Source organism: Bradyrhizobium sp. GW821-FHT13H06 (assembly GCF_058803975.1).
Genome location: NZ_JBXAPN010000013.1, coordinates 57672 through 170508 on the forward strand (window position 1 = coordinate 57672; position 112837 = coordinate 170508).

Consider the following 112837-nt stretch of genomic DNA (forward strand, 5'->3'; position numbering starts at 1 on the left):
ATCGGCGCTGCAGACCGTGCTCGAGGAGGGCAACAAGGACGACTGGTTCGGCTCACCCTTCATCGTCAAGCTGTCGGTGATCGCGGCGGTGGCGCTGACCGCCTTCCTGATCATCGAGCTCACGGTGAAGAAGCCGCTCTTGAACCTGCGCCTATTGGTACGCCGCAATTTCGGCTTCGGCATGCTCGCGAACTTCCTGCTCGGCATCGCGCTCTACGGCTCGGTGTTCATCCTGCCGCAGTATCTGTCCCGCATCCAGGGCTACAATGCCGAGCAGATCGGCATGGTGCTGGCCTGGACCGGACTGCCGCAACTGGTGTTGATCCCGTTGGTGCCGCGACTGATGCAGAAGCTCGATGCCCGCATCGTGATCGGCGTCGGCTTCGTGCTGTTTGCGGCCTCCAATTTCATGAACATCTACATGACCAGCGACTACGCCGCCGACCAGCTGCTGTGGCCCAATATCGTTCGCGCGATCGGGCAGGCACTGGTCATGGCGCCGCTGTCGGCGGTGGCAACCGCCGGCATCGAAGCCGAGAACGCAGGTTCGGCGTCGGGCCTGTTCAACATGATGCGCAACCTCGGCGGCGCCGTCGGAATTGCGATCTTGCAGACCGTTCTGACCAAGCGCGAGCAGTATCACTCCAACGTGCTGATGCAGTCGGTCTCGATATTCGAGCAGGCGACGCGCACGCGGCTGGAGCAACTCACCCAGTATTTCGTCAATCACGGCGTCCTCGACCATGCGGATGCCGCGCATCGCGCCTATGTCGCGATCGGCCGTATCGTGCAGAAGCAGGCCTATATCCTCGCTTTCAGCGACACCTTCTATCTGCTCGGCATGGCACTGATCGTGGCGCTGCTCGCCGTCCTCTTCCTGAAGAAGCCCGGCCAGACCTCGGCCGGTGGCGCCCACTGACCTCAACCCAAGAAGCAAGGAGACAATCATGAAGCCTCGCATGAACTACCTCCAGGCCGCGCCCGAGACGATGAAAGCGCTGATGGCGCTGGAGGAGCAGATCCAGTCGACCGGCATCGAGAAATCGCTGATCGAGCTGGTCAAGATCCGGTCGTCGCAGATCAACGGCTGCGCCTTCTGCATCAACATGCACAGCGAGGACGCGCGCAAGCGCGGCGAGACCGAGCAGCGCATCTACCTGCTCAATGCCTGGCGCGAATCCCCGCTCTATACCGCACGCGAGCGCGCCGCGCTGGCCTGGACCGAGTCGGTGACGCTGATCTCGCAGACGCATGCGCCGGACGACATCTACGAGCAGGTCCGCGCGCAGTTCTCCGATGAGGAGACGGTGAACCTGACCATGCTGATCGGCGCCATCAACGCCTGGAACAGGCTCGCGATCGCGTTCCGCGCAGTGCATCCGGTGAAGGTGAAGGCTTCGGTGGCGTGAGGGCGTCGCTCGCTCACTAAGTCCGCTGCATGCCACGTGAAAGCGGGGCATCCAGTACGCCGCGGCCTGTCAATGAAACCACGAATGCCTCGGCGTACTGGGTCGCCCGGTCAAGCCGGGCGATGACACCTGAGTTCGCTTTTGCAGTATCGCACTTCTCGCTCTTCGTAGAGCGTGGCTTAAACCGCCGTCGCCCTGGCGAACTCCACGTAGATTTCGCGAAGACGCGTTGCGATCGGACCTGGCTTGCCGTCGCCGACCGTCTTGCCGTCGATGGCGACCACCGGCTGCACGAACGAGGATGCGCTGGTTATGAACGCCTCCTTGGCAGCGAGCGCCTCGGCGACCGTGAAGGACCGTTCCTCGACGCGGAGCTGGCGCTCCTCGGCCAGCGCGATCACGGCCTTGCGGGTGCAGCCGGGCAGGATCGCATTGGAATTCTTGCGGGTGACGATGACGTCGTCCTTGGTCAGGATGAACGCCGACGACGAGCCACCCTCGGTGACGTAGCCATCTTGCAGCATCCAGGCCTCGCCCGCGCCGGCTTCGGCCGCGGCCTGCTTCGCCAGCACCTGCGCCAGCAGCGCCACGCTCTTGATGTCACGGCGCTCCCAGCGGATGTCCGGCACCGTGATGACATTGATGCCGGTCTTCGCCGCCGCCGCGTTGATGATGTCCTTCTCGGACGTGAACATGACCAGGCTCGACTTGACGTCCTCCTTGGGGAACGGGAAGTCCCGCCCCTTGTCGGCGCCGCGCGTGACCTGGAGATAGACGAGACCGTTCTCGAGCTTGTTGCGCGCGATCAGCTCCTTCTGGAGCTCGGTGATGCGCTCGATCGTCTCCGGCAGCTTCAGCTTGATCTCCCCGACCGAACGCTCCAGCCGGGCCAGATGCGAGGCATTGTCGACCAGCTTGCCGTCCAGCACGGCCGAGACCTCGTAAATGCCGTCGGCGAACAGGAAGCCGCGATCGAGCACCGAGATCTTGGCCTCCGAGAGCGGGACGAATGAGCCGTTGACATAGGCGATCGGGTCCAAGGCAGGTCTCCTGGAGAGATGGGGAATTTGGCGCGCTTATACGCCAGTTAGGGGGACGGATCACCCCTCTATTCGTCATTCCGGGGCGGCGCGAAGCGACGAGCCCGGAATCCATTTCGCCCGCGTTACGCCGCTGATGGATCCCGGGCTCGCGCTACGCGCGCCCCGGGATGACGATCGGTTAGTGGGAGAGAATCTTCGACAAGAACTTCTGCGCGCGGTCGCTGCGCGGCTTGCCGAAGAAGTCTTCCTTCGCCGCGTCCTCGACGATCTCGCCGCGGTCCATGAAGATCACACGGTTGGCGACCTTGCGGGCAAAACCCATCTCATGGGTGACAACCATCATGGTCATGCCCTCATGAGCGAGATCCACCATGACGTCGAGCACCTCGCTGACCATTTCCGGATCGAGCGCGGAAGTCGGCTCATCGAACAGCATGACGATCGGATCCATGGCGAGCGCACGGGCGATCGCAACGCGCTGCTGTTGGCCGCCGGACAGGTTCGCGGGATACTTTTGCGCCTGTTCCTTGAGGCCGACGCGCTCCAGCAGCTGCATGCCTTTCGCCTTCGCCTTGTCGCGCGACCGGTCGAGCACCTTCTCCTGCGCGAGGCAGAGATTGTCGATGATCTTCAGGTGAGGAAACAGCTCGAAGTGCTGGAACACCATGCCGACCCGCGAACGCAGCTTCGGGAGGTTGGTCTTGGGATCGTTGACCTTGATGCCGTCGACAAGGATGTCGCCGCTCTGGAACGGCTCCAGCGCATTGACGCATTTGATCAGCGTCGACTTGCCCGAGCCGGAGGGGCCGCAGACCACGACCACCTCGCCCTTGGTGACGTTGGTGGTGCAGTCGGTTAGCACCTGGAAGCTCGGGCTGTACCATTTGTTGACGTGGCTGATTTCGATCATGACCGACACGCTCTAGCGAATGATGGCGATGCGCGCCTGGAGGCGGCGGACGCCATAGGACGCGATACAGGAGATGGTGAAGTAGACGACTGCTGCGAACAGATACATTTCGACGAGGCGCCCGTCGCGCTGCGCCACCTTGCTGGCCGCTCCCAGGAAGTCCGTGATCGACAGGACGTAGACCAGCGAGGTGTCCTGGAACAGCACGATGGTCTGCGTGATCAGAACCGGAAGCATGTTGCGGAAGGCCTGCGGCAGCACGACGTAACGCATGCTCTGCGCGTAGGTCAGCCCCAGCGCGCTCGCCGCGGCCGGCTGTCCGCGCGAGATCGACTGGATGCCGGCACGCATGATCTCGGAGAAGTACGCCGCCTCGAACATGATGAAGGTGATGAGCGAGGAGGCGAAGGCGCCGACGCTGATCGGCCGCGAGGCGCCGGTCACCCACTGCCCGATATAGGGCACCAGGAAGTAGAACCAGAAGATGACCAGCACCAGCGGCAGCGAGCGCATGAAGTCGACATAAATTCCGGCGATGCGGCCGAGGACCTTGAAGCCGGAGAGCCGCATCAGCGCGAGTGCCGTGCCGAAGACGAGACCGCCAAGGGCGGCGAGCCCCGTCAGCGTCAGCGTGAAGGTCATGCCCTCCAAGAACAGATAGGGCAGTGCGCGGCGGATGACGTCGAAATCGAGATTGCCGAACATCGCTTATTTCCCCGTGATGTAGCCGGGGATCGCGACCCAGCGCTCGAGGAAGCGCATTCCGGTCACGACGACGGCGTTGACGAGGAGGTAGAGGATGGTCGCGGCGGTGAAGGCCTCGAACACCTGGAACGAGAATTCCTGCATCGAGCGCGCCTGTCCGGTCAGCTCGAGCAGGCCGATGGTGATTGCGACCGCCGTGTTCTTGATGGTGTTGAGGAATTCAGAGGTGAGCGGCGGCAGGATGATGCGGAAGGCCATCGGCAGCAGCACGTAGCGATAGGCCTGCACCGTGGTCAGGCCCAGCGCGGTTGCGGCCATCTTCTGCCCGCGCGGCAGCGAACCGATGCCGGCCTGCAATTGGACGGCGACGCGGGCCGACATGAAGAAGCCGACGCCGATCGCCGCGGTCCAGAACGGCGCGTTCGGCAGCTGCTTCAGCCAGGTGCCCGCAGCTTTCGGCAGCAGTTCCGGCAGAACGAAGTACCACAGGAAGAGCTGCACGAGCAGCGGCATGTTGCGGAAGAATTCGACATACGCAAAGCCGAACCAGTTCGCCCCCTTCGACGGCAGCGTACGCATCACGCCGACGATCGAGCCGGTGATCAGCGCGATGACCCAGGCCAGCGCCGCGGTCTTGAGGGTCAGCACCAGGCCCGACAGCAGCATGTCGAGATAGGTGCCGGTCCCCATCGGGTTCGGCTGGAAAAAGATTCCCCAGTTCCAGTTGTAGTTCACGTGTCCCCCGCGCGAACGCGCCAGTCATGGATGTCCTGAGCGCCTATGCAAATGTCCGGCCACCCTGGTGTCAAGAGTGGCCGGACATGATCCCGATCGAAAGATCGAGGTTTTATCTTACTTGTAGTCGTCCGGGTTCGGCGAATCCGTAGGCTTGGCGAACTCGTTCTTCAGCTCGGCCGAGATCGGCGTGTTGAGGTTCAGGCCCTTCGGCGGGATCTTCTGGGTGAACCACTTGTCGTAGATCTTCTGGGCTTCGCCGGACGTATAGAGCGCCGCCGTCGCCGCATCGACCGCCTTCTTGAAGGCTGGGTCGTCCTTGCGCAGCATGATGCCGTAGGGCTCGGGCTTGGAGAACGCATCCTTGGAGATGACGTAGTCGTCCGGGTTCTTCGAGCCGGCGACGAGGCTCGCCAGCAGGATGTCGTCCATGACGAAGGCGACCGCGCGGTCGGTCTCGACCATGAGGAAGGCTTCGGCGTGGTCCTTGGCCGGAATGATGTTGGCGCCGAGGCCCTTCGCGACGTTGGCTTCGGTGAGCTGCTTGATGTTGGTGGTGCCGGCGGTCGAGACGACGGTCTTGCCCTTGAGATCGTCGATCGACTTCAGGCCGCTCGACTTCTTGAAGACGTAGCGGCTGGCGGTCAGGTAGTGGGTGTTGGTGAAGGCGACCTGCTTCTGGCGCTCGGCATTGTTGGTGGTCGAGCCGCATTCGAGGTCGATGGTGCCGTTGGCCATCAGCGGGATACGCGTCGCCGACGTCACCGGGTTGAGCTTGACCTCGAGCTTGTCGAGCTTGAGCTCCTTCTTCACGGCGTCGACGATCTTGTAGCAGATGTCCATCGCGAACCCGACGGGCTTCTGGTTGTCGTCCAGATAGGAGAACGGAATCGAGGAATCGCGGAAGCCGAGCGTGATCGCCCCGGTGTCCTTGATGTTCTTCAGCGTGCCGGTCAGCTCCTGGGCCCCGGCCTGGCTGACGACGAAGGTCGCGGCGAGCGCGAGCCCGATGCTACGGAAATGTTTCACTTTCTTCTTCCCCTTTCAGGATGATGCGGCCGGATGCAAGCACAAATCGGGCCGGATTAGAATGTGACTTTCGGCTGGACCGATGCCTCAGGTTAACGGACCAGTCAGTGGTCCTGGCAATTCCCCGAGATCCCAGAACAGCCCGGCCATCACCGTCAAGGCCTCTTCGGTCAAGGGCAGCAGGATGTGCTCATTGGGCGCATGCTGGGAGCAGCCGGGATAGGAGTGCGGGACCCAAATCGTCGGCAGGCCCAGGATCTCGGAAAACACGTCGTTCGGCAGCGAGCCGCCGAAGTTCGGCAGCACGGCCGGCGCCTTGCCTGTGGTCTCCCTGACCGAATCCGCCGCCCATTTGATCCAGGGGCTGTCGAAATCGGTGCGCGATGCAGCAAAGCTCTGGGCCGCCCGCACCTCGACCATGGGAAAACCTTTTGCAACGAGATGCGCGCGGATTGCCTCGATCAGGCCCTCGACCTTCGTCCCGACCACGAAGCGCAGTTGCAGCACAGCATTGGCGTGACCAGGAATGGCGTTCGCCGGCTTCTCGATATTGCCTGACGACATCGCCAGCACTTCGAGCGTGTTCCAGGCATAGAGCCGTTCGGCCGCCGACAGCCCCTCCTCGCCCCAGTTCTCCGCGAGCGCCGGCTCGTCCGCGGTCGGCACCACCTGCACGTCGGCGAGGTAGCTGCGGATCTGGTTGGTGAGCCGCGGCGGCTTCAAGGCATCGAGCAGGAGACGGCCATGGCCGTCGACCAAGGTCGAGATCGCGTTGACCAGGATGGTCGCGGGATTGGCGAGCACGCCGCCCCAATTGCCGGAATGGTGGCCGCCGTCGCGCAGATTCACGTCGAGATGAATGCGGATGCCGCCACGGCAGCCGAGAAAGAGCGTCGGCCGGTCGGCGGACAGGCGCGGCCCGTCGGAGGCCACGAACAGGTCGGCATTGAGCGTGTCGCGATTGAGATCGCAGACCTTGCCGAGATCCGGCGAGCCGATCTCCTCGCCCATCTCGACGATGAATTTCGCGTTGAAGCCGAGCTTGCCGCCGCGAGCGTCACGCACCGCGCGGAGTGCCGCCATATTGATGCTGTGCTGGCCCTTGTTGTCGGCGGTGCCGCGGCCGTACAGGCGTGTACCCGCAACCGCCGTGCGCCAGGGATCGCGCCCCTCGCGCCACTCGCCCTCCATGCCATCGACGACATCGCCATGGCCGTAGATCAGCACGGTCGGCGCCGACGTGCTCTCGTGATGTTCGGCCAACAGGAAGGGCGCCTTGCCGCTCGGAGATTCGACGATGCGGCTGGAAAAATCGAGCGCGGCGAAGGCCGGCTGCATCTCCTGCTCCAGATAGGCGCGCAGCTCGGCGCCGCGCGACGGGTTCTGGCTTTCGGTCCGATACGCGACGCGGCGGTCTAGTTCAGCGAGGAACGCACCGGATTTGAAGTCGTCCCGGGCGCGGGCGATGGCGTCGGCTCTGGTCATTGCTTTCGTTTTCAAGGTTTCGACGCGGGCGAACGTAGCGGGCTACATAGGCCATCGAAAGTGGCAGGGGGCTTGGAGAATTTCTTGGAGTTTCTCTTGTAGTTCTCTTGCAATTCTCTTGTGATTTCGTTCTTGCTCGCTTGAGACTGGCTTGCCAGGCGCGGCGGCGCCGCTGATTTTGACCTTGCCAATACCCAGACATATGCAAGAACTTCGCCAAGTTGGGGCGCACATCTATCATTCGAAGAGCGCTCAGTACAGGGCGCCGAGGGGACCAGCATGGCCAAAGAGATCAGGCTCAACGCCTTTGCGATGAATTGCGTCGCACACCAGTCGCCGGGCCTGTGGACCCACCCGCGCGACCGCACGGCCGATTATAACCGCCTGCCCTACTGGATCGATCTCGCCCGAACCCTGGAACGGGGCCGCTTCGACGGGCTGTTCCTGGCGGACGTGCTTGGGGTCTACGACGTCTATGGCAACAGCCCTGACGCAGCCTTGCGCAATGCGGCACAGACGCCTTCGAACGAACCGCTGCTCCTGCTCTCGGCCATGGCCGCGGTGACGCAAAATCTCGGTTTCGGCGTCACCAGCAATCTGTCTTTCGAGCCGCCCTACCCGTTCGCGCGGCGGATGTCGACGCTCGATCACCTCACCGAGGGGCGGATCGGCTGGAATGTCGTCACCGGCTATCTCGACAGCGCCGCGCGCGGCGCCGGCAAGGACAAGCAGACCGGGCACGACGACCGCTACGACATCGCCGACGAATATATGGAGGTGGTCTACAAGCTCTGGGAAGGGAGCTGGGAGGACGACGCCGTGCTGCGAGACCGGACGCGCGGCATCTTCACCGATCCTGCAAAGGTCCATCGCGTCAATCATGAAGGCGCGAACTTCCGCATCAACAACACCATTCACCTCAGCGAGCCGTCGCCGCAGCGCACGCCGGTGCTGTACCAGGCCGGCACCTCGCCGCGCGGGCGGCAGTTCGCGGCAAAGCATGCCGAATGCGTGTTCATGTCGGGACCGTCGGCCAAGGTGATCGCGCCGCGCGTCTCCGCGATCCGCCAGGAGGCCGCCGCGCTCGGCCGCAACCCGGCCGAGATCCTGATGTTCTCGATGATGACGATCATCCTCGGGCGGACCGAAGCCGAGGCGAAGGAGAAATACGCCGACTACCGCCGCCACATCAGCCCCGAGGGCGCGCTCGCCCTGATGTCGGGATGGACCGGCGTCGACTTCTCCGGCTATGATCTCGATCAGCAGGTCCGCCACGTCCAGAACGACGCCGGCCGCAGCGCCATGGACAACGTCACCCGCGCCGATCCCGACCGCGTCTGGACCGTGCGCGACGTCATCGAGCATGTCGGCATCGGCGGCGCCGGGCCAGTCGTGGTCGGCACGCCGGAGATGGTCGCGGACAAGATCGAGCAATGGTTCGAAGCAACCGACGTCGACGGGCTCAACGTCGCGTTCGCGATCTCGCCCGGCGATTTCGAGGACATCGCCGACATGCTGGTGCCGGAGCTGACCCGGCGCGGGCGGTACAAGCCGAAATACGCGAAGGGTACGCTGCGCGAGAAGCTGTTCGGCGCCGGCCGGGCGAGGCTCGATGCGAAGCATCCGGCGGCGGGGTATCGGGTGGGGAAGACGGGGTAGCGGCCTCCTCCTCGTCATTGCGAGCGCAGCGAAGCAATCCAGAATCCCTCCGCGGACACAGCCTGGATTGCTTCGTCGCAAGCGCTCCTCGCAATGACGGCGGACAGAGCCCGCCCTACACCTTCCCGTCCACCATCACCTCGATCAGCTTCGTTCCCGGCCGGCCGAACGCCGACGCCAGCGTCGCCTTCAGCTCGCTGACATCGCTGACCTTGATCGCCTCGCAGCCCAGTGCCTTGGCGACGCCGGCGAAATCCACCGGCGGATCGACGAAATCCATGCCGACGTAATTGTCGTCGCCATGGAAGGCGAGCAGGCGCTGCTTGATGATGCGGTAGCCGCCATTGTTGGCGATGACGACGTTGAGCGGCAGCTTGTGGTGCGCCGCCGTCCACAGCGACTGAATCGAGTACATCGCGCTGCCATCGCCCGAGAAGCACACCACGGGCCGGTCCGGATTGGCGATACTGGCGCCGACCGACGCCGGCAGGCCCCAGCCGATGCCGCCGGAAGCAAGGCCATGGTAGCCGTAGCGATCGCGGTGCGGCCGCAGCGCCGCGATCTGGCGGCTGGAGGTGAGGCCTTCATCGACCAGGATGGCATTGTCAGGCATGGCCTCGACCATTTGCAGGACCAGATAATCCGGATCGATCGGGCTGCGGCCCTCGCTCTTGCCGATCTGCTCCACCAGCGAGGCGCGGCGCGCAGTCCAGTTCTTCGGCGCAATCTCGGCGAGACGCTGTCTTGCACGTTGCGCCAGCGCAGAGCCACCCATCTCCTTCAGCATCGGGATCAGCGCACGCAGCGTTTCTTTCAAATCCGCCTTCAGCGCGATCTCGGCGCCGTAATTCTTGGCGATCTCCCAGTCCACGAGGCCGACCTGCACGATGCCGAGACCATCCGGCAGCGCATCGACCTCGCTGTGAACCGACATCCGCAAGGGATCGCCGCCAAGCGCAATCAGGAGATCGTAAGGCGCAAGCGTGTCGCGCGCGACCTTCTGCACGCGCGCGAGCGTGCCGACGAAGCTCGGGCTTTCGGAGAGGAAATGCGCGCCATAGGGCGTGGAGGATTGATAGGCGGCAGCGCCCAACAGCTCTGCGAGCTCCGCCGCTTCCTTCAGCGCGTCACTCTTGACCACCTCGTCCATGGTGACGATCACTGGGCGTTCGGCCTTGAGCAGGCGGGCCGCGAAAGCCTTCAACGCTTCATCCGACGGTCTTGTCCGCGCATCGATGCGGGTGGACCGGCCGAGATCGATGCCGGCCTCGCTGTTGAGGATGTCGCCGGGCAGCGAGATGAACACCGGTCCGGTCGGCGGCGTGGTCGCCACCTTCGCGGCGCGGCGGACGATGCGCGGCAGGTCCTCCAGCCGCGTCACCTCGACCGCCCATTTCACCAGCGGCTCGGCCATCCGCACCAACGGGCCATAGAGCACCGGCTCCATCAGGCCATGGCCCTGCTCCTGCTGGCCGGCCGTGAGGATCATCGGCGTGCCCGTGAACTGGGCGTTGTAGAGCGAACCCATGGCGTTGCCGAGGCCGGGCGCAACGTGCACATTGCACGCAACCAGCTTGCCCGAGGCGCGGCTGTAGCCATCGGCGATCGCGACCACGAGGCTTTCCTGCATCGCCATCACATAGGTGAGATCGGGATGATCCTTCAGCGCGTGCATGATCGGCAACTCGGTGGTGCCGGGATTGCCGAACAGATGCGTGACGCCCTCGTCCTTGAGCAACGCGAGAAAGGCGGAGCGGCCGGTGATCTTGTTCTTCATGTTTCCTCCAGGAGCGGGCGTTGCCGCAAGGACGTCGCATGATGGCCGAAGTTCTGGGAGATGCGCAAGGAAGCGTGGTCATGGCTGCGTTGCGCGGGCGCTCCACTCTCGTGTCCCGGACGCGACGCAGCGCGCAGCGTTGCGACGCAGAGCCGGGACCCATAACTGGCACCAATCTCGCTGACGCATGGGCCCCGGCTCGGCAGCGCATCACCGAAGTGGTGCTGCGCTGCGTCCGGGGGCACGAGAGCTCGGTACGCAGCCCGCGCTACATCTCCTCCCGGCCGAGCTCGAACGGATCCTCGCCGCCCGCGCGCTTCTTCCTTTTCGATCGTTGCCACACCACGCCCGGAAAGCCCTTCAGCGGCACCAGCGGCTCGCCGGTATAGGCCCATTCCTGCAGCTCCTCGATGGCGATGTGATAGAGCGGCTGGCGGCCGGTGCGCTCCTTGAACAGCGCGCGGGGGATGTTGACCATGTGCGGACCGCGCGGACTCTCATAGGCGATCGGCGTGCCGCAATGCGAGCAGAAGCTGCGCGTGGTCTTCGTGGCCTTGTCCTCGTAACGCGTGAGCGCGCTCTTGCCGGACGTGATACGAAAGCGCTTCTTCCAGCTTCCGACATAGGTCGCATAAGCCGCGCCATGGGCGCGGCGGCTGGCGGCGGAGTGATCGTGCCAGGCCCAGCGCGCGGGCACGTCGATCTCGAAGGCGATCTTGCCGCAGAGACACTGGCCGGTGGCTATACCTGCGGCGGCTGCGGCTTTGGCCATTGTTTTCTCCGTCGTCATTGCGAGCGCAGCGAAGCAATCCAGACTGCCTCTGCGGAGAGACTCTGGATTGCTTCGCTACGCTCGCAATGACGGAATTTGTGGTTGCGGTCGAAGCTGCACCAGAAATCCGTAGCCCGGACGAGCGAAGCGACATCCGGGAAAACCATTGTTCGGCGAAAGACCCGGATATCGCTTCGCTCATCCGGGCTACGGCAGCGTCACGCCGGCGTCAGCTCGTCATACACAGGATAGTCCGTATATCCCTTCTCCTCGCCGCTGTAGAACGTCGCACGGTTGTACGGCGTGATTGGATAGCCGTGCTGAAGCCGGCGCGGCAGATCCGGGTTGGAGATGAAGATGCGGCCGAACGCGATGATATCCGCATGGCCGTCGGCGATCGCCGCATTCGCGGTCTCGCCGGTGAAGCCGCCGGCGGTCATCAGCACGCCGCTGTAGAGCGGGCGGAACAGCACCATTGCCGAGGGCACGTTCTCCCAGTAGACGTCGGCGCGGCCGGTGCCGCTGGAGCGCGGCTCGATGAAGTGCAGATAGGCAAGACCGAGCTTGTCGAGCGCCTTCACGACATGGGTGTAGAGCGGCATCGGATCGGGCTCGCCGGAATCATTGGCGATGCCGTGCGGCGACAACCGCACGGCGACGCGGTTCGCGCCCCAGACATCGATCGCGGCCTGCGTGACCTCGAGCAGAAGGCGCGCACGGTTCTCGATCGAGCCGCCATACTGATCGGTGCGCTGGTTGCTGCGCGACTGCAGGAATTGCTCGAGCAGATAGCCGTTGGCACCGTGGATCTCGACGCCGTCGAAGCCCGCGGCGAGCGCGTTTTTGGCACCCTGCCGGAACGCCTCGACGATGTCCTTGACCTCCTCGGTCTCCAGCGCGCGCGGCGTCTCGTAGTCCGCAATCTTGCCGTCGGCCGTCATCGCCTTCATGCCCTCGGCCTTGATCGGAATCGCCGAGGCCGACACCGGCAGCGCACCGCCGTGGAAGGAAGAATGCGAGACGCGGCCGACATGCCAGAGCTGGAGGAAGATGATGCCGCCCTTGGCGTGCACCGCATCGACCACCTTGCGCCAGCCCGCGACTTGCGCCTCCGAATAGATGCCGGGCGTTGCCGGATTGCCGCGGCCGTGCGAGAGCACCGGCGAGGCCTCGGCGACGATCAGGCCGCCTTGCGTCGCGCGCTGGCCGTAATATTCGGCATTGAGCGGCCGCGGCGCATAACTCTCGCGCTCGGCCCGCATGCGCGTGAGCGGCGCCATCGCGACGCGATGCGCGAGCTTGTACGGACCGACCTGCAACGGTTTGAACAACGCCGGAAATTTCATGCTGGCCCCGATTTTCTTTGGAAGGATGCTGATCATATAGCGTGGGGCGGTCACCCGGAAAGGCACCGCCCCACAAGAAGCAGATATTCCCCCTCGCGGAACGCGACGAGGAACAGACCTTACGCCGTCTTGATCCAGACCGCCTTCACGTTGAGATATTCCTCGACGTGCTGCTTGCCGGACTCGCGGCCGTAGCCGCTCATCTTGTAGCCGCCGAACGGCACGGCCGGGTCCATCGCCTGGTAGCAGTTGACCCACACCGAGCCGGCGCGCAGGCGCTTCGCCACCGCGTGGGCCTTGCTGACATCGCGCGTCCACAGGCCGGAGCCGAGGCCGAACGTGGTGTTGTTGGCGCGCTTGACCAGCTCATCCATGTCCTTGAATGCGATCGCGGAGATGACTGGACCAAAAATCTCCTCTTGCGCGATGCGCATGTTGTCCTCAACGCCCGCGAACACCGTCGGCGAGACGAAGAAGCCCTTCGACAGCGCGCCTTCGGTGACGCGGCCGCCGCCGGCGAGCGCCTTCGCGCCTTCCTTCTGGCCGATGTCGAGATAGCCGGTGACGCGCTCGAGCTGCTGCTCGGAGACGAGCGGTCCGATCTGCACGTTCGGATCGAGGCCGTTGCCGACCTGCAGCTTCTTGCCGAACTCGGCGACGCGGCCGACGAATTCGTCATAGATCGACTGCTCAACGAAGAGGCGCGTACCGGCGCTGCAGATCTGCCCCGAATTGGCGAACACCGCCATCGCCGCGCCCGGCACGGCGGCATCGAGATCGGCATCCGCGAACACGATGTCCGGAGACTTGCCGCCGAGCTCGAGCGAGACGCGCTTGAGGTTGCCGGCGGAGGCACGGATGATCGACTGACCCGTGACATGCGAGCCGGTGAAGGCGACCTTGTCGACGTCATGGTGCGAGGCGAGCGCGGCGCCCGCGGTCTCGCCATAGCCGGGAACGACGTTGATGACGCCGGGCGGCACGCCCGCTTCCATCGCCAGCTCGGCGATGCGCAGCGAGGTCAGCGGCGCCTCTTCCGCCGGCTTGAGCACCACGGTGCAGCCGGTCGCGATCGCAGGGCCGATCTTCCAGATCGTCGCCGTCAGCGGCCCGTTCCAGGGAATGATGGCGCCGACGACGCCGATCGGCTCCTTCAGCGTGTAGGAGAAGATTTCGCCAGGCAGCGAGTTCTCGATGGTCTCGCCGTGGATCGCCGTGGTCTGGCCGGCGTAATAGCGCAGCATGCCGACGGCGCGCAGGCGATAGGCGCGGGTGCGGCTGAGCGGCGCGCCCATGTCGAGCGTGTCGAGCTGCGACAATTCGTCGAAATTCTTCTCGACGAGGTCAGCGAGCTTCAAGAGCAGGTTCTGCCGCTCGAACGGCTTGACCTTGCTCCAGGGGCCTTCGAAGGCGCGGCGAGCGGCGGCAACCGCACGATCGATGTCTTCCTTGTCGCCTTCGGCGACGGTCGCGAGCAGCTCGCCTGTGGCGGGATTGCGGGTTTCGAAGCGCTTGCCTGAGGCTGCATCGACCCACTTCCCGTCGATCAGCATCTGCTTGTAAGATCCATTTGCAAACGGATGGCGCGTGATCGGAATAGCCTGCGACACAGCCATGGCTGCACTCCCTGTCAGGTGATTGATTGGTTCGATCTGGGCGGGATCGTTCGATCGAGGATACAGCCGGGCCGGTTGGGCGTAAAGGCAGCGCCGAACGAAGACCTCCCATGCCGACTTGTGCAGGGTCGGACTGCCGCCATGTTATAGCTCGACCGAGGCCCTCCACGGAGACGATCCATGCCACATCCCGCCATCGCCAAAGACAATGTTGCCGTGATCACAGGCGGCGCATCCGGCATCGGATTTGCCGCCGCCACAGCCTTCGCGCGCGCTGGGATGAAGGTGTGTGTCGCGGATGTCGACGAGGCACGGTTGGCGGAGACTGCAACAAAACTGTCATCCGTCACGACTGCCGCAAACGTGATGACCTCCGCCGTCGATGTCAGCAAGGTCGAGAGCGTGACGGAACTGGAACGCGCGGTGCGCGAGCGGTTTGGCGGCACCGACATCCTCATGAACAATGCCGGCATCCAGCCCGGAAGCACACTGTTCGGCGAGCCCGACCATTGGCAGCGCATCATCGGCGTCAACATGTGGGGCATCATCAACGGCTCGCGCATCTTCGCGCCCGGCATGATCGCGCGCGGCAAACCGGGCCTGATCATCAACACCGGTTCCAAGCAGGGTATCACCACGCCGCCGGGCGACCCCGCCTACAATGTCTCGAAGGCCGGCGTGAAAGCGTTCACCGAGGCGCTCCAACACGAGCTGCGCAACACGAAGGGCTGCCACATTACGGCACATCTGTTGATCCCGGGCTTCGTCTTCACCGGCCTGACCGCGAAGGGACGCACCGAGAAGCCGGCCGGCGCCTGGACGCCGGAGCAGACGGTCGATTTCATGCTGGCGCGGCTGGAGGCCGGCGATTTCTACATCCTCTGCCCGGACAACGACGTGCCGCGCACCCTCGACGAGAAGCGTATGCTCTGGGCCATGGGCGACATCGTCGAGAACCGGCCGCCATTGTCGCGCTGGCACCCCGACTATGCCGATGCGTTCAAGAAGTTCGTGGAAGGACACTGACTGTGGTGCGGAGAGCGGAAACGCGCTTCTCGGAACCATGCAGGCCCCGCTGATGCAGCTCGGCCCAAGATCCTTCGAGACGCGGCGCGAAGAGCGCGGCTCCTCACGATGAGGAGCCGGAACGCGGCAGCACGGTGAGATCAGGGGGCCGGCTACAACGTCTCTTGCTTGTGCCCACACTGCTTGCAGGCGAACTTGACGCGGGCCTGGCCCTTTTCCGCCTGAACCCGGTTCGGGGCGCCGCATTTGCCGCAGACCGCCTCGATGCGGGTCGTGCCCTGCTTGACGACGATGGTCTTCTTTTCCATCGATTCGCGGATCAGGCGTTCGGCCTCCTCGCGCAGGGATTGTTTCGACAAAGCTCGTCTCCGCCTCTGGAAAGCGCGAGAGCCATAACGCACCTGCAATCGAAGCACAATGCGTGATGAGACCGCCGGCCCATCGACCTCATGCGAGGTGGTCCACAGCCGCGGGGGAGCGGCGGAGGCCCATTGATCCGTCGCGATTCTGCCGCCGCGCCGGGCTCGGACCGCCTTGGCCCCCACAAAAGCCGCTCGGCATTCGCATCCTCGATGCGGTTCCCAGCCGGCTGCTCTCATGATCCTCCCCGCACGGTCCTGGTGAAGGTCTTAGGTCTGGACCGTGGCCTCTTCGCTCCGCCAACCGATTTGGAGCGAAATCCGAATTTTGAGATGACTAGGAACGATCATTCCAAGGGCCCGTTGTCGCCGTAGTTTCCCTCATAGCGCGAGCCGTCCCATGTATCACCACGTCAAGAAGCTGATGTTCACCGTGCGCGTCGACGAACCCGATCCGCGCTTCGGCAATATGCTCCTCGAGCAGTTCGGCGGCGCCAACGGCGAACTTGCGGCGGCGATGCAGTACTCGATTCAAGGGCTGAATTGCGAGGATCCCGACCGCAAGGACCTGCTGATGGACATCGGCACGGAAGAGCTCAGCCATCTCGAAGTCGTCGGTTGCCTTGCCCGGATGCACCTCGCGCCTTCGAAGAACGACCGCCAGGCGGCCGAAGCCGATCCGCTGATTGCGATCGCCGGCGGCGGCGGCGTCAATCTGTTCAACTCGCAAGGCAATCCCTGGACTGCCGACTATCTCAAGATCACCGGCGAACTCGACGTCGATCTCCGCAGCAACATCGCCGCCGAAGCTCGGGCAAAGATCGTCTACGAACGATTGATCAATTTCTGCGACGATGCCGGCAGCAAGGACGCGCTGCAGTTCCTGATGACGCGAGAGATAACGCATATGAAGGCGTTCGCACGGGCACTCGAAAGCCTGTCCAAGCCGGCCTTCAGCATCGGCAGGATCGCTCCGACGCCAGGCCTCGTGAACCAGTATTTCAACGATTCCACCGGCAGCGGTGATCACGGCGAGATCGACACCCGCGGCCCCTGGAATGAAGGCGAGGACTGGGTTTTCACGGAATCGCCTGCGCTTCAGTCTTCTGATCCCGGCGCGGCCCCGTCGATCGTCGCGGAGAGCTCGTCGCCCGTCGACGAGGCGGGCCTCACCGACCTTCTGCTTCACGAGCTGCGCGACATCCTCCATGCCGAGAAGCAGTTGACCAAGGCGCTTCCCAAGATGGCCCAGGCCGCGCGCTTCGACCAGCTGCGCGAACTGTTCGAGCAGCATCTGGCCGAAACGGAGAACCAGGTCGAGCGCATCAATGAATGCTTCGAGCTGCTCGGCGAGAACCCGCGGGCCAAGCCCTGCAAGGGGATGATGGGCCTGATCGAGGAAGGCCAGGAAGTCATGAAGGAAGGCGAAGATAAGGAGGACGCAGCCGCCGACCTCGCGCTGATCTCGGCGGCCCAACGCGTCGAACATTACGAGATGTCCGGCTACACCACCGCGCGCAACCTTGCGCAGCAGCTCCGGCACAGCGCCATCGTCGCGCTGCTCTCGAAGTCGCTCGCGGAAGAGGAGAACGCCGATCTCCTGCTCAACCAGGTGGCGCGCTCGCTGATGTCGGTGGCGAAGATGCCTGCGGCGCTGGAGCAGGCCGAATAGACCTCGCTACGCAACGCGCAGACGCCCGAGTTCAGCTGCCCCGCGCTATCGCGCGCGGGGCAGCAGGCATAACTATCCCAAGCGTGCTTCCATCAAGTGTGGCGGCTCCGGCCTCCGCGGCCGGCAAGCGCTGTTCCAGCCGCGCCGCGCTCGCGCGCAGCATCGCCGCGTCGAGCCTGCCCCGCCGCGATGCATCCAGAGCGCAGGAAAACACCCGATAGAATTGCGCGCCGTCATAGGCGACCAGCAGCATGTCGACGCCGGCATTGATCGCCTCGACCACGGCCTTGCAGACATCGTTCTGATAGATCGCGCCCATGACGAGATCGTCCGTCATCACCACGCCCTGGTAACCCCACTTCCCACGAATGATTCCCTCGACCACGCGCTTCGAATGCGATGCGGCGCGGTCGGGATCGACGGCGGTGAGCGTGACATGGCCGACCATCAAGGCGCTCCGCGAGTGCGACATCACCTCGCGGAACGGCAGCCAGTCGGTTGCCTCCAATTCCTTCACCGGCGTATCGAGACTGGCGCTGAAATGATGCGTGTCATCGCGCACGCGCCCGATGCCGGGGAAATGCTTGAGCGTGGCACCGACGCCCGATTCTTCCAGCCCCCGGACATAGGCGCTCGCGATCGTGCTGACGACGACGGGGTCGGCGGCAATCGCGCGCTGCCCGATCAGCGTGTGGAAGTCGAGACGATTGCGCCTCAGCGGCGGCTTCAGGTCGAGCACCGGTGCGAGATTGAGGTTGACGCCGAGCCCCGCGAGCTCGCGCCCGTGGATGCGCCCGAACTCTTCCGCTTTGGCCTGCTGCTCGTCGGGAGCGAGCCCGGCGAGCGTCGCCAGCGCCGGCACCTTGGTCAGCGGTGGCGCGAGATGCCCGACGATGCCGCCCTCCTGGTCGGCCGCGACGACCAGCGGCGGCAGGCCTGCGGCGAGACGCTTGTCCTGAAGCGCCGCGATCTCGGCCCGCAGCGCCTCGATCGTCCGTCCCCGGATGTTGTGCCGGGTGACGTAGACGCCGCCGATCAATCCCTGCTCGGCGAGACGCGCAACCTCCGGAAACGAAGAATAGCCGACCATGAAATGAGGCCCGAGCCGACGCGCCTCGGTCACGTCTGCGCTGAGTACATCGTGCTTTCGCAGCTCGAAGCTGAGATGCGCCACCGCCATCAGCAGCGGCGGCAGGCACCAGAGCATGACGAGCAGCTTGCCCGCGATGCTGCACCAGCGTCCCCTGCGCAGCAGGACGACAACGATCAGGATGCTTGCGACGACAAGCGCGATGTTTCCGGCGCCGCGTAGCACGAGCAGGTAGGGATCGTTCTTGTTCGCGGCCGCGAACGCCGCGAGAAGCGCGGCAAGCCAGAGCAGGATGAGACCGAGGCGATTGAGAAACTGCATGATGCGTCAAGCCCAAGGTGATGAACGCATCGCACCTATCAAGGCGACTGCCACTGCGCGAGGGGCAAAAGCGTGCCTGCACGAAAACTGCAAAAGACTCCTGAAACCGTGCTGACGTCCATCCCGGCTTCTGCACAAGCGACGTTCAGACTCCGTCACGCCACCATTCACGGAGAATCTTCTGGACATGACGAGCCTGGCTTCGACGTCGACGACGGACATTCAACCGATCAGGCCTTCCGCGCTGTCGGCCAAGCTCGCAATGGCACTGCTGCTCGCCGCACTTGCCGACTTTCTGCTCTACGGCCGGCGGATCGGACTGTCGCTGGTGATCCTGGCCGTCGCGATTGCCTGCGCCTCGCTGATCGCCAACCGTGCGGCGCTGGACTTTCGCCGCGCAGTGACCGGCGGCGCGATCGTTGCACTCGGTCTCGTGCCGGCCGTACAAGAGCTCAACACGCTTTCGTTGCTGATCCTCGTCGCAGCGCTGGCTATCGCCTTGCTGCTCGCAACCCATCCGGAGACGACCGGCCTCGCGGACCGCGCCCGCGCGCTGCGAAACCTTGTCCTGTTCGGTCCCTTCAGATTCTTCCCCGACGCGCTTCAGGTCTGCAACATGTCGGCGTTCACCCGCGGCATCGCGCTCTGGCTGATGCCGGTGGTGCTGAGCACCGTGTTCGTGGCGCTGTTCGCCGCCGCCAATCCGGTGATCGAGCAATGGGTGTCGCTGCTCAATCCGAAAGTCGTCCTCGAATATGTCAGCATCTGGCGCGTGCTGTTCTGGACCTTGATTCTGGCGCTGGTCTGGCCGTTCATCCATGTGCGCTGGCGGCGCAAGAAGGTTGCCGCCGCCACCGAAACCGACGTCGCGGAGCCGCCGGCGCTACCGCCCTTCGTGTCGCCGGAGTTTCTGGGTCCCTCCACCATCCTGCGCTCGCTGATTCTGTTCAATCTGCTGTTCGCGGCACAGTCGATTCTCGACGGCATCTATCTCTGGGGCCACGTCGCGCTGCCCGACAATGTGACCTATGCGTCCTACGCCCACCGCGGCGCCTACCCGCTGATCGCGACCGCGCTGCTGGCCGCCGCCTTCGTGCTGGTCGCGATGCGACCGGGCGGACCGGCCGAGAAATCGAAGGTGATCCGGCCGCTGGTCTATCTCTGGGTCGGGCAGAACGTGCTTCTGGTCGCCTCCTCCATCCTCCGCCTCGATCTCTATGTCGACATCTACATGCTGACTTACTGGCGTATCGCGGCCTTCATCTGGATGGGGCTGGTCGCGCTCGGACTGGTCCTGATCGTGACCCGCATCGCCCTCAACCGGTCCAACCAATGGCTGGTCGGCGCCAACCTGATCGCGTTGACGATCGTGCTGTACGGCTGCTCGCTCGTGAACTTCGACGCCTTCATTGCCGACTACAATGTCACCCACAGCCGGGAGGCATCGGGCAAAGGCGTGCAGATCGACATCAACTATCTCCTGACGCTCGGGCCGCAAGCGCTGCCCGCCATCGACAGGGCGATCGCGCTGCGGCCCGGCGCCAGCGAGGGCTGCCTTGTGTCACAGCGAGACAGGCTTGTAGAACAGCAGCGCCAGGACCTGGCCTGGCGGAGTTGGGGCTTCCGAAGCTGGCGGCTCCAGCGCAGGCTGGACGCCCAGGCGGAAACCAGGTCCGGCAGCCGGTTGGCGGGCTGACGAGACAGCGGAGAATTTCTTGGCGCATCGCATTCTCATCGTCGACGACGAGGGCCACATCCGCGAGGTCATCCGCGTCGCCCTGAAGAAGGCCGGCATGGACGTGATCGAGGCGCGCGACGGCAAGGAGGCGCTCAGCCGCTTTGCCGCCGACAGGCCCGACCTGATCGTGCTCGACATCGGCATGCCCGAGTTCGACGGCCTCGACGTCTGCCGCGAGATCCGCAAGACGTCCGACGTGCCAATCCTGTTCCTGTCGGCCCGCGACGAGGAGATCGACCGCATCCTCGGCCTCGAGATCGGCGGCGACGACTACGTGACCAAGCCGTTCAGCCCGCGCGAGCTGGTGGCGCGGGTCAATGTCATCCTGCGCCGCCTCAGCCCGCGCAATGGCGAGGCCAAGGCGGTTGCCACCGCGCTGTCGCAGGGCAATCTCCTGATCGATCCCGAACAGCACGTGGCTTCATTTGCAGGGATACCGCTGAAACTGACCGCGATCGAGTTCGGCATCCTGCGCGCCTTCCTGACCCGCCCCACATCGGTCTTCAATCGCGAGCAGCTGATGCGGGCCGCCTATCAGCTCAACATCCAGGTCTCCGACCGCACCATCGACAGCCACATCCGCAATATCCGCGCCAAGCTCGCGGCGCTGGCTTGCGACAACGTCATCGAGACCATCCACGGCGTCGGCTTCAAGCTCGGCCGCTGCGAGAAAGAGGCATGAGCACGGCGCCAGACAAATGGCGGCCGTCGCTGGGGCTGGTCATCTTCACGGTGCTGGCCACCGTCGCCATCCTGCCGCTGGTCGGCCTGTTCTTCTTTCGCCTCTACGACAACCAGCTCATCCGACAGACCCAGGCCGAGCTGATCGCGCAGAGCCGCGTGCTGGCGACGATCTATGCGCAGGAGGTGGCAGCAAGGCTCGACAGCGGCCTCACGCTGGGCGCCGAGGTACCACCGGGCGTGCTGCCCGATCCCGGCGACCAGGTCACGCCGATCCGCCCCGGGCTCGACCTCACCGCGAACGACCTGCTGCGGCGGCGGCCGGATGCCCAGGCTGCACCCCGGCCGGCGCAGCCCGCCTATGTCGAGATCGGCGCAAGACTCACGCCGATCATTCGCGAGACGCAGAAGGTGACGCTGGCGGGCTTTCGCATCCTCGATCCGCAAGGCGTGGTGATCGCCGGGCGGCAGGAGGTCGGGCAGTCGCTCGCCCATATCGAGGAGGTCGCGGACGCGCTGCACGGGCAATACCGCGCCACCTTGCGCAACCGCGTGCCGGACAAGCCGCCGCCGCCGATCTATTCCTTCAGCCGCGGCCTCGGCGTGCACGTGTTCTCGGCGATGCCGGTCATCGTCGACAATCGCGTCGCGGGGGTGATCTACGCCACGCGGACGCCGAGCAACATCTTCGACCACCTCTACCAGGAGCGGGCCAAGTTCGTGCTGGCGGGGCTGGCCGTGCTCATCGGCACCATCGCGATCGGGCTCGTATTCTCGCGCACCATCACGCTGCCGATGCGCGAGCTGATCGATCGCGCAGCGAGAATCGGCCGCGGTGACCGCGAGGCGTTCCGACCGCTCCGGCACTACGGCACACGGGAGTTCGCCCAGCTCTCGCACAGCTTCCTCGGCATGGCCGAGCAGCTGGCGCGGCGTTCGGACTACATCGCGACGTTCTCGGCGCACCTCACCCACGAGCTGAAATCGCCGCTGACCTCGATCAAGGGCGCGGCCGAGCTGTTGCAGGATTCACTTCAGGGCAAGGCCGGGGGCCTGACGCCGGCCGAGCAGACGACATTCATCGCCAACATCCTGTCCGACACCCAGCGGCTGGAGGCGATGGCGCAGCGGCTGCGCGAACTCGCCCGTGCCGAAAGCCTGCCGCAGAACGAGCGCACGGAACTCGCGCCCGTGATCGCCGACCTCAGGAGCAGGTTTCCGGCAAGCTCCATCGAAGCCAGCGGCAGCCTCGACCGGGCGATCGGCATGTCCGGCGAGAAGGCGCTGATCGTGCTGTCGCATCTCGCCGACAACGCGGTGCGGCACAAGGCGAGGACCATCAGGCTGGAGGCCGCCGACGAGCGCACGACCCTGCGGCTGACCGTGAGCAACGACGGCGAGTTGATCTCGGCGCCCAACCGCGACCGGATTTTCGATGCGTTCTTCACCACCCGCCGCGACCAGGGCGGTACTGGAATGGGGCTGGCGATCGCGCGGGCGGTGATGGCAAGCCATGGCGGCTCGATCAGACTCAAGCCGACCGGCGGCGGCGTCGCCTTCGAGCTCCAATTCCCTGTGGCCTAGATCGCGAACACCCAGGCGGCGACGATGGTGCCGATGGTGACGAGACCAGCGATGGTCCAGCCCGCGGCATATTCAAGCTCAGGATGACCGGTCGCCCGCATGATCTCTACCGGATCGGCGGTATGCTTCTCTGCCATGACAGCCTCGCACGTTTCTTCCCGCGTCATAGATAAGTCGCATCAGCCGCCATTAGGTTCCATCACGGAAATGCGAGGCATGACGCAGCTTGGTTTGTTCGCCGAACCGGAAGCGGGCCCTGCGGGGCTTCGCTATACGGACGACTTCATCGATGCCGCGGTCGAGCAGGACTTGATCGACCGCATCGCAGCATTGCCGCTCCAGCGCTTCCAGTTCGGCGCCTTCGAAGGCAACCGCCGGGTGGCCTCGTTCGGCTATCGCTATGACTATTCGCTGCAGCGTCTGGCCGAGGCGGAGCCGATCCCGGATTGGCTGCTGCCCACGACGCGGCAGGTCGAGGCATGGGCGCGGCTGCCCGAAGGTAGCGTCCGGCAGGTGCTGTGCACCGAATATGAGGTCGGCGTCGGCATCGGCTGGCACCGCGACAAGCCGCACTTCAGGGAGATCCTGGGCCTGTCGCTCGGCTCGCCCTGCAAATTCCGCTTCCGCCGCCGCAACGGGGACAGATGGGAACGCCACACGCTCGAGGCCCTGCCGCGCTCGCTCTACGTGATGGACGGCGAGGCGCGGTCGCAATGGGAGCACAGCATCCCGCCGGTCGAGGCGCGGCGCTACTCCATCACCTTCCGGACAATGAAGCGGGCCTGACAGGCCGGCCCAACAAAAAATGCGAAAACAACCCCATGCACAGTAGGAAGCCATTTCCGGTGCAGGGCCAGGTGGCGCCGGACAACGGCTTGACGGACCGGGACAAAGTGGCCGCACCGCGCAATCGTCGCGCGGCCCGCGGACTTGCAGTCCAATCGCGGATTCCTGCCAAACTGAGGCCCGCGCCACGCCGGCCGCCTGCCGAGCGCAAGCGCCGTGAATTCGCCTCAACATCAGCCAACTAATGAGGCGAATTGAAAAGACAGACCAAATCGGCAAGCCAATATCGGGCCCGCGAGGCCGGCATCACCATGAAGAAATACCTGGCAGTTTTCCTGCTTTTGACCATGACCGCAGCCTCCGCACGCGGACCTTTCCCGGCGCGGCTGTCGCCGCCCACCGCACTCGTCCAGGCGGGCCTCACCGACAGCGACACCACCGCCGGCGGCACCGCCCGGCTGTGCGAGCAGGTCTCCTTCTCGCGCGGTCTGCGTTATGGCGAGAGCGAGGCCAACGTGCTCGATGTCGCAACCAGCGCGATCAAGGCGGATACGCCGCGGCCCGTGCTGCTGTTCGTGGCGGGCGACACCTTTACCGGCGACCGCGCGGCGCCGGAGCTGTCGCGCCAGATCCAGGACCAGGCCATGTGCTTTGCCGCACGCAACGACATGATCGGGGTCCGCGTCAACTATCGCCTGGCGCCATCAGCGACCTGGCCCGCCGGCGCGTCCGACGTGGCGGCGGCGCTGTCCTGGGTTCACGGCAATATCGACCTGTTCAACGGTGATGCCCGCGAAATCGTCGCGGTCGGCTACGGCGCCGGCGCCTTCCATGTCGCCACCCTGCTGGCCCATCCCGAGCTGCAGACCGATGGCGCCGACGTCGCCGGTGTCGTGCTGGTGTCCGGGATCTACCGCGTCGGCAAGGAGGCGAGCGACAGCGAGAAGGCCTATCTCGGCACCGACCCCACCCAGTACGACAGCCGATCGGTCTTCCCCGGCATCCTCAATGTCGATGTGCCGATCGTGCTGGCCTGGGCCGTGGACGATTCCTCCAGCCTCGTGGCGCAGGGCGAAACCCTGAAGAAGACGCTCTGCGGCGCCGGCCACTGCCCGCGCAGCACGCTGCTACGGAGCCGCGAAGGTATCGCGAGCGCCTTCGGCCTCGACGGCTCCGGCGAGAGCCTCGCCGAGCCGACACTGCTGCTGGTGCGTCAGCTCGAGGCGCGCGGGCTGCCGTAGCGGCGTTACGGCAGCGCGCTTATTACTCCGACCGTTTGCTGGGCCACCCCTCTCCCCCGCGGGCCCTTGCGGGGGAGGGCTAGGGAGAGGGGGCCACACGCGCGCTCTCTCGCTCGTCGGCGCGTCAGCACGACTGCCGCTTTCCTTCGCGCCAACAACTGCACTGCGTCGAAGCGCGCCACCCAGCCACACGATTGACAAACGCTTGACCTAGACTGAGCTGCCCTGGTGCGGGGGCCAACGACAAGGTGTCGAACATGCGCGTCACCGGCGGACTGCTGCTCGTGTTGATCGCCGCCTTCGCCTCGCTCGGCGCGATGTCCCAGCAACGTGGCGAGCAACCGGCAAGCAACGAGGAAATCCGCATCGGCAATGTCATGCCGTATTCGGGACCGCTCTCGGAGTTCGGTGCCATCGGCCAGGCGGAGGCCGCCTATTTCAACATGATCAACGCGCGTGGCGGGATCAACGGCCGCAAGATCCGCTTCATCACGCGCGACGACAATTCCGATCCGGCGACTGCGCTGGAGCTGACGCGCAATCTGGTCGAGACCGAGGATGTGCACCTGATGTTCGGCTCGTTCGGCACACCCGGCAATCTCGCCACGCGCTGGTACCTGAACGAGAAGAAGATCCCGCAGCTCTTCGTCGCCTCCGGCGACGAGGAGCTGAGCCAGGCCAAGGCGTTTCCCTGGACCATGGGTTGGCAGCCGTCGTTCAGATCCGAAGGGCGCATCTACGCCAACTACATCCAGGCCTACTACCCCAGGAAGAAGATCGTGGTGCTCTGGCAGAACGACCAGTTCGGGCGCATGCTCTACAAGGGCATCCAGGAAGGCCTCGGCGATCTCAACCGTCACGTCCTCGTCGACATCGCCTTCGACATTGCCGATGAGCATCTCGACGGGCACGTCTCGATCCTCAAGCGCGCGGGCGCCGACATCTTCGTCTTTCTCGGCGTGCCGTCGACGGCGTCCAAGGTGATCAAGCTGGCGGCGTCCTTCAACTGGCACCCGGTCTTCATCGTCAACGATGCCTCCGCCTCGATCGCCAATGCGATGGCGCCCGCGGGCCTCGAGAACTCCGCCGGCGTGATCTCGGCGGCTTTTCTGAAGGATCCGAGCGATCCCGCCTGGAAGGACGATCCCGCCATGAAGGACTGGTTCGCCTTCATGGACAAATACCATCAGGTCGAAAGCACCAACAACAGCGCCGCACTCTATGGCTACGCCGCGGCCGAGGCGCTGACGCAGGTGCTGAAGCAATGCGGCGACGACTTCTCGCGCGAGAACATCATGCGCCAGGCGGCTTCGCTCAGGGGTTATCCCCCCTCCGTTGCGCTGCCCAACATCCGGATGAATACTTCGCCCAGCAACTACCTGCCGATCAGGCAGATGCGGCTGGTCCAGTTCGACGGACGCTCGTGGCAGCCGTTCGGCGAGGTGATCGAGACGGCATTCATGGAAGGCGCGGCAAGGTGAGCTTCACGTCAGCGCGCCGTTGCGAACAGCAGCGCGACGACGGCTCCTACCATTTGCTGGGCCACCCCTCTCCCCCGCCCTCCCCCGCAAGGGGGGAGGGAGCGCAGCGGGATGCGCCGTTACACTGTGCCTCGCTGCGCCATGGCAATGATGAGAACGAGCTCGCGCCACAACAAAGGTATGTTCCCTCACCCCTTGCGGGGGAGGGTTAGGGAGAGGGGTGCCGCACGGGGACTCTCGCGATCGAAACGAACGCTACGCGCGGCCGCCGCCCTCACGCCGGCTTGAGCGAGGCCAGCGCGTTTTCCAGCAGCGAGCGCACGCGTGCGGCGTCGCCTGACTTCACTACGGCGGGGTCGAGATAGAGTTCGAGGCCCGGGGCGCGCTCGGTGATGATACCGCTGTTCTCCGCCGCGGCGTCGTTCAGCGCGTCCACCGAATAGGGAATGACCTCCCGGCTGATGCCCTTCATGGTGATCGCCGGCAGCGCATGGGCGCGGACGATATCGCTGACGAGTGCAAAGGTCTCGTAGCTCAGCACGATGCCGCCGGGCTCGGCGATCGATTGCAGGCGCGCGGCGAGGTTCGCCTCCGCACCGATGATGGTGTAGTCCATGCGGTCGGCGCTGCCGAAATTGCCGACATTGCAATAGCCCGAGTTGATGCCCATGCGCGAGCGGAACGGCTGCTCGATGCCGGAGGCGCGCCATTTCGCATTGAGCTCGGCGAGGCGCTGCTGCATGCGCCAGGCCATCTGCAGGCAGGCCTGCGCATCGGCGCGGTCGCCCCTGGTCTCGGGGTCGCCGAAGAAGATCAGCATGGCGTCGCCGATGAACTTGTCGATGGTGCCGCCATATTCGTGGGCGATCGCCGACATTTCCGTGAAATATTCGTTGAGGAGCTGCGTCAGTTGCTCCGGCTGCAGCCGCTCGGCGGTCGCAGTGAAATTCTGGATGTCGGAGAAGAAGATGGTGAGCTTCTTGCGCTCGGTGTGGATGGTGACGTCCTTCTGCCCGGAGAAGATGCTCTTGTAGACCTGGGGTGGAATGTAGCGCGAGATCTTCATCGAGAGCGAGGCGAGGAAGTCGTTGGCGGATTCGAGCTCCTTGTTCATGCCCTTGATGCGGCGCGCCTGGCGGCGCTGCAGCGAGAGGAACGACAGGCCGCTGCCGGCGGCGATCACGAAATAGGCCAGCAGGAACTTGAACGAGAAGATGTTGGCGGCGATCGGCTGGGCGATGATCACCTCCTGGATGCCGCGGACATCCCCCACCTTCCAGTCCTTCTTGGGGCTTTCGGGGTGGCTGTTGTGGCAGCTCACGCAGGCCGGCCCCATGGTGACGGGGGCGACCAGGCGGACCTTGTCGTTGAACAGCGAGGTCTCGGTCTCCACGATCTTCTGCTCGGGGTCCTTCCGCAGTGCATCGAGCGCGTCCTTCTCGAACTTGTCGAGCTGGTGCGGGGCACGGTTCTGGAACGGGAAGTCCGAGACGAAGCGGTAGGTGATGTTCTCCTGCTGCGCGCCGATCACCCGGCCGAGCTCGAGCGACAGCGTTGCCGGAATCGGGATCGCGCCGGGGATGGATTCGTAATTGTGCACCACCCTGGTCGTGCCGTTGGGATTGGCGAGCACCCGCCCGACCACGTTGGACGCGTAGTAGCTGCGCACGCTCGTGATCACCGAGTTGAGATCGATGGCCTGCCGGCGCAGCGCCGTCTTGCTCAGCTCGGTCAGGTCCAGCCACACCGCGAGCGGCAGGGCGAGCAGCAGGAAGGCGATCACGGCGCCCGTGAGAATGCCGCTCTTGCGCTGATCTTCGGCGACCTCTTGTTTCACTCTGTGGCTCCGCTGTGTGCGATTTTGTCGCAAACCCGTCGGGATTTGCGGCAAGGAATGCGGCAGCACAGAGCCAACAATTGCGGGCCCGCGCAACCCCATTTTATGGTGGTTGGGCCAAGCGCCTTTTCGTTTCATCACGGATGTTTAAGATCGGCCGCGTCTGCATCCGCCCCGCCGGGAGAAGCCCATGACCGAGACCATTCGCATCAAACGCTTCCACGCGCGCCCCGTGATCGTGCCGATGAACCTGCCGCTCCAGACCTCGACCGGAGCAATCGCCAAAGCGCCACTGCTGCTGATCGATTGCGAGACTGACCAGGGCGCGGTGGGGCACGCCTATCTGTTCTCGATCACGCCCTCGGCCTTGAAGCCGCTGACGGCGATGGTCACGGAAATGTCAGACCTGCTCGCCGGCGACGAGCTGCTGCCGGTCGAGATCGAGCGCAAGCTGAGCCAGCGCTTCACGCTGCTTGGCCTCGCCGGTCTGCAACGGCTGGCCCAATCCGGCATCGACATGGCAGCCTGGGACGCGCTGGCCCGCACACGCGGCCTGCCGCTGGCCCGCCTGCTCGGCGGCGCGCCGAAACCGGTCAGGGCCTACAATTCGAAGGGGCTCGGCATCATGCCCGCCGGCGCCGCCGTCGACGAGGCGCACAAGCTTCTGGCCGAAGGCTTCCAGGCCGCCAAGATCCGCGTTGGCCGGCCCGATGCGCGGGAGGACCTCGCGGTCGTCCGCGCGGTGCGCAAGGCGGTCGGCGACGAGATCACGCTGATGTGCGACTACAACCAGGCCCTGACGGTGACCGAGGCGATCCGCCGCGGCGAGATGCTCGACGACGAGGGATTGAGCTGGATCGAGGAGCCGATCCGCCATGACGATTATGCCGGCTGCGCCCGCATTGCCGACGCGCTGCATACGCCGGTCCAGATCGGCGAGAATTTCGACAGCGCCTTCTCGATGCAGGCGGCGCTCTCGGCGGAAGCCTGCGACTACGTGATGCCCGACGTGCAGCGCATCGGCGGCGTGACCGGCTGGCTCCGCGCCGCCGCGCTGGCGCACGCCGCCGGCATCGAGATGTCGACGCACCTGTTCTCGGAAGTGAGCGCGCATCTGCTCTGCGTGACGCCGACCGCGCATTGGCTGGAATATGTCGACTGGGCCGACGCGGTATTGGCGACGCGGCTGAAGATCAAGGACGGCTTTGCGCTGCCGGGCGAGGAGCCGGGGAATGGCATCGAATGGGATGAGGCGGCGGTGAAGAAGTATCTGGTCAGATGACAGCGATTTGCGCAGTAACCGCCAATGTCGTCATTGCGAGGAGCTCTTGCGACGAAGCAATCCAGACCGCCACCGCGGAAAGATTCTGGATTGCTTCGCTGCGCTCGCAATGACGGAGTGAAATCAGCACACGCGTTGCGCTGAGACAGCAAGCGGACTAACGATCCCCATGACCACATGGCGCCCTCATTCCCACATCCGCGTCGTCGCACTCGGCCTGCACTGGCGGGACGGGCGGCTGCTGGCGGCCGAGGTGCGTGACGACGCAGGACGGATCAAGGGTGTGCGTCCGCTCGGCGGCGAGATCGAGTTCGGCGAGAGCTGGCGGACTGCCCTGGTGCGCGAATTCAACGAAGAGCTCGGCATCGACATCACCATCACAAGCGAGCCGCAAATGATGGAGAATATCTTCATGCACGAAGGAGCGACCGGTCACGAGGTGATGTTCATCGCAGCGGTCGCGTTTCCAGACGGCGCGTTCAGCGGCCAGGACCGCATCGATTTCCGTGAGGATAACGGGGAGCAGATCATTGCGCGCTGGTTCGACCTCGCCGACCTCGACGTCGGGGGCGGACCGAGCCTCTATCCGACCGGGCTCAAGGATGTGCTGCTTGGACAAAAGAACAAGTCCCGACGGGCGGGCTAACTACCACGCTTCCGCGCCCGGAATTTTCTTCCGCACCGCCATCCGCTGGATCCAGATGCAGCGACGGACGGACTTGCTGGATCGGCCGACGGCGGATATCCCCTCGCCGGCCTGAAGCAGCGGCGCCACGTTTTCGCGCAAGCTCCGGCAGCGCTGGAGTTCGGCTTGCCAGTCGACGGCGGCGTCGGCGCCCGACGCGATCAGCGCCAGCATCGCCATCGCGAGACAGATCGTCGTCCGCATCGCTCGCATTCCCTTCATCGTGATCCGCCCGCATCGCGCTTGTAGCGGAAGTCGCAATGAGAGGCGCCTTGCATGATCGTCTGCGTACGCGTGAGTTTGATGTCGGGACCAAACCCTTCCGCGGTCGCAAAGTCCGCAGTGCAGATCAGAAGGAAGCCGAGCTCCGGCTCACCCAGGGCCTTGTAAAACTCGGCATAGGCGCACCGCTTCACGTCGAATGCGAATGCGTCATGCGTCTGCTCGATGACGTCATAGGCGAGCGCATCGTCGCGGGCGTAGGTCCTGAAGGCCGACGCGACCGCCTTGCCGAGATCGACTTCGTTCTTCGCCTTCCAGAATTCCTCGCCGAAGCCGCGATAGAGGTCGCCAAGCGCCTTGCGCACCAGCGTGTTGGCGCGGGCTTCGCCGAGTTCGGCCTGGAGCGCCTTGACCAGCGGCACCAACACCTGCGCCTGGATTTTTGCTTGCTCGATGACGGATATGCTCATGGGCGGCTCCGTTCTTGAAGCGAGGGTAGCCCGAATGGAGCGACTTGTCCGCCGGAACTCGAAGAGCGAAGGCGGAAGCGCAATCCGGGACGGCGGCATGGGGACAGACTGCGGATGACACGGAGTTCGATTCGGGCTGGGCGCCGTTCCAGAGAAACCGAGCAAGACGCCTCAGTCCGTCTACGCTCTTCGAGCTACGCCGGACACGCTTCGCCGCAATTTTCGAGGCTGTGCCACGCGAAGCCGAAGGCGAAGCGTGGTGGGCACGACAGGGATCGAACCTGTGACCCCTACCATGTCAAGGTAGTGCTCTCCCGCTGAGCTACGTGCCCTAGAGGTCATTTCATCGGTGGGGTCCCTATAACGGCTCAGGGGACCCGGCGCAAGGACGGAACGGGGCCGATTTAGGCCGCCAGCATCTTGTTCACTTCGCTGACCAATTCGCGCAGATGCACGGGCTTGGACAGCACCTTGGCGTTCTTGGGGGCGTCCGAATCCGAGTTCAGGGCGACCGCGGCAAAGCCGGTGATGAACATGATCTTGATGTCGGGATCGAGTTCCGAGGCGCGGCGGGCGAGCTCGATGCCGTCCATCTCCGGCATCACGATGTCGGTGAGCAGCATCTCGAACGGCTCTTCCCGCAGCCGCTGATAGGCGGCCATGCCGTTGTCATGGGACGAGACCTGGAAACCGGCGTTTTCCAGCGCCTTGACCAGGAAACGGCGCATGTCGTTGTCGTCTTCGGCGAGCAGGATTTTTGCCATGGCAGGAAACGTCGAATCCCCAGAGGATATCAGCAGAGGTCACTAAGCCCGACAGAGGGTAAATTTGGGGTGAAAATCTTTACCTTGGGCCGGCTGTGCTGCCGGCTCTTGTGAACCGGAACGGGCTCCGAATCAATCGAGCCGGACCAACCGGTCCCCGCCACGATGCCCGCACGGTTAAGACATGTTCCAGCGTCCATCACATCTTTTCGCTTGGCAGAATGGTTGCGATTCCGGACAATGACGACACATAAGAGCCGTTCGACCGGCCGAATCATGGGGTCCGGAGCTTTTCCGGATCGTGCGGCGCCAAGGGGGCGAAGCCTGAGTAGGGACGAAGCTTGAGAAGATGACCCGGTTTGACGGCGACATGTCGCCAGCCTTCGAGATCTTCGAGCCCGCCGAATGGCGCGCGCCTGTCATCTTCAACTCGCCCCATTCGGGCTCGACCTATCCGGACGAATTCCTGGCGGCATCGCGGATCGACCTGCCGACGCTGCGGCGGTCGGAAGACTCGTTCATGGACGAACTGATCGGCCATCTGAGCGACCGTGGCTTCCCGACGGTGCGGGTCAACTTTCCCCGCTCCTATGTCGACGTCAATCGCGAGCCGTATGAGCTCGACCCCCGCATGTTCAGCGGACGGCTGCCGAGCTTTGCCAACACCCGCTCGATGCGCGTCGCCGGTGGCCTCGGCACCATTCCGCGCGTGGTCGGCGACGGCCAGGAGATCTACCGCGACCGCATCCTGGTCGACGATGCGCTCGGGCGAATCGAGACGCTGTACAAACCCTACCACCGCGCGCTGCGCCGGCTGATCAACAAGGTGCACCAGATGTTCGGCACCGTGGTGCTGGTCGACTGCCACTCGATGCCCTCGGTCGGTGTCAGCAGGGACGAGCCGCGACGGCCCGATGTCGTGATCGGCGACCGCTACGGCACGAGCTGCACGCCGCTGCTTTCAGATCGCGTTGAGGAGACCATGACCGGCCTCGGCTATTCGATCGGCCGCAACAAGCCCTATGCCGGCGGCTTCATCACCGAGCATTACGGCAATCCCGCAAGCGGCCTGCACGCTGTACAGCTCGAGCTCAACCGCGCGATCTACATGGACGAGCGGCGGCGCGAGCGGAGCGCACGCTTTGCGCAAGTGGCCTCCGACTTCGGCGTTCTCGCCGACGTGCTGGCCAGTACGATTCCGTTCGCCGATCTCGGCCCGTTCCAGGCTGCGGCGGAATAGGCCGGCGTTTCTTCGCACGATCATGTTGTCTGCGATTGGAGGCGAAAGCGCGCTCGCTTCGCTACGCACGTCGAAGCAAAAAAGAGGCGCAAAGAAAAAAGGGCCGCTTCTGATGAAGAAGCGGCCCAAGTCTAGGGAGGAAACGCCCAAGGAGGGCAGCGGTAACGCCAAGCGCTACCGCACCGCAACAATATGCGACCGCGCCGCACAAAGTGCAAGGCCTTTTGAGCCATTTCCCATGCAATTCACACATGGCTCAGTTGCTTCCAGAGAAACCCAGATTCAGTTTCTTTGATAAGGAAATTCAATGGGTTGATAGTCATTTGCATACCAACGAGGCAACTTCGGAACGAAGTTTTCAACTCAATGATCGATATTTGGCCAGCAGATGACTGGGATGAAGCAGCGCGCCGCGGCATCCAAAATACCAGGGAGCAAATCAAGACAGCGCTGCACGCGGGGGAGGAATTGAGCTAGGCAGGAGCCAGCTTCATCCAACCTTCGCTTCGAGGATTCCCGTGACGGTGATCGACTTCTCCGCCTTCATCGGACGGCTCGCCACCGCCTCCGGCGAAACCATCCTGCCGTTCTTCCGCACCTCGCTGTCGATCGACGACAAGAGCAAGACCAAGGATTTCGACCCCGTGACGGAGGCCGACCGCGCCGCGGAGGCGGTGATGCGGCGGCTGATCAGGGCCAATTTCCCTCAGCACGGCATCGTCGGCGAGGAATTCGGCAATGAGCAGGACAATGCCGACTATGTCTGGGTGCTCGACCCCATCGACGGCACCAAATCCTTCATCGGCGGCTTTCCGATCTGGGGTACGCTGATCGCGCTGCTGCACAAGGGCGCGCCGGTCTACGGCATGATGCACCAGCCCTTCATCGGCGAGCGCTTCTCCGGCGACAACGGCTCGGCCAACTATAAAGGGCCCTCCGGCGAGCGCCGGCTCCAGGTCCGCCGCTGCGCTTCGCTGTCGGAAGCCACGACCTACACCACCAGTCCGCTGCTGATGAACGAGAGCGACCGCGCCATCTTCGGCCGCATCGAGCAGGGCGCGCGGCTGTCGCGCTATGGCGGCGACTGTTATTCCTACTGCATGCTCGCCGCAGGTCATGTCGATCTCGTGATCGAGACCGAGTTGAAGCCCTACGACATCGCGGCGCTGATCCCGATCGTGACCGGCGCCGGCGGCGTCGTCACCACCTGGGAAGGCAAGCCGGCCCAGGGCGGCGGCCGCATCATCGCGGCCGGCGACGCGCGGGTTCACGAAGAGGCCTTGAGGCTCTTGAACCCGTAGCAATCGGGAGAGATGCGCACCACGAGTGCAGCGGCGTTAAATTGCCTCACACCGCCTCTGCCCTCAAATGCTCCACCAGCATCTTGGCCGGCCGCGGCAACGCCTTGAAGCTGCGTGCGCAGATCACGAGCCGCCGGTTGGCCCAGGCATCGCGCAGGCGGACCATGGCGAGCGGCATGGTCCTGGCGCAGCGCCGCGCAGCGGCTTCGGGCACGAGCGCAACGCCGACATCGGCGGCGACCATCTGGCAGATCGCGTCGAAATCGCGCAGGCGCGCGCGGAAATGCGGGCGCAGGCCGAGCCGCGCGGCGTGCTTGGAGATGTGCACCTGCAGCGCGGTGGCGCTGGTCAGGCCGACGAAGTCGCAGACCCCGGCCTCCTGAAAGTCGATCTGGCGCCGGCCGGCGAACGGGCCACGGCGCGAGGTCACCAGCGTCAGGCGGTCCTCGCTGAAGACGAAGCGCTCGATATGGTCGGGCAGCGCGTGCTCGGCGGCGAAACCGAGATCGGCGGCGCCCGTCGTGATCGCCGCCGCGATGTCGGTGCTCTCGCGCTCCTCGATGTCGACGGCGACGTCGCGATGCGCGCGCAGGAAGCCGGCGAGCGCCTTGGGCAGATGCTCCGAGAGCCCCGAGGTGTTGGCGAGCAAGTGCACGCTGGCGCGCAAACCGCTGGCAAAGCCGGCAAGATCGCCGCGCATTGCGTCGATCTGGTGGATGACCAGCCTTGCGTGATCGAGCAGGCTCTCGCCGGCCGCGGTCAACTCGACGCCGCGACGTCCGCGCTTCAGCAGCGCGACGCCGAGCGCATCCTCGAGCCCCTTGATGCGCGCGCTGGCGGAAGCCAGCGCCAGGTGCGAGCGCTCGGCACCGCCCGTGATGCTGCGCTGGTCGGCGACCGCGATGAAGAGCTGGAGGTCGACGAGGTCGAAGCGCATGCCGGGTCTCCCAGCCTTCGCTCCAGACGAAGGCTCTCTCCGTAACCTCCAGATTGTGCCTGATCGCGGCTTCGGTCAATGTGCCGACATGATCGACCCGCTTCTCATCGTGATCGCCGCCGTCTTCCTGCTCGCCGGATTCGTCAAGGGCGTGGTCGGGCTCGGCCTGCCGACGGTGTCCATGGGCCTGCTGGCGGTGAGCATGACCCCGAGCCGGGCCATCGCCATCGTCATCGTGCCCGCCATCATCACCAACATCTGGCAGACCTTCGTCGGCCCCTATCTGCGCGACATCCTGAGGCGGCTGTGGCCGCTGATGATCGGCACCGTGGTCGGATGCTGGCTCAATGCCGGCGCGCTGACCGGGCCGCATGCGCGCTACGGCACGATCGTGCTCGGCGTGCTCCTCGTCATCTACGCCGTGATCGGCCTGAACAAATTCCAGTTCCGCGTTTCACGCGGGAACGAGAAATGGGTCGGCGGCGTGGTCGGAATCGTCACCGGCATGATCTCGGCCTCGACCGGCGTGCAGGTGATCCCCTCGATGCCGTTCATGCAGGCGATCGGCATGGAAAAGGACGAGCTGGTGCAGGCGCTCGGCGTGTTCTTCACGACGGCGACGCTGGCGCTCGCCTTCAACCTGACCGCGGTCGGATTGTTGACGCCCGCCAATGTCGTGCCCGGCGCCGTGGGCCTCGCCATGGCTTTTGCCGGCATGTTCATCGGCCAATCGGTGCGGGCGCGGATGCCCGCGGAAGCGTTTCGCCGCTGGTTCCTGATCGCGATGATCCTGCTCGGCCTCTATCTCGCCGGCAGCGCGCTGGTGAAGGAATTCGCCTGAGGGACGCTACCGCGTCTCCAGCATGGCGACGCGGATGCCGAGATAGATGAAGAGACCGCCAAGCGCGCGATTGACCCAGGCGACGGCGCCCCCGGACTGCCGCAGCCGGTGCGCGGCCTTGGCCGCGAACGCGGCCAGCACGAGGCACCACAGCGTCCCCGTCGAGATGAAGATCAGGCCGAGCGTCAGGAAGGCGAGCGGCTTGTGCGGCGCGTCGGCTGCGACGAATTGCGGCAGGAAGGCTAGGAAGAACAGCGCGACCTTGGGATTGAGCGCGTTGGTGAAGACGCCCTGGAGGAAGACCCGCCGCAATGAGCTCCGCACCGGCTCGTCGATCGCCGACGCCGGCACCGGGCGCGACAACAGCATCTGGAGCCCGGTCACGACGAGATAGGCCGCGCCGATCAGCTTCAGGATCGAGAAGGCGGTCGACGAGGCCATCAGCAGCGCCGAAAGCCCGATCGCCGCGCCCGCGACATGGACCAGGCAGCCGCAACTGATGCCCAAGGCGGCAGCGGCGCCGCCCCGCCAGCCCATTTGCATGCTGCGGCCGATCACATAGACCGAATCCGGCCCCGGCGTGATGTTCAGCAGCACGCCCGACAGGATGAAAAGTCCGATCTCGTGAATGCCCAGCATGCAAGGTCCCCCGGCGCCCGTACGGACGTGCTGATTGCGCTTAGTCGGTTCGCCCGCCCCCGTCCACCGCCGGAATCGCTTAGGATTTGCCTCGAATTTGCAATGCGGATCAGGCTTCCGCTCGGCCTCATCTGCTTTATAAAGGGAGGGTTCTCGAAATGCGGGACTCGAGGCGACTGCCACGCCGTGGCCGGTCCCCTCTCCCTTGGAGCTTCGCGGATATGGAAAGACGTCTGGCCGCCATCGTCTGCGCCGATGTCGCCGGCTATTCGCGCATGATGGGCAGCGACGAGGCCGGCACCCATGCCGCCTTCAAGGCCCATCGCGCGGCGATCCATCCCATCATCCTCAATCACGGCGGCCGCGTCGTGAAGAACACCGGCGACGGCTTCCTGCTCGAGTTTCCCTCGATCGTCGGCGCCACCGAGGCTGCGATCGCGATGCAGACGCTGATGGCGGAGCGCAACCGCCACCTGCCGGCCGACCGCGCCATGCAGTTCCGGATCGGCATCCACATGGGCGACGTCATCGCCGACGAGGACGAGGTCTTCGGTGACGACGTCAACATCGCCGTCCGCCTGGAATCCGTGGCGAGCCCCGGCGGCTTCGCGATCTCGGCCAAGGCCTACCGGGAGGCGAGCAAGCATCTCTCGGTGCCGCTGATCGATGCCGGCAATCATCGCTTCAAGAACATCAAGGATGCGATCGAGGTCTGGACCTGGACGCCCGACGGCGCGCCGGCGCTTGCCCCCGAGCTCCGGGAGGCTTCGGCGCTGTCGCAGCAGTACCGCACCGCGATCGTCGGCGTGCTGCCCTTCGCCAATCTCAGCGACGCCCAGGACGAATATTTCTCCGACGGCCTCACCGAGGACCTGATCCATGCGCTGTCGCTGCAATCCTTCTATCGGGTGCTGAGCCGCAACTCGACCTTCGCCTTCAAGGGCAAGAACACGAGCACCCGCCTGATCGCGCGCGAGATCGATGCCACCTATCTGATCCAGGGCTCGGTACGGCGCGCCGGTGCCAAGATCCGCGTCACCGCCGAGCTGATCGCGCCGGAGACCGGCGAGCAGCTCTGGACCGGCCGCTACGACCGCGACATCGGCGACCTCTTCGCGATGCAGGACGAGATCACGACCAGCCTGTCCGCTGCGATCGCCACCGAGATCGTCCGTGCCGAGGCCTCGGCGCCGGCACGGCTCTCGACCGACGTCTCCGCCTGGGATCGTTTCCTCAAGGGGCTGTCGCACTACTACCGGCAGACCAAGGAGGATCTGACAGTCGCCGTCGACCTGTTCCGCGAGGCCATCCGGCTCGATCCCAAACTGTCGATCGCGCATGCCTATCTGGCCACGATCCAGATCCAGAGCATCCAGTTCGGCTGGGTCAAGGGCACGCGCGAGATGTGGGCCGAGGCGATGAACCTCGCCGAAACCAGTGTCCGGCTCGATCCGCGCTCATCCTTTGCGTTCTCGATCCTGTCCTGGGCGCATGCGATGGAGGGGCACTACGAGGCGGCGCTGGACGCCGCCAAGCGCGCGGTCGCGCTCAACCCCTACGACAATGGCGCGCGCGGCGTGCTCGGCATCTGCCATTTCGTCATCGGCGAGCACCGCGAGGCGATCGAGCTGTTCTCGATGGCCGCGCAACGCGACAACAGCGACCCACGCTACCAATGGGCCGCGCTGAACGCGTTCAGCCATTATCTGTTGCGCCAATATGACGCGACCCTGTCCTGGGCCCGCGAGCAGCTCTACATCAATCCGAACCACATGCAGGCGCTGGCGATCCGCGCCGCGGCGCTGGCGCAACTGGGCCGGACCGACGAGGCGAGCGAGGCCGCCGTCGTGCTCATGGGCAACTACCCGACCCTCAATGTCGATCGTCACTTGCGCAACTTCCACTGGAAGCGGCCCGAGGACATCGCCCATTATCGCGAGGGGCTGCTGAAGGCCGGCGTGCCGCTCGGCAAGCTGACCCTGGTTCAGAGCGACCTCAAACGCGCCGCCGAATCCTGAGAAACTGCCCGCGCCAGTGCCGTCCGGCACCGGCTTTTATTGACAGGACAGTGAATTCAGCCACACTTCGTTGCACGCTGAAGTAGTATATCCTGCTGTCGTTTTGTTAGGACTTTCCGCGCTCTAACAGCTCGCCTGCTTTTTTTGCGATTCGCTGCTTTCAGGATTTGGGCCATGCATCACCCCGCTTCGAAGCCGCCCTTCGATCCCTCGATTCCGGTCTCGCCGAACAATCCCTGCCCGTTCCTGCGCGGCCTTGTCGGCGAAGGTTTCGTCGACGGCGGGACCGTCCCGCTCAACACGCTGTCGCAGACCATCGCGAATGCGAGCGGCGAGACGGGGCTGAAGAAGGTCTCGGCCCGCATCCAGGTCCGTGGCGTCGCGCTGATCGCCAATGGCGCCTGTCACATCCTGCAAAGCATCTTCTGGGGCGCGCAGCTCAACACGCTGCGCGGCGGCCCGCTCGACAAGCTCGGTGCCGGCTCGCGCATCCTCGGCGTCGACGGTCGCGTCAACGAGGACGAGATCGCGCGGCTCGCCAGTTTCGGCAGCACCTATGCCGATCCCGATGGCGGCACCGAGACCGGGCTCAACGCCTCGCAAATCCAGACCTTCATGAACGACAATCTCAAGCGCGCCGGCAATCAATCGCGATGGTACTACCAGATCCTGATGAAGTTCGAATGGCCGATTCTGCTCAGGATCATGGGCAAGGGTCTGGGTGACGACCGCTATCTCAGCGTGGCCGAGGTGAGGACATTGTTCAACGAGCGCAAATTCCCGGACAGGATCACCCAGAGGGTTGTCGCCCAGCCGGTCAAACCGCCGTCGCTCATCTTTCGCGCCGCCGGCGGCCTCGTCGCCGCGCTCCTCGTCTTTGGCGTCGTCGCGCTACGCTTTCCCGATCAATTCCAGCCGATGCTTCCCGGCATCCTCGGCGACCTCGTGGCGCCGCCATTGCCGAAGCTCGTCGAGCCCAAGGCTGCATACTGGCTCGAGCAGAACTGGGCGCTGGAGGACCGGCACTGGTTTCATCACGCCAGCCAGGGCACCGCGACCTTCCCGGTGCCCTATCGCTGGTTCATGGCGCTCGAGCAGCCGCGGCTACATTTCTTCGCAAAGCCCGGGATGCTGCATGACAGCGACCATCTGCAGCGCTTCGGCTTCATCCCGAGCCCGCAGACGATCAACACCGACGATGCCACGCTACGCCGGTTCGGCTACGCCAACGTCTACGACAAGACCAAGCCGGTACCGGCGCGGCTTTGGGATCCGCCAGTCAATTGGGGGGCCCAGGCTGAAAATGTCGACGGCCTGCCCGTCGGCTTTGCGCGCATGACCGGCGTCGCCGATCCCGCGACCGGCCAGATCGGCGAGGACCGGATCGGCCTGACCTGCGCCGCCTGCCACACCGGCCAGATCCAATACAAAGGTATCGCCATCCGCTTCGACGGCGGTCCGGCCATGACCGACCTGAGGAAGCTCGAGGTCACGACCGGTCTGTCGATCGCCTACACGCTGCTCGTGCCAGGTCGCTTCACACGCTTCGCCGATCGTGTGCTCGGCACCTCCGCCAGCGCTGAGGATCGCGATGCACTGAAGCAGAAGCTGCGCACGATCAGCACATTCCTGATCGACTGGGAGAAGACCTACGCGAAAACCATCGCCGGCAAGACGAGGCTCAACCCGAAGACAAAGCGGGAAGAGCCGCAAGAGAACACCGAGGAGGGATATGGTCGTCTCGACGCGCTCAACCGCATCGGCAATCAGGTCTTCGCCCAGGACATGGCGATCAGCGGCCTCAGCGGCTTCGAAAAGAACCTGCATGCCCAGGACGCGCCGGTCAGCTTCCCGCCGATCTGGACCGTGCCCTGGCTCAAATACGCGCAATATGACGCTTCGATCGAACAGCCGCTGATCCGCAATGCCGGCGAAGCGCTGGGCGTGACCGCGCTGCTCAATCTGTCCGACAATACCCCCAAGGACAGGCTGTTTCGCTCCTCGATGGACATCAAGAATCTGAACTGGATCGAGGATCTGCTGAAGGGGTCGCCGCCCCATCCGAAGAAGCAGCTGTCCGGACTGACATCGCCGAAATGGCCGTCGGACATCTTTGGCGATGCTGCCTGGAAGATCGATGACGAGCGCGTCAAGCGCGGCCGTAAGCTCTATGCGGAGCTCTGCGCCGAATGCCATCTCGGTCCGGTCGACGACAAGGCGTTCGACGCCGAGTTTCCGGCCCAGAGCATCTGGTCCTCGCCACGCTGGGAGACCATCGGCAACGACAAATTCCTCAACGAGGTTCAGAAGAGCGTCAAAGGCATGGGCACCGACCCCGCTCAGGCGGGCGTGCTGGCGACGCGAACGGTTCAGGTGCCGGGCTTCCTCAAGCTCGACCCCACGCAGAATCTCAACGCCTGGTGGAACTGCAATCTGCCGGATATTTCGTCGACCGACATGCCGTACTCGCTTGGCCTGATGGTGCTCGTCGACATCGTCAGCCGCAAGGCGATGGACGATGCGAAGATCGACCCGAAGGTTCAGGATGCCTGGTGGGGCAAGCGCAAGAACTGCCCGAATCCCGGTCCGCAGCCGGCCGACAAGAACGAGCCAGGGCCCTGGTATCGCGCGCGCCCGCTCAACGGTGTCTGGGCCACCGCGCCTTACCTGCACAACGGATCGGTACCCTCGCTCTATTGGATGCTGAGCCCCGCGGCCGAGCGCCCCAAATCGTTCTGCATGGGTGGCGGCCGCGACTATGATCCGAAGCAGGTCGGCTTCGCAGTCACTGACGGCGAGAGCTGCAAGACCGGGCAGACGCGCTTCTCGACGCGAGCGTCTGATGGCACTGACCTGTTCGGCAACAGCAATCTCGGCCATTCGTTCGACGGCACGCCAGGCCCCGGCAAGGACGGCACCATCGGCCGCCCGCTCAAGGAGCAAGAGCGCTACGACCTGATCGAGTATTTGAAGACGCTGTGAATTATCTCGTCGTCATGGCCGGGCATAGCCGTCCGAAGGACGGCGTCGCTTCCGCTCGCCTATGTCCCGGCCATCCACGACCTTTGCTGCGGCACCAAGAACGTGGATTGCCCGGGACAAGCCCGGGCATGACGAGTTCGTGGCACGATCCCTCGCTCAAGCGCTCACTTGAACAGCGGCGTGCCCGGGACGAAGGCGTCGAAGGCCGCCCAGAACTGGGAGCGGTAGCGGTCCTGCTCCTGCAGGATCTCGTGCTTGGAGCCGGCGATCACGAGATGGGAGCCGGCGCGCAGGTGATAGGCAAACTCCTCGATCGCCGCGGTCGAGACCACGGTGTCATTGGAGGCCGCCAGCATCAGGATCGGCTGGCGGATCCGGGAGGGGTAGTTCACGCGCTTGAAGGTGTGCATCGCGCGGAAGGCGGTATCGGCCCAGGCGACCGTCGGTGACGCCAGTCCGAGCGTCGGATCCTCCTCCAGGATCGCGGCATTGCGCGCATAGCGCACGGGATCGCTGGTCAGGGGATTGTTGATGAAGGGATCGAGCCCGGTGAGGCGGTCGCTGCCGCCGGGAACGTAGCGGCCGCCCTGCCCGAGCAGGCGCATCGTCTTGAGCAGCGCACGCACCGGGAACGAGGTGGTGCGCCCCGGCAGGTCGATCATCGGGGCCGACAGCACCATGCGGTCGAACCAGCGCTTGCCGGCATGCGCCAGCCGCAGCATCACCGTGCCGCCCATGGAGTGCGCGAGCGCGAAGAAGGGCGGCGGGCAATCCGGCAGCACCACCTGCTGCACGAAGGTCTCGACGTCGATCTCGAAATCGGAGAAGTCGCGCACATAGCCCTTGCGCGGATCGCGCAGGCGGCGCGAGGAATGGCCCTGCCCACGCCAGTCGATCATCGCCACCGCAAAGCCGCGGTCGCGCAGGTCGCGCACGGTCTCGAAATATTTCTCGATCTGCTCGCTGCGGCCGGTGAAGACGCAGACGGTGCCCTTGCGACCCGCCGGCGGCGCCCAGCGCGCAAAGCGCAACTCGGCGCCATCGGGGGTCCTGATGGTGCCGCTGACGACGTTTTCGGGAACCGGATTGGACGGGATCGAGACCAGCGTCATAGGTGGGAAGTACTGCAATCAAGGGGCTAAAGCGCCGAAAAGGCGCAAATGCCGCCCTCTTGAACGCCGTCTCGTTCCACCCATATCATTTTCGTGCAGGCCGCTACCAGTGTTTCGGAACCGGAACATCAGGCTGCACACAGACGAAAGCCCGGCCCGATGGCGGGCGGGTTACCTAACAGTCGCTCAATGGAGGACTTGACCATGCGTAGCTACGATCTCACCCCCTTCTATCGTTCCACCGTCGGCTTCGACCGCCTCTTCAGCCTGCTCGACCAGGCCAGTTCGGACGGCAGCCCCGGCTATCCCCCCTACAACATCGAGCGTACCGGCGAGAACGCCTACCGCATCACCGTTGCGGTCTCGGGCTTCGCCAAGGATGAGCTCTCCATCGTCGCGAAGGAAAACACGCTGACGATCAAGGGCGAGAAAGTCGCCAACGAGAACTCGAAGTCCGAAGTGCTCTACCGCGGCATCGCCGCGCGCGCCTTCGAGCGCGCCTTCCAGCTTGCCGACTTCGTGCAGGTGAAGGACGCTTCGCTCGAGAACGGGCTGCTTCACGTCGACCTCGTACGCGAGATTCCCGAGGCGAAGAAGCCGCGCCAGATCGCGATCAACGCCGGCGCCAAGGCGCAGGTGATCGAGAACTCGGCCGCGCAAGCCGCCTGAGCCAAGCGACTAGGCCAAGCGACTTCCAGGTTGCGAAAGCGCCCCGGTGCCCCGGGGCGCTTTTTCGTCATGCATTGCATCACAGAGCGGTGAAGCCGCGTAACGCCGCCATCGCTCCCTCCGTCCCTTGGGCATCGAACTCAAACAAGATGGAGAAGATCATGTCACTCTGGCGCAGCCTTTTCGTCGCCGCGAGCCTTCTGGCGGCTCCCCTCGGCCTTGCTCACGCGCAGACACCTGCGACGGTCAAGGCGAAGAACGTCGTGCTGGTGCACGGCGCCTGGGCTGACGGGTCGAGCTGGTCGGAGGTGATCCCGATCCTCCAGGCTGCAGGCTTGCATGTGACCGCCGTGCAGAATCCGCTGTCGTCGCTCGCGGACTCCGTCGAGGCGACCAGGCGTGCGCTGGCCGAGCAGGAAGGGCCGACCGTGCTGGTCGCGCATTCCTGGGGCGGCACTGTGATCAGCCAGATCGGCGCTGACCCGAAGGTCACCGGGCTCGTCTATGTCGCCGCCCGCGCGCCCGATGCGAACGAGGATTTCGTGGCGCTGTCGAAGCAATTTCCGACCGGGCCCGCGCGCGCCGGCATCGTCGAGCGCGACGGCTACACCAAGCTCTCGGAAGAGGCCTTCCTGAAATACTTCGCCAATGGCGTGAAGCCGAAGCAGGCCAGGGAGCTCTATGCGGTGCAATGGCCGACGGCGGCCTCGATCTTCGCCGGCCGCACCACGGAAGCGGCGTGGCACTCCAAGCCGAGCTGGTACGCGGTCTCGAAGAACGACTACACCATCAACCCCGATTTCGAGCGCTTCCTCGCCAAGCGCATGAACGCCACCACGATCGAGCTCGATGCCGGCCACCTCTCGCTGGTATCGCATCCGAAGGAGGTCGCGAATCTGATCCTGGACGCGGCGGGGTATCCGAGAAGCTGAGCGGCGATCGCTTTGATGCAAAAGGCGCCTGAGCATCTCAGGCGCCTTTCGTTTCCTCCAGCTCTCTCCCAACCGTGAGTTTTGGGTGGCGCGTCGCGCCGAACTCTCGGTGCTAATCCAGCCCCTGCGCGGCCGGCATCTCCTGCGTCGGCAGGATGGTCGGGGCAGGCTTGGCCTGGCCGACGGTTGGCGCGGCTGCATCGGCGGGCTTGGCCTGCGCGGCGGCCGCTTGCTGCGAAGGCTGGGCCTGCGGTGCTTGAGCCTGCTGCGCGACCGGCTCGGCCGGCTTCGCGGCAGCGACCGGCGTCTCGGCGCGCCGCGGGGCGGCCTTGGGCAGCGGCACGGCGCGGCTTGCCACATGCGGGATCGGAGCCGGCGGGCGCGGCGGGCCGCTGCGGATCACGGTCGGCGGCGGCAGCGCGCTTTGCGGTCCGTAAGGCGCGACCGCGCGTTCGTCATAGGCGGGCGCCATGCCGTAGGCGTCAGCGGCGGGCATGAAGCGGATGATCCGCCCGTCGCGGGCGTCGATCATGAGCCGGCCGTCGTCGCCGCGGCGGTCGACCACCGCGATGGTGTAGACGCTGCCGCGCAGGCGCGGGATGCCGAGCGGCAAGAAGCCGTTTTCGCGCAGCACCGCGTAAACCTCGGTTGACGGCAACAATACCGGCGCCGGACCGCGTTCCTCGTAGCCATAGCCGTAACCGTAACGCGGTGGCGGCGGGACGGCCTCCGGCGCGTAGGGTCCGTCGAAATCCGACACCGTGACGACGGCTCCTCTCGCGATACCGCTGGCGGGAACCTGGGCGTGGCCCGCACTTGCAGCCAACGCCAGCGCGGCGGCGGCCACACATCCTGTGAAAAACTTCATGGTCGAGACGCTCCTGTCAGGCCCCCCGATGGCCGCCCTCTTTCGCTTCTCGCGGCGTGGCGCGCCTTCCGAAGGGTTGATCCGAAGCTTCATTTGGGATTCCGGCGCGCGCGGGGCCGGATCGGGGCGCGTTTGCTTCAAAACCGGGGCCGCGCAACTTTTGGAAAGCGATTGATTGACATATCGGGAATCGGGACTTCCGCGCGCTTGTGTGCTAGACAAAAATTTGGCAAGGTGATGTTTAGGACAGGAAGACTGTCTCAATTTTGCGTGCGGTTCCGGCACAGGGATTGCAGCGAAAACCGGTGCTCTCGAGCGTCGGCAAGGTACCAGGCAAAGCCGTTCTCGGGGACGAAGAGCGCCTAGGCCTGAATTTAAGAAAATGCGGCTCGCAGCGGACGAGCGGTGGCCCAGGAGCGGGTGCCGCGGGACACCCAAGGTGCGCCGAAGTTGGCGGTGAGGCAGCTTGCCGCATGGAGAGGACAGAGCAATGAACGGGTCGCAATTCGAGCGCGCAAACATCGTGGCAGAAGAGCTGTCGGCGACGGTCGCCTCGAAAACGACCGACCCGATTCAGGAACACAATTCGCGTCCCAAAGCCGAGGGCCTCTACGATCCGAGCCTGGAGAAGGATTCCTGCGGTGTCGGCTTCATCGCCAACATCAAGGGCAAGAAGTCGCACGAGATCGTCTCGGACGCGCTGAGCATCCTCTGCAATCTCGAGCATCGCGGCGCCGTCGGTGCCGACCCGCGCGCCGGCGACGGCGCCGGCATCCTGGTGCAGATTCCGCACGCCTTCTTCAGCCGCAAGGCCAAGGAGCTCGGCTTTGCGCTGCCGGGTCCCGGCGAATACGCCATCGGCGCGCTGTTCCTGCCGCGCGACACCGCCTGGCGCAACGTCATCAAGAGCATCATCGCCGACCAGATCAGGGAAGAGGGCCTGACCCTGCTCGGCTGGCGCGACGTGCCGACCGACAATTCCTCGCTCGGCGTCACCGTGAAGCCGACCGAGCCCGCCTGCATGCAGGTGTTCATCGGCCGCAACGGCACCGCCAAGACCGAGGACGAGTTCGAGCGCCGCCTCTACATCCTGCGCAAGTCGATCTCGCAGGCGATCTACCAGCGCCGCGACCGCGGCCTTGCGGGCTATTATCCCTGCTCGATGTCCTGCCGCACCGTGATCTACAAGGGCATGTTCCTCGCCGACCAGCTCGGCAAGTACTATCCCGACCTGCACGAGCAGGATTTCGAGAGCGCGCTGGCGCTGGTTCACCAGCGCTTCTCGACCAACACCTTCCCGGCCTGGTCGCTGGCGCATCCCTATCGCATGATCGCGCATAACGGCGAGATCAACACGCTGCGCGGCAACGTCAACTGGATGGCAGCGCGGCAGGCCTCGGTGAGCTCCGAGCTGTACGGCAAGGACATCAACCGGCTCTGGCCGATCTCCTATGAGGGCCAGTCCGACACCGCCTGCTTCGACAACGCGCTCGAATTCCTGGTGCAGGGCGGCTACTCGCTGCCGCACGCAGTGATGATGATGATTCCGGAGGCGTGGGCCGGGAATCCCTTGATGGATGAGAAGCGCCGCGCCTTCTACGAATATCATGCCGCGCTGATGGAGCCGTGGGACGGCCCCGCCGCGATCGCCTTCACCGACGGCCGCCAGATCGGCGCCACGCTCGACCGCAACGGCCTGCGGCCCGCGCGCTATCTCGTCACCAAGGACGACCGCATCGTGATGGCGTCCGAGATGGGCGTGCTGACGATCCCCGAGGACCAGATCATCACCAAGTGGCGCTTGCAGCCCGGCAAGATGCTGCTGGTCGACCTCGAGCAGGGCCGCCTGATCCCCGACGACGAGATCAAGGCCGAGCTCGCCAGGAGCCATCCCTACAAGGAGTGGCTGGAGCGGACCCAGATCGTGCTGGAGGAGCTGCCGAAGGTTGCGACCACCGGCGTGCGCTCGAACCTGTCGCTGCTCGATCGCCAGCAGGCGTTCGGCTACAGCCAGGAAGACATCACCATCCTGATGACGCCGATGGCCGCCACCGGCGAGGAAGCGGCGGGCTCGATGGGCAACGACACGCCGATCTCGGCGCTGTCGGACAAGGCCAAGCCGCTGTTCACCTATTTCAAGCAGAACTTCGCGCAGGTCACGAACCCGCCGATCGACCCGATCCGCGAAGAGCTGGTGATGAGCCTCGTCTCGATCATCGGACCGCGGCCGAACCTGTTCGACCTCCAGGGCATGGCCACGACCAAGCGTCTCGAAGTGCGCCAGCCGATCCTGACCGATGCGGATCTGGAAAAGATCCGCTCGATCTCGGAAGTGGCCGAGTCGCATTTCAAGTCGCGCACGCTGGACACCACCTTCCACGCCGGCCTCGGCGCGGCCGGCATGGACCAGGTGCTCGACGAGCTCTGCGCGCGCGCGGAAAGCGCCGTGCGCGAGGGCGTCAACATCATCATCCTATCCGACCGCATGGTCGGCACCGACCGCGTGCCGATCCCCTCGCTGCTGGCCTGCGCCGCCGTGCATCATCACCTGATCCGCACCGGCCTGCGCACCTCGGTCGGCCTCGTCGTCGAATCCGGCGAGCCGCGCGAAGTGCATCATTTCGCCTGCCTCGCGGGCTACGGCGCCGAAGCGATCAATCCCTATCTCGCGTTCGAGACCATCATCGCGATGAAGGACCGCCTGCCCGGCTCGCTCGACGACTATGAGATCGTCAAGCGCTACATCAAGTCGATCGGCAAGGGCCTGCTCAAGGTGATGTCCAAGATGGGCATCTCGACCTACCAGTCCTATTGCGGTGCGCAGATCTTCGACGCGGTCGGTCTCAAGGCCGACTTCGTCGGCAAGTTCTTCGCCGGCACGCATACCCGCGTCGAGGGCGTGGGTCTGGCCGAAATCGCGGAAGAAGCCGTGCGCCGTCATGCCGACGCGTTCGGCGAGGCGCTCGTCTACAAGAGCGCGCTCGATGTCGGCGGCGAATACGCCTATCGCAGCCGCGGCGAGGACCATGCCTGGACCGCCGAATCGGTGTCGCTGCTTCAGCACGCGGCGCGCGGCAATTCGCAGGAGCGCTATCGCGCCTTCGCCAAGATCCTCAACGAGCAGTCGGAGCGGCTGCTGACGCTGCGCGGCCTGTTCCGGATCAAGAACGCGGAGGAGGAGAAGCGCAAGCCTGTGCCGCTCGACCAGGTCGAGCCGGCCAAGGACATCGTCAAGCGCTTCGCCACGGGCGCGATGAGCTTCGGCTCGATCTCGCGCGAGGCGCACACCACGCTCGCGATCGCCATGAACCGGATCGGCGGCAAGTCGAACACCGGTGAAGGCGGCGAGGAAGCCGACCGCTTCAAGCCGATGCCGAACGGCGATTCCATGCGCTCGGCGATCAAGCAGGTCGCCTCCGGCCGCTTCGGCGTCACCACGGAGTATCTCGTCAACTCCGACATGATGCAGATCAAGATGGCGCAGGGCGCCAAGCCCGGCGAAGGCGGCCAGCTGCCCGGCCACAAGGTCGACGCCACCATCGCCAGGGTCCGGCATTCGACGCCGGGCGTCGGCCTGATCTCGCCGCCGCCGCACCACGACATCTATTCGATCGAGGACCTGGCGCAGCTGATCTACGACCTCAAGAACGTCAACCCGACGGGCGACGTCTCGGTCAAGCTCGTCTCCGAGATCGGCGTCGGCACGGTGGCCGCGGGCGTTGCCAAGGCGCGCGCCGACCATGTCACCATCGCGGGCTTCGAGGGCGGCACCGGCGCTTCGCCGCTGACCTCGATCAAGCACGCCGGCTCGCCGTGGGAGATCGGCCTCGCCGAAACCCATCAGACCTTGGTGCGCGAACGGTTGCGCAGCCGCATCGTGGTCCAGGTCGACGGTGGCTTCCGCACCGGCCGTGACGTCGTGATCGGCGCGCTGCTGGGTGCCGACGAGTTCGGCTTTGCCACTGCGCCGTTGATCGCGGCCGGCTGCATCATGATGCGCAAGTGCCATCTCAACACCTGCCCGGTCGGCGTCGCGACGCAGGATCCCGTCCTGCGCAAGCGCTTCACCGGCCAGCCCGAGCACGTGATCAACTACTTCTTCTTCGTTGCCGAGGAAGTCCGCGAGATCATGGCAAGCCTCGGCTTCCGCACCTTCAACGAGATGGTCGGCCAGGTGCAGCTGCTCGACCAGACCAGGCTGGTCGCGCACTGGAAGGCCAAGGGCCTCGATTTCTCCAAGCTCTTCGTCAAGCAGAAGGAAGAGAAGGGCCAGAAGATCTATCACTCCGAGCGCCAGAACCATCATCTGGAGGCGGTGCTCGACCGCACGCTGATCGAGCGGGCGCAGCCCGCGCTCGACCGCGGCGCGCCGGTGAAGATCGAGGCTGCGATCAACAGCACCAACCGCTCCGCTGGCGCGATGCTGTCGGGCGCGGTGGCCAAGATCTACGGCCATGCCGGCCTGCCGCACGACACCATCCATGTCAGCCTCAAGGGCACCGCCGGACAGGCCTTCGGCGCGTGGCTCGCCCACGGCGTCACCTTCGAGCTCGAGGGTGAAGGCAACGACTATGTCGGCAAGGGCCTCTCGGGCGGCAAGATCATCGTCAAGCCGCCGAAGAACTCCGCGATCGTGCCGGAAGAGAGCATCATCGTCGGCAACACCGTGATGTACGGCGCGATCGAGGGCGAATGCTACTTCCGCGGCATCGCCGGCGAACGTTTTGCCGTGCGCAATTCCGGCGCCGTGGCGGTGGTCGAAGGCGCGGGCGATCATTGCTGCGAATACATGACCGGCGGTATCGTCGTCGTGCTCGGCAAGACCGGGCGCAACTTCGCGGCCGGCATGTCCGGCGGCATTGCGTACGTGCTGGACGAGACCGGCGATTTCGACCGGCTGTGCAACATGGCGATGGTCGAGCTCGAGCCGGTGCTGTCGGAAGAGCTGATCAACGCCGGCACCTATCACCATTCCGGTGACCTCGAGGCGCACGGTCGGGTCGACGTGTTCAGGAACCTGCTCGCCTCCGACGTCGAGCGCCTGCACGTGCTGATCTCGCGCCATGCCAAGGCGACCGGCTCCAAGCGTGCCGCCGACATCCTTGCCAACTGGAAGGAATGGCTGCCCAAGTTCCGCAAGGTGATGCCGGTCGAGTACCGGCGCGCGCTGCGCGAGATGGCCGCCAACGCGGACGCCGAGCCGAAAATAGCGATCGGGGCGTAGGACATTACACCTCGTCATTGCGAGCGAAGCGAAGCAATCCAGAATCTCTCCGCGGAAAAAGACTGGATTGCTTCGTCGCTTCGCTCCTCGCAATGACGGTGAGGAAACAACAAGACGAATTTAAGCGGCAGGGACTTCGGGTTTAATGGGCAAGATCACGGGTTTTCTGGAAATCGAACGGCACGACCGCAAGTACACTCCGGTCGCCGAGCGCGTGAAGCATTACAAGGAATTCGTCGTTCCGCTGTCCGAGAAGGAAGTGCGCGACCAGGCCGCGCGCTGCATGAACTGCGGCATCCCCTATTGCCACGGCACCGGCTCGGTGGCGCCCGGCACGCCCGGCTGCCCGGTCAACAACCAGATCCCGGACTGGAACGACCTCGTCTATCAGGGCAACTGGGAAGAGGCCTCGCGCAATCTGCATTCGACCAACAATTTCCCGGAGTTCACGGGGCGCATCTGTCCTGCGCCGTGCGAGGCGTCCTGCACGCTCAACATCGACGACAACCCCGTCACCATCAAGACCATCGAATGCGCGATCGTCGACCGCGCCTGGGACAATGGCTGGCTGAGGCCTGAAGTCGCCGCGGAGAAGACCGGCAAGAAGGTCGCGGTGATCGGCTCGGGTCCGGCCGGCATGGCCTGTGCGCAGCAGCTGGCGCGCGCCGGCCACGACGTCCACCTCTACGAGAAGTACGCCAAGGCTGGCGGCCTGCTGCGATACGGCATCCCCGACTTCAAGATGGAGAAGAGCGTCATCGACCGCCGCGTGGCGCAGATGGAAGCCGAAGGCGTCACCTTCCACTACAACAGCCATGTCGGCGCCGAGGGCAATGTCGATCCGCGCGAGATGCTCAACGAGTACGACGCGGTGGCGTTGACCGGCGGCGCCGAAGCCCCGCGCGACCTGCCGATCCCCGGCCGCGAGCTGTCAGGCATCCACTACGCCATGGACTTCCTGCCGCAGCAGAACCGCCGCGTCTCCGAGGAGCCGCTCGGCGGCGCCCAGGAGATTTTGGCCGGCGGCAAGCATGTCGTCGTCATCGGCGGCGGCGACACCGGATCGGACTGCATCGGCACCTCGCTGCGGCAGGGCGCGCTCTCGGTGACCCAGCTCGAGATCATGCCGGCCCCGCCGGAGCGCGAGGACAAGGGCCTGACCTGGCCGAACTGGCCGCTGAAGATGCGGACGTCCTCCAGCCAGGCCGAAGGCGCGATCCGTGAATACGCGGTGCTGACCCAGAAGTTCTCGGGCGAGAACGGCCAAGTCAAGAAGCTGCACTGCGTGCGCGTCGACGACAAGTTCAAGCCGCTTCCCGGCACCGAGTTCGAGCTCGATGCCGACCTCGTCCTGCTCGCGATGGGCTTCGTCCACCCGGTGCACGAAGGCCTGCTCAAGCTGCTCGCGGTCGACCTCGACCCGCGCGGCAACGTCAGGGCCAACACGCTCGACTACCAGACCTCGCGCCCGAACGTGTTCACCGCCGGCGACATGCGGCGCGGCCAGTCGCTGGTCGTCTGGGCGATCCGCGAAGGCCGGCTGTGCGCCCGGTCGATCGATACGTTCCTGATGGGGAAGACGGACCTGCCGCGGTAGCTGCGGCTCGCTCGGCTGCCGGCTTCAAACGATGCTGTCATCGTCCGCGAAGGCGGACGATCCAGTATTCCAGAAGCCCGCGTTCGAGAGCACGCACTCACCACATCCACTGCAGCGTACTGGATGCCCGCCTTCGCGGGCATGACGACGGAGTGATGGTGAGAGCGCCATCAACTAACCCGCATCCACTCGACGCGATCCGCCGCCTCAATTCTGCAGCCTCACCCCGACCAGCATCACCGTCCCCTGCGAGCTCGACCCGGCCTGATTCGAATCCAGGATGTCGTGGCGCAGCGTGCCCTTGACCCAGATGTTGCGGTTGAGCTTGTAGATCAGATTGCCTTCGAGCGAGTAGGTCTTGTCGTTGCGGTTCTGGCCCTGGTAGTCGTAGGTGCCGTAGGTGAACTTGCCGACTGCCGTGAGCCAGCGCCGGAAGTCGTGGTCGACTTCGGCGGCGTAGGTGCGCACCAGCACGCCGGAGGAGCCGGGAATCGTGGTCTCGTTGATCTGTGTGTCGGTGAAGAATTTCACCGTGGTGAGGCCGCTGGCGTTCCAGATCAGGGAGCCCGTGGTGAGGAAGCCCGCGAGCTGGCTGAGACGCGGGTCGGTATAGTTGCGCGCGGAATAACCGACCGAGATCTCGCCGGTGAGGATGCGCGAGAACTCGAAGGACGAGCCGACCTTGGCATAGCCGCCGTTCGAGTCGCGGAAGTAGCCGTTGCGGTCGGCGGCCTGGTCGTGGACGCGGGTGTCGCCCTCGATTTCGACGAACGGCTTCAGGCCGGGCTTGAGATCATAGGAGAAGCGCCCGACGCCGCCATACTGGTTGAAGTCGCGGTCGGTGTTGGGGAAGACCGAGCCGTCGGTGAGTTTCGAATCCGTGTATGCCGTGCGATCGATCGTGGCGCCGGCGGCGACCTGGAAGCGATTGAAGGTCTGGTCGAAGCCGATGGTGGTGCCATAGGCGGCATAGACCGGGTATTTCTGCAGGCCGGCCTGCACGTTCGGGCTGCCGGGATTGTCGGTGGCGAGCCGCAGGCGCAGCTGCGAGAGAAGCTTGAAATCGCGGGTGACGTCGAGCCGGCCATCGACATGGCCGGTGAAATCGGGACGGTTGGCCTCGACCGGCGACGGCGAGGCGAGGCCGTTGATCGTCGCCGGCATGTCGTTGGTGTAGCCCGAGAACGAGCCGCGCAGATCGGCGACCAGCGCATGGCGCTCCCAATCGGACACCACGAGCAGATCGGGCGCGATCACATAGGCCGGCGAACCGACAGGCTTGTTGAGCCGCGTCGGATTGGTGTCGTAGCCGGCGGAGAGCTCGAGCCCGCCCTTGATCAGGAAACTGCCGGCATAATCGCCGACGGCTCCGAACGGATCCTCATCGGCCCTGAGGCGGCGGCGCAGCGGCTGGCCAGGCACGTTGCCCGCCATCGCCGGCGGCACCGGGACCTTGTGCGCAGTCTCGGAGGGCGGCGACGCGATACGCGGCGGAGTGAGCGTGCGCTCCGGTGTTGCCGGCGGGACCTTCGAGCCCGGACCGGCCGCGCGCTTCGGCTTCGGCTGGCCGGGATAAAGCTTTGGCTGCTGCCGCTTGCGGTTGAGCGAATCGTAGCCGGAGCTGCTCGCGCCGGTGGCGGCGGGCAGGCCGTAGGTCGGGACCTGACCGATGCGCGAGGTCGCCGGCGTCTCGCGGGCCTTGCGCGGATCGGCATTGGGATCCGGCAGCGCCGGCAATGAATCCGATGGTGCCTGCGGCACGCCCGCCGTGCGGCGCGTCGGCAACGTGTCGGGCGAGGCAAAGCCGCCGCGGTTGGGATTGAACAGGTCGGGCGTAAGGCTCTGGGCGGATGCCGGGGCGCTTCCGAGGGCCGTCAGCGCGAGGCACGGCAAAGCCGCGCGCAGGAAATGCGCGCGTTTGCTCCGGCCATTGCCTGGAGACGGCACCACGATGGAATAACCCCAACGAAATCAAACACTTTCACGACCATCCCCACCGGCTGGCAGGAACCATCGTTAATGGAGTTAAAACAATTATGGTTAATGACCGGTTGAGGGTGTTGGGGCGCTCGTCGCCTCGCTGGTCGGGGCGTGCTAAGCAGGCGCCAACGGGCGAACGCCCCCTCCTCCCTGGACCAGCCCATGCCGAGCTCGAAACCGCTGATGACCGCATCATCCGGCCCCATCCCCGACAGCGTCGAATCCGCGCTCCGCACGCTGGAGACCGAGAGCGGCGGCATCAACGCGCTCGCCGCAGCCCTGCGCGGCCCACTGGGCGCGACCTTCGCGAAGGTCGTCGACCTGATCCGCAACGCCAAGGGCCGCGTCATCGTCACCGGGCTCGGCAAGTCCGGACACATGGGCCGCAAGATCGCGGCGACGCTGGCCTCGACCGGCACGCCCGCCTTCTTCGTGCACGCCGCCGAAGCCGGCCATGGCGACCTCGGCATGATCACCACCGACGACGTCATCATGGCGCTGTCCTGGTCCGGCGAGCAGCCGGAGATGAAGAACCTCGTGAACTATTCGGCGCGCTTTGCGATTCCCATGATCGCGGTGACGTCGAACGCCGCGTCCTCGCTCGGCCAGGCCGCCGACCTCGTCATTGAGCTGCCGAAGGCGCGCGAGGCCTGCCCGCACAATCTGGCGCCAACCACTTCGACCCTGATGCAGGCCGCGATCGGCGACGCCATCGCGATCGCGCTGCTCGAAGGCCGCGGCTTCACGGCGCTGGAATTCGCGCATTTCCACCCCGGCGGCAAGCTGGGCGCGATGCTGAAATTCGTTCGCGACTACATGCGCACCGGCGCGGAGATTCCGGTCAAGCCTGAAGGCACCAAGATGTCGGAGGCGGTGGTCGAGATGTCGGCCAAGGGGCTCGGCTGCGTCTGCATCGTCAACGCTGCGGGCGAGGCCGTCGGCATCATCACCGACGGCGATCTGCGCCGCCACATGCGGCCCGACCTTTTGACGGTGACGGTCGATGAGATCATGACGAAACAGCCCAAGTCCGTGCCGCCCTCGATGCTCGCGACCGAAATGATCGAGGTGCTGAACACGCGCAAGATCACGACGCTGCTGGTGACGGAGGCGGGCAAGGTGGTCGGCATCGTGCATCTGCACGACCTGCTGCGCGCGGGGGTGGCGTAGGGCACGCACTCTCCACGGAGTCATTCCGGGGCGATGCAAAGCATCGAACCCGGAATCTCGAGATTCCGGGTTCACGCTTCGCGTGCCCCGGAATGACAGCGAGGGTGTGGCGCACCCCTCTCTCCACTCGTCATGGCGAGCGCAGCGAAGCAATCCAGACTGCCTCCGCGGAAAGACTCTGGATTTGCTTCGCTGCGCTCGCAATGACGGCGGTTAGAGCGCAGCGGGAAACCGCGCCGCGTTCTCCTCCAGCGGCAGTCGCAGCCCGTTCGCCAGATACGACACGGTGCGGTAGAAGCCGCACAGGAGCATGATCTCCAGGATCTGTGCCTCGTCGTAGTGCGCCGAGAGTGCGACGAATTCCTCGCCGCTCAACGTCGCGCGGTGATGCAGCGCGTCGACGGCCGCGATCAGCGCCTGCTCGCCAACTGACCAGCATGCTGATGCTGCGTCGCCCTGCACCGTCGCACGCACTTCATCCTCGGTGAGCCTTGCCGCCTCGGCAAAGATCGCGACATGCACGCCCCATTCGTATTCGCATCCGTTCAGCGCGCAGGTGCGGTCGATGACGATCTCGCGCTGGCGCAAGGAGAGCGGGCCAGGATCAAGCAGGCCGGCGGCGCGAAACTTGTCCCAGGCGCGGCTGTGGCCTGCCATCACCCGGAACAGCACCAGCGGCGGCGCGCCGCGCATGATGCGGTCGAACTGCGCCTGGATCTCCGGGGGATAAGGTGGCGCGAGCGGGGCGATGCGCGGTGCGGCTTCGAACATGGGCCGGCTCCTGTGCTACATTTATAGTAGCAATACGCTACATTATTCGTAGCAAGACGCAAGAGGCGACGATGGCGAAACAGAGTGGCTCGAAGACACGCAGCGTGCGCGGCTCGCGCACCGGGCGGCCGATCATGGCATTGCTCGACCTGCTCGGCCGGCGCTGGACCTTGCGGATATTGTGGGAGTTGCGCGAACAGCCCCTCACCTCGCGCGCGCTGCGCAGCGCCTGCGACGAGGCCTCACCGACGGTGCTGCAGGCGCGGCTGACCGAACTGCGCGAGGCGGGATTCGTCGAGCTTGGCGAAGGCGGAGGTTATGGGCTGACGGCGCTGGGACGGGACCTGTGCGAGACGTTCATGCCGCTGCACAGGTTTGCGGAGCGTTGGAAGAGGTAACGCTTCTCTTACCCTCCCCTGGAGGGCAGGGCTATCGCATATGAGGCGTGGCTATGATGGGTACCGACCGTTTCCACAGCGTCATGGCCGGGCTTGTCCCGGCCATCCACGCCTTTCCACGCAGCCAAAGAACGTGGATGCCCGGGACAAGCCCGGGCATGACGACCTCTGCAATATTCAAATGCGATTGCCCTCCCCTCCAGGGGAGGGTGAGAGCGATTACGCCGCGGCCACCGTCAGGTTCGCACCGTCGACCTGCACCACCTTGACCCGCGTGCCCGCCGGCGTATCCGGGCCGGCGACGCGCCACACCGTGTCGCCGATGCGCATGGTGCCCGAGCCGTCGATGATCGGCTTCTCCAGCGTGAACTCGCGCCCCAGCAGCGCCTCGCTGCGCTTGTTGAGGAACGGGCTGCCGCTCGCGTCCGGCTTCGGCCTGGCGAGGCGGCGCCACACCGGCACCGCGGCGGCGGCGAAGATCGCGAACATCACGAGCTGGATCTGCCAGGACATGCCGACCGCGAACGAGATCAGCCCGACCAGCAGCGCAGCCAGTCCGAGCCAGAACAGGAAGATGCCCGGCGCCAGCACCTCCAGCGCCATCAGGACGAAGCCGAAGATCAGCCAGTTCCAGGTGCCGAGCGATACGAACATGTCGGTCATGATACGGCCTCTTTCCTATAAAGTCTTTCCGCTCGATGCGCTTGGCAGCCTGAAATGATCCTCCAGCCAGCGCAGAGCTTCGTCGTCCTCCTCCAAACGAAGTGCATCTAGTCGATTCCACTTTTCGAGTACGGGCGCCATCCCGACCATTCTACTCCCAACCTCGACCTCGGTCGGCAAGAGTTCCTTGACCTTGTGCCGCCTGAAACGCTTCCTTACGACTTTGGCGGAAAGGTTGATCATTTCTCCAGAGGAGTTCGCAGCAGCTAGCATGATCGTCTCTCCGCGGTTGGGAGCATCAACCGCAAATTTTCCCTTTGGAGTCTGCTCTCGGGGAGCTGTCCAAGCTTCTGAAATTTGAATCAACCCATCAGCTCCCGACCTGAACACAACGTGCGCGATGTCTCTCATTAGAAGGTACTTGTCGATTCGATGCCGCGGCGCCGCAACAATGAGGTCAATCGGCACATTTCCCTTCAAAAGGACAAACATCGACGCGTGATATCCGTCCTTGAGCATCACCGTTCTTGCATTTTTGAAGTATATCTCGGCCACGTCTCGCAAAGACTTAGCCGCCGCCAAACCATCCCAATTGGAGCGATCTCCGTAGCGCTTGGATGCCTTCTCCACTGACTTGCGCTCGATCGATCGAAATTCTCTCCGATGGCCCAGGATCGAACCATCCTTCACCGCAATGTAAATGCCACGGTCACCGAACGGGCGCTCCATGCTGGGAACGCGCCCATCAGGAAGCAAGTTGCGTATCAGGTGCTCTCCCATTTCGGGACTGTGATCTGGAATAACTATCTGGCAATGTTCGTGTAGCGACACAATCATAAGTGCCAGCTGCCCGTAAACATGGGCCAGTGCGTCTAAAACTTCGTGCTCAGGCAGTTCGACATCGACCCATCGCCGCTCAATCGCTATCGCTCCGTTCTCGATGACGTGCTCATCCAGCAACTCAGAAGGAATACTCCTCCTAAATTGCTCACATGACCACGCGACATCTGGCGACAACCAAGGCGTCTTTGGATTGTGAGTGTATGCAGCAATCAACTCTGCGCGAACTTGGCTAAGAATTTCTAGATCGCCCTGCTTCTCGATCTTGTTCCGCGCCAACTTCGCCCACGTCATGATTGGGTCTTGGTCGAACTTGGCGCGGAATGGCTCGTACCACGAGTCGAAGTCAGGAATTGCCGACTTATGGCTTTGAAGAATAAAGGTCACGGTCCGAGCTGTTGCGATAGAATTCTGCAAGGAAATCAAAAATCCGGTAAATTCGAAATAGTTGGAAAGAGCATCGCTCCAGTTCACCTTTAGATGCGCTAGTCGTTTCAGAACAGCAGAAACAGCGTCTCGAAGATCTTCGGGAAGGGGACGCAATCGCTTTTTCGCCCGCCGATTGGGCGGAGAATCAGTTTCTCGGCCGTCGGAATCAGACGCCATCAGTTTGACTATCCCTGCCGTGGCGGTACCGCCGGCGGCGTGCTGCCGGTCGGTGGCACGGAACCACGGCGGGCGGCCGCGGACACCGCGCCTTCGCCGAACGTCGCCTTGGCGATCTCGCCGATGCCGGCGAGCGAGCCCAGCATGCTCATCGCTTCGACTGGAAGCATGATGACCTTCTGGTTCGGCGAGTCCGCCAGCTGCCCGAACGCCTTGATATATTTGTCGGCGATGAAATAGTTCAATGCGGCGACGTCGCCCTTGGAAATCGCTTCGCTCACCATCTGGGTGGCCTTCGCCTCGGCCTCCGCCGAACGCTCGCGTGCCTCGGCGTCGCGGAACGCCGCTTCCTTGCGGCCTTCCGCCTGGAGGATCTGGCCCTGCTTGGCGCCCTCGGCGCGCAGGATCTCCGACTGCCGCTGGCCTTCGGCGGCCAGAATATCGGCACGCTTGACGCGCTCGGCCTTCATCTGCCGGCCCATGGCTTCGACGAGATCGGCGGGCGGCACGATGTCCTTGATCTCGATGCGGTTGACCTTCAGGCCCCAGGGCGAGACCGCGGCGTCGACGACGCGCAAGAGGCGCTCGTTGATCTCGTCGCGATGCGACAGCACCTGGTCGAGGTCCATCGAGCCCATCACCGACCGGATGTTGGTCATGGTGAGGACCGTGATCCCCTGGTTGAGATTGGCGACCTCGTAGCTCGCCTTTGCGGCATCGAACACCTGGTAGAAGGCGACGCCGTCCACCGTCACGGTGGCGTTGTCCTTGGTGATCACCTCCTGCTCTGGAATGTCGATCACCTGCTCCATCATGTTGATCTTGCGCCCGACGCGATCGAAATAGGGCACGATCAGATTGAGGCCGGGGCTCAGCGTCTGCGTGTATTTGCCGAACCGCTCGATGGTCCAGTCATAGCCCTGCGGTACCGTCTTCACGCCGGCCACCAGCGTGACGATGACGAGCAACACCAGAACAATAGCGAAAATGTCGAAACCGCTCATATCTCCTCCAAGCCGGGAAAAAGCCCTTTCCGGCGCTGTCATTGGTCGGCATCACGATCCTACCGGTTCAGCGGTCGCGCGTAACGTCGATATCGGTGCGATTCTGCACAAGTGGCGCGGAGAGGGAATGCTCGCGATATGTATTTGCGACAGGCTCTTGAAAGCGAGCGGGCGCCCACCCACTGACAGATATCAACACATCCGGCGATGCCGTCCGCGGCGGGCGGCGTCATTCGATGACGTCGTTCGCGATTGCCAGGAGGCCTTCGGAAAGAGTGACGCCAAGCTCTTTGGCCGTCTTCAGGTTGATCGTCAGTTCGAACTTGGTGGGGTTCTGGACCGGCAGATCGGCCGCCTGCGTACCCCTGAGGATGCGGTCGATGTAGTCCGCGGCGCGCCGGAGCTGCTCGGCGCTGTCGGTGCTGTAGGACATCAGCCCGCCCTCGTCGACGAAGGTCCGGCTCCAGAATACCGCGGGCACGCGCGCCTGTGCGATCGCCGAGAGCAGTTGCGCGCGGTTGGCCATGGTGAAGAAGTCCGGCAGGACCAGGATGGCGCCGTCCTTCCGCGAAGCCAGCGCCCCGATCGAGGCGGCGTCATGGACCGGCGCGGGCTCGATCATCACGTGCAGCGTCCGTGCGGCATCCTCGATGGTGCGCAGCATCAGGGGCGCGAACGGCGCGGTGGCGGGATTGTAGACGACGAGCACGCGACGGACGGGCGGCGTGACCTGGGTCAGCATCTCCAGCCATTTGCCGGCGAGCGGACCGTCATAATCGGTGAAGCCGGTGATGTTGCCGCCGGGATGCGCGAGGTTTTCGACAAAGCCCTGGCTGACGGGATCGGTGACGACGGCGAACACGATCGGGATCGTCGTGGTGCGCCGGCGCAGTTCCTCCACCGAGGGCGTGCCGACCGCGAGCATGATGTCGGGCTTGAGCGCGACCAGCTCGTCCGCAAGCTGCGCGATGCGGGCGCGGTCGCCGCCGCCGCTGCGCCAGTCGATCTTGAGGTTGTCCCGCTCCTTCCAGCCGAGGCCGGCGAGCGCCTCGACCAGGATCGTGCTGCGGGCCTGCCCGATCGCGTCGGCGGCGGCCGTGACCGAGAGCACGCCGAGCCGCCGCGTCGCGTGCGGCTGCGCCAGCACCGCGGCCGGCAGCGCCCCGATCATCCCGAGAAGCGCCAGGAACTCACGGCGGTTCATGGGGCGCACATCAGATCCAGCCCTGAAGCTCGCGCAGCACCAGGGTGCGGATCACGTCCATGCCGGGTTCGCTATCGTTGAGACACGGGATCGCGGAAAACTGCTCGCCGCCATTGTGCTTGAAGATCTCGGCGTTCTCCTGCGCGATCTCCTCCAGCGTCTCCAGGCAGTCGGCGGAAAAGCCCGGCGTCACCACCGCGATGCGGCGCACGCCTTCCTTGGCGAGCCGCTCCATGGTCTTGTCGGTGTAGGGCTGGAGCCACTCGTCATTGCCGAAGCGCGACTGGAAGGTCAGCAGCAGCTTCGTCTCGTCCATGCCGAGCCGGCGGCGCAGCGCCTGCGTCGTGGCAATGCAGTGCTGCTGATAGGGATCGCCCTTCTCGACATAGGATTTCGGCATGCCGTGGAAGGACGCCACGATCAGCTCCGGCTTGAAGGACAGCGTCGCCAGATGCGCTTCGATCGAGGTCGCGAGCGCCTCGATATAGGCCGCATCTTCATAATAGGGCGGCGTCACCCGCACCGTCGGCTGGTTACGCAAGCGGGCCAGCACGCGGAACACTTCGTCGCAGACGGTCGCCGAGGTCGAGGCGGAATATTGCGGATAGAGCGGCACGGCGAGAATGCGCTCGCACCCTTTCGCGATCAGCGCGTCGATGCCCGCTTTGATCGAGGGATTGCCGTAGCGCATCGCCCAATCGACGACGACGTGGTCGCGGCCCGACAAGGCGGCTGCGAGCTTGTCGCTTTGCGAGCGCGTGATGGTCTTCAGCGGCGACTCGTTCCGCTCGGTATTCCAGATCTTCTGGTAGTCCAACGCCTTGGTGCGGGGACGGCTGCGCAGGATGATCCCGTTCAGCACCAGCTTCCAGACCAGGCCCTGGTCCTCGATGACGCGGGCGTCACTGAGGAACTCCCTGAGGTAGACCCGTACGCCCGGCGCATCGGCGGTGTCAGGCGTTCCGAGATTGACCAGGAGCACGCCAACGCGCGGCAAGGCGGATCGGGTGGCCGGTCTCGTGGTCTCGATGGGGACGACACTGGTCATGGCTCTGTGGGTCGCGCGTTGGTCCGAACTTGTCAAGATGAGCCGGGGTTCGCTAGGGTCGCACCCGAGAGGGGGAGAAAGATGACGCTCGCGGAATGGTGCGTATTCGGAGCGCTGCTGCTTTATCTCTTAACGATCGCCTCGATCAAATGGATCAGGTTTCGCCGCTTCGACAATTCCCGGCCGCGCGATCCCGCCTTTTATGAGGACGCCCTCTCGCAGCGCGCACTCGGGGCGCACCAGAACGGCATCGAGACCTTTCCGTTCTTCGCCTTCGCGGTGCTGCTCGCCGAATACCGGGACTCGCCGCAGCGCCTGATCGACGAGCTCGCGGCGCTGTTCCTGATCGTGCGCCTCGCCTATGTGCTCACCTATCTCGGCAACCGCCCGACCCTGCGCTCGATCCTCTGGAGCATCGGCTTTGCGATCAATCTCGGGATCTTCTTCATGCCGGCCTTGAAGCGGTTCCTGCCGGTGTGAGGTTGTGAGACCGTGTCCCGGACGCGGTGCAGCGCCCTTGCGCTGCTCCGCAGAGCCGGGACCCAGAGGACGCTACCCGAGCGTGCGTGCGGAGAGGTGGGCCCCGGCTCTGCAGCGCACCGTCGAAGGGACGCTGCGCCGCGTCCGGGGCACGAGTGTGGCTAGAAACACGTCGTCCGCTCAGCCGCGATGTAGCCGAACAGCAGGCCGACGCCGAACAGCAGCACGAGGCCGGCGGCGCCGAATTCGATGCCGCGCATGAAGAGCGCACCGCCGCCGTCGCGCCCGGCGCTGAGGCGGGCGGCGATGTCCTTGGCGGAGACGGCGACGATCGCGATGGCCGCGACCGTGATCGCGGTGCCGAGACCCATCAGGAAGGTTGCGGCGACGCCGGCCCAGAACAGGCCCTGGGCCAGTGCGAACACCAGGACCAGGATCGCACCCGAGCACGGGCGGATGCCGACGGTCAGGATCGCAGCGAGCCCGCGCCGCCAGCCGCCGGGGCCAGCGAGTTCGCTGGGGGTGGGGCCGTGGGAATGGCCGCAATGCTCGTCATGGACGTGACCATGGCCGTGGTCATGGTGAGCGTGGCTGTGGCCATGGTGATGATCATGCCCGTGATCGTGGTCATGATGAGCATGGGCATCACGGTGATGGTGATGATCGTGATCATGATGGTGCGGCACGCCCGCAATCGCCGGCACCGGCTGGGCGGCCTGAAGCGCGCGGATGAAAGTGCCGCCCTTGACCCAGACCAGGCGCAGGCCGAACAGCGCGATCAGGGCGTAGCTCGCGATCTCGATCACCCCTTCCGCCCTGCACATGGTCTTTGCGGTCGCATTCAGGATCCAGGCCGAAATGCCGACGATGAGGATCGCCACCAGCGACTGCATCAGGGCCGAGGCGAAGGACAGCGCAATGCCGCGCCGCGCGGTCTCGCGGTTGGCGACCAGGTATGAGGCGATCACCGCCTTGCCGTGGCCGGGACCTGCGGCGTGAAAGATGCCATAGGCAAACGAGATGAAGAGCAGCGTCCACACCGCCGATCCGTCCGACTTCGCGGCCCGGATGGTCGCCGACATCTGCCGATAGAATTCCGACTGCTTTGCCAGCAGCCAGCCGATGATGCCGCCGGCTTCAGGCTCGGCCGCCTGCGCCGGTCGCGGCGCGCCGAACGGATTTTGCGCAAGCAGATCATGGAGCGCGGCATCGGCCACGGCCACGACCAGCAGAACGGCGGTGCAGGCGAGCAGCCCGCGCGCGAGCGGAGAGAGTTGCGGCTTCAAGGGCAATCCACCGTGATCTTGTTGGCGAACATCATGCCGAAATTCGAGTTCTCGCCGTTCAGGAAGGTCTGCTCGTTCAGCTTCTGCGCGCTCGCGGTGCCGTCGTTCGGTCGCTCCAGCTTCATCTGGCAGCCCGCGGGCGCGCCGACCAGCCTGACCGGATTGTCCTTGGCCATCTGGAAGTCGATGAAGAAGGAGCGGTCGAACACTTCGAGCACCAGCTGCCTGGGCTTGACCGGGTTCTTCAGCGGCAGCGTGAAGTGCAGGGTCAGCACCGTGTCCTTGTAGTCGAGGAAGTAGTCGACCGGCTCCTGGAATCTTTCCTTCTTGCCGTCGGCTCGCGCGAAGGTGAAGTAGGCGTATTCCTTCAGCGACTCGACATTGGTCTGCGCCAGCGGCGTCAGCTCCTCGCGCGTATAGGCGCCCTTGGTCTTGCTCTCGAGCCCCTGCACCGCATAGGCCGAGAACATGTCGTCGAAGGTCCAGGCATGGCGCACGCCGGTGATGCTGCCGTCCGCCGCGTAGAGCAGCTCGCTGGTCGCAGTGATCCAGACATGCGGATGCGCCTGCGCCGCACCCGCCGCGAGCGTGAGGCCGGCGGCGAGCAGCCATCCGTAAAGAGTGCGCATCTCCATCAGGCCGCCTTTGCGTCGTCGAGCAGGCCGCGACGGCGCAGCAGCGCGTCGGGCTCGGGCGGGCGGCCGCGGAAGGCCTCGTAGGCAGCTTCGGGATCGACCGATCCGCCGCTCGAATAGATATCGTCGTGCAGGCGTTTTGCCACGGCAGGATCGAAGATGTCCCCGGCCTCCTCGAAGGCGCCGAAGGCATCGGCGTCCATCACCTCCGACCACATGTAGCTGTAATAGCCCGCGGCATAGTGATCGCCGGTGAAGATGTGGCCGAACTGCGTGGGCCGGTGCCGCAGCGCGATCTCCTCGGGCATCCCGATCTTCTCCAGCTCGTGTCTCTCGAAGGCGCGGACATCCTGCGCGGCGGCGGCCGGCTGGGTGTGGAATTCGAGGTCGACCAGCGCCGAGGACACGAACTCGACCGTGGCGAAGCCCTGGTTGAACTTTCGCGCGGCAAGGAACCGTTGCAGCAGCTCGTCCGGCAGCGGCTCGCCGGTCTGGTAATGGCGGGCGAACTTCTGCAGCACCTCGGGCCGCTCCTGCCAGTGCTCGTAGAGCTGCGACGGCAGCTCTACGAAGTCGGTGAACACGGACGTGCCCGACAGCGAGGGGTAGGTCACGTTGGAGAGCATGCCGTGCAGGCCGTGGCCGAACTCGTGGAACAGGGTGCGGGCATCGTCGGGCGACAGCAGCGAAGGCTCGCCGCCGGCGCCCTTGGCGAAATTACAGATGTTGAGAACGAGCGGCGCGACATCGCCGTCGAGCTTCTGCTGGTCGCGCAGCGAGGTCATCCAGGCGCCGGAGCGCTTCGAGGGCCTGGCGAAGTAGTCGCCATAGAACAGCGCCTTGTGCTTGCCGTCCCTGCCCTTCATCTCCCAGACCCGGACGTCTGGGTGCCAGACCGGAACATCCTTGCGCTCCTCGAAGGTGACGCCGAACAGGCGCGTGGCGCAGTCGAATGCGGCGGCGATCATGTTGTCGAGCGCAAGATAAGGCTTGATCGCGGCGTCGTCGAAATTGGCGCGCTGAAGGCGCAGCTTCTCGGCATAGAAGCGCCAGTCCCAGGGCGCGAGCTTGAAATTGCCGCCCTCTTCCGTGATCAGCGCCTGCATCTCGTCGCGGTCCGCGAGCGCGCGTGCCCGCGCCGGCTTCCACACCCGCTCCAACAGGCCCCGCACCGCATCCGGCGTCTTGGCCATGGAGTCCTCGAGCCGGTAGGCGGCATAGGTCGGGTAGCCCAGGAGCCTGGCGCTCTCCTCGCGCAGCTTCAGGACCTCGACGATGGTCGCGTTGTTGTCGTTGGCGTTGCCGTTGTCGCCGCGCGCAATGAAGGCCTTGTAGACCTTCTCGCGGAGGTCACGCCGGGCCGAGCTCTTCAGGAACTGCTCGACCGAGGAACGCGACAGCGTGACGATGGCCTTGCCTTCCATGCCGCGCTCTTCTGCCGCAGCCTTGGCGCTGGCGACGAAGCTCTCCGGCAGGCCCTGGCGGTCGGCCTCCGCCAACTCCATGAACCACTCCTGCTCGTCCCCGAGCAGATGGTGGCTGAAGCCGGTGCCGAGCTGAGCCAGCCTCTCGTTGATCTCGGCCATCCGCGCCTTGGCCTCCTCCGAGAGACCGGCGCCGGAGCGGTGGAAGCGGGTGTAGGTGCGCTCGAGCAGGCGAAGCTGCTCGGGCGTGAGCCCAAGATCGGCGCGGTTCTCGTGCAGCTGGGCGATGCGGCCGAACAGCACGGCGTTCATCATGATCGGATTCCAGTGCCGCGCCATCCGCAAGGAGACCTCCTTGTCGATCTCCAGGATGGCCGGGTTGGAATGCGCCGAGACGAGGTCGTAGAAGACCGCCGCGACCTTGCTCAGCAGCTTGCCCGAGCGCTCCAGCGCCGTGATGGTGTTGGCGAAGTCGGGCGCCGCCGGATCGTTGATGATCGCCGCGATCTCGGCGGAGTGGTCGGCGAAGGCCTGCTCGAACGCCGGAAGGAAGTGCTCCGGCTTGATCTCGTCGAAGGGCGGGGTCGCAAACGGCGTCGTCCAGGCCTTCAGCAGCGGGTTGGTCTCGACGTCCGTAGTTTGGCGGGTTTCTGACATCACAAGTCCCGAATTCGTGGCTCGATTGTTGCGGCCAGCTATAGCACGCGATGGGGCTTTTTTGGGCCATTTGCCCTTGCTCCCGGCCGCCTTTTCGGGGAGATTGCGCCCCTTCGAAGCTACGGACCCTGAGCTCATGAACGCGCCTTCCTCATCTTCCCGTCAGATCGCCTGGCCGAGCGTCATCACCGTCATCAGCGCCGCCATCCTGATCGGCGCCGAGGTGTTCGGCGCGGCCTTTGCCGGCGGCTGGGCGCTCGCGATCCTGTTCGGGCTCGGCGACCAGGGCGCCCACATCCTCCAGGCCGTGCTGTTCGCACTCGGCGTGCTCGTGATGACCGCGTTCATCCGCGGAGCGCAGCGCGTCGAGCCGTTCACGAAGCGCGGCTGACGCTCACGCGCGACAGACACGCGCGCTGCACGAAGAAGCTTAACGCGCGTTCATCTTCCGCGTCGCTCGCGCAACACTGCGCAAGCAGATGTTAGGCAATTCGGTTGGCAGCCTAAAAAAATTCTTGCGAAGCAGAGTCAAAACGCTTATGTGCGGATTTGCCCAATTTCGCACGTGCCTGTGGTCGTGTGTCAGTCGGTAGGTATCCGGACAAGAGGCCGGACAGCCGCCAAGGGGTGAAGAAGCCGAGGGGCTCTTCGGAAGTGCAGAAGTCGGAAGGCCCAACGTCACAAGACGAGAAGGTCAGACGACGAAGCAAACCCGGAGCGCCCAGCATCTCTCTCAAAGAGATGCCATGTCGAAGGTGACTTTACTCTTTGCAACCGTGACTGGCAGCCGGAGGCGAACCGGCGCACCCCGCTCTCAACGGGGGACGCGACTTAAAGCAACGACGGATCGGGCTTTTTTGGTCTCTACCGGCAGTCCAACGCCGGCGCGGGCTACTGAAAAGGCTTGTCCTTCATTGCCAGGTGTGCGGGCGGGAACACTCCCAACCAATCCACGGCAGCACAGTCTGGTTTGAGTCTTGTGGCTTCGTCGCGCCTCCATCGCGCGATCCGGCCAGAGCACTCTTATCCGACGTCATGTTTTGAACGGGCCCGTCGCTGGGCCGTTTGGGAGAGTGCCATGACCGAACGTATCCAGGAATTCCTGCGCAATCGCCGCAAGGATGGCCTCGACACCGAGCCGTGCCTCGTCGTCGACCTCGAGGTCGTGCGCGACAATTACCAGAGCTTTGCCAAGGCGCTGCCCGACAGCCGCGTGTTCTACGCCGTCAAGGCGAACCCGGCGCCGGAAGTGCTGGCCCTGCTCGCCTCCATGGGCTCCTGCTTCGACACCGCGACCGTCGCCGAGATCGAGATGGCGCTGGCCGCTGGTGCGACGCCCGACCGCATCTCCTTCGGCAACACGATCAAGAAGGAGCGCGACATCGCGCGCGCCTTCGCGCTCGGCATCCGGCTGTTCGCCGTGGACTGCGCCGCCGAAGTCGAGAAGGTCGCCCGTGCCGCCCCCGGCGCGAAGGTGTTCTGCCGCATCCTCTATGACTGCGCCGGCGCCGAGTGGCCGCTGTCGCGCAAGTTCGGCTGCGACCCGGAGATGGCCGTCGAGGTGCTCGACCTCGCCAAGCGCCAGGGGCTGGAGCCGTGCGGCATCTCGTTCCATGTCGGCTCGCAGCAGCGCAAGGTGAAGGCGTGGGACCGCGCGCTGGCGATGGCCTCGCAGGTGTTCCGCGACTGCGCCGAGCGCGGCATCAACCTGTCCATGGTCAACATGGGCGGCGGCTTCCCGACCAGGTACCTGAAGGACGTGCCGCCGGTGGTGACCTACGGCCGTTCGATCTTCCGCGCGCTGCGCAAGCACTTCGGCAACCAGATCCCGGAGACCATCATCGAGCCGGGCCGCGGCATGGTGGGCAACGCCGGCATCATCGAATCCGAGGTCGTGCTCATCTCGAAGAAGAGCGACGAGGACGAGGTCCGCTGGGTCTACCTGGACATCGGCAAGTTCGGCGGTCTCGCCGAGACCATGGACGAGTCGATCCGTTACGCCATCCGCACCCGTCACGACGGCGCGGACATGACGCCGTGCGTGCTCGCAGGGCCGACCTGCGACAGCGCCGACGTGCTGTACGAGAAGAGCCCGTATCCGCTTCCCGTCACGCTTGAGATCGGCGACAAGGTGCTGATCGAAGGCACAGGGGCCTATACGTCGACCTACTCGTCGGTGGCGTTCAACGGCATTCCGCCGCTGAAGACGTATCACATCTGACTTGCCACATCTGATCCGCCTCCCTGTCTGAGGCCTGACGAACCCGGGAGCCGGTCCGCCGGCTCCCTTCCTGACATTGCCATTCTGACGACGCGCGAATCCGCGTGCCCCTGGCGCACGGATTCGAGCGAGGACTGACGTGCCATGACTGCTCCTCGGAAGCCACAGATCGCCCTCTCTTCGAAAGCCGCTCCGTTCGCGATCCGCAACGAGCGTGCCGCCGACGTCGCGACGCGTGAAGCGCTGCTCGATGCCTGCTTCGGCGAGACCCGCCACGGCCGCACCTGCCAGCGCCTGCGCGACGGGCGCGCACCTGCCGCCGGCCTCGCGCTGGCCGCAGTGCGCGAGGGCAAGCTCGTGGGAACCGTGCGGCTGTGGCACGTCAGCGCCGGAGGCAGGCCCGCTCTGGTCCTCGGACCGCTGGCGGTCGACCCTGCCTGCCGCGAGCTCGGGATTGGCGCCGCGCTGATGCATCAAGCGCTGGCCGCCGCCCGGGCGCGCGGGCATGCCGCCGTGATCCTGCTCGGCGACGCGCCCTATTACGCCCGCTTCGGCTTCGCGGCGGAGAAGACCGGCGAGCTCTCGCTGCCCGGCCCGTTCGAGCGCGATCGCCTGCTGGCGGTCGAATTCACCGATGGCGCGCTCGATGGCGCCGAAGGGATGATCGTCCCGACCGGCGCGGCCCTGCCCAAACGGAGGGCGGTTCGCGCCCTCCAGGCGCACGCGGCCTGAGAGATCGCCTTCATAGCGAAGAGCGCACCGTACCGAGCGGCAGCGCCCAAACGCGCCTGCGCTGGCTTCCTTTGGGGTTGCGCAGGCGCGAGAAACGCCCTTTAACCCGCGAAACACCGCATCCGTCGAGGCCCATGACCATGTCCCGTCGCCTGATCTCCACCGGCTCCCCGCTCGAGAAGACCGTCGGCTACAGCCGCGCCGTGATCGACGGCGATTTTGCCTTCGTCGCGGGAACGACCGGCTATGACTACACGACGATGACGATGCCGGCCGATGTCACGAGCCAGTCACGCAACTGCTTCAAGACCATCGAAGCCGCCCTGAAGGAGGGCGGATTCGAGATGGCCGATATCGTTCGTGCGACCTACTACGTCACCGACGCAAGCTACATCGACGCCCACTTCGCCGTCTGCGGCGAGGTTCTCGGTGACATCAGGCCGGCGGCGACGTTGCTGGTCGTCACCGCCCTCGCCAAGCCCGAGATGAAGGTCGAGATCGAAGTCACCGCCAAGCGGCGCAGCGTCAGCGCCTGAACCACCCCACCCTTGTGTCTGCCAGCACTTTCCGGAGAAACCATCCCATGAGCCCCGCCTCGCAGATCTACGCGAAGATCACCGGTCCCATCGTCATGGTCGGCTTCGGCTCCATCGGCAAAGGCACATTGCCGTTGATCGAGCGGCACCTCGACTACGACAAGTCGCGCATCACCGTGCTCGATCCCAAGGACGAGGGTCGCAAGGCGCTTTGCGAGAAGCACAATGTCAGGTTCATCCAGAAGGGCCTGACCAAGGACAATTATCGCGAGGTGCTGACCCCGCTGCTCACCGAGGGCGGCGGCCAGGGCTTTTGCGTCAATCTGTCGGTCGATACCGGCTCGACCGATATCATGGAGCTCTGCAACGAGCTCGGCGCTCTCTACATCGACACCGTCAACGAGCCCTGGCTCGGCTTCTATTTCGATCCTTCGAAGGGGCCCGAAGCGCGCTCCAACTACGCCCTGCGCGAAACCACCCTGGCCGCCAAGAAGGCGCGCCCGGCGGGCTCGACGACGGCCGTCTCCTGCTGCGGCGCCAACCCCGGCATGGTCTCCTTTTTCGTCAAGCAGGCGCTGCTCAATGTCGCCGCCGATCTGAAGCTCAATGCTCCCATGCCGAAAACCAAGGCGGAATGGGCGGATCTGATGCGACAGGCCGGCATCAAGGGCATCCACATCGCCGAGCGCGACACCCAGCGTTCCAAGACGCCGAAGGAGCCCGATGTCTTCGTCAACACCTGGTCGGTGGAAGGCTTCCTGTCGGAAGGCATGCAGCCGTCCGAGCTTGGTTGGGGCACCCATGAGAAATGGATGCCCGAGAATGCACATGGCCACGAAGCCGGCTGCGGCGCCGCCATCTATCTGATGCAGCCCGGCGCCAACACGCGCGTGCGCACCTGGTGCCCGACCCGCGGCGCGCAATATGGCTTCCTCGTCACCCACAACGAGTCGATCTCGATCGCGGATTACTTCACGGTGCGTGACGCATCGGGCACGGCGGTCTATCGGCCGACCTGCCACTACGCCTACCATCCGGCTGACGATGCCGTGCTGTCGCTGCATGAAATGTTCGGCCGCGCCGGGAAGATGCAGGAAAAGCACCACATCCTCGACGAGAACGAGATCGTCGATGGCATCGACGAACTCGGCGTGCTGCTGTTCGGCCATGACAAGAACGCCTACTGGTTCGGCTCGCAGCTCTCCATCGAAGAGACCCGCAAGCTCGCGCCCTATCAGAATGCCACCGGCCTGCAGGTGACCTCCGCCGTGCTCGGCGGAATGGTGTGGGCGCTGGAGAACCCGAACGAAGGCATCGTCGAAGCCGACGAGATGGATTTCGATCGCCTGCTGGAGATCCAGATGCCCTATCTCGGCCCCGTCAAGGGATTCTACACCGACTGGACGCCGCTGACGGATCGTCCTGGACTGTTTCCGGAAGACATCGACACCAGCGATCCCTGGCAGTTCCGTAACGTTCTGGTGCGGTGAAGGGGCGACGCGTCCCGCCTCGCCCACAACTGTCATGCCACGCGAAGGCGGGGCATCCAGTACGCCGCGGCTTCTCGGCTCTGTCACAACCGTCTCTGGAATACTGGATCACCCGCCTTCGCGGGTGATGACACCATTTGTGTGGAGGCGGCCTACTTCTTCTCGATCGGCGGCGCGATCTTTTCCGGCGGAGCCGGCGGCAGAGCCGGCTGGGTCGCCGCGCCTTGCGTCTGCGGATCGGGGCGTGCGGGCTCGGGGGCCGGCGTGGTCGGCCGGTCGCCGCCGGGCTTGGACTCCGCGGGCGTCCTGTTCTGATCGTCGGACGGGGTGCCCTGGAGCGGTGGCGTCGCCTGGGCCAGTTCCATCCGGCTTTCGGCGCGGATTTGTGCGAGGGATATCACTGACACCACGACGCCTGCTGCGAACAACGCGCCGGCAATTGTCAGATCGAGCTTCAGTCTGCGCTTCTCATCCTGGCCGGGCATATCGATCACCGCCTTTGTCCGCGGAATCAACGAAACCGAGGCCCGCCGGTTCCAGAGCCGAAGAAGCGGGAACCCGTCCCTTGCGCGCCAAAACGCCGCGCGCTCAATCGGTCGTGCTCACCTCCCAGGTGGCGTGGCGCACGCCCGGCAAATGCTGGAGATCTGTCGCCACCGCGTTCAGCTCGTTCGGATCGACCGCGGTCGCAACCAGCCGTGCGGCGATCTCGAGGACGTCCTCACCGATTTCGGCCACGTCGATATCGGCCACCGAATATTTCGCGGCCTCAAGCTTCTCGACGAGGCGGTCGCGCATATCAGGAAGAGCGTCGGCCGCAACCGCGAGCTTGAAATAGTAGCTCGCCTCCAGCGCCTTCTCGTTCAGCGGGATGCGGTTGATGGCATTGACCAGCGGGCGCAGCATGGTGTTGCCGGCGATGACGAAGACCGTCAACGCGGCCGCCTGCGCAATCATGTCGGCACCGGCGCAGGAGCCGACTGCGGCCGAAGCCCATAGCGTCGCCGCGGTGTTGAGCCCGCGCACGTCCATGCCCTGCTTCATGATGACGCCGGCGCCCAGGAAGCCGATGCCCGAGACAACATAGGCGATCACCCGCACCGCGCCGTCGGCGCCGTCCAGCTGCATCGCGAGATCGACGAAGGCGGCGGCGCCGACGGCAACCAGCACGTTGGTGCGCAGGCCCGCCGTGCGCTGGCGGTACTGCCGCTCGGCGCCGATCAGCGTCCCCAGCACGAAGGCCGTGAACAGGCTGATCAGCGTATCGCCGAAGTCGGCAAGCTGGAATGTCGTCAGAAACCGCATGGCCCCCTATACGGCCGGAACGATGACAGATTAAAGCTCCAGCAGGCCGCCGTCCCCATTTTCATCGGCAAACGCCAGCAGCGTGCCCTTGGCGTTCCAGGCGAGCGCGGCCACGGGGGGCGTGCCGTTGCGGCGGACCAGGATCTCCGCGCCATCCTCCAGGCGTACCATCAGCACGGTGCCGTCGCTGTAGCCGGCGGCGAGGATGTCGTTCTTCGGATGGCAGGCGACGACCGACACGCGCGCCTGCAGCGGGGCGAGCATTGCGGGCTCCTTGCCCATCGGGCCATCCTTGCTGCCGAACGGCCATATGATGACGGTGTCGGCTCCCGAGGTCGCCAACCCCTTGCCGCCCGCGCTCCAGGACATCGAGCGGACCCGGCCGGGGTAGCCGGTCATGCGCATGTGCCTGTTGTCGGCCAGCCGCCAGCCATGCAGCGCCGGCTCGTGCATCGCAGTGACCAGGAATTTGTTGTCCGGGCTGAAGCTGACGCCATGATGCGAACCGGCCCAGGGCAGGAATTCGGCTGATCCCGCCATGTTCGGAAACCACAGCGTCACGCCGTTGTAATGCGCGATCGCGAGCCGCAGGCCCTTCGGCGCGAAGGCCAGGCCGCCGACGGTCGAGGGCACCTCGAGCGACTTCTCCTCGGCCTTGCCGCTCTTGACGGTGGCCGTCTTGCCGGCCGACCAGGCGAAGGCGCCGTCGGCGTGCAGCGCCACCGCATCGATCCAGCGCCGCTTCGGGTCGGTGGCGAGCAGCGTCACCTCGCCCTTGGCATCGAGCGAGACGACCTTGCCGTCGTCGCCGCCCATCACGAGGCGCTTGCCGTCGGAAGCGGTCGAGAGAATGCCGCCGCTGTGCACGGCAACCGTGGCGATCTCGCCTTTGTCATCGACGAACGCAACGTTTTCCTCGCCACCGACGAAGGCAGCGCGGGGGCCGAGGAAATGCACCGAGGTCACGGCCATGCCGAGCGTAACAGGCTTGACGCGGTCGGTGACGGAGACGATCGAGGCGGAATCGGGAGGCGGCGTGAACTCTTTCATCACGAGACGATGCAGCTCTCGAAACCCTTGCGGATGGCCTCTTCCGGCAATTCGCGGCCGATGAAGACGAGGCGGCTCTCGCGCGGCTCCCCCTCCTTCCACTTCCGCTGGTGGTTGCCCTCCAGCATCATGTGGACGCCCTGGAAGACGTAGCGATCGTCGTCGTCGTGGAAGGCGAGGATGCCCTTGGAGCGCAGGATCTTGCCGCCCTCGACCTGCACCAGGTTCTGGAGCCAGGGCATGAACACGTTCGGATCGAGCGGCTTGTCGGTCTTGAGCGAGAGCGACTGCATTTCCTCGTCGTGATAGTGCTTCAGGCCGTGGCCATGATCATGGTGGTGATGGTCATGACCGTGATGGTGATGATCGTGGTCGTGGTCGTCGGCCTCCAGGAAGTCCGGCTCGATGTCGAGGATGCGGTCGAGGTCGAACGCGCCGCGGTCGAGCACGTCGGCCAGGGCGACCGAGCAGCGCTCGGTGCGGTGAAGCTTCGCATAGGGGTTGATGCCGCGAATGCGGGCCTCGACCTCGGCGAGCTCGCCCTTGGAGACGAGGTCGGTCTTGTTCAGGACGATCACGTCGGCAAAGGCGATCTGGTTCTTGGCCTCGGGTGCATCCTTCAAACGGTCGGACAGCCATTTGGCATCGGCAACCGTGACCACCGCGTCGAGCCGCGCGTTCTTCTGCACGTCCTCGTCGACGAAGAATGTCTGGGCGACCGGCGCCGGATCGGCGAGCCCCGTGGTCTCGACGATGATGGCGTCGAACTTGCCCTTGCGCTTCATCAGTCCGTCCATGATGCGGACGAGGTCGCCGCGCACGGTGCAGCAGATGCAACCATTGTTCATCTCGAACACTTCCTCATCGGCGCCGATGATGAGGTCATTGTCGATGCCGATTTCGCCGAATTCGTTGACGATGACGGCGTATTTCTTGCCGTGGTTTTCCGACAGGATGCGGTTCAGGAGCGTGGTCTTGCCGGCGCCGAGATAGCCGGTCAGGACAGTCACGGGAATCTTTTGGGAGGTCGCTTCAGACATAACAACTCCGGACTTCGGGCTTGTCGCGCGACGCGAGGCGGGGTGGCCCCTGCCCTAATGGTCAAGCGCGCTGGTCAGGGCCTTTATATTGTGCCTGACCATGTCAATGTAAGTGGGTGCGGGCCCCTTTTCGCCGGTCAAACCGTCCGAAATCAGGGTCCCGCCGACCTTGGCGCCGCTCTCGGCCGCGATCCGGCGGATCAGGCGGTCGTCGCTGATATTTTCCAGGAACACAGCCGGAATTTTCTGGGCCTTGATCTGGCTGATGATGGCCGCGATGTCGCGCGCGCTGGGTTCGGTCTCCGTGGAGACGCCCAGGGGGGCGATGAACCGGATACCGTACTCGGCGGAAAAATAGCCGAAAGCGTCGTGGGTGGAGATCACCTTGCGCCGGTCCGGCGGGATCTTCGCCACGGCGCCGCGGACATCGCGGTCCAGCGTTTCGAGCTTTTCCAGATAGGCCTTGGCCTGGGTACGGAAGAAGTCCGCCTCAGCCGGGACAGCGGCGGCCAACGCATTGGCGATGTCGGTCACATAGATCCTGGCGTTCGGGACAGACTGCCAGGCGTGGGGATCCGCGGCTGAGCCAAGCTTCAGAGGCGCGATGCCGGCACTGGCAACGACGACCGTTGCCTTGCTGCCGGAGGATTGGACGAGACGCGGCAGCCAGCCCTCGAGGCCGAGACCATTGACGATGACGAGCCTTGCATCCGCGACCCGCTTCGCGTCGGCCGGGGCCGGCGTGTAGACATGGACGTCGCTGTCGGGGCCGACCAGCGTCGTCAGATTGATGCGGTCACCACCGACGTTGCGGACGAAATCGCCGAGAATCGAGAAGCTGGCGACGACGTTGAGCCGCTCCGCGGCATGCAGCGGCGCGGCGATCAGCAACAGCGCACAAAGTAGGATGAGCCGCATCGTCATGCTTCCAGGTGCCGGCCGGGAAACAGTTGCCGGACGATGCCGCCGACGCGGCCGAACAGAACGGAGACGATGTAGAGCATCGTCGCCACGAGGATGATGGCCGGGCCTGACGGCACACGGGTCTGGAACGACAGCACGAGCCCCGCATAGCCCGAGACCGCGGCAGCAACGACGGCGATGCAGATCATCGTGGTCAGATCGCGCGACCAGAACCGGGCGGTGCCCGCGGGCAGGATCATGAGTCCGACCGCAAGCAGCGTGCCGAGCGCCTGAAAGCCGTTGACGAGGTTGATGACGACGAGCGCGAGGAAGGCGAGATGCGCGGGGCCGCCGGCGCGGCTCACGGTGCGCAAGAACAAGGGATCGACGCTCTCGATCACCAGCGGGCGATAGATCACCGCGAGCACCAGAAGCGTCACGGTGGCGTTGAAGGCGACCACCAGCAGCGTCTGATCGTCCATTGCGAGGATGTTGCCGAACAGCACGTGCAGCAGGTCGATATTCGTGCCCTTGATCGAGACGATGGTGACGCCGAGCGCAAGCGAGGCCAGATAGAAAGTCGCAAGCGACGCGTCCTCCTTCAGCCCGGTCGAGCGCGCGACCACGCCGGCGAGGATCGCGACGGCAAAGCCGGCGATCAGGCCGCCGGCCGTCATCGCGAACAGACTGAGGCCCGAGAGCAGGAATCCGACGGCCGCGCCGGGCAGGATCGCGTGCGCCATGGCATCGCCGACGAGGCTCATCCGTCGCAGCATCAGGAACACGCCGATCGGCGCGCCCGCCAGCGCCAGCGCGATCACGGCGGCGAGCGCCCGCCGCATGAACTCGAATTCGGTGAACCGACCGATCAGCACATCATGGATCATCGGATATCAAGCCGCCCGCGAGCTGACATCATCGGCCGCGCAGGCCGCGGCGCTGTCGTCGAAGGCCTCGCACATCCGCATCGCGACGATCAGGTTTTCCGGCGTCAGCACCTCCGCGGTCGGGCCCCATGCCACGGGGCCGCGCGCCAGCACCAGCGTATCGCTGAAATGGTTGCGCACCATCTCCATGTCGTGCAGCGCGGCGAGCACGGTGCGGCCTTCGCCGTGCCATTGTTTCACCAGCGCGAGCAGATCGGCCGTGGTCTTGGTGTCGATGGCGTTGAAGGGCTCGTCGAGCACGATCAGGCTCGCATCCTGGAGCAGCACGCGCGCGAACAGCACGCGCTGCATCTGGCCGCCCGAGAGCGTGCCGATCGGGCGGTTCTCGAATCCATTGAGGCCGACGGACGCGATCGCGCCGAGGATTTTCTCGCGGGCGGCCTTGCCGATGCCACCGAACAGACCGGTCGCGCGCCACAGCCCGGTGCCGACGAAGTCGAACACCGAGATCGGGAAGCTGCGGTCGATCTCCACGCTCTGCGGCAGATAGGCGATGTCGCGGGCATCGAGGCCACCGAGATGGATGCTGCCCGCGAGTGGTTTGAGGATGCCGACGATACCACGCAGCAGGGTCGACTTGCCGGCGCCGTTCGGGCCGATCACCGCGACCAGCGCACCCGGGGCGACCTCGCCGCTGAGATGGTGCACCGCCGGATGACGGTCATAACCCAGCGTGACGTTGTGGAAATGCAGCGCCGCCATCCTCACCTCATCGCCAGAAAAACGATGCCCCAGAGCACGGCACAAACGGCGGCCGCAGCCGCGAGGCGGCCTGCCACGGTCATGCGCAGGATCGACCAGCGCGCCGCCTGGGCCGGATGCGGAGACGTCGCATCATGAACATGGGCATGGCTGTGGTCGTGCCCATGCGAATGCCCGTGGCCAAGGGGGTGGCCCTGGACATGGTCGTGATGCTGGGCGCGGGATGCGGCGGGAACCATGCCGAGAACGTTATATTATAACATCACCTCTGTCCACGCCGGGCTCAGGGCTTGCCGATCACCATCGCGATCGCGGCGGCCACGAACGGGAATGGCACGGATACGGCGCAGCGGAACCAGACGAAACGGGCTGGCATGAACGGGATTTCCCACAGAATCACGCGCTGAAAGGCGAACAGCGCCCAGGCGACGACATAGGCGACCACCTGGGGCATCCCTCCGCCGGACTTCAGCGCCACGGTGCCGATGGAGAAGCCGACCACGGGACCACCGGGCGTGGCCGCGCCGGCGACCACGGCAGTTGCGACCCCGAGCCAGCCGCTGTCCGGGCCCAGCCAGCCGGTGATCACCTCCTGCGGGATGATGGCGGCGATGTAGCCGGAGCCGATCACACCCAGCGCGATCCGCGGCACGATGTTGATGAAGTCCATCGAGCCTTCGCGGAGCGAGGCCTTGAATACGGCAGGGCCGCGGCGGAACGCGATCAGGCCGACGCCCAGCACAGAGCCCCACAACATGATGTCGATCAGAAGCGCTGCGCTCAATTCTCGTCGTCCTTCGCGAGCGGCTTCGGATAGAGCCTGACATAGGCGAAGCGGCCGAGGGCACCTGCGAGCACCGGCAGCGGCAGCGAAATGACGATCCGCCACAGCGTGAAATCGGTGCCCATGATCGGGATCTCCCAGGCGACCGCCCGGCCGTAGCCGATCAGGGTCCAGCTCACGACCATGGCGATGGTGGCGCCGAAATCGGCGCCGACCGCGAGCAGCGCGCTCGCCACGGGATAGGCGGTGAAGGGCCCCCCGGGCAGGATCGCACCAAAGGCGGTGCCGATCAGAAGCCCCATCAGGCCGGATTTCGGCCCCAGCGAGCGCGAGACCTTTTCGTGCGGCAGGATTTCCGAGATGAAGGCCCCGAGCAGGCAGCCCGCGAGCACGCGCGGCAGGATGCCTGAGAACAACGAGAGATCGTGGGTCAGGATGTCGAGAACGCCGTCGGTGCCGTCACGACGCCAGACCAGCGCTGCGCTCACCGCGACCAGAACTGCGATGATGATGGTCGACCAGCCGATCGGCTTGCGCACACGCCCCGGCCGCGGCTCGGAGTCTGCGTCCTCGGCAGGCGCCGGGTCTTTCGGGGAAGGTTCTGACAACGGGCTCGGGTCGGATCGAGGGGATGCCCGTTCTGATTAGAAGCGCCGGCCGGGCGATGCAAACGGAACGATCACAGGCCGGTACGCGCACCGTGCAGGGCAATTCCGCACAGCAAAAAGGCGGCCGCTGATACGACCGCCTTTTTTGACTTCCGTCATTCCGGGGCGCGCAAAGCGCGAGCTATCTCGAGATTCCGGGTCTGGTGCTGGCGCACCATCCCGGAATGACGAGGTGAGAGCTCACGCCTTCTCGAAGAGGGACTCCACGTATTCCCAGTTCACGAGGTTCTCGACGAACGCCTTGAGATAGTCGGGGCGACGGTTGCGATAGTCGATGTAGTAGGAGTGCTCCCAGACGTCGCAGCCGAGGATCGGGGTGGCGCCGTGCACCAGCGGATTCTCGCCATTCGGGGTCTTGGAGATTTCGAGCTTGCCGTTCTTGACCTGGAGCCAGCACCAGCCGGAGCCGAACTGGCCGACGCCGGCCGCCTGGAAGTCGGTCTTGAACTTCTCGAAGCCGCCGAGGTCCTCGTTGATCTTCTTCTCGAGCTTGCCCGGCAGCTTGGTGCCGCCGCCATTTGGCTTCATCCAGCTCCAGAAGTGGATGTGGTTGTAGTGCTGGCCGGCATTGTTGAACACCGCGGGGTTCTTGCCGAACGAGCCCTTGACGATCTCTTCAAGGGACTTGCCTTCCCATTCGGTTCCCTTGAGCGCGTTGTTGCCGTTGGTGACGTAGGCCTGATGATGCTTGTCGTGATGATATTCCAGCGTCTCCTTCGACATATACTGGCCGAGGGCGTCATAGGCGTAAGGGAGTGGGGGCAGCGTAAAGGTCATGGGTTCTTGTCCGCAACTGGTGGGGAACGAGTTCTAACGGTCACCCCTTATAGAAGGTTCCGTGGCCGTTAAATACCTCAGAATTTCGAAAACGCGTGACGGGGACGCTTGGCTCGATTGCATAAAATCGTCGCAGCACGAGAAGATCTCCGCGGTCCTGGTGGCTCGATGCAAAATATCATTGCCTTTGAGGCGCTTATGGCAGAACGAATGCCCCACGCACGGACCTTGCGAAAGACAGGACCATGAGCATTGAGATCGACATTCTGAACGGCGACGCCTCGTGGCCGATCGCAAAGCCGCTGCTCAGCGCGGTCTGGGACCACGATGCGGCGGAGAAGCCGCCCTGGGCTCACGTCAAATGGGCCAATGCGGACCTCCGCGTGCTGATCGAGACGCCCGAGGACGGTCTCGTCTGCCACGTCGGCATCTACTTCCGGACCGTCAGCTGGAACGGACAGAAGGTCCACATCGGCGGCATCGGCGGGGTCTCCACCCGCGAGGACCGCCGTGGCCGCGGCTACGCGACCATGGCGATCGACGCGGCCGTGCACACCATCAGGGCCAACGAGGCAGTCCGCTTCGCGCTGCTGTTCTGCGAGCCGCACAATTTCGCGTTCTATGAGGCCCGTAAATGGCAGCCCTTCAAGGGCGAGGTCTATTGCGAGCAGCCGGAGGGGCGGATCCGCTTCGACTACATGGCGCCGTATGTCTTCGACATCGTGCGCGCGCCGACGCTGGGCACGATCGACCTATGCGGCCTGCCGTGGTGAGCCCTGCGTGAGCGAGGGCTGCGCCGTCTGCCGCAGGCCCTATAATATGTCGGTCATCATTTAACATTCCGCCTGGTGAACATGACGATCGACGCCCCAGCAGACGCCGTCCCGCCGGTTGCGCCGGTCGCCTCCCCCATCGCCAGCCTCCTGACCGCGCCGATCCTGCCGACGCTATTGTGGCTCGCGATTCCCAACATGATCGCGATGGTCGGCAGCACGCTGGTTGCCATTGCCGAGACCTCCTATATCGGCCGGCTCGGCACCATTCCGCTCGCCGCGATCGCACTGGTGTTTCCGTTCGCGATGCTGACGCAGATGATGAGCGCAGGCGCAATGGGCGGCGGCGTCTCCTCCGCGATCAGCCGCGCGCTCGGTGCAGGGAATCGCGACCGCGCCGCGACGCTGGCGCTGCATGCCGCCATCATCGGCCTCTGCGGCGGGCTGTTCTTCACGGTGACGATGCTCGTCTTCGGCCGCTCCTTCTTCGCGCTGCTCGGCGGACGCGAGCAGGTGCTCGAGGAAGCCAGCGGCTATTCGCAGGTGCTGTTCTCCGGCGCGGTCGCGATCTGGCTCGTCAACACGCTGGCCTCGGTGATCCGCGGCACCGGCGACATGCGCCTGCCTTCGATGACGCTGATCGGGGCGAGCGTGCTGCAGATCGCGCTCGGCGGCACGCTCGGGCTCGGCCTGTTCGGAGTGCCGCAATTCGGCATGCCGGGTGTCGCGAGCGGTCAGCTGATCGCGTTCAGCTGCGCGGCGATCTACCTCCTCTGGTATCTGTTGTCCGGGCGCAGCCGGCTGCCGCTCGATCTCCGGGCGTTTCATTTCGAGCGCGCGATGTTCCTGGACATCCTCAAGGTCGGCGCGGTGGCCTGTTTGTCGCCGCTCCAGACCGTGCTCACCATCCTGATCTTCACGAAGATTCTCGCGACCTTCGGCACCGAGATGCTGGCAGGCTATGGCATCGGATCGCGGCTGGAATTTTTGCTGATCCCGATCACCTTCGCCTTCGGAATCGCCTCGGTGCCGATGGTCGGCATGGCGATCGGCGCCGGACATGTGAAGCGCGCGCGGCGTGTGGCCTGGACCGCGGCTGCGGCCTCCGGACTCACGGTCGGCCTGATCGGCCTCGCCGTCGCGCTCGCTCCGTCGCTGTGGGTCGGGCTCTTCACGCGGGATCCCGGCGTCACCGCCGCCGCGTACAGCTATTTCCACTGGGCGGGTCCGGCCTTCGTGTTCTTCGGCATGGGCGTATCGTTGTACTTCTCGTCACAGGGCGCAGCGCGTGTCGGCGGGCCCGTGCTCGCCTCGACGGCGCGGCTCCTGATCGTCGCGATCGGCGGCGTCGGGCTCATGATTGCGCAAGCTCCGGCCTGGACCCTGTTCGCGCTGGTCGGCGGCGCCATGGTGGTGTTCGGGCTGTCGACCGCGGCCTCGGTCGCCTTCGTGCGATGGGGCAAGTGAGTGCAGGCAGGTGAGCACGAAATGAACGCAGGAATGTGATTCCGGCCGGCGTTGCACAATCCTGCCGGGCTGCTATTGAGGCGCTCCATTTTCGGGGCCCTCTCCATGATTTCCAGATTCGCAGCTCTCATCGTCCTCCTCGCTCCGCTGCTTGGAGCATCTGTCGCTCGTGCGCAGAACGCCGACGGGACATGGCTCACGCAGGCCGGTGATGCGCGCGTCAAGATCAGCAAATGCGGCGGCGGCATCTGCGGCCACATCGTCTGGCTGGGCCAGCCCTACGACACCTCGACCGGTCAGCCCGCCACCGACAGCAAGAATCCCAATCCCGCGCTCGCCAGACGCCCGATGATCGGCTTGCCCTTGTTCAGCGGCATGCAGCCCGCAGGTCCGAACAAATGGTCGGGCCAGATCTACAATGCCGACGACGGCAGCACCTATGCCAGCAGCATCAGCTTGATATCGGCGGATTCGCTGCGGGTCGAAGGCTGCGTCGGCGCGCTCTGCGGCGGCGAGACCTGGACGCGCACGGAGCGCTAAAGCGCGATGCGATCAGGATGAATCGTCATCGCGCTTCAGGTTGTTGCTTAAGCATGATCTTTTCGGAAATCCGCTGCGCACTCTTCCGGATCATGCTTTAGGCTGCGGCAGCCGTCATCGCCTTCAGCGCCGTCGCGGCCGAGGCATAACCGCCCCGCGCCCCATCGATGAAGTGGACGTGGTCGCTGCGCAGCGTCGAGGGCGCGAAGCAGGTCATCATGGCGGCGTCCTGCCGGTGGAGACCGTAACGCACGATGCCGGCGCGCGCGGCCGCGGCGAGACGATCGCTGAGGGCGCGCTCGAGCTCCGGCGTGCAGTCGAGGATCATGCGCAGGCCGTCGTCATATTTCCTGAAATCGGAGTTCTCGACCACCTGGCGCCTGTAGACGTTCGGCACGAAGCCGCCGACCTTGAGATCAAAGCGCATGATCAGATAGGCGAACAGCGTATAGGCCAGCACACCCGCGCGGCGCATGAGCAGCGGACCTCCGCGCCTGGTGCGGGCTTCATAATCCACCCCCTGCGGCGGCCATTTCAGCGGCGGCCCCTGCGGCGGCACCGGACGGGCGCCATCCGGGCTGCGCTCAACCAGATGAATGACGTCCTCGATCGCCTTGCGGAAGGCACGCGGATCGGCGTCGCGTACCGGCATCACCAGCACGGAGAGGATCAGCCCGCGCGAGGCCGGCATCACCTCGAACCGGCAGGACAGGCCGGACAGATCGGGCTGCGTGCCGGCGGGCGCCTCGGCGACCGCAAATTCGCCGCGCTTCATCGCGGCATCGGCCCAGGCGAGCCCGCCGCCGGAGAACATCGCGTAGGACAGGTTCGGCGACGGACCGAAACGGGCGACGCGCACGTCAAGGCCCCGTGCACGGATGGCGCTGACCGGCACCAGCGCGACGCGCATCCTCAGATCGAGATCCTCCCGCACCCAGGTCGCGGTTGCAGCCAGCGCCTCGCGGGCCAGTTCCAGATCATGGGGCGCGACCGCGAAGCCGGCGCCGTCGCCGCCGAACACGAAGGGGAATTCGCGTCCTCCCAACACGTTCGTCACCGCCGCGATCACGGCGGCACCGGCCATGTTGACCGCCTTGTAGCGCTGCGCCGCGATCGCCCTGGTCGAATCGACGATATCGGCAATGCCGATGCTCCAGTCCTCCGGCAGCGGCGAATACAGCGCCGGGTCCATCAGGCTGGTGAAGCCTCGGAAGACGGGAATGCCGCCATAGAAGGATTCGCCTGAGGTCATCGGGGTTGCCGGATGGTTGGAGTACGAAGCAAATACGTGGCAGGATCGATCCGGGTTCGCCGAACGGCGCCCCCAAATTCAATCATTGGCCGAAACCGATCCGGACAACAAGATACGGCCCCGCTGCAATGCCGCGGCGGCGTCATTGATCGGCATCAAACGACGCCCCGGGGAGAACGGCTATCGTCGGTCGGCTCCAAGGGTTGCATGGGATGATCGAGGTGCCCGACTTCGGCAAAAAGGACTCCACCTCTCCGGTCAGGCGGCGCACGGGCATCGACCCGATCAGCGCCGTGAAGATGCCCGAAAGACTGACGGCGGCCGTCGACGCCTGGGCCGAATCTCATCAGCTGACCCGCTCGGATGCGATCTGTAAGCTGATCGAGCTGGGCCTGAAGACCGCATCCCCGGTCCTCACGCCGGTGCACCCGCTCGAATCGGACGCCACCAAGATCGAAGAGATCGCAGTCCACGAGATCGAGACGCTGCTCGATCCCGCATTGCCGGCGGACGAACGCGAGCGCCGCATCCGCCGGCTGACCGAAGGCCCGCCGGAATTCTCACACGAGCGAATTGACCTTCCGAAGGATCCGCCGAAGCCGCGGACGTGAGCGGCTTAGTGCAGCCTCTCATCCTGACGCTTGCGCAAGGCATCGAGAGACGCATCATGACAGCCGACCAGGCGGACGAATTGCTGCGGGTACATTTCATGCCCGTGACTGCCGGAATTCTGATGTGTCATCGGCGGGCAGTGGACATCGTCCGGTTTCGCAGGGGATTGCTCCGCGCGGCCCCGATTTGAAGCGGTCATGTTTGACGTCGTCATGGACTGCTCCCTGTCGATTAGGGCAGATCGATTGACGTAACCCAACCGATTGCGGGGCATCTTACGACCAAATCCGGCTGAATGTCATTGTGCCGGATCAATGCAATCAAGACGGCAGAGTTCCGCTTATGCCGTATTCCCCGCGTCCACAGTGAACACCGTCCCGGTGACATTGCGGCCGCCCTCCCCCAGCAGATACTCCACCATGCGCGCGACGTCGTCCGTCTGCGGCAGGCGACGCAGCGCACTGCGGCCGGCGATGCGCCTGCGGCCCTCGTCCGAGAGGTTGTGCGTGAGCTCGGTGTCGATGAAGCCCGGTGCGACCGCGTTCACGGTGATGCCGAGCTTGCCGACCTCGCGCGCGAGCGAGCGGGTGAAGCCGGTGGCGGCGGCCTTGGTCGCGCCGTAGACGGACAGGCCGTTGTAACCGGTGGTCGCGATGATCGAGGAGATGTTGACGATGCGGCCGGCGCCATCGGCCATCATCTGCCGCGCGACATATTTGGTGAGGACGATCGGCGACAGCACGTTGAGCTGCACCAGGGCCGCGATCTCGGAATTGTGCATGGTGGCGAGCAGGCCTTCGGTGCCGAGGCCGGCATTGTTGACGAGGCCGTAGATCGGGCCGAATTCGTCGCGAACGAGTTTTGCGAAGGCCGGGATCGCATCGATCACCGCAAGATCGCAGGCGCGGAAATGCAGCCGTCCCTCGGACCGGGCAATCGCCGCCTTGAGCTCGTCGCTCTCGCGCCGGGCCGCCGAGATCACGTTGAAGCCACCTCCGACGAGGCGCGTTGCAATGGCAAGACCTATACCGCGGCTGCCGCCGGTGACGAGAACGTTATGCATCGGTGCGCGCCAGTTTGCCGGCCGGGGTGACGTCGAGCGCCTCGACGAAACGGATCACCGCCGGCACCTTGTGGGACGCGAGCTGGGCGCGGCACTGATCCAGGATCTGGTCGCGAATCTCCTTCGCGCGCGCCGCATCGGTGCCGTCGGCGAGGATCACGTCGGCGACGACAATGCCGCCGGTGATCGGGCTGCGGCGCGACTTGGCGCGCGACATCCGCACGTCGGGATGGCGATTGATCACCGCCTCGATCTCCTCGGGGTGGACCTTCAGCCCGCCGATATTGATGATGCCGCCGCGACGGCCGACGAAGTAGTAACGGTCGCCGCGCAGCTCGACGATGTCGCCGCTGTCGACGAAGCCGTCGGCATCGGCAAGCGCCGCCGCGTCGCGGCCGACATAGGCATGCGCCGTGCGTGCCGAGCGAATCCGCAGCGAGCCGTCGACGACCTTCATCTCGACGCCGTTGCGGTTGCCGAGATAGTCGGCCGGAAAGCCCTCCAGCCCGTCATTCACGGCGAAGCCGACGCCGGCCTCGGTCGAGGCATAGGCGTGGCCGACGGAAGCATTGGGAAACGCCGCCTTCAAGCCGTCGAGCACGGCCTGGTCGGCGATCTCGCCGGAGAGACGGACGTAAGCCGGGGCAAATTGCGCGGCCGCGCCGCTCATCAGGAGCTTGCGCCAGTGCGAGGGCGTGCCCGAGATGTGCGAGACGCCGCGCGCATTCAACCGCGCGATGTGATCGCCGAGCGCTTCATGCGGATCGAACAGCACCATCGAGCCGCCGGACAGGATGGCGCGGAGGAAGATCTGCAGGCCGCCGTAGCGGCGAATGTCGTAGAACGTCGCCCAGACCGGCGCCGGGCCGCGCGCCGGACCTTCGGCAACGATCGCCCCGGTCAGCGCCTCCAGCGTATGGCCAGCGATCTTTGGCACGCCCGAGGTGCCCGAAGTCAACATCAACCATTCGGTCGCACGCTCGCTCGTGGCCGGCGCGGTGGCTTGAAGAGGCAAATGCGCGGTGACGACCAGCGGAACGCCGGTGCCGGCCCAGCGATTGGGCTCGTCGGTGACGACGGCATCGATGCCGGCATCAGCGATCAACGAGTCAAGATGCGCCGGGTTGAGATCCGGCGGACACAGCAGCATGCGGCGGGCGATGCCGTCGAGCTCGATCATGGCAAGGCCTGACCGGAGCTGGTCCGACAGTTTCAGCAGCACCGCGCGGCCGGACAGCTCGCGCAGACGGCCGCCGAGAACCGTGTGCGACAGGATGTCGGTCAGCGACACGACATCATGCGCATCGGAGATCGTGCGGCCCTTCAGCTCCGCGCCGAGATGGTCGCGAAGCGCAAAGATCTCACGCGGGGACATTTTCGTAGGCCCGCACGAAATCGCCCACCGTGGCGGGGAACGCTGCGTCCTCGGAAATGGTGAATGGGTCGACGCCGGTCTCGTCCTCGAGGCGCGCCACAAGAATGGCGAAGGCGAGCGAGTCGAAACCCGTCTCGTGCAGGGACAGATCGTCCGAGAGTGCGGGAAGCGCGACGTGCTGCTCTCTGGCGATCTGCTGGATCGCTTCGATGACCTTTGACCTTACCGACATGGCTGGCTCGCTTTTCGTTATCATTCGTGTTGCGGCGGCTCTTGATGACCGCCTCCCAATGACCCTCTGCTTACCCGACAGAAGTAAATGGCCTCTTGGACAATTCAGATAAAATTGGACCCATCTGGCGGATTTGTTGCCGTTACAGCCGGATCGTGCCGTCTACGATCCCGGAAAATGTGCTGGAATCGAGCGCGACATAGGCGCCGGATTTCGGGTCGAGCATGAACAGCGGATCGGAGATCGCAGCCGGGTCAAATCCCTCGCGCGCGAGATCGCCCTTCTTCTGCTTGAACGTCTCGGTCGCATCGAGCTCGCGCGAGATGCGGATGAAGATCGGCCGGGCGTAAGCCGGCAGGCGCTGCGCGAGATGCGCAGGCAGCGCGGAGATGTCGAAGCCCTCGTTCACGACGATCGCGCTCATGCCGGCGCGGCCGTCGGCGCCGGGGATGGCGACTCCGTAAGTGGTGGCATCAACCACGCCGGCGAAATCGCGCACGGCGTCGTTCACCTCCGAGGTCGCGACGTTCTCGCCCTTCCAGCGGAAGGTGTCGCCGATGCGGTCGACGAAATGGAAAAAGCCCTTGTCGTCGATCCGCATCAGATCGCCGGTGCGGAACCAGGCATCGCCTCTGGCAAAGACGTCGCGCAGGATCTTCTTCTCGGTCTCGCCCGCATCGGTGTAGCCTTCGAAGCGGCCGCCGCCCTCGTCTGCGGCGCCGATGCGGCCGATGGCTTCGCCGGCCTCGCCGCGGGCACAGGCGATGCAAAAGCCCTCGTCATCGCGCAGCGGCACGCCGCTGCCGGGGTCGAGCTTGACGAGACTGGCGGGAAAGCGATGTGCCAGCAGCGGCGGAATGCGCCCGATCGCACCCGGCTGCCCCTCGACATTGAACAGCGAAAAATTGCCTTCAGTCGCCGCGTAGAACTCGAGGATGCGCGGAATGGAAAAGCGCGCCTGGAAATCTTCCCAGATGTCGCCGCGCAGACCGTTGCCGCAGACGAGCCGCAGGCGGTGCCTGGTCTCGTATTCCGACGGCGCCGCCTTCAGCAGATAGCGGCAGAGCTCGCCGATATACTGGAACAACGTGCAGTCATGCCGGACGACGTCGGACCAGAAATGCGAGGCCGAGAATTTTTCCGCAATGGCGACCGAACCGCCGGCAGCCAGCATGCTGCACGGCGCGACGATGCCGCCGACCGAGTGGAACAACGGCAGACAATCGTAGAGCCGGTCCTGGGGAGTCGCGCCGGTGAGACCGGCGAACCAGAAGCCCCAGTTGAGGATACGGCGGTGGCTGACGCTGGCCGCTTTCGGCAGGCCCGTGGTGCCCGAGGTGTAGATCAGCAGCGCGCGGTCATCGATCGTGACGTCGCCATGTTCGTCCGACGAGAGCGGGCCGTCGTCGAGGACGGCAAGAGCGACGTCGATCGCGCGCTGGCTGCGGGCATCGCCGTGGGTCCAGACCTTGGGCTGCGCCTTCAGATGCGGCGTTGCACGGTCCAGCATCTCCGTCAGCTCGTGCGCGACGATGATGTGCGCCGGCCTTGCGACGTCGATGCAATACGCAAGCGACTGTCCCACCAGCTTTGTATTGAGCAGCGCCACCACGCCTCCGACGCGGCTGATGCCGAGCCAGGCCGCGAGATAGTCGATACCGTTCGGCATGATGAGGGCCACGGTATCGCCCTTGGCGACCCCGATCGAGCGCGCCCAGCGCGCGTAGCGATTGATGCGCTTCGACAGGCCTTGATAGTCCAGACTTGTGTCATCCGCGACCAGCGCGACGCGGCCGGGCTGGCGTTGCGCCCAATCGTCGATGACGTCCGCGAACAGACGCCCGGGCAATGCCTCGATCCGCGCAGTGAGCTCGATTGCCTTCAGCCAGATCTTCGAGGCCGACGGTGCGTGTACGGTTTTCGGCTGCTCGATGACGCCGGTGGTCATATTGTTCACTCTTTCGGGCCGTCTGCTTGTGTCCGGCAGCTTAGCCCGCGCGCACTGCCCAGGTGTTAAGAGACAAGGTAAAACTCCGTTAGTGCGCGATTAACTCTAGCGATCCTTTACCGGGCCGGCGGGTTGGCGTGCAGCCCGGCGCCATTCTTGCGATAGCAAAGTAACGAAGCCGAGCGGGAAGCTTTCCCTCTCCCTCGACGCCGGGGCCAAGGCCCGCATCGCCGACCTCGGCGCGATCCCGTTGGCGGAAACCGATCGCTGCCAGAAAGTGGTCGAGCTATCGGGCGTGAGGAAGGAGTAGCGGGAGGCGCTAGGCGGCCCCCGCCAAACAGGATATTCCTTGCTCTACCTCGCATTGTCCTGACTACGACAGGGAGGCTAATCGTGGCCCTCGACGCCTCGCAAATTCCTGTCAACGCAACGCCGTTCGAGCTGCCGCTCACCATTTTCGCCAACCGGCTGAAGGGCGGACAGGTCAAGGTGGTTGCGATCGGCTCGTCGACGACGGCGGGTGAAGGGGGTATTGCACCCTATCCGCAACGGCTGCTGGCGAACCTCCGGATACTATTCCCGAAAGCCACGATTGATGTGGTCAACCGAGGCGTCGGCGGCGAAGAGGCTCCCCAAGAACGCAGGCGATTCAAGCATGATGTGTTCGACCAGAATCCGGATCTCGTAATCTGGCAGGTCGGCACAAATGCAGTTTGGCAATCTGCAGACAAGAACCCACCTTCCTTCAAAGACACCACGGAAGCCATCTCTAACGGCGTCGATCAGTTGCTGGCGACCGGACGGATGGACGTGATCCTGATGGACCTGCAATATGTGCCGGCGCTGCTGACACCGGCCAGGATCGAAAAGGCGAGCGCCATGGTGGCGGCGATCAGCGATATCGCGCGTGCCAAGGGCGTCAACGTCTTCCGCCGCTTCGAGCTGATGCAGGGCTGGCACGAAGTCGCCAAGATCTCTTTCGACCGGATGGTCGACCCCGGCGATGATACCAGGCTGCATGCAAGCGACTGGACGACGGACAAGATGAGCTGGCAATTGGCCGCCGCAATCAACGCGGCGGTCAACATGGCACAGCGATCTCGAGGAACACGCGGCAAATCATCCCGCATGCTCCATCGGATTGGCGGCCGGCGATCCCCCCAGCGCTAACCGCTTCGCCTGTGGCGCGGGCGCGGCGGCGCGGTGAACGGATAATATGGATTGAGGTCACAGGTCGCAGCGCGGCCAGAGGCGGTCGCGCGGCACTGCGGCAGCGAGGTGAAGGAGCAATCGTACCACTCCCCGCCACCGCCATTCGCACCGGAATAGACGTGCATGCAGACGGGAGAGCGGGGATCGAAGGTTTGCCCATGCGACGGCGCGGCGGCGAGCAAGACGCCGACGGCCATGGTGAGGCCGAGCCAACCACGCGACGAGAATATCCGAGGAGACCGCATCGCAGACCGCTAATGCTGTTTCTTGTGGCGCCGCCGAGGCGGCGGGGGTTCGTCGAAGGCGTAATACGGGTTGAGATCGCAGCTCGCCGAGCGCCCCGACGCGGTCGCGCGGCACTGCGGCAGCGAGGTGAAAGAGCAGTCGAAATAGTCTCCGCCGCCACCGCCGAAGCCGCCGCCGGGTGTATAGACGTGCATGCACACCGGATAGCGCGGATCATAGGTCTGGGCGCTGGCATCTGCCGCGGCGAACAGCGTGGCAATCGCGGTGAGAGTCAAGAACGGCAGGCGCATGGACGCATCCTCGAGTCTGTGGCCGCCGGCGGATCGGGAGCCGGCGGTTCCATATGGCATAACATCCCGGCGGACGCGACTGTTCCTGCAGATAGATGACGGCAAGGTGAGTAGGGCGGGGCTGCGGCGCTAGGCGCCGAGCCCCTGCAGCACGAGCCGATTCAGCCTTGCCGCGAACGCCGCCGGGTCTTCCGGCAATTCGCCGTCCAGGATCTGCGCCTGTTCGAGCAGGAGCAGGCTGAGATCGTCGACGACCTTCGAGCCAGCCTGCGCCTTGGTGACCGCGGTGACCAGCGGATGGCGCAAATTGATCTCGAGGATCGGCTTGGTCTTCATGCCGCGGTTCTGCTGCGACAGGATGCGCTCGAGCTCGCGGCTGGGCCCCTGGCTGTCGGCGACGAGGCACGAGGCCGAGCTGGTGAGCCGGGTCGAGGCCTTGACGTCGCTGACGCGCTCGCCGAGCGCGGCCTTGATCACGGCGATGGTGGCCGCTTCATCCGCGGCCGGCTCGTCCTTCTTCGCCTCGTCCGCCTCGTCGACGCGCGGAATCAGGTCGAGATTGAGATCGCCCTGGCTCAGCGACTTCAGCGGCTTGCCGTCGAACTCCGACGGCATCGAGGTCCAGAAGGCATCGACCGGATCGGACAGCAGCAGCACCTCGATGCCGCGCGCGGTCGCAGCTTCCAGCCGCGGGTTGGATTTCAGCCGCTCGATGCTGTCGCCGACGAGATAATAGATCTCGGTCTGGTTCGGCTTGAAATCGGCGATGACCTGCTTCAGCGACCGCTTCTCGCCCGACGTGGTGGTGAAGCGCGACATCGAAAGCAGCTTTTCGCGCCGCTCGAAATCCTCGTAGATGCCTTCCTTCAGCACCGCGCCGAACGCGTCCCAGATCTTGGCAAAATTCTCGGGGTCCTTGTCGGCAAGACTTTCGAGCTCGGACACAACCCGGGTCGCCACGGCTTTGCGGATCTGCGCGAGCTGCGGATTGTTCTGAAGCATCTCGCGCGAAATGTTGAGCGGGAGATCCTCGCTGTCGACGACGCCGCGGATGAAGCGCAGATAGCCCGGCAACAGATCGGCATCGTCGGTGATGAAGACGCGCCGGACATAGAGCTTCACGCGCCCCTTGCGGTTGGGCTCGAACAGGTCGAACGGCTTGGTCGAGGGCGCGAACAGCAGCACGGCGTAGGAGTAGCGGCCCTCGGCGCGGTAGTGCAGCGTCATCGCGGGATCGTCGAAGGCGGAAGCGATCTGCTGATAGGCCTTCTTGTAGTCGTCTGCCGTCAGCTCGGATTTCGCGCGCTGCCACAGCGCGCTGGCCGAATTGATCTGGCGCGGCTCGCCCTCTTCGGGCACGAGCTCGATGGGGAACAGGATGTTGTCGGAATAGGCTGTGACGATGCGCTCGATCTCGTAGGTCTCGAGATACTTCTTGGCGTCGTCCTTCAGGTGCAGGACGATTTCGGTGCCGCGTGTCACGCGCGCCGCTTCCTCCTCGCTGGCCCGGGCGATCTCGAAGCCGGAGCCACCGGACGACGTCCAGGTCCAGACGTCGCTCTCGCCGGCGCGGCGGCTGATCACGACGATCTTCTCGGCGACCATGAAGGCTGAATAGAAGCCGACGCCGAACTGTCCGATCAGGCCGAGGCCGTCCTTGGCCTCCTTCAGCTTGGACACGAACGCCTTGGTACCGGAGCGGGCGATGGTGCCGAGATGATCGATCAGCTCCTGCCGCTCCATGCCGATGCCGTTGTCGGCGATCGTAAGCGTCTTGGCCGTCTTGTTCGGGATGATGCGGATCTTGAGCGCGTCGCCCTCGCCCAGCAGGGTGGGACTTGCGATGGCCTCGTAGCGCAGCTTGTCGCAGGCATCGGAGGCATTGGAGATGAGTTCGCGGAGGAAGATATCGGTTTCCGAATAAACGGAATGCACCATCAGGTGCAGCAGTTCGGAAACTTCGGCCTGGAAAGGCTGCGTATGCACAGCCGTGTCTGACGTCGTCATGCGCTTACCCGGTCAAAACAAAAGGAGGAACCCGGATATAGCGCGAGGCAACGGCGGATCAAGAGGATGTGAAGCATCCGCCCGGAGGGTACCCCTCGCGGGAGACGCGGATCAGGTCACGCAACGGCCGGGCTGAAGCAGCTTCGCGACCTCGGTCAGGGAGCTGACCATCGGCTCACAGGCGATCGTCGGCCTGGCGCGAACCTTCTGCTGGTTCTGGAGCAGCACCGGGGGCTTGGCGTTGCCGGTCTCGACCACCGCGGGGACCCGCAGCAGCACCGACGTATCGGCGAGGTCGTTCAGCCGCATCGACACCGTGCGGGTCGGAGCCGGCGCCGGCTTGATCTCGGCGAGCCGGTCCGCCTTTGCGGTGCGATTGACATTGTGGCTGGGGGCGAAGTTCGAGCTGCGGCTGGAGGTGTCGGCGACCGCCTGCCAGCGACCGGCCAAGTCATGGCCGGAGGCCAATTGCACGGCACCAAGTGTCGCGACGGTCGCAATAGCGCCTAAAAATACCTTTTGAATCTGTGACATGGCTGTCGATCCCTCGCCCCATGGCGATCACGGGAACAACGCCGCCACAGGATCGGCGGTTCTCGACCGTTACGATCACTTAACCGTGTGCGAAAAATGCCGCAGGTCGGCGAAATATTTCGCAAGCCGTGGAACGACTCCGACGGTCGGGAGTCGTCTCAGCAGCCGGCTATTCCCCCCTGCCCCATAAGCCGGCGACGTAGGGCGCGACTGTGGTGATGCCAGTCGCGCCTTACTTTTGTCTGGCGTCTACTTCGCCTTCGCCGCGAGCCATTGCCGCCCTTCGCCATAGAGCTTCTCGACTTCCGGGCCCGTGAGGCCCGGCATGTCGCGCTTGACCTTGTAGCCGATCAGCTCCTGCATGTAGGCGAGGTGGCGATAGCCTTCGGGCAGCGCGGCGAGCGCCTCCTGGTCGAGGCGCAGCGTCGCGGCGGGATCGACCGGATCGATCCGGTCCTTCTCGTAGATCGGCTGGCGGCGGACGATGCCCCATTTACCAATTCCTGATTGGTCTTGCCGCTTCTCCAGGAAATCGTAGAAGCGCCCGGTGCAGACGACGTCGCAGAGCACGTCGTGCACAAGGGCGCGCTGCGAGATCGTCATCTTGGTCTGGGCGATGGCCCGCTCGCCGGCAAGATCGATGCTGGTGCCGCCGAGGAAATGCAGGATGCGCACGCCTTTGGCGAATCCCTCTTGGCTGACGCGCATGAAATCCCGCGCCGGCCCCTGAAACCACGTGGCGGACATCCAGCCCTCGTCATGCCAGACCGTGGCAAAGCGCTCCCAATCGCCGGCGTCGCGCCACACCGCCCAGTTCTCGACGAGGTCGCGAATGGCAAGGCGGTCGAGCAGCGGCTGGTCCATGGGGACATCTCCGGTTGGTGCGGCCGCGGGCGCAGCCTCTGCATGAGGTATGGGCGGTGAATTCCACGGCCGTCAAGCATGGCAGCGGACATGAAAAATCCGGCGTGCCTTGCGGCACGCCGGATCGGATCACTTCGCCAATTGCCGGGCTACCAGGGCGTCATTACGCCGCCGGCGCCTTCGGCGCGCGATTGCGCGAATTGCGCTGGAAGAACAGCGCCTGGCTCGCCACCGCCGATACCATTGCCGGCTGGAACGGTTTTGAGATCAGGAATGCCGGCTCGGGACGCTCGCCGGTGAGGAAGCGCTCCGGATAGGCGGTGATGAACACGACGGGCACCTCGAAGGTGCGCAGCAGTTCGTTGACGGCATCCAGGCCCGACGAGCCGTCGGCGAGCTGGATGTCGGCGAGGATCAGGCCGGGCCGCTTGTTCTTGGCCAGCGCCACTGCATCGGCATGGGTGCGCGCGACGCCGACGACGTTGTGGCCGAGATTCTTCACCAGGCTTTCGAGGTCCATGGCGATGAAGGTCTCATCCTCGATGATCAGCACGTCGGTGGCAATCTCGGCCGCCATCTCGCGTCCGGCAGCGTCTGCAAGGCGCCGCGTCTCCGCGACGTCGGTGCCGAGGACGAAGGCGACTTCCTCTTCCGAGAAGCCTTCGAGCGAAAGCAGCAGGAAGGCCTGACGCGGCAGCGGCGTGATGTTCGACAGCCGCCGCTCCGGCGGCATCGGCAGGGTCGTCACCTCGGCGTCTTCGTTGACCGAGACCGAATTCCAGATCTGCGTGAACAGCCGAAACAGGCCGGCCCGAGGCCCATGGCTCTCATCGAGCACCGACGGATCTCCCAGCATGGCTTCCAACATGGCTGCGACATAGGCGTCACCGGAGGCCTGGCTGCCGGTCAGGGCGCGCGCGTACCGGCGCAACAACGGCAAGTGTTCCGCAACAAGCTGTGAACGGGACATCCCCACTCCATTCGTCTTCGGGCCAGCCTTGAGGTCAGGAGACACGCGGGGGGCCCGGGTTCCCCTGCTGGGCTGACTACGCATCAGCTCAAGAAAAGTTCCGTAGAGCTGGGAACTTTTTCGCGGACCTGGAATTGTGCCTATCCAGGGAACGGCTCCCGGTTGAGAAAACCTCTCGAATTTGCAGTCACTTAACTCGGGGAAACGTGGAACAGGTCATGAAAGATCTCAAGTCTCAAGCCAGCAGAAGCACGACCCCCGGCAAGGGAGGCCTCACTCCGGAGATCCAATCCCGGATCGGGCATCAATTGCGGGCCATGTACGACGATGTCGTACGGCAGGGGGTTCCGGATCGGTTCGCAGAACTGATCAAGAAGCTTGATGCGCCGGGAGCGACTCCCCACGTGGAGAATGAGGGTGGATCCAACGACAACAACAATGGGAGGGATTAATGCCTCTCACGGACTCCCTTCGTAACGACATCCTGGCGGCCGTGCCCAGTCTGCGCGCCTTCGCCATCTCGCTCAGCGGCAATGCGGACCGGGCCGACGACCTGGTCCAGGAGACGCTGCTGCGTGCGCTCGCCAACATCGACTCGTTCCAGCCCGGCTCCAACCTGCCGGCCTGGCTGTTCACGATTCTGCGCAACCTGTTCCGCTCCGACTATCGCAAGCGGCGGCGCGAGGTCGAGGATGCCGAGGGCAACTACGCCAAGACGCTGAAGACACAGCCTTCGCAGAACGCGCATCTCGAGTTCGAGGAGTTCCGCACGGCGCTCGACAAGCTTCCGCAGGATCAGCGTGAAGCGTTGATCCTGGTCGGTGCGTCCGGCTTCTCTTACGAAGACGCGGCCTCGATCTGCGGCTGCGCGGTCGGCACGATCAAGAGCCGCGTGAACCGCGCCCGCTCGAAGCTCGCCGCGCTGCTCTATGTCGACGGCGCCGAGGATTTCGGGCCCGACGAGACGGTGCGAGCCGTGATCGGCGGCAGCGGCGGCTGATAGCCGACGCTAATCGGACCCGGACGAAACGAAGACGGCCGTTTCCACGGCCGTCTTCGCGCGCGTCCGATGCGGGCGGCGCCGGGTTCACCGCGCTCGATCACTCGTCAACAAAGGTCACGGTATCGGCCACGCTCGCGCGCGAGGTGCGGTAGCTGTTGACCCTGTGCGCATGGTCGGCGTAGCCGAACGAAATGCCGCAGACGACGCGGCGGTCGTCGGGCAGATTGAAATGCCGGCGGATCAGCCCGGAATGCCGTGCGAGCGCCGCCTGCGGTATGGTGCCGAGCCCGAGCGCCTGCGCGGCCAGCATGAAATTGCTGACATAGGCGCCGCAGTCGATCGCACCGTAGATGCCGAGCGGCTCGTTGGTGTGAATGATCGCAACATGTGGCGCGCCGAAGAAATTGTAGTTCTCGAGCGCCTGCCTGGCATAGGCCATCTTGTCGCCGCGCGCGATGCCGAGCGTGTTGTAGAGCTGGAAGCCGCTTTCGCGGCGGCGCTCCAGATAGACCCCGACATATTCGCGCGGCGGCGTGAAATCGTAATCATCGCCAAGGCCCTTTGAGGCCTCCGCATAGATCGCCTTGCGAAAGCGCTCCTTGGCCTCGCCGCTGGCGATGATGACCTGCCAGGGCTGGCTGTTGCACCAGGACGCGGTGCGCTGCGCGGTGGTCAGCACATGCTCGATGGTCGCGCGATCGACGTCCTTGGGAAGAAACGCGCGGACGGAGTAGCGCTCGTTGAGGAGTTCCTCGAGCACGCCGATGCGGTCTTGGGTCTGGCTCACTTTTGCATCCATGAATTGGCTCGCGCTCTTCTCGTAGGGTGGGCAAAGACGCGCAAGCGTCGTGCCCACCGACAGACTTGCCCCGAAGCATCTGCATATGGTGGGCACGCTTCGCTTTGCCCACCCTACGAGATACCGCGAGACGTGAGATCACCGCCCCTTGGTCGGGATCTTGTTATACGGCACGTCCTTGTCCACGCGAATGTCGCCGGGCAATCCCAGCACCCGCTCGGCGATGATGTTGCGCAGGATCTCGTCGGTACCGCCGGCGATGCGCATCGAGGGCGAGGACAGCAGCATCTGCTGAAACTGGCCCTGCACCGTCTCCTCGTCGTTGCCGGTGAGAACACCGGCCGCGCCCTGGAGGTCCATGGCGCAGGTCGCGATGTCCTGGAGCATCATGCCCGACACGAGCTTGCCGATCGAATTCTCCGGGCCCGGCCGCTCCCCCTTCGACAGCGCCGAGATCGTGCGGTAGCTGGTGTATTTCAGCCCGTTCGACTTCGCCGCCCAACTCGCGAGCTTCGAGCGCACGGCGGGATCGTCGATGGCGAGTCCGTCCTCCAGCATCAGGCTGGAGCAGAACTCGAACATCTCAGGGACGCCGGTCGCAAGCCGCGCGCCGATCGACATGCGCTCGTTCATCAGCGTGGTCAGCGACACGCTCCAGCCCTCGCCGACGGCCCCCAGCCTCTGGCTGTCGGGGATCACGACGTCGGTGAAATAGACTTCGTTGAACTCGTGCATGCCGTTGGCCTGCTTGATCGGCCGCACCTCGACGCCGGGACTCTTCATGTCCAGGAAGAACATAGTGAGGCCCTTGTGCTTGGGCACGTTCGGATCGGTGCGCGCGATCAGGAGTCCGTAATCGGAGTAATGCGCGCCCGAGGTCCAGATCTTCTGGCCGTTGACGACCCAGCTATCGCCCTTCTTCTCGGCGCGTGTGCGCAAGCCCGCAACGTCCGAGCCGGCCGATGGCTCCGAGAACAGCTGGCACCAGATTTCCTCGCCCGAGGCAAGCTTCGGCAAGTAGCGGCGCTTGGCGTCCTCGCTGCCGAAGGCCATCACGGTCGGACCGCACATGCCCTCGCCGATCTGGAACGGCTGCGTCAGCTTGCCGTAGACGCCCTCCTCCTGCTGCCAGATCACCTTCTCGATCGGGGTCGCACCGCGGCCGCCATATTCCTTCGGCCAGTGCAGGCAGGCCCAATTGCCTTCGAACTTCTTCTTCTGCCAGGCCTTGCCGACATCGACGATGTCGTGGTGCGCGAGCCGGATGCGGCCGAGCGAGGATTTTGACAGCTCGCCATGCAGCTCCTTCGGCGCATTGGCCTCGATCCATTTGCGCGCGGTCTCGCGGAATGCGGCTTCCTGTGGCGTGTCGTCGAAATTCATGGCGCTCCCCTTTCATTGTCATTCCGGGGCGCGCAACGCGCGAACCCGGAATCTAGAGCTTGCATATTCACTTCGAGATTCCGGGTTCGGCTCTTCGAGCCGCCCCGGAATGACGGCTAATTTCTTCCCTTCGTCGGGATCTTGTTGAATGGCACGTCCTTGTCGACACGGATGTCGCCGGGCAGGCCCAGCACCCGCTCGGCGATGATGTTGCGCATGATCTCGTCAGTGCCGCCTTCGACGCGGGTGCCCGGCGCGCGCAGCAGCATGGCCTGGAAACGGCCGGACAGCTCGGCATCCTCGCCGCTGACCACGCCCGCGGCTCCTTGCAGATCGAGTGCGTAGGTCGCGACGTCCTGGATCATCGAGCCCGCCACCAGCTTGCCGATGGAGTTTTCCGGCCCCGGCCGCTCGCCCTTGGACAGCGCCGAGATCGCGCGCATGCTGGTGTATTTCAGGCCGCTCGCCTTCACCGCCCAGTTCGCCAGCTTCGAGCGCACCGCGCGATCCTCGATCGCCGGACCGTCGTCGAGCATCAGGCTGGAGCAGTACTCGAACAATTCAGGGAAGCCGGTCGAGACGGCCGCACCGATCGCGCTGCGCTCGTTCATCAGCGTGGTCAGCGAGACGTTCCAGCCGTCACCGACCTCGCCGAGGCGCTGATGGTCGGGGATGCGGACATTGGTGAAATAGACCTCGTTGAAGTCGGACGCCCCGCTCGCCTGCTTGATCGGCCTGACCTCGACGCCAGGGCTCTTCATGTCCAGGAAGAACATGGTGAGACCCTTGTGCTTGGGCACGGTCGGATCGGTGCGGGTGAGCAAGATGCCGTAGTCGGAATAATGCGCGCCCGAGGTCCAGATCTTCTGTCCGTTGACGATCCAGTCGTCACCGTCCTTCTCCGCGCGCGTACGCAAGCCTGCCACGTCGGAGCCGCCGGCCGGCTCGGAGAACAGCTGGCACCAGACGTTCTCTCCGGAGGCGAGCGGCGGCAGATATTTGCGCTTATGCTCCTCGCGCGCGAACGCCATCATGGTCGGCCCGCACATGCCGTGGCCGATGATGAACATGCGGGACAGCTGGCCGAATGGCCCTTCCTCCTGCTGCCAGATCACGCGCTCGATCGGCGAGGCGCCCCGGCCGCCATACTCCTTCGGCCAGTGCAGGCAGGCCCAGCCGGCATCGGCCTTCTTCTTCTGCCAGGCTTTTGCGACCTGCAGGATGTCGGCGTTCTTGAGCTGCGTGCGGCCAAGCGAGGATTTGCGCAGCTCTTCCTCGTACTGTTTTGGCGCATTCGCGCTGATCCAGGCGCGCGCTGTGGCGCGAAATTCGGCTTCCTGCGGGGTGTCGTCGAAGTTCATGGTTCAGCCCTCAGCCGCGCATTCATCTCGTAGGATGGGTAGAGCGCAGCGAAACCCATCTCTTTCAATCTTCGCGTGGCGATGGGTTTCGCTTCGCTCTACCCATCCTACAAATCGGCGCTTACGCCGCGTTCTTCTTGCGCATGCGGTCAATCAACTGGTCTTCCCAATAGGTGAGGCTGCCGAGCCCTAGCGCCATCGCATTGGCGCGGCGGTAGTACATGTGGCAGTCGAACTCCCAGGTGAAACCCATGCCGCCGTGAACCTGGATGTTGTTCTTGGCGCAGTGCTGGAACGCCTGCGTCGCGCTGATGCGCGCGGCGGCCGCGGCTTCGGGCAATTCGGCTGCGTTGGTCGAGAGCGCCCAGGCGCCGTAATAGCTGTTGGAGCGCGCCAGGGTCGCCGAGACGTACATGTCGGCGAGCATGTGCTTGACCGCCTGGAACGAGCCGATCTGGCGACCGAAGGCGATGCGGTCGAGCGCGTAGTCTCGGCCCATCTCCAGCGCGCGATCGGCACCGCCGACCTGCTCGAACGCGCACAGCACCGCGGCACGATCGAGCACCTGGGTCAGGATGCTCCAGCCTTCGCCGGCGGCGCCGAGTGGCTCCGCCTTGGCGTCCTTGAAGGTGATCTCGGCCTGCCCGCGGGTCGGATCGAGATTGGTGAGGCTTTTCACCTCGACGCCGCCAGCCTTCAGATCGACCAGGAACAGCGAGATGTCATTCTCGCGTCCGCTCGATCCCGTGCGCGCGGCAACCACCGCGAAATCGGCGATTGCGCCGTCGGCCACCGGCTTCTTGACGCCGTTGAGCACGCCGTTCGCTGCGGTGAGCTTGACGTTCTTCGGTGACGGATTGCCCTTGCCCTCGAACAGCGCCAGCGTGCCGATCGCCTCGCCCGCGGCGATTGCAGGCAGCCATTTCTTCTTCTGCGCATCGCTGCCGGCGATCAGCAGCGCCTCGGCAGCGAGGTAGACCGTCGAGGAGAACGGCACCGGCGCGTTGGCCCGGCCCATTTCCTCCGCAATCACGCAGAGCTCGAGATGGCCGGCGCCCGCACCGCCGAACTCCTCGGGAATCGCGACGCCGAGAAAGCCCATCTCGGCAAGGCCCTTCCAGAGCTCCTTGTCGTAGGGCGCCTTGCCGTCGAGCACGACACGCACCGCCTTCGGCGGGCATTTTTCCGCGAGGAACTTGCGCGCCTGGTCGCGGAGCTGCTTTTGGTCGTCGGAGAAATCGAAGTTCATGGTGAGTCACCTTTTTAATTCTGTCATTCCGGGGCGATGCGTCAGCATCGAACCCGGAATCTCGATCTGGTCATCTCTGGATTCCGGGTTCGCGCTAACGCGCGCCCCGGAATGACGAATTCACTCGCACTCATCGCAGCACGATCACGTCGTCATCCGGCTTATCCGCATAGAGCCGCTCCACCAGCGCGGCGCGGCGCTCAAGGCCGGCGCGCTGGTTGATGTAACCCTTGTCGGTGAGCTCATTGCCGTCGATTGAGGGTGGCTCGACCATCAGCATGGCGCGCGCAATCATGCGGCTGCTGGCGCCCTCGCATTCCCGGTTGTGAGCTTCCAGGCCGCGCCTGAAGCAGGCGATCACCTCGGGGTGCCTCACGGCATCGGCAAAGCTCAAATCGGGATTGCCGACGAGCTGGCGGCAGGCATGCAGATTGGGCCAGGCCAGCAAACCGATGAAGGCGCGATCCTGCCCCGCGACCAGCGCGTCGTGCACCACAGGGGTCGCAGCGGCGATCGCGTCGGTGCGGAGCGAGCCGACATGCACGAAAGTGCCGGTGGTGAGCTTGAAGTCCTCCACTACGCGGCCGGCGAAGATGATGCCTTGTACCGGATCGGTGTCGTCGACGAAGATGCCGGCATCGCCGATGCAGTAGAATCCTTCCTCGTCGAACATCTTCTTCGTGAGATCCGACTGGCCGAAATAGCCCGGCGTGACGTTGACGCCGCGCAGGCGCAATTCGTATTTCGAGCCGCACGGCACCATCTTCAATTCGACGCCGGGGAACGGCAGGCCGATCAGGCCGACGCGCTCGGTGTCCCAATAGGTGCCGGTCGAGGTCGGCGCGGTCTCGGTCGAGCCCCAGCCGGTGTAGAACACGATGCGCTCGCCGGTGGTCTTCACCGCAAGCGCCTGCATGCGATCATAGAGATCGTCCGGCAGCCGCGCGCCGCCATAGGCCATGATCGAGAGATTCTTGAAGAAGGAGCGGCAGAGCGCATCGTCCTTCTCCATGGCGGCGGCCAGCGCGGCATAGCCGGCCGGCACGTTGGCGTAGTAGGTTGGCGAGATCTCGCGCAAATTGCGTAGCGTCTCGTCGAATTGGCCCGGCATCGGCCGGCCGTCGTCGATATAGAGTGTGCCGCCGTCAACCAGGATCGGGTGAAATGCGGCATTGCCGCCCATGGTGTGGTTCCAGGGCATCCAGTCCAGCATGGTCGAGATCGGCCCGCTCGGGTCGCGCGGACGAACCTGCATCATCATCGCCGCATTGGCGCACATCATCTCCTGCGTGTTGATGACGGCCTTGGGCATGCCGGTCGAGCCCGACGTGAACAGCAGCTTGCCGACGGTCTGCGGCGTAATTCTCGCGATCGAATCCTCGACGTCCTTCGTCACCGGCGTGGTCGCCAACTCAGCAAAGCTGACGCTTGTGATGCCCTCACAAGGCCGCGCGACGTGAACCACGGTGACGCCGGCGAGATCGAGCGCCTTCAGCGCCTTCTCGAACGTCGGGCCGTCCTGCACCATCACCACGGCCGGCTTGATCAGGTCGAACAGATATTTCAGCTTGACGTGATCGTGGCTCATCAGCGAGTAGGCCGGCGAGACCGGAGCCGCTGGAGCGCGCGCCTGCATCGCGGCCTGCGTCATCAGCGCGTGCTCGATCGAATTGCCGGAGAGGATCGTGACCGGACGTCCCTCGAGCTCGAGATTGAGCAAGCCTTGCGTCAGCGCATCCACGGTGCGCTTGGCTTCGCCGTAAGACACCTTGCGCCATTCGCGGTTGGGCCCGCCGCGCTGCGCCAGCCAGGTGCGCTCGGGTGCTTCCTTCGCCCATTTCGCCAGCGAGGCCGGGATGTGCTTCTCGTAAGGCTGCAGCGGAATGCGCGACTTCAGCACCACCGTGCCGTCGCCGCGGCGCTCCACGTCGATGTCGCGCTCAAGCCACTGGACCTTGCGAAAGGCGGGCTTCGTCATCACCGCCGCCGCGCTTCCACTCATCTTTGCGTCTCCCGGAATTATTGTCCTTTGCGGATCTTCGTCGTTCAGCGCTTGATATAGACAGGCTTTCGCTTCTCAAGGAAGGCCCTGATGCCTTCCGAGAACTCTTCCGAGCGGCTGCACAGGACCTGGTTGCGATCCTCCATCGCGATCGCAGCTTCCAGCGATCCGGCATCGACGCTGATGTTGAGACATTCCTTTGACAACCTCAGCCCCACGGGCGAGGCCGTCATCATCGCCTCGACATAAGGCGCCGCCGCATCATCCAGACCGTCCTCCTCGACGATTTCCGAGACGAGCCCGACCGCGAGCGCCCGCTCGGCGCCGATGAAGCGTCCGGTGAGGATCAGTTCGGATGCCACGGAGACGCCGACCAGCCGCGGGAGAAAATAGCTGGTGCCGATGTCGCAGCCGCCGAGGCCGAGCTTGATGAAGGCGCAGTTCATCCGCGTCGACCGCGTCGCGATGCGGATGTCGGAGGCCAGCGCCAGCGCAAAGCCGCCGCCGGCCGCCGCGCCCTGCACCAGCGCCAGGATCGGCTGCGGACAACGCCGCATCAGCATCACGATGTCGGCGATGCGCCGCTGCGAATCCAGCGACTCCGTGACGCCGGGCGGCTCCTGCTGCCCGGCGCGGCGCTGCATCGCGTGCTTGAGATCGAGACCCGCGCAGAAATTCTTGCCGGCGCCCTTCAGCACGACGACGCGCGTATCGCGGTTGCGCTGCAGGCCCTGGAAGTAAGTGTTGAGCGCGTCGATCAAGGCCGGTTCGAGCGCATTGAGGTGTTCGGGACGATTGAGCGTTACCCGGTCGACGCCGTCGTCATGCTCGATCAGCAGCGGTTGGGACATGGGCGACTTTCCTCCATCCGCAACGATGGTGCCGTTTGCTGCGCCCTCTCCCCTTGCGGGAGAGGGCATGTACGCCGCTCGACAAGAGCTCGCCTGGGTGAGGGGTCTGTCTCCGCGGAGAGAACCCCTCATCCGGCGCTTCGCGCCACCTTCTCCCACAAGGGGAGAAGGAAGAAGCGCCTCTCCTAGCGCGGCGCCATGCGGATGGCGCCATCGAGGCGGATGGTCTCGCCGTTGAGCATCGGGTTCTCGACGATGTGCACGGCGAGCATGCCGTATTCATTGGCGTCGCCGAGACGCGAGGGGTGCGGCACCTGGGCGCCCAGGCTCTTGCGCGCCTCTTCGTTCAAGCCCATCAGCAGCGGTGTGAAGAACAGGCCGGGCGCGATGGTGTTGACGCGGATCTTCTGGCTGGCGAGATCGCGCGCGGCCGGAAGCGTGAGGCCGACGACGCCACCCTTCGAGGCCGAATAGGCGATCTGGCCGATCTGGCCTTCGTAAGCCGCCACCGAAGCGGTGTTGATGATGACGCCCCGCTCTTCGCCGATCGGCTCCGCAGTGACGAGGCGTTCGGCGAACAGACGCAGGCAGTTGAAGGTGCCGATTAAGTTGACGTTGATGATGCGCGCGAACTTTTCCAGCGGGTAGACGCCGTCGCGGCCGACGATACGCTGCGAGCCGCCGATGCCGGCGCAGTTCATCAGCACGCGGGCGACGCCGTGCGCAGCTTCCGCCTTGGCGATCGCGGCCTTGATCTGCTCCTCACTGGTGACGTCGGCATGCAGCGCGACGCCCTTCACTTCGGCAGCGACCTTCTCGGCGTTTTCCTTGCTCTGGTCGATCACGCCGATCTTGGCGCCCTTGGCAGCCATGGCGCGGGCGGTCGCGGCACCAAGGCCCGAGCCACCGCCGGTGATGAGAACGGCTACGTCTTTCAACTGCATCGCTTGTACCTTTCCTCTAACTTTTCCTTGGGCGTTTCTTCTCTAGACTAAGAGTTCGGCCGATTATCCGGCCGCGGCAGCTTCCTCGACTTGCGTGAGGATGCCGCCGCAGATCAGCGTTTCCATGTGCTTGATGTATTGCCGGCAGACATCATCGGTGACCGGGCCGACGCCGGTCGCGCGGGACATCGCATGCCGGCCGAAGAACAGATGATCGCAGGCACCGATCAGGCTGGTGTAGAACAACACCGGATCGGTCTGCCGGAATTCGCCGCGGCTGACGCCTTCGGCGAGCAGGCGGCGGTGGAAATCCAGCAGCGGCGCAACGAAGAATTTCGAGACTTCATCCGCGGAGCCCGCACTGGTCTCGTGCAGCAGATAGTGAATCAGCCGGTTCATGTAGGGGAACCGGTGATAGGCGCGGATGATGCCGGCGATGTGCAGCTTCAGCTTCGCCGTCGACGTGATCGGCTGCGCCAGCAGATACTCGAGGTTGGACATCTCGGTCGCCGCATCCCGTGCAAGCAGCGCCAGCAGCAGGCCGTCCTTGTTGCCGAAGTGATATTTGACCAGCGCGGCGTTGGCGCCGGACTTCTGCGCGATATCGGAGAGCGAGATCTCGATCGAGGAGCGTTCGATCATCAGCTCGCTCGCGGCCACCAGCAATTTCTCTGCCGTGGAATTTTTCCCGCCGGGGAGCCTGTTCGGTACGCTGGTGGCCACGGAGATCCCTGTTTTCGCCGCTTGAAGCGGGGCGCAGATAAGCTCAAGCAGCGCCTCATCACAAGAGTTAATTGATCGATTGACTAAACGATCTCCGGTCCCTTAAATCCGACCCCGACAACCAACCCAGTCAAAAATTCAGGGAGAGACCGACATGGCCGAGGCTTATATCGTCGCCGCTGCGCGCACCGCGGGCGGGCGCAAGGGGGGCCGTCTCGCGGGCTGGCATCCGGCCGATCTCGCCGCGAAGGTGCTGGACGAGCTGGTCGATCGCACCAAGGTCGATCCCGCCCTGGTCGAGGACGTGATCATGGGCTGCGTGATGCAGGTCGGCGAGCAGTCCAACAACGTCGCGCGCAACGCAGTCATGGCTTCGAAGCTTCCTGAAAGCGTGCCGGGCACCTCGATCGACCGCCAGTGCGGCTCCTCGCAGCAGGCGCTGCACTTCGCCGCGCAAGCCGTGATGTCGGGTGCGATGGACGTCGTGATCGCGGCCGGCGTGGAATCGATGACGCGGGTTCCGATGGGCCTGTCCTCGCAGCTTCCGGCCAAGAACGGCTTTGGCAACTACAAGAGCCCGGGCATCGAGAAGAAGTATCCGAACATCGTGTTCAGCCAGTTCACCGGCGCGGAGATGATGGCGGAGAAGTACGGCCTCTCCAAGGATGAGCTCGACGAGTATTCCTACAACAGCCACCAGCGCGCGATCGCGGCGACGCAGGCCGGTCACTTCAAGAAGGAGATCGTGCCGCTCGATATCACCCGCGCCGACGGCAGCAAGGACACCCACCACATCGACGAAGGCATCCGCTTCGACGTCAGCCTCGACGGCATCAAGGGCGTCAAGCTGATCGCCGAGAACGGCAGGCTCTCCGCCGCCAGCGCCAGCCAGATCTGCGACGGCGCTTCCGGCGTCATGGTGGTGAACGAGCGCGGCCTGAAGCAACTCGGCGTCAAACCGCTCGCGCGCGTCCACCACATGACCATGACGGGCGGCGATCCCGTCATCATGCTGGACGCGCCGCTGCACGCCACCAAGCGCGCGCTTGAGAAGGCCGGCATGAAGATCGGCGACATCGACCTGTTCGAGGTCAACGAGGCCTTCGCCTCGGTGCCGACCGCGTGGCTGAAGACCACAGGCGCCGATCCGGAGCGCCTCAACGTCAACGGCGGCGCGATCGCGCTGGGTCACCCCCTCGGCGGCTCCGGCACCAAGCTGATGACCACGCTGGTCCACGCCCTGCACCAGCGCGGCAAGCGCTATGGCCTGCAGACCATGTGCGAAGGCGGCGGCATGGCCAACGTGACGATCGTCGAGCGACTGTAAAAACAAAAGCGAGTCGTGAGTGGCGAGTAGCGAATGGTGAATAGGCGAAGAACGGTTTTCCTTCTTCCCTATTCGCCACTCGCTCCTCGCCATTTGTGTTTTGAGGAAACGCCATGACCCATCCGTCTATCCACGCCCGCACCACGCCCGACAAGATCGCCTACCAGATGGCCGGCACCGGCAAGGCGATCACCTATCGCGAGCTCGACGAGCTCTCGAACCAGGGTGCACATCTCTTCCGATCGCTCGGGCTGAAGGCCGGCGACCACATCGCGCTTCTGATGGAGAACCGCCTCGCCTTCATGGAGATCTGCTGGGCGGCACAGCGCAGCGGGCTCTACTACACAGCCATCAGCCGCTATCTGAAGCAGGACGAGATCGACTACATCATTGGGGATTGCGGCGCCAAGGTCGTCATCACCACGCCGAAATGCGCCGACCAGATCAAGGGCCTGATCAGGGGCACGGCAGACGAGCCGATCTTCTACATGATGGACGAGCCGCTGCCCGGCTTCCGCTCCTACGACAAGGAAGCCGCTGCGCAGCCGACCACGCCGATCGCCGACGAGGTCGCCGGCTACGACATGCTGTATTCGTCGGGAACTACCGGGCGGCCCAAGGGCATCAAGAAGGCCTTCGAGGGCAACAGGATCGACGTGCCGAACGCCTTCCTCCGCGTGCTCTGCGCCGACATGTGCGGCATGAACGCCGAGAGCATCTATCTCTCGCCGGCGCCGCTCTATCACGCGGCGCCCCTGCGCTTCAACATGATGGCGATCATGCTCGGCGGCACCTCCATCATCGTGGAGCACTTCGATGCCGAGGAATTTTTGAAGCTGGTCGAGAAGTACAAGGTCACCCAATCGCAGCTCGTGCCGACCATGTTCGTGCGCATGTTGAAGCTGCCGGAAGAAGTGCGCACGAAGTACGACGTTTCGACGCTGAAGGGCGCGATCCACGCCGCAGCGCCCTGCCCGGTCGACGTCAAGGCCAAGATGATCGAATGGTGGGGGCCGATCCTGATCGAGTACTACGCGGGCTCGGAAGGCAACGGCGTCACGGTCTGCAACTCGCAACAATGGCTGGAGCATCGCGGCAGCGTTGGCCGCGCCGTGGTCGGCAAGATCAAGATTCTGGACGAGAACGACGAGGAGCAGCCGGTGGGCGAGATCGGCACGGTCTACTTCGCCGACGCGCCCGCGTTCACCTATCACAACGACCCCGAGAAGACGAAGAAAGCCTACAACGCCAAGGGCTGGTCGACGCTCGGCGATGTCGGCTATCTCGACAAGGACGGCTTCCTCTATCTCACCGACCGCAAGTCCTACATGATTATCTCGGGCGGGGTGAACATCTACCCGCAGGAGACCGAGGACGTGCTGATCACGCATCCTGAGGTCGCCGACGTTGCCGTGTTCGGCGTCCCGAACGAAGAGATGGGAGAGGAAGTCAAAGCGGTGGTGCAACCGCACGACATGAGCCGCGCCGGCAAGGCGCTGGAGGCGGACCTGATCGCCTACTGCAAGACCCGCCTCTCCGCCATTAAGTGCCCGCGCTCGATCGACTTCGAGCCCGAGCTGCCGCGCACGCCGACCGGCAAGCTGGTGAAGCGACATCTGCGCGACAAATACTGGCCGAAGGTGGCGGCGAAGATTTAGGACGGGATCTCGCCGGCATAAGCCGTCTCAATCAAACAAACTCGGCGTGTGGTTCACCAGCGCGCCTTCGATCTCGAGCATCTTCAGCTTGGTCACCACGCCGCCGTTGGCCGAGAAGCCGCCGGGCTTGTTGCCGGCCGCCAGCACGCGATGGCAGGGCACCACGATCGGGCACGGGTTGCGGCCAAGCGCCTGGCCGACGTCGCGCGACAGCTGGACGCCGCCGAGCTGCCTGGCGATGTCGCCATAGGTGATGGTCTTGCCGGGCGGGATGGTGCGGGCAATGTCGTAGACGCCGCGGTTGAATTCGGGCACATCGTCGAGGTCGAGCGGGATGTCGGCGAGATCATCCGGCTCGCCCGCGAGCAGTTTTGTGATGCGGTCGATCGCCTGCTGCACCTCGGCAGTCGGCTCGGTTTCGCTGGCATCGGCATGGCGCTGCTGGATGCGGGTGCGGATCTTCTGCTCGCCGCCCATCGGCAATTGGGTGCCGTTGATGCCGCGCGGGCCCCAGGCGATGGCGCACAGGCCGATCCGGGTGTCGAACAGGGCAAAATGCTGGTCGGTCATGGCTTGGTTCCTGGCTGCGTTCCTTGTCGCATGCCCCCAATGTGATCTCGGCCCGAATCTAGGCTTGGAAATAGTTGCGATCCACCCGGTTTCCGGGAATCGTGCACAGGAGTTCCAACCCCGCGCGAGCCCTGAATGCAAAGCCTGCACGTCAACGGATACGACATGCCCTATCTCGACGTGGGCGAAGACAGAGGCCGTCCGCCGCTGGTCTGCGTACACGGCTCGCTGAACGACTTCCGCGTCTGGGGCTGCGTGCTCGGCCCGCTGTCGCAGCGACATCGGGCGATCGCCGTCAGCCTGCGGCACTTCTTCCCGGACCGCTGGGACGGCCTTGGTGACACCTATTCGATCGCCCAGCATGTCCAAGACGTCATCGCTTTCATCGACGCGCTCGATCTCGGACCGGTCGATCTGATGGGACATTCCCGCGGCGGCCATATCTGCTTCCGCGTGGCGCAGCGGCGGCCGGATCTGCTGCGGCGGCTGATCCTGGCCGAGCCTGGCGGCGAGCTCGATGCGAGCCTCGATCCGGATTACGTCGGCGGCCCCTCTCCCCTGCTGGCGCGCTTCACCGCTTCCGCAGAGAAGATCGCAGCCGGCGATGTCGATGGCGGCCTCGCCGTCTTCGTCGACACATTGGAGGGGCCCGGCACCTGGCCGCGATTGCCGGCGATGGTGAAGCAGAACCTGCGCGACAACGCCATGACGCTGATCGGCCAGGTCCGCGACAACCGCCCGCCGTTCTCGAAGGCGGATGCGGAGTCCATCAAGATGCCGACCCTGTTCATCCTGGGCGCGCGGACCAAGGGACTGTTGCCGAAAGTGCTGCACGCGCTGGCCGCGCATGTGCCCTATTCCAAGACGGCGATCATCCCGAACACGACGCATCCGATGTTCGAGCAGGCGCCGCAGAGATATTCCGAAGTAGTGCTGGATTTCCTGGCGAGCTGACCCATGCAGACAATTCGCGTCAACGGCTACGACATGGCCTATCTGGAAGTCGGAAGCGGCCATCCGCTGGTCTGCGTGCATGGCACGCTCGGGGATTTCCGTACCTGGTATTCGGTGCTCGGCCCGCTGTCGAAGAATCATCGCGTGATCTCGGTGAGCCTGCGGCATTTCTTCCCCGAGCATTGGGATGCGGTCGGTGACGACTACAGGATGGCGCAGCATGTTGCCGACGTGATCGCTTTCATCGAGCAGGTTGAGCCTGCGCCGGTCGATCTCATGGGTCATTCGCGCGGCGGGCATATCGCCTTTCGCGTCGCGCAGGCGAGGCCTGATCTGTTGCGCAAGCTGGTGCTCGCCGAGCCCGGCGGCGATCTCGACGCATCCCTGCCGGTGCCGGAAGGCACGCCCGCGCATCCGCCGCTGGCGGCCCGCACCGTGCGATCGGTCGAGATGATCCGCGCCGGCGATATCGAGGGCGCGCTGCAGAATTTCTACGAAGGCATCGAGGGCGACGGCTCCTGGCGGCGCGTGCCTGCTGCGGCCAAGCAGCAACTGCGCGACAACGCGCTCACCTTCCTCGGCCAGATCAACGAGCAGCGCCGGCCCTACACGCTCAACGACGCGCAGGCGATCAGGACGCCGACGCTGCTGATCGGCGGCGGCGCGACGACAGGAAGCCTCTCGGTGTTGTGGCGCGTGCTGGCCGCGCACATCGCGGGAGCTGAGACGGCGGTGATTCCGAACGCCGGCCATTGGATGTTCGAGCAGGCGCCACTGGAGTTCGGCGAGGTGGTGAACCGGTTCTTGGCGGAGTAGCAGTGCTGTTCGCCTCTCCCGCAAGCGGGGAGAGGCGAAGAACAAGACCTCACGCTTTCCACACGCCCACCGGCATCTTGATCGCTGCGTTCAGCCGGTTCCAGACATTGATGGTCGCGATCGACAGGATCAGCGTCGCGAGCTCGCGTTCGTCGAAATGCTTGTCGGCCTCGCTCCAGACCGCATCCGGCACCGGATCCTCGCGATCGGCGAGACGGGTGACGGCCTCGGTCAACGCCAACGCGGCGCGCTCCGCCTCGGTGAAATAGGGCGCATCGCGCCAGGCGGACACGGCGAACAGGCGCTCGTCGGTCTCACCCAGCTTGCGGGCGATCTTGGGATGCATGTCGACACAGACGCTGCAACCGTTGATCTGGCTGGCGCGCAGGTGCACCAGTTCCAGAAGCTTTTCCGGCAGGCCCTGCTTGGCCAGCTTGCCGAGGGACTGAAGGACATTCATGGCCTCGGGGAGGACTATGACGGGGTGATTCATGCGGGCGTGCATCTTTTTCGTCTCCATCGCTCGAATTTCGAAGGTTCCGGTCACAACGGCCGGATTGGCTTCGTCATGGGCATGACGGATCGCGACGAGGGAATGTGACCGATGACCGAACAAAATTTTCTCACTGAACAGTTCGAGGCCAGCAGGGACCATTTGCGCGCGATCGCCTACCGGATGCTGGGCTCCCGCGCCGAGGTCGACGATGCCGTGCAGGAGGCCTGGCTGCGGGTCAGCCGCTACGACATGTCCGATATCGCGAATTTGCGCGGCTGGCTGACCACCGTGGTCGCGCGCATCTGCCTCGACATGCTGCGCGCGCGCAAATCGCGCAAGGAAGAACCGATGGGCCCGCATGTGCCGGAGCCGGTCGACGAGACGCCGCTGCGCGAGGCTGAGATGGCCGACTCCGTCGGCGCGGCGCTGCTCGTCGTGCTGGAAACGCTGCAGCCTGCTGAGCGGCTCGCCTTCGTGCTGCACGACATGTTTGCGGTGCCCTTCGAGGAGATCGCGCCGATCGTCGGCCGCTCGGTCGAGGCATCGCGGCAACTCGCCAGCCGGGCGCGGCGGCGCGTGCAGGGGGCGCCGGTCCCCGAGACGGACCTGTCGCGTCAGCGCACCATCGTCGATGCCTTCCTCAAGGCGTCGCGCGAGGGCAATTTCGAGGGGTTGCTGGCCGTGCTCGATCCCGACGTCGTCTTCCGCGCTGACGAGGCCGCGGTACGGCTCGGCACGCTGGTTGAGATCCGCGGCGCGGATGCGGTCGCGCAGCTCTACAAGGGCCGTGCCCAGGCGGCGCGGACGGCGTTGGTCGACGGCGAGATCGGCGTGGCCGTCATCCTCGGTGGGCAGCTGCGCATCGCGGTGCGCGTGACATTCAAGAATGACCGCATTGCCGGGATCGAGGCCTTGGCTGATGCGGAGCGGATCGCCGCGCTGGAGGTGGAGGTGCTGGAGGGCTGAGGCCGGAACGCAATATCGCGAAAACAACCCCATGCACAGTAGGCGGAGCTAGCGATATCAATGACTTAGCCGATGCCACGCGAGGGCATTGCACCACCCTCCGATACCGCTTGACGGCCTGCCCCGGGAGAACGTAGCATCGAACTCGGAATTCCGTATTCCTATTTCGGAGCTGCCGGCGTGATCCCCCTCGACCCGCTCCCGAACCTGATCGACCAGGTCTATGCGCGCATCCTGGAGGCGATCTCCGACCGCACGCTCGAGCCCGGCCAGCGCATCCGCCAGAACGAACTCGCCGACAAGCTCGGCGTGTCGCGCCAGCCGGTGTCGCACGCGCTGCATCTGCTGCACCGGCAGGGTCTCGTCGCCGAGAGCGGCAAGCGCGGCTTCGAGGTCACCCAGCTCGATCCTGCGCGCATCCGCCAGCTCTACGAGGTGCGCGGCGCGATCGATGCGCTGGCGGCCCGGTTAGCTGCGATACGCGCGGGACACGACGCGGCCGGCCGCGCGCGGTTGGAAGCGGCGCTGGCCGCCGGAGGCCGCATCGACCGCAACACGACGCTGGCCGAGCTCATCGCGCTCGATGTCGACTTCCACCGCGCGATCTATCAGCTCGCCGGCAATCCCGTGATCGAGGAGACGATCGCGCCGCAATGGCCGCATATGCGCCGCTCGATGGCGACGGTGCTGTCGGAGCTCGACTATCGCGGCAGCGCCTGGGCCGAGCACGCCGGCATCGCCGGGCACATTCTCGCAGGCGATGCGAGCGCGGCCGAACGCGCCGCGCTCGCGCATGCGCAAACCGCGGGACGGATGACCGAGGAGAGGTTGAGGGCGACCAACGAGGCGGCGGCGTAGCGGCTGGCGCCGTCATGCCCGGCCTTGTGCCGGGCATCCACGTTTCTTGACGAGCCGCAAAGACGTGGATGACCGGGTCAAGCCCG

At 64.8% G+C, this 112837-nt stretch carries 107 protein-coding genes and 1 tRNA gene (1 of these 108 running past the window's edge); 43 read left to right on the forward strand and 65 right to left on the reverse strand.

Features of this window, described 5'->3' with window-relative positions:
• Together AC1RQP_RS35285 and AC1RQP_RS35290 are read left to right on the forward strand one after the other, a co-directional pair.
• Window positions 1-919: the 3' portion of an MDR family MFS transporter gene (locus tag AC1RQP_RS35285; protein ID WP_492941872.1), read on the forward strand. Its footprint begins 689 nt before the window's first position; the window shows 919 of its 1608 coding nt (coding positions 690-1608); the start codon falls outside the window, past its left edge; its stop codon occupies window positions 917-919.
• Between the two features lie 28 nt (window positions 920-947).
• The gene (locus tag AC1RQP_RS35290; protein ID WP_492941874.1) at window positions 948-1409 is read left to right on the forward strand and encodes a carboxymuconolactone decarboxylase family protein; all 462 of its coding nucleotides are present in this window, start codon (window positions 948-950) and stop codon (window positions 1407-1409) included.
• A 179-nt stretch (window positions 1410-1588) separates the two neighbouring features.
• On the opposite strand, the gene AC1RQP_RS35295 is transcribed toward AC1RQP_RS35290, so the two are convergent.
• The 6 genes from AC1RQP_RS35295 to AC1RQP_RS35320 all read right to left on the reverse strand — a co-directional run bounded on the left by AC1RQP_RS35295 (window position 1589) and on the right by AC1RQP_RS35320 (window position 7316).
• Complete coding sequence (locus AC1RQP_RS35295) at window positions 1589-2449, reverse strand: D-amino-acid transaminase (RefSeq protein ID WP_492941876.1); 861 nt, start codon at window positions 2447-2449, stop codon at window positions 1589-1591.
• 181 nt (window positions 2450-2630) lie between these two features.
• Window positions 2631-3362: an amino acid ABC transporter ATP-binding protein gene (locus AC1RQP_RS35300; RefSeq protein ID WP_028180573.1), complete on the reverse strand. Its 732-nt coding sequence runs from the start codon at window positions 3360-3362 to the stop codon at window positions 2631-2633.
• Window positions 3363-3374: 12 nt separating this feature from the next.
• A complete protein-coding gene (locus AC1RQP_RS35305) occupies window positions 3375-4067 on the reverse strand; it encodes an amino acid ABC transporter permease (protein WP_492941878.1) in 693 nt (230 codons plus the stop codon).
• Between the two features lie 3 nt (window positions 4068-4070).
• Window positions 4071-4802, reverse strand: a complete 732-nt coding sequence (locus AC1RQP_RS35310; RefSeq protein ID WP_492941880.1) for an amino acid ABC transporter permease — start codon at window positions 4800-4802, stop codon at window positions 4071-4073.
• Between the two features lie 117 nt (window positions 4803-4919).
• The gene (locus AC1RQP_RS35315; protein ID WP_061879048.1) at window positions 4920-5831 is read right to left on the reverse strand and encodes an amino acid ABC transporter substrate-binding protein; all 912 of its coding nucleotides are present in this window, start codon (window positions 5829-5831) and stop codon (window positions 4920-4922) included.
• An 87-nt stretch (window positions 5832-5918) separates the two neighbouring features.
• Window positions 5919-7316 (reverse strand): M20 family metallopeptidase, encoded by a 1398-nt coding sequence (locus AC1RQP_RS35320; RefSeq protein ID WP_492941882.1) that lies wholly within the window; start codon window positions 7314-7316, stop codon window positions 5919-5921.
• A gap of 279 nt (window positions 7317-7595) precedes the next feature.
• Here AC1RQP_RS35320 and AC1RQP_RS35325 point away from each other — a divergent pair, with 279 nt between their 5' ends.
• A complete protein-coding gene (locus tag AC1RQP_RS35325; protein ID WP_492941884.1) occupies window positions 7596-8975 on the forward strand; it encodes an LLM class flavin-dependent oxidoreductase in 1380 nt (459 codons plus the stop codon).
• 115 nt (window positions 8976-9090) lie between these two features.
• Here the strand turns inward: AC1RQP_RS35325 and AC1RQP_RS35330 are convergent, their stop codons facing one another.
• From AC1RQP_RS35330 to AC1RQP_RS35345, 4 genes are all read right to left on the reverse strand, one after another.
• Complete coding sequence (locus AC1RQP_RS35330; protein ID WP_492941886.1) at window positions 9091-10752, reverse strand: thiamine pyrophosphate-binding protein; 1662 nt, start codon at window positions 10750-10752, stop codon at window positions 9091-9093.
• Between the two features lie 268 nt (window positions 10753-11020).
• Complete coding sequence (locus AC1RQP_RS35335; RefSeq protein WP_492941888.1) at window positions 11021-11524, reverse strand: GFA family protein; 504 nt, start codon at window positions 11522-11524, stop codon at window positions 11021-11023.
• A 218-nt stretch (window positions 11525-11742) separates the two neighbouring features.
• Window positions 11743-12870, reverse strand: a complete 1128-nt coding sequence (locus tag AC1RQP_RS35340; protein ID WP_492941890.1) for an alkene reductase — start codon at window positions 12868-12870, stop codon at window positions 11743-11745.
• A 119-nt stretch (window positions 12871-12989) separates the two neighbouring features.
• Window positions 12990-14486, reverse strand: coding sequence for an aldehyde dehydrogenase family protein (locus AC1RQP_RS35345; protein ID WP_492941892.1), 1497 nt, complete (start codon window positions 14484-14486; stop codon window positions 12990-12992).
• Between the two features lie 180 nt (window positions 14487-14666).
• Here AC1RQP_RS35345 and AC1RQP_RS35350 point away from each other — a divergent pair, with 180 nt between their 5' ends.
• Window positions 14667-15512 (forward strand): SDR family NAD(P)-dependent oxidoreductase, encoded by an 846-nt coding sequence (locus tag AC1RQP_RS35350; RefSeq protein WP_492941894.1) that lies wholly within the window; start codon window positions 14667-14669, stop codon window positions 15510-15512.
• A gap of 152 nt (window positions 15513-15664) precedes the next feature.
• Here AC1RQP_RS35350 and AC1RQP_RS35355 read toward each other — a convergent pair whose 3' ends face one another.
• Window positions 15665-15871, reverse strand: a complete 207-nt coding sequence (locus tag AC1RQP_RS35355) for a hypothetical protein (protein WP_061879056.1) — start codon at window positions 15869-15871, stop codon at window positions 15665-15667.
• A gap of 400 nt (window positions 15872-16271) precedes the next feature.
• Between AC1RQP_RS35355 and AC1RQP_RS35360 the strand changes: the two genes are divergently transcribed.
• A complete protein-coding gene (locus AC1RQP_RS35360) occupies window positions 16272-17543 on the forward strand; it encodes a DUF892 family protein (RefSeq protein WP_492941896.1) in 1272 nt (423 codons plus the stop codon).
• A 31-nt stretch (window positions 17544-17574) separates the two neighbouring features.
• On the opposite strand, the gene AC1RQP_RS35365 is transcribed toward AC1RQP_RS35360, so the two are convergent.
• Window positions 17575-18954 carry a glycoside hydrolase family 3 N-terminal domain-containing protein gene (locus AC1RQP_RS35365; RefSeq protein ID WP_492941898.1) on the reverse strand — a complete coding sequence of 460 codons (1380 nt, stop codon included), beginning with the start codon at window positions 18952-18954 and terminating at the stop codon, window positions 17575-17577.
• Window positions 18955-19141: 187 nt separating this feature from the next.
• On the opposite strand from AC1RQP_RS35365, the gene AC1RQP_RS35370 reads away from it, so the two are divergent.
• From AC1RQP_RS35370 to AC1RQP_RS35380, 3 genes are read left to right on the forward strand one after another with little or no spacing between them, the layout of a single operon-like run.
• On the forward strand, window positions 19142-20650 hold the full coding sequence (locus tag AC1RQP_RS35370; RefSeq protein ID WP_492941900.1) for a DUF4153 domain-containing protein: 1509 nt from the start codon (window positions 19142-19144) through the stop codon (window positions 20648-20650).
• Window positions 20651-20669: 19 nt separating this feature from the next.
• Window positions 20670-21374 carry a response regulator gene (locus AC1RQP_RS35375; RefSeq protein WP_492941902.1) on the forward strand — a complete coding sequence of 235 codons (705 nt, stop codon included), beginning with the start codon at window positions 20670-20672 and terminating at the stop codon, window positions 21372-21374.
• Entirely contained in the window at window positions 21371-22957 is a 1587-nt protein-coding gene (locus AC1RQP_RS35380) for an ATP-binding protein (RefSeq protein ID WP_492941904.1), read from the forward strand. Before AC1RQP_RS35375 ends, AC1RQP_RS35380 begins: the two co-directional genes overlap by 4 nt.
• On the opposite strand, the gene AC1RQP_RS35385 is transcribed toward AC1RQP_RS35380, so the two are convergent.
• Complete coding sequence (locus tag AC1RQP_RS35385) at window positions 22954-23094, reverse strand: hypothetical protein (protein WP_165935896.1); 141 nt, start codon at window positions 23092-23094, stop codon at window positions 22954-22956. The genes AC1RQP_RS35380 and AC1RQP_RS35385 overlap by 4 nt on opposite strands.
• Window positions 23095-23173: 79 nt before the next feature.
• On the opposite strand from AC1RQP_RS35385, the gene AC1RQP_RS35390 reads away from it, so the two are divergent.
• The 3 genes from AC1RQP_RS35390 to AC1RQP_RS35400 all read left to right on the forward strand — a co-directional run bounded on the left by AC1RQP_RS35390 (window position 23174) and on the right by AC1RQP_RS35400 (window position 26465).
• On the forward strand, window positions 23174-23743 hold the full coding sequence (locus tag AC1RQP_RS35390) for an alpha-ketoglutarate-dependent dioxygenase AlkB (RefSeq protein ID WP_492941907.1): 570 nt from the start codon (window positions 23174-23176) through the stop codon (window positions 23741-23743).
• A gap of 311 nt (window positions 23744-24054) precedes the next feature.
• A complete protein-coding gene (locus tag AC1RQP_RS35395) occupies window positions 24055-24984 on the forward strand; it encodes an alpha/beta hydrolase (protein ID WP_492942066.1) in 930 nt (309 codons plus the stop codon).
• Between the two features lie 257 nt (window positions 24985-25241).
• On the forward strand, window positions 25242-26465 hold the full coding sequence (locus tag AC1RQP_RS35400) for an ABC transporter substrate-binding protein (RefSeq protein WP_492941909.1): 1224 nt from the start codon (window positions 25242-25244) through the stop codon (window positions 26463-26465).
• Between the two features lie 274 nt (window positions 26466-26739).
• Here the strand turns inward: AC1RQP_RS35400 and AC1RQP_RS35405 are convergent, their stop codons facing one another.
• A complete protein-coding gene (locus tag AC1RQP_RS35405; RefSeq protein WP_492941911.1) occupies window positions 26740-28302 on the reverse strand; it encodes an adenylate/guanylate cyclase domain-containing protein in 1563 nt (520 codons plus the stop codon).
• A gap of 190 nt (window positions 28303-28492) precedes the next feature.
• On the opposite strand from AC1RQP_RS35405, the gene AC1RQP_RS35410 reads away from it, so the two are divergent.
• On the forward strand, window positions 28493-29584 hold the full coding sequence (locus AC1RQP_RS35410) for an enolase C-terminal domain-like protein (protein WP_492941913.1): 1092 nt from the start codon (window positions 28493-28495) through the stop codon (window positions 29582-29584).
• Window positions 29585-29753: 169 nt separating this feature from the next.
• Complete coding sequence (locus AC1RQP_RS35415) at window positions 29754-30230, forward strand: NUDIX hydrolase (RefSeq protein ID WP_492941915.1); 477 nt, start codon at window positions 29754-29756, stop codon at window positions 30228-30230.
• On the opposite strand, the gene AC1RQP_RS35420 is transcribed toward AC1RQP_RS35415, so the two are convergent.
• The 4 genes from AC1RQP_RS35420 to cpdR form a co-directional block, all read right to left on the reverse strand.
• On the reverse strand, window positions 30231-30473 hold the full coding sequence (locus AC1RQP_RS35420) for a hypothetical protein (protein WP_239620918.1): 243 nt from the start codon (window positions 30471-30473) through the stop codon (window positions 30231-30233). It abuts the gene before it with no gap.
• A gap of 14 nt (window positions 30474-30487) precedes the next feature.
• Window positions 30488-30961 (reverse strand): L-2-amino-thiazoline-4-carboxylic acid hydrolase, encoded by a 474-nt coding sequence (locus AC1RQP_RS35425; protein ID WP_492941917.1) that lies wholly within the window; start codon window positions 30959-30961, stop codon window positions 30488-30490.
• Between the two features lie 257 nt (window positions 30962-31218).
• Window positions 31219-31293, reverse strand: a tRNA-Val gene (locus AC1RQP_RS35430).
• Between the two features lie 72 nt (window positions 31294-31365).
• Window positions 31366-31725, reverse strand: coding sequence for a cell cycle two-component system response regulator CpdR (gene cpdR / locus AC1RQP_RS35435; RefSeq protein WP_028179810.1), 360 nt, complete (start codon window positions 31723-31725; stop codon window positions 31366-31368).
• A gap of 349 nt (window positions 31726-32074) precedes the next feature.
• On the opposite strand from cpdR, the gene AC1RQP_RS35440 reads away from it, so the two are divergent.
• Both AC1RQP_RS35440 and hisN read left to right on the forward strand, forming a co-directional pair.
• On the forward strand, window positions 32075-32965 hold the full coding sequence (locus AC1RQP_RS35440; protein ID WP_492941919.1) for an N-formylglutamate amidohydrolase: 891 nt from the start codon (window positions 32075-32077) through the stop codon (window positions 32963-32965).
• Between the two features lie 518 nt (window positions 32966-33483).
• Entirely contained in the window at window positions 33484-34266 is a 783-nt protein-coding gene (hisN, locus tag AC1RQP_RS35445; protein ID WP_239620912.1) for a histidinol-phosphatase, read from the forward strand.
• Window positions 34267-34312: 46 nt separating this feature from the next.
• Here hisN and AC1RQP_RS35450 read toward each other — a convergent pair whose 3' ends face one another.
• Window positions 34313-35203 (reverse strand): LysR substrate-binding domain-containing protein, encoded by an 891-nt coding sequence (locus tag AC1RQP_RS35450; protein WP_492941921.1) that lies wholly within the window; start codon window positions 35201-35203, stop codon window positions 34313-34315.
• A gap of 88 nt (window positions 35204-35291) precedes the next feature.
• Here AC1RQP_RS35450 and AC1RQP_RS35455 point away from each other — a divergent pair, with 88 nt between their 5' ends.
• Window positions 35292-36044, forward strand: a complete 753-nt coding sequence (locus tag AC1RQP_RS35455) for a sulfite exporter TauE/SafE family protein (RefSeq protein WP_492941923.1) — start codon at window positions 35292-35294, stop codon at window positions 36042-36044.
• Between the two features lie 6 nt (window positions 36045-36050).
• Here AC1RQP_RS35455 and AC1RQP_RS35460 read toward each other — a convergent pair whose 3' ends face one another.
• Window positions 36051-36683 (reverse strand): LysE family translocator, encoded by a 633-nt coding sequence (locus tag AC1RQP_RS35460; RefSeq protein WP_492941924.1) that lies wholly within the window; start codon window positions 36681-36683, stop codon window positions 36051-36053.
• Between the two features lie 221 nt (window positions 36684-36904).
• Here AC1RQP_RS35460 and AC1RQP_RS35465 point away from each other — a divergent pair, with 221 nt between their 5' ends.
• Window positions 36905-38701, forward strand: a complete 1797-nt coding sequence (locus tag AC1RQP_RS35465) for an adenylate/guanylate cyclase domain-containing protein (RefSeq protein ID WP_239620892.1) — start codon at window positions 36905-36907, stop codon at window positions 38699-38701.
• Window positions 38702-38875: 174 nt separating this feature from the next.
• The gene (locus AC1RQP_RS35470) at window positions 38876-41683 is read left to right on the forward strand and encodes a di-heme-cytochrome C peroxidase (protein ID WP_492941927.1); all 2808 of its coding nucleotides are present in this window, start codon (window positions 38876-38878) and stop codon (window positions 41681-41683) included.
• A gap of 164 nt (window positions 41684-41847) precedes the next feature.
• On the opposite strand, the gene AC1RQP_RS35475 is transcribed toward AC1RQP_RS35470, so the two are convergent.
• Window positions 41848-42795, reverse strand: a complete 948-nt coding sequence (locus AC1RQP_RS35475; protein ID WP_492941929.1) for an alpha/beta fold hydrolase — start codon at window positions 42793-42795, stop codon at window positions 41848-41850.
• Window positions 42796-42999: 204 nt separating this feature from the next.
• Here AC1RQP_RS35475 and AC1RQP_RS35480 point away from each other — a divergent pair, with 204 nt between their 5' ends.
• Complete coding sequence (locus tag AC1RQP_RS35480; protein ID WP_036036693.1) at window positions 43000-43464, forward strand: Hsp20 family protein; 465 nt, start codon at window positions 43000-43002, stop codon at window positions 43462-43464.
• 161 nt (window positions 43465-43625) lie between these two features.
• A complete protein-coding gene (locus tag AC1RQP_RS35485; protein WP_492941931.1) occupies window positions 43626-44396 on the forward strand; it encodes an alpha/beta fold hydrolase in 771 nt (256 codons plus the stop codon).
• A gap of 112 nt (window positions 44397-44508) precedes the next feature.
• Here AC1RQP_RS35485 and AC1RQP_RS35490 read toward each other — a convergent pair whose 3' ends face one another.
• Window positions 44509-45264, reverse strand: a complete 756-nt coding sequence (locus tag AC1RQP_RS35490) for a hypothetical protein (RefSeq protein WP_492941933.1) — start codon at window positions 45262-45264, stop codon at window positions 44509-44511.
• Window positions 45265-45754: 490 nt separating this feature from the next.
• Between AC1RQP_RS35490 and gltB the strand changes: the two genes are divergently transcribed.
• Together gltB and AC1RQP_RS35500 are read left to right on the forward strand one after the other, a co-directional pair.
• Window positions 45755-50488 (forward strand): glutamate synthase large subunit, encoded by a 4734-nt coding sequence (gltB, locus tag AC1RQP_RS35495; RefSeq protein WP_492941935.1) that lies wholly within the window; start codon window positions 45755-45757, stop codon window positions 50486-50488.
• 145 nt (window positions 50489-50633) lie between these two features.
• Complete coding sequence (locus AC1RQP_RS35500) at window positions 50634-52085, forward strand: glutamate synthase subunit beta (RefSeq protein WP_492941937.1); 1452 nt, start codon at window positions 50634-50636, stop codon at window positions 52083-52085.
• A gap of 207 nt (window positions 52086-52292) precedes the next feature.
• Here AC1RQP_RS35500 and AC1RQP_RS35505 read toward each other — a convergent pair whose 3' ends face one another.
• Window positions 52293-54035: an outer membrane beta-barrel protein gene (locus AC1RQP_RS35505; protein WP_492941939.1), complete on the reverse strand. Its 1743-nt coding sequence runs from the start codon at window positions 54033-54035 to the stop codon at window positions 52293-52295.
• A 192-nt stretch (window positions 54036-54227) separates the two neighbouring features.
• Between AC1RQP_RS35505 and AC1RQP_RS35510 the strand changes: the two genes are divergently transcribed.
• Window positions 54228-55235: a KpsF/GutQ family sugar-phosphate isomerase gene (locus tag AC1RQP_RS35510; protein WP_492941941.1), complete on the forward strand. Its 1008-nt coding sequence runs from the start codon at window positions 54228-54230 to the stop codon at window positions 55233-55235.
• A gap of 213 nt (window positions 55236-55448) precedes the next feature.
• On the opposite strand, the gene AC1RQP_RS35515 is transcribed toward AC1RQP_RS35510, so the two are convergent.
• A complete protein-coding gene (locus tag AC1RQP_RS35515) occupies window positions 55449-56006 on the reverse strand; it encodes a carboxymuconolactone decarboxylase family protein (protein ID WP_492941943.1) in 558 nt (185 codons plus the stop codon).
• Between the two features lie 71 nt (window positions 56007-56077).
• Between AC1RQP_RS35515 and AC1RQP_RS35520 the strand changes: the two genes are divergently transcribed.
• Window positions 56078-56404, forward strand: a complete 327-nt coding sequence (locus tag AC1RQP_RS35520; RefSeq protein ID WP_492941945.1) for a winged helix-turn-helix transcriptional regulator — start codon at window positions 56078-56080, stop codon at window positions 56402-56404.
• Between the two features lie 219 nt (window positions 56405-56623).
• Here AC1RQP_RS35520 and AC1RQP_RS35525 read toward each other — a convergent pair whose 3' ends face one another.
• The 5 genes from AC1RQP_RS35525 to hemH all read right to left on the reverse strand — a co-directional run bounded on the left by AC1RQP_RS35525 (window position 56624) and on the right by hemH (window position 61769).
• Entirely contained in the window at window positions 56624-57067 is a 444-nt protein-coding gene (locus AC1RQP_RS35525; protein ID WP_239620841.1) for an NfeD family protein, read from the reverse strand.
• 15 nt (window positions 57068-57082) lie between these two features.
• Window positions 57083-58513, reverse strand: a complete 1431-nt coding sequence (locus tag AC1RQP_RS35530) for a hypothetical protein (protein WP_492941947.1) — start codon at window positions 58511-58513, stop codon at window positions 57083-57085.
• Between the two features lie 8 nt (window positions 58514-58521).
• A complete protein-coding gene (locus AC1RQP_RS35535) occupies window positions 58522-59517 on the reverse strand; it encodes an SPFH domain-containing protein (protein WP_492941949.1) in 996 nt (331 codons plus the stop codon).
• A gap of 229 nt (window positions 59518-59746) precedes the next feature.
• The gene (locus AC1RQP_RS35540) at window positions 59747-60721 is read right to left on the reverse strand and encodes an ABC transporter substrate-binding protein (protein ID WP_492941951.1); all 975 of its coding nucleotides are present in this window, start codon (window positions 60719-60721) and stop codon (window positions 59747-59749) included.
• A 10-nt stretch (window positions 60722-60731) separates the two neighbouring features.
• Window positions 60732-61769, reverse strand: a complete 1038-nt coding sequence (hemH, locus tag AC1RQP_RS35545) for a ferrochelatase (protein ID WP_492941952.1) — start codon at window positions 61767-61769, stop codon at window positions 60732-60734.
• 81 nt (window positions 61770-61850) lie between these two features.
• Between hemH and AC1RQP_RS35550 the strand changes: the two genes are divergently transcribed.
• Complete coding sequence (locus AC1RQP_RS35550; protein ID WP_239620835.1) at window positions 61851-62249, forward strand: MAPEG family protein; 399 nt, start codon at window positions 61851-61853, stop codon at window positions 62247-62249.
• 161 nt (window positions 62250-62410) lie between these two features.
• On the opposite strand, the gene AC1RQP_RS35555 is transcribed toward AC1RQP_RS35550, so the two are convergent.
• From AC1RQP_RS35555 to AC1RQP_RS35565, 3 genes are read right to left on the reverse strand one after another with little or no spacing between them, the layout of a single operon-like run.
• On the reverse strand, window positions 62411-63535 hold the full coding sequence (locus AC1RQP_RS35555; protein ID WP_492941955.1) for a nickel/cobalt transporter: 1125 nt from the start codon (window positions 63533-63535) through the stop codon (window positions 62411-62413).
• Window positions 63532-64170, reverse strand: a complete 639-nt coding sequence (locus tag AC1RQP_RS35560) for a DUF1007 family protein (RefSeq protein WP_492941957.1) — start codon at window positions 64168-64170, stop codon at window positions 63532-63534. The genes AC1RQP_RS35555 and AC1RQP_RS35560 overlap by 4 nt, the downstream gene beginning before the upstream one ends.
• A complete protein-coding gene (locus AC1RQP_RS35565) occupies window positions 64170-66251 on the reverse strand; it encodes a M3 family metallopeptidase (RefSeq protein WP_492941958.1) in 2082 nt (693 codons plus the stop codon). The genes AC1RQP_RS35560 and AC1RQP_RS35565 overlap by 1 nt, the downstream gene beginning before the upstream one ends.
• Window positions 66252-66387: 136 nt before the next feature.
• Here AC1RQP_RS35565 and AC1RQP_RS35570 point away from each other — a divergent pair, with 136 nt between their 5' ends.
• The 5 genes from AC1RQP_RS35570 to AC1RQP_RS35590 all read left to right on the forward strand — a co-directional run bounded on the left by AC1RQP_RS35570 (window position 66388) and on the right by AC1RQP_RS35590 (window position 71230).
• Complete coding sequence (locus tag AC1RQP_RS35570) at window positions 66388-66642, forward strand: hypothetical protein (protein WP_028179193.1); 255 nt, start codon at window positions 66388-66390, stop codon at window positions 66640-66642.
• A gap of 687 nt (window positions 66643-67329) precedes the next feature.
• Window positions 67330-68472, forward strand: coding sequence for a type III PLP-dependent enzyme (locus AC1RQP_RS35575; RefSeq protein ID WP_239620823.1), 1143 nt, complete (start codon window positions 67330-67332; stop codon window positions 68470-68472).
• Between the two features lie 144 nt (window positions 68473-68616).
• Window positions 68617-69204: a GNAT family N-acetyltransferase gene (locus AC1RQP_RS35580; RefSeq protein WP_492941961.1), complete on the forward strand. Its 588-nt coding sequence runs from the start codon at window positions 68617-68619 to the stop codon at window positions 69202-69204.
• Between the two features lie 140 nt (window positions 69205-69344).
• A complete protein-coding gene (locus AC1RQP_RS35585; protein ID WP_492942068.1) occupies window positions 69345-69740 on the forward strand; it encodes a RidA family protein in 396 nt (131 codons plus the stop codon).
• 47 nt (window positions 69741-69787) lie between these two features.
• A complete protein-coding gene (locus AC1RQP_RS35590) occupies window positions 69788-71230 on the forward strand; it encodes a homospermidine synthase (protein WP_492941963.1) in 1443 nt (480 codons plus the stop codon).
• Between the two features lie 152 nt (window positions 71231-71382).
• Here the strand turns inward: AC1RQP_RS35590 and AC1RQP_RS35595 are convergent, their stop codons facing one another.
• From AC1RQP_RS35595 to AC1RQP_RS35645, 11 genes are all read right to left on the reverse strand, one after another.
• Window positions 71383-71715, reverse strand: a complete 333-nt coding sequence (locus AC1RQP_RS35595; RefSeq protein WP_239629546.1) for a hypothetical protein — start codon at window positions 71713-71715, stop codon at window positions 71383-71385.
• Between the two features lie 103 nt (window positions 71716-71818).
• A complete protein-coding gene (locus AC1RQP_RS35600) occupies window positions 71819-72535 on the reverse strand; it encodes an MgtC/SapB family protein (RefSeq protein WP_239620818.1) in 717 nt (238 codons plus the stop codon).
• Window positions 72536-72565: 30 nt separating this feature from the next.
• Window positions 72566-73585, reverse strand: a complete 1020-nt coding sequence (locus tag AC1RQP_RS35605; RefSeq protein WP_492941965.1) for a WD40 repeat domain-containing protein — start codon at window positions 73583-73585, stop codon at window positions 72566-72568.
• A complete protein-coding gene (locus AC1RQP_RS35610) occupies window positions 73585-74625 on the reverse strand; it encodes a CobW family GTP-binding protein (RefSeq protein WP_492941967.1) in 1041 nt (346 codons plus the stop codon). The genes AC1RQP_RS35605 and AC1RQP_RS35610 overlap by 1 nt, the downstream gene beginning before the upstream one ends.
• Window positions 74626-74679: 54 nt before the next feature.
• Window positions 74680-75543, reverse strand: a complete 864-nt coding sequence (locus AC1RQP_RS35615) for a metal ABC transporter solute-binding protein, Zn/Mn family (RefSeq protein ID WP_492941969.1) — start codon at window positions 75541-75543, stop codon at window positions 74680-74682.
• A 2-nt stretch (window positions 75544-75545) separates the two neighbouring features.
• The gene (locus tag AC1RQP_RS35620) at window positions 75546-76415 is read right to left on the reverse strand and encodes a metal ABC transporter permease (RefSeq protein ID WP_492941971.1); all 870 of its coding nucleotides are present in this window, start codon (window positions 76413-76415) and stop codon (window positions 75546-75548) included.
• Between the two features lie 6 nt (window positions 76416-76421).
• Window positions 76422-77177 carry a metal ABC transporter ATP-binding protein gene (locus tag AC1RQP_RS35625; RefSeq protein WP_239620814.1) on the reverse strand — a complete coding sequence of 252 codons (756 nt, stop codon included), beginning with the start codon at window positions 77175-77177 and terminating at the stop codon, window positions 76422-76424.
• 2 nt (window positions 77178-77179) lie between these two features.
• Complete coding sequence (locus AC1RQP_RS35630) at window positions 77180-77416, reverse strand: hypothetical protein (RefSeq protein ID WP_492941973.1); 237 nt, start codon at window positions 77414-77416, stop codon at window positions 77180-77182.
• A 44-nt stretch (window positions 77417-77460) separates the two neighbouring features.
• Window positions 77461-77961 carry a hypothetical protein gene (locus tag AC1RQP_RS35635; RefSeq protein WP_492941975.1) on the reverse strand — a complete coding sequence of 167 codons (501 nt, stop codon included), beginning with the start codon at window positions 77959-77961 and terminating at the stop codon, window positions 77461-77463.
• Window positions 77958-78569: a permease gene (locus AC1RQP_RS35640; protein ID WP_492941977.1), complete on the reverse strand. Its 612-nt coding sequence runs from the start codon at window positions 78567-78569 to the stop codon at window positions 77958-77960. The genes AC1RQP_RS35635 and AC1RQP_RS35640 overlap by 4 nt, the downstream gene beginning before the upstream one ends.
• 240 nt (window positions 78570-78809) lie before the next feature.
• Window positions 78810-79406, reverse strand: a complete 597-nt coding sequence (locus tag AC1RQP_RS35645) for a superoxide dismutase (RefSeq protein WP_027573470.1) — start codon at window positions 79404-79406, stop codon at window positions 78810-78812.
• 245 nt (window positions 79407-79651) lie between these two features.
• Between AC1RQP_RS35645 and AC1RQP_RS35650 the strand changes: the two genes are divergently transcribed.
• From AC1RQP_RS35650 to AC1RQP_RS35660, 3 genes are all read left to right on the forward strand, one after another.
• Complete coding sequence (locus tag AC1RQP_RS35650) at window positions 79652-80179, forward strand: GNAT family N-acetyltransferase (RefSeq protein WP_492941979.1); 528 nt, start codon at window positions 79652-79654, stop codon at window positions 80177-80179.
• Between the two features lie 81 nt (window positions 80180-80260).
• Entirely contained in the window at window positions 80261-81646 is a 1386-nt protein-coding gene (locus AC1RQP_RS35655; RefSeq protein ID WP_492941981.1) for an MATE family efflux transporter, read from the forward strand.
• Between the two features lie 105 nt (window positions 81647-81751).
• On the forward strand, window positions 81752-82186 hold the full coding sequence (locus tag AC1RQP_RS35660) for a DUF2147 domain-containing protein (protein ID WP_239620798.1): 435 nt from the start codon (window positions 81752-81754) through the stop codon (window positions 82184-82186).
• A 97-nt stretch (window positions 82187-82283) separates the two neighbouring features.
• Here AC1RQP_RS35660 and AC1RQP_RS35665 read toward each other — a convergent pair whose 3' ends face one another.
• Window positions 82284-83438, reverse strand: a complete 1155-nt coding sequence (locus AC1RQP_RS35665) for a DUF3095 domain-containing protein (protein WP_492941983.1) — start codon at window positions 83436-83438, stop codon at window positions 82284-82286.
• 212 nt (window positions 83439-83650) lie between these two features.
• Between AC1RQP_RS35665 and AC1RQP_RS35670 the strand changes: the two genes are divergently transcribed.
• Entirely contained in the window at window positions 83651-84049 is a 399-nt protein-coding gene (locus tag AC1RQP_RS35670; RefSeq protein ID WP_239620794.1) for a hypothetical protein, read from the forward strand.
• A gap of 5 nt (window positions 84050-84054) precedes the next feature.
• Here the strand turns inward: AC1RQP_RS35670 and AC1RQP_RS35675 are convergent, their stop codons facing one another.
• The 5 genes from AC1RQP_RS35675 to AC1RQP_RS35695 form a co-directional block, all read right to left on the reverse strand.
• The gene (locus AC1RQP_RS35675) at window positions 84055-84264 is read right to left on the reverse strand and encodes a hypothetical protein (protein ID WP_239620792.1); all 210 of its coding nucleotides are present in this window, start codon (window positions 84262-84264) and stop codon (window positions 84055-84057) included.
• 126 nt (window positions 84265-84390) lie between these two features.
• On the reverse strand, window positions 84391-85113 hold the full coding sequence (locus AC1RQP_RS35680; RefSeq protein WP_492941985.1) for an SDR family NAD(P)-dependent oxidoreductase: 723 nt from the start codon (window positions 85111-85113) through the stop codon (window positions 84391-84393).
• On the reverse strand, window positions 85106-86488 hold the full coding sequence (locus AC1RQP_RS35685; RefSeq protein ID WP_492941987.1) for a class I adenylate-forming enzyme family protein: 1383 nt from the start codon (window positions 86486-86488) through the stop codon (window positions 85106-85108). The genes AC1RQP_RS35680 and AC1RQP_RS35685 overlap by 8 nt, the downstream gene beginning before the upstream one ends.
• The gene (locus AC1RQP_RS35690) at window positions 86475-86720 is read right to left on the reverse strand and encodes an acyl carrier protein (RefSeq protein WP_131869025.1); all 246 of its coding nucleotides are present in this window, start codon (window positions 86718-86720) and stop codon (window positions 86475-86477) included. Before AC1RQP_RS35690 ends, AC1RQP_RS35685 begins: the two co-directional genes overlap by 14 nt.
• A gap of 142 nt (window positions 86721-86862) precedes the next feature.
• Window positions 86863-88677 carry a long-chain-acyl-CoA synthetase gene (locus tag AC1RQP_RS35695; protein ID WP_492941989.1) on the reverse strand — a complete coding sequence of 605 codons (1815 nt, stop codon included), beginning with the start codon at window positions 88675-88677 and terminating at the stop codon, window positions 86863-86865.
• A 384-nt stretch (window positions 88678-89061) separates the two neighbouring features.
• Here AC1RQP_RS35695 and AC1RQP_RS35700 point away from each other — a divergent pair, with 384 nt between their 5' ends.
• The gene (locus AC1RQP_RS35700) at window positions 89062-89838 is read left to right on the forward strand and encodes an SGNH/GDSL hydrolase family protein (protein ID WP_492941991.1); all 777 of its coding nucleotides are present in this window, start codon (window positions 89062-89064) and stop codon (window positions 89836-89838) included.
• On the opposite strand, the gene AC1RQP_RS35705 is transcribed toward AC1RQP_RS35700, so the two are convergent.
• The 6 genes from AC1RQP_RS35705 to AC1RQP_RS35730 all read right to left on the reverse strand — a co-directional run bounded on the left by AC1RQP_RS35705 (window position 89835) and on the right by AC1RQP_RS35730 (window position 94791).
• Window positions 89835-90077: a DUF3551 domain-containing protein gene (locus AC1RQP_RS35705; RefSeq protein ID WP_492942070.1), complete on the reverse strand. Its 243-nt coding sequence runs from the start codon at window positions 90075-90077 to the stop codon at window positions 89835-89837. The two genes, AC1RQP_RS35700 and AC1RQP_RS35705, sit on opposite strands and share 4 nt — an antisense overlap.
• Before the next feature lie 57 nt (window positions 90078-90134).
• A complete protein-coding gene (locus AC1RQP_RS35710) occupies window positions 90135-90416 on the reverse strand; it encodes a DUF3551 domain-containing protein (RefSeq protein WP_492941993.1) in 282 nt (93 codons plus the stop codon).
• A gap of 129 nt (window positions 90417-90545) precedes the next feature.
• Window positions 90546-92423, reverse strand: coding sequence for a molecular chaperone HtpG (gene htpG / locus AC1RQP_RS35715; RefSeq protein ID WP_492941995.1), 1878 nt, complete (start codon window positions 92421-92423; stop codon window positions 90546-90548).
• Between the two features lie 111 nt (window positions 92424-92534).
• Window positions 92535-92957, reverse strand: coding sequence for a hypothetical protein (locus AC1RQP_RS35720; protein WP_492941997.1), 423 nt, complete (start codon window positions 92955-92957; stop codon window positions 92535-92537).
• A 249-nt stretch (window positions 92958-93206) separates the two neighbouring features.
• Window positions 93207-93821: a nuclear transport factor 2 family protein gene (locus AC1RQP_RS35725; RefSeq protein ID WP_492941999.1), complete on the reverse strand. Its 615-nt coding sequence runs from the start codon at window positions 93819-93821 to the stop codon at window positions 93207-93209.
• Between the two features lie 163 nt (window positions 93822-93984).
• Window positions 93985-94791: a response regulator gene (locus AC1RQP_RS35730; protein WP_028179299.1), complete on the reverse strand. Its 807-nt coding sequence runs from the start codon at window positions 94789-94791 to the stop codon at window positions 93985-93987.
• A gap of 218 nt (window positions 94792-95009) precedes the next feature.
• Here AC1RQP_RS35730 and AC1RQP_RS35735 point away from each other — a divergent pair, with 218 nt between their 5' ends.
• Both AC1RQP_RS35735 and AC1RQP_RS35740 read left to right on the forward strand, forming a co-directional pair.
• Window positions 95010-95243, forward strand: coding sequence for a NepR family anti-sigma factor (locus AC1RQP_RS35735; protein WP_024337325.1), 234 nt, complete (start codon window positions 95010-95012; stop codon window positions 95241-95243).
• On the forward strand, window positions 95243-95791 hold the full coding sequence (locus AC1RQP_RS35740; protein WP_018316216.1) for a sigma-70 family RNA polymerase sigma factor: 549 nt from the start codon (window positions 95243-95245) through the stop codon (window positions 95789-95791). Before AC1RQP_RS35735 ends, AC1RQP_RS35740 begins: the two co-directional genes overlap by 1 nt.
• Window positions 95792-95891: 100 nt before the next feature.
• Here AC1RQP_RS35740 and AC1RQP_RS35745 read toward each other — a convergent pair whose 3' ends face one another.
• From AC1RQP_RS35745 to AC1RQP_RS35780, 8 genes are all read right to left on the reverse strand, one after another.
• A complete protein-coding gene (locus AC1RQP_RS35745; RefSeq protein ID WP_492942002.1) occupies window positions 95892-96593 on the reverse strand; it encodes a nitroreductase in 702 nt (233 codons plus the stop codon).
• A gap of 138 nt (window positions 96594-96731) precedes the next feature.
• Entirely contained in the window at window positions 96732-97976 is a 1245-nt protein-coding gene (locus AC1RQP_RS35750) for an acyl-CoA dehydrogenase (RefSeq protein WP_492942004.1), read from the reverse strand.
• Window positions 97977-98092: 116 nt separating this feature from the next.
• Entirely contained in the window at window positions 98093-99337 is a 1245-nt protein-coding gene (locus AC1RQP_RS35755; protein ID WP_239620754.1) for an acyl-CoA dehydrogenase, read from the reverse strand.
• 121 nt (window positions 99338-99458) lie between these two features.
• Complete coding sequence (locus AC1RQP_RS35760; protein WP_492942006.1) at window positions 99459-100586, reverse strand: acyl-CoA dehydrogenase family protein; 1128 nt, start codon at window positions 100584-100586, stop codon at window positions 99459-99461.
• Between the two features lie 130 nt (window positions 100587-100716).
• Window positions 100717-102588 (reverse strand): AMP-binding protein, encoded by a 1872-nt coding sequence (locus AC1RQP_RS35765; RefSeq protein ID WP_492942008.1) that lies wholly within the window; start codon window positions 102586-102588, stop codon window positions 100717-100719.
• Between the two features lie 44 nt (window positions 102589-102632).
• Window positions 102633-103439, reverse strand: a complete 807-nt coding sequence (locus AC1RQP_RS35770; RefSeq protein ID WP_492942010.1) for an enoyl-CoA hydratase/isomerase family protein — start codon at window positions 103437-103439, stop codon at window positions 102633-102635.
• A 185-nt stretch (window positions 103440-103624) separates the two neighbouring features.
• Window positions 103625-104383: an SDR family NAD(P)-dependent oxidoreductase gene (locus AC1RQP_RS35775; protein ID WP_024337318.1), complete on the reverse strand. Its 759-nt coding sequence runs from the start codon at window positions 104381-104383 to the stop codon at window positions 103625-103627.
• Between the two features lie 63 nt (window positions 104384-104446).
• Window positions 104447-105106, reverse strand: a complete 660-nt coding sequence (locus AC1RQP_RS35780) for a TetR family transcriptional regulator (RefSeq protein ID WP_193374337.1) — start codon at window positions 105104-105106, stop codon at window positions 104447-104449.
• A gap of 154 nt (window positions 105107-105260) precedes the next feature.
• On the opposite strand from AC1RQP_RS35780, the gene AC1RQP_RS35785 reads away from it, so the two are divergent.
• A complete protein-coding gene (locus AC1RQP_RS35785; RefSeq protein ID WP_239620747.1) occupies window positions 105261-106433 on the forward strand; it encodes an acetyl-CoA C-acetyltransferase in 1173 nt (390 codons plus the stop codon).
• A 113-nt stretch (window positions 106434-106546) separates the two neighbouring features.
• Complete coding sequence (locus tag AC1RQP_RS35790) at window positions 106547-108091, forward strand: acyl-CoA synthetase (protein WP_492942013.1); 1545 nt, start codon at window positions 106547-106549, stop codon at window positions 108089-108091.
• Between the two features lie 27 nt (window positions 108092-108118).
• Here the strand turns inward: AC1RQP_RS35790 and AC1RQP_RS35795 are convergent, their stop codons facing one another.
• Entirely contained in the window at window positions 108119-108661 is a 543-nt protein-coding gene (locus AC1RQP_RS35795; protein WP_239620744.1) for a methylated-DNA--[protein]-cysteine S-methyltransferase, read from the reverse strand.
• 135 nt (window positions 108662-108796) lie between these two features.
• Here AC1RQP_RS35795 and AC1RQP_RS35800 point away from each other — a divergent pair, with 135 nt between their 5' ends.
• Window positions 108797-109615, forward strand: a complete 819-nt coding sequence (locus tag AC1RQP_RS35800) for an alpha/beta fold hydrolase (protein ID WP_492942015.1) — start codon at window positions 108797-108799, stop codon at window positions 109613-109615.
• Between the two features lie 3 nt (window positions 109616-109618).
• Window positions 109619-110431, forward strand: a complete 813-nt coding sequence (locus AC1RQP_RS35805; RefSeq protein WP_492942017.1) for an alpha/beta fold hydrolase — start codon at window positions 109619-109621, stop codon at window positions 110429-110431.
• Window positions 110432-110480: 49 nt separating this feature from the next.
• Here the strand turns inward: AC1RQP_RS35805 and AC1RQP_RS35810 are convergent, their stop codons facing one another.
• Window positions 110481-110936 carry a carboxymuconolactone decarboxylase family protein gene (locus AC1RQP_RS35810; RefSeq protein WP_239620739.1) on the reverse strand — a complete coding sequence of 152 codons (456 nt, stop codon included), beginning with the start codon at window positions 110934-110936 and terminating at the stop codon, window positions 110481-110483.
• 99 nt (window positions 110937-111035) lie between these two features.
• Between AC1RQP_RS35810 and AC1RQP_RS35815 the strand changes: the two genes are divergently transcribed.
• Both AC1RQP_RS35815 and AC1RQP_RS35820 read left to right on the forward strand, forming a co-directional pair.
• A complete protein-coding gene (locus AC1RQP_RS35815; RefSeq protein WP_492942019.1) occupies window positions 111036-111893 on the forward strand; it encodes a sigma-70 family RNA polymerase sigma factor in 858 nt (285 codons plus the stop codon).
• Between the two features lie 180 nt (window positions 111894-112073).
• Window positions 112074-112751 carry a GntR family transcriptional regulator gene (locus AC1RQP_RS35820; protein ID WP_492942021.1) on the forward strand — a complete coding sequence of 226 codons (678 nt, stop codon included), beginning with the start codon at window positions 112074-112076 and terminating at the stop codon, window positions 112749-112751.
• Window positions 112752-112837: the final 86 nt, after the last annotated feature.

Bases quoted from the DNA above. Each gene is read 5' to 3' on its own strand.
- AC1RQP_RS35290 (WP_492941874.1), top strand. From the start codon at position 948: ATGAAGCCTCGCATGAACTACCTCCAGGCCGCGCCCGAGACGATGAAA.
- AC1RQP_RS35300 (WP_028180573.1), bottom strand. From the start codon at position 3,362: ATGATCGAAATCAGCCACGTCAACAAATGGTACAGCCCGAGCTTCCAG.
- AC1RQP_RS35305 (WP_492941878.1), bottom strand. From the start codon at position 4,067: ATGTTCGGCAATCTCGATTTCGACGTCATCCGCCGCGCACTGCCCTAT.
- AC1RQP_RS35320 (WP_492941882.1), bottom strand. From the start codon at position 7,316: ATGACCAGAGCCGACGCCATCGCCCGCGCCCGGGACGACTTCAAATCC.
- AC1RQP_RS35325 (WP_492941884.1), top strand. From the start codon at position 7,596: ATGGCCAAAGAGATCAGGCTCAACGCCTTTGCGATGAATTGCGTCGCA.
- AC1RQP_RS35330 (WP_492941886.1), bottom strand. From the start codon at position 10,752: ATGAAGAACAAGATCACCGGCCGCTCCGCCTTTCTCGCGTTGCTCAAG.
- AC1RQP_RS35335 (WP_492941888.1), bottom strand. From the start codon at position 11,524: ATGGCCAAAGCCGCAGCCGCCGCAGGTATAGCCACCGGCCAGTGTCTC.
- AC1RQP_RS35340 (WP_492941890.1), bottom strand. From the start codon at position 12,870: ATGAAATTTCCGGCGTTGTTCAAACCGTTGCAGGTCGGTCCGTACAAG.
- AC1RQP_RS35345 (WP_492941892.1), bottom strand. From the start codon at position 14,486: ATGGCTGTGTCGCAGGCTATTCCGATCACGCGCCATCCGTTTGCAAAT.
- AC1RQP_RS35350 (WP_492941894.1), top strand. From the start codon at position 14,667: ATGCCACATCCCGCCATCGCCAAAGACAATGTTGCCGTGATCACAGGC.
- AC1RQP_RS35360 (WP_492941896.1), top strand. From the start codon at position 16,272: ATGTATCACCACGTCAAGAAGCTGATGTTCACCGTGCGCGTCGACGAA.
- AC1RQP_RS35365 (WP_492941898.1), bottom strand. From the start codon at position 18,954: ATGCAGTTTCTCAATCGCCTCGGTCTCATCCTGCTCTGGCTTGCCGCG.
- AC1RQP_RS35370 (WP_492941900.1), top strand. From the start codon at position 19,142: ATGACGAGCCTGGCTTCGACGTCGACGACGGACATTCAACCGATCAGG.
- AC1RQP_RS35380 (WP_492941904.1), top strand. From the start codon at position 21,371: ATGAGCACGGCGCCAGACAAATGGCGGCCGTCGCTGGGGCTGGTCATC.
- AC1RQP_RS35385 (WP_165935896.1), bottom strand. From the start codon at position 23,094: ATGGCAGAGAAGCATACCGCCGATCCGGTAGAGATCATGCGGGCGACC.
- AC1RQP_RS35390 (WP_492941907.1), top strand. From the start codon at position 23,174: ATGACGCAGCTTGGTTTGTTCGCCGAACCGGAAGCGGGCCCTGCGGGG.
- AC1RQP_RS35395 (WP_492942066.1), top strand. From the start codon at position 24,055: ATGAAGAAATACCTGGCAGTTTTCCTGCTTTTGACCATGACCGCAGCC.
- AC1RQP_RS35400 (WP_492941909.1), top strand. From the start codon at position 25,242: ATGCGCGTCACCGGCGGACTGCTGCTCGTGTTGATCGCCGCCTTCGCC.
- AC1RQP_RS35410 (WP_492941913.1), top strand. From the start codon at position 28,493: ATGACCGAGACCATTCGCATCAAACGCTTCCACGCGCGCCCCGTGATC.
- AC1RQP_RS35415 (WP_492941915.1), top strand. From the start codon at position 29,754: ATGACCACATGGCGCCCTCATTCCCACATCCGCGTCGTCGCACTCGGC.
- AC1RQP_RS35420 (WP_239620918.1), bottom strand. From the start codon at position 30,473: ATGCGGACGACGATCTGTCTCGCGATGGCGATGCTGGCGCTGATCGCG.
- AC1RQP_RS35425 (WP_492941917.1), bottom strand. From the start codon at position 30,961: ATGAGCATATCCGTCATCGAGCAAGCAAAAATCCAGGCGCAGGTGTTG.
- cpdR (WP_028179810.1), bottom strand. From the start codon at position 31,725: ATGGCAAAAATCCTGCTCGCCGAAGACGACAACGACATGCGCCGTTTC.
- AC1RQP_RS35440 (WP_492941919.1), top strand. From the start codon at position 32,075: ATGACCCGGTTTGACGGCGACATGTCGCCAGCCTTCGAGATCTTCGAG.
- AC1RQP_RS35450 (WP_492941921.1), bottom strand. From the start codon at position 35,203: ATGCGCTTCGACCTCGTCGACCTCCAGCTCTTCATCGCGGTCGCCGAC.
- AC1RQP_RS35455 (WP_492941923.1), top strand. From the start codon at position 35,292: ATGATCGACCCGCTTCTCATCGTGATCGCCGCCGTCTTCCTGCTCGCC.
- AC1RQP_RS35460 (WP_492941924.1), bottom strand. From the start codon at position 36,683: ATGCTGGGCATTCACGAGATCGGACTTTTCATCCTGTCGGGCGTGCTG.
- AC1RQP_RS35465 (WP_239620892.1), top strand. From the start codon at position 36,905: ATGGAAAGACGTCTGGCCGCCATCGTCTGCGCCGATGTCGCCGGCTAT.
- AC1RQP_RS35470 (WP_492941927.1), top strand. From the start codon at position 38,876: ATGCATCACCCCGCTTCGAAGCCGCCCTTCGATCCCTCGATTCCGGTC.
- AC1RQP_RS35475 (WP_492941929.1), bottom strand. From the start codon at position 42,795: ATGACGCTGGTCTCGATCCCGTCCAATCCGGTTCCCGAAAACGTCGTC.
- AC1RQP_RS35480 (WP_036036693.1), top strand. From the start codon at position 43,000: ATGCGTAGCTACGATCTCACCCCCTTCTATCGTTCCACCGTCGGCTTC.
- AC1RQP_RS35485 (WP_492941931.1), top strand. From the start codon at position 43,626: ATGTCACTCTGGCGCAGCCTTTTCGTCGCCGCGAGCCTTCTGGCGGCT.
- AC1RQP_RS35490 (WP_492941933.1), bottom strand. From the start codon at position 45,264: ATGAAGTTTTTCACAGGATGTGTGGCCGCCGCCGCGCTGGCGTTGGCT.
- gltB (WP_492941935.1), top strand. From the start codon at position 45,755: ATGAACGGGTCGCAATTCGAGCGCGCAAACATCGTGGCAGAAGAGCTG.
- AC1RQP_RS35500 (WP_492941937.1), top strand. From the start codon at position 50,634: ATGGGCAAGATCACGGGTTTTCTGGAAATCGAACGGCACGACCGCAAG.
- AC1RQP_RS35510 (WP_492941941.1), top strand. From the start codon at position 54,228: ATGCCGAGCTCGAAACCGCTGATGACCGCATCATCCGGCCCCATCCCC.
- AC1RQP_RS35515 (WP_492941943.1), bottom strand. From the start codon at position 56,006: ATGTTCGAAGCCGCACCGCGCATCGCCCCGCTCGCGCCACCTTATCCC.
- AC1RQP_RS35520 (WP_492941945.1), top strand. From the start codon at position 56,078: ATGGCGAAACAGAGTGGCTCGAAGACACGCAGCGTGCGCGGCTCGCGC.
- AC1RQP_RS35525 (WP_239620841.1), bottom strand. From the start codon at position 57,067: ATGACCGACATGTTCGTATCGCTCGGCACCTGGAACTGGCTGATCTTC.
- AC1RQP_RS35530 (WP_492941947.1), bottom strand. From the start codon at position 58,513: ATGGCGTCTGATTCCGACGGCCGAGAAACTGATTCTCCGCCCAATCGG.
- AC1RQP_RS35535 (WP_492941949.1), bottom strand. From the start codon at position 59,517: ATGAGCGGTTTCGACATTTTCGCTATTGTTCTGGTGTTGCTCGTCATC.
- AC1RQP_RS35540 (WP_492941951.1), bottom strand. From the start codon at position 60,721: ATGAACCGCCGTGAGTTCCTGGCGCTTCTCGGGATGATCGGGGCGCTG.
- hemH (WP_492941952.1), bottom strand. From the start codon at position 61,769: ATGACCAGTGTCGTCCCCATCGAGACCACGAGACCGGCCACCCGATCC.
- AC1RQP_RS35550 (WP_239620835.1), top strand. From the start codon at position 61,851: ATGACGCTCGCGGAATGGTGCGTATTCGGAGCGCTGCTGCTTTATCTC.
- AC1RQP_RS35560 (WP_492941957.1), bottom strand. From the start codon at position 64,170: ATGGAGATGCGCACTCTTTACGGATGGCTGCTCGCCGCCGGCCTCACG.
- AC1RQP_RS35565 (WP_492941958.1), bottom strand. From the start codon at position 66,251: ATGTCAGAAACCCGCCAAACTACGGACGTCGAGACCAACCCGCTGCTG.
- AC1RQP_RS35570 (WP_028179193.1), top strand. From the start codon at position 66,388: ATGAACGCGCCTTCCTCATCTTCCCGTCAGATCGCCTGGCCGAGCGTC.
- AC1RQP_RS35575 (WP_239620823.1), top strand. From the start codon at position 67,330: ATGACCGAACGTATCCAGGAATTCCTGCGCAATCGCCGCAAGGATGGC.
- AC1RQP_RS35580 (WP_492941961.1), top strand. From the start codon at position 68,617: ATGACTGCTCCTCGGAAGCCACAGATCGCCCTCTCTTCGAAAGCCGCT.
- AC1RQP_RS35585 (WP_492942068.1), top strand. From the start codon at position 69,345: ATGTCCCGTCGCCTGATCTCCACCGGCTCCCCGCTCGAGAAGACCGTC.
- AC1RQP_RS35590 (WP_492941963.1), top strand. From the start codon at position 69,788: ATGAGCCCCGCCTCGCAGATCTACGCGAAGATCACCGGTCCCATCGTC.
- AC1RQP_RS35595 (WP_239629546.1), bottom strand. From the start codon at position 71,715: ATGCCCGGCCAGGATGAGAAGCGCAGACTGAAGCTCGATCTGACAATT.
- AC1RQP_RS35600 (WP_239620818.1), bottom strand. From the start codon at position 72,535: ATGCGGTTTCTGACGACATTCCAGCTTGCCGACTTCGGCGATACGCTG.
- AC1RQP_RS35605 (WP_492941965.1), bottom strand. From the start codon at position 73,585: ATGAAAGAGTTCACGCCGCCTCCCGATTCCGCCTCGATCGTCTCCGTC.
- AC1RQP_RS35610 (WP_492941967.1), bottom strand. From the start codon at position 74,625: ATGTCTGAAGCGACCTCCCAAAAGATTCCCGTGACTGTCCTGACCGGC.
- AC1RQP_RS35615 (WP_492941969.1), bottom strand. From the start codon at position 75,543: ATGCGGCTCATCCTACTTTGTGCGCTGTTGCTGATCGCCGCGCCGCTG.
- AC1RQP_RS35620 (WP_492941971.1), bottom strand. From the start codon at position 76,415: ATGATCCATGATGTGCTGATCGGTCGGTTCACCGAATTCGAGTTCATG.
- AC1RQP_RS35625 (WP_239620814.1), bottom strand. From the start codon at position 77,177: ATGGCGGCGCTGCATTTCCACAACGTCACGCTGGGTTATGACCGTCAT.
- AC1RQP_RS35630 (WP_492941973.1), bottom strand. From the start codon at position 77,416: ATGGTTCCCGCCGCATCCCGCGCCCAGCATCACGACCATGTCCAGGGC.
- AC1RQP_RS35645 (WP_027573470.1), bottom strand. From the start codon at position 79,406: ATGACCTTTACGCTGCCCCCACTCCCTTACGCCTATGACGCCCTCGGC.
- AC1RQP_RS35650 (WP_492941979.1), top strand. From the start codon at position 79,652: ATGAGCATTGAGATCGACATTCTGAACGGCGACGCCTCGTGGCCGATC.
- AC1RQP_RS35655 (WP_492941981.1), top strand. From the start codon at position 80,261: ATGACGATCGACGCCCCAGCAGACGCCGTCCCGCCGGTTGCGCCGGTC.
- AC1RQP_RS35660 (WP_239620798.1), top strand. From the start codon at position 81,752: ATGATTTCCAGATTCGCAGCTCTCATCGTCCTCCTCGCTCCGCTGCTT.
- AC1RQP_RS35665 (WP_492941983.1), bottom strand. From the start codon at position 83,438: ATGACCTCAGGCGAATCCTTCTATGGCGGCATTCCCGTCTTCCGAGGC.
- AC1RQP_RS35670 (WP_239620794.1), top strand. From the start codon at position 83,651: ATGATCGAGGTGCCCGACTTCGGCAAAAAGGACTCCACCTCTCCGGTC.
- AC1RQP_RS35675 (WP_239620792.1), bottom strand. From the start codon at position 84,264: ATGACGACGTCAAACATGACCGCTTCAAATCGGGGCCGCGCGGAGCAA.
- AC1RQP_RS35680 (WP_492941985.1), bottom strand. From the start codon at position 85,113: ATGCATAACGTTCTCGTCACCGGCGGCAGCCGCGGTATAGGTCTTGCC.
- AC1RQP_RS35685 (WP_492941987.1), bottom strand. From the start codon at position 86,488: ATGTCCCCGCGTGAGATCTTTGCGCTTCGCGACCATCTCGGCGCGGAG.
- AC1RQP_RS35690 (WP_131869025.1), bottom strand. From the start codon at position 86,720: ATGTCGGTAAGGTCAAAGGTCATCGAAGCGATCCAGCAGATCGCCAGA.
- AC1RQP_RS35705 (WP_492942070.1), bottom strand. From the start codon at position 90,077: ATGGCCGTCGGCGTCTTGCTCGCCGCCGCGCCGTCGCATGGGCAAACC.
- AC1RQP_RS35710 (WP_492941993.1), bottom strand. From the start codon at position 90,416: ATGCGCCTGCCGTTCTTGACTCTCACCGCGATTGCCACGCTGTTCGCC.
- htpG (WP_492941995.1), bottom strand. From the start codon at position 92,423: ATGACGACGTCAGACACGGCTGTGCATACGCAGCCTTTCCAGGCCGAA.
- AC1RQP_RS35720 (WP_492941997.1), bottom strand. From the start codon at position 92,957: ATGTCACAGATTCAAAAGGTATTTTTAGGCGCTATTGCGACCGTCGCG.
- AC1RQP_RS35725 (WP_492941999.1), bottom strand. From the start codon at position 93,821: ATGGACCAGCCGCTGCTCGACCGCCTTGCCATTCGCGACCTCGTCGAG.
- AC1RQP_RS35730 (WP_028179299.1), bottom strand. From the start codon at position 94,791: ATGTCCCGTTCACAGCTTGTTGCGGAACACTTGCCGTTGTTGCGCCGG.
- AC1RQP_RS35735 (WP_024337325.1), top strand. From the start codon at position 95,010: ATGAAAGATCTCAAGTCTCAAGCCAGCAGAAGCACGACCCCCGGCAAG.
- AC1RQP_RS35740 (WP_018316216.1), top strand. From the start codon at position 95,243: ATGCCTCTCACGGACTCCCTTCGTAACGACATCCTGGCGGCCGTGCCC.
- AC1RQP_RS35745 (WP_492942002.1), bottom strand. From the start codon at position 96,593: ATGGATGCAAAAGTGAGCCAGACCCAAGACCGCATCGGCGTGCTCGAG.
- AC1RQP_RS35750 (WP_492942004.1), bottom strand. From the start codon at position 97,976: ATGAATTTCGACGACACGCCACAGGAAGCCGCATTCCGCGAGACCGCG.
- AC1RQP_RS35755 (WP_239620754.1), bottom strand. From the start codon at position 99,337: ATGAACTTCGACGACACCCCGCAGGAAGCCGAATTTCGCGCCACAGCG.
- AC1RQP_RS35760 (WP_492942006.1), bottom strand. From the start codon at position 100,586: ATGAACTTCGATTTCTCCGACGACCAAAAGCAGCTCCGCGACCAGGCG.
- AC1RQP_RS35765 (WP_492942008.1), bottom strand. From the start codon at position 102,588: ATGAGTGGAAGCGCGGCGGCGGTGATGACGAAGCCCGCCTTTCGCAAG.
- AC1RQP_RS35770 (WP_492942010.1), bottom strand. From the start codon at position 103,439: ATGTCCCAACCGCTGCTGATCGAGCATGACGACGGCGTCGACCGGGTA.
- AC1RQP_RS35775 (WP_024337318.1), bottom strand. From the start codon at position 104,383: ATGCAGTTGAAAGACGTAGCCGTTCTCATCACCGGCGGTGGCTCGGGC.
- AC1RQP_RS35785 (WP_239620747.1), top strand. From the start codon at position 105,261: ATGGCCGAGGCTTATATCGTCGCCGCTGCGCGCACCGCGGGCGGGCGC.
- AC1RQP_RS35790 (WP_492942013.1), top strand. From the start codon at position 106,547: ATGACCCATCCGTCTATCCACGCCCGCACCACGCCCGACAAGATCGCC.
- AC1RQP_RS35795 (WP_239620744.1), bottom strand. From the start codon at position 108,661: ATGACCGACCAGCATTTTGCCCTGTTCGACACCCGGATCGGCCTGTGC.
- AC1RQP_RS35800 (WP_492942015.1), top strand. From the start codon at position 108,797: ATGCAAAGCCTGCACGTCAACGGATACGACATGCCCTATCTCGACGTG.
- AC1RQP_RS35805 (WP_492942017.1), top strand. From the start codon at position 109,619: ATGCAGACAATTCGCGTCAACGGCTACGACATGGCCTATCTGGAAGTC.
- AC1RQP_RS35810 (WP_239620739.1), bottom strand. From the start codon at position 110,936: ATGCACGCCCGCATGAATCACCCCGTCATAGTCCTCCCCGAGGCCATG.
- AC1RQP_RS35815 (WP_492942019.1), top strand. From the start codon at position 111,036: ATGACCGAACAAAATTTTCTCACTGAACAGTTCGAGGCCAGCAGGGAC.